The sequence below is a fragment of the Sphingobacterium humi genome (assembly GCF_009768885.1).
Classification (GTDB): domain Bacteria; phylum Bacteroidota; class Bacteroidia; order Sphingobacteriales; family Sphingobacteriaceae; genus Sphingobacterium; species Sphingobacterium humi.
The window spans coordinates 230685-332181 of record NZ_WSQA01000005.1; the positions used below are offsets into that span (position 1 = coordinate 230685).

The following is a 101497-nucleotide window of genomic DNA, read 5'->3' on the forward strand; positions in this document are numbered from 1 at the left end:
GCTCTTGAATACGGAGTCTTGGCTGCGCTTTATTGGTGATAAGCAAGTTCAAGATTTAGCGGATGCTGCGGGGTATATCTTGTGGATTCAACAAAATAAAGCCTTTTATTATCATGTGATTCGTTTAAAAGACAGCTTCGAGCCCATCGGAGTGGTTACACTACTGCATCGGAATGGACAGCCTGCTCCTGATTTGGGATTCGCCCTAATGCCTGATTATGAAGGTCAAGGCTATGCAATCGAAGCTTGCGCAGCCTATCTGCAAAAGCTTCAAGAAGATAAGACTTTGAAGGTTATATTGGCTATTGCTATGCCTGCTAATGAGAAGTCGCTGAAGCTGTTAGGCCGACTTGGGTTTTCCTTTGAGAAGGAGATGGAAGAAGCAGGGGAAACTTTACTGGTTTATAAGAAGGAGCTATAGCCGTAGCAGTTCAGTACATATGCTTTATGTTAGCTTTATCTTTCCTTTATTCATTTAGTAGTTAAACTCTATTTCTTCTTTTTAATATTAGTGTAATATATTTTTTACAAAGCGAAGTTTATCCTGTTGTACGCATATTTCTCCGATATGCTTATTCGTTTTAGCTAATATTTTCTTTATTAGGATTTCTCTTTTTATTCCTTTTATTAGGTTAAGTAATTATAAAATATTGGTTATTAAATCTTTATTATTTGGTTAATAAATGCTTTTTATTTGTTTTCTAATCTTTAATTTCCTTATTTTAGTCTTGAAAAGAAACCAATTTTAACAAATACCTATTCAAATTCATTCAGATTTAGAAGGGAAATTTACCGGGAATACGCTTTAAGCGTATAAAAATCAAATATTAACGAAACTAAATAAGTGTTTAATTAATAAATTATGAAAATTCAACAAGTCAATTGGTGTAAAATTCTCTTTTGCGTCGCTTGTGGAATCCTATGGTGTTTTCAGCCAGTTACGGCTCAAACTTCGCAGCAGATGCGGGAGGTGCGAGGGACGATTACTGACACCTTGGGACAAGCATTGGCCGGCGTATCTGTTGTTGTCAAGGACAACAGCAAATTCGCAACGAGTACAGACCTGAATGGTAAGTACTTCTTGGAAATTCCTGCAAATGCTGTACTGCTGTTCAGCATGGTGGGTTATGAAAGTCAAGAAATCCCAATAGGAACGCAAGAGGTTATAAATGTGCAGTTGAAAGCGGGTTCCGCAATGATTGACGATGTTGTTGTTGTGGCTTTCGGGAAACAACGAAAGCAAGACGTAATTGGCGCTGTAACCCAAGTAAGACCGGGTGATCTTAAAGTGCCCTCCAGTAATTTAACAACAGCTTTGGCGGGGCGGATTGCCGGTGTAATTGCTTACCAACGCAGCGGAGAACCCGGACAAGATAATGCAGACTTTTTTATTAGAGGCGTAACTACCTTTGGGTATAAAAAGGATCCATTAATATTGATTGATGGGGTTGAGCTGACGTCCACAGATTTAGCAAGACTACAACCTGATGATATCGCTAGCTTTTCCATTATGAAAGATGCCACCGCGACGGCACTTTATGGTGCGCGTGGTGCTAATGGGGTGATTTTAGTGACGACCAAGCAAGGTGCCGAAGGGAGTGCTAAACTCAATTTTAGAATTGAAAACTCCGTGTCTGGAGCAACCAGTAATGTGGAGTTAGCAGACCCAATAACGTATATGCGCTTAGGAAATGAGGCCGTTGTGACGAGAGATCCTTCGGGAATGGCACGAGAGCCTTATTCGCAAGAAAAGATCGACAATACGATTTTAGGCGTAAATTCTGATGTTTATCCTGCTAACGATTGGCGTAAGGAACTTTTTAAACCCTATACCATGAACCAACGAGCAAATATGAGTATCTCTGGTGGGGGTAAAGTTGCTCGCTATTATGTTGCAGGTTCTTTTTATAAAGATAATGGGGTGCTAAAGGTTGATAATCGCAATAATTTCAATAATAATATCAATTTAAAAACCTACCTGCTGCGGTCTAATGTCGATATTAATGTCACCAAAACTACGGAGTTGGGTGTGCGATTATATGGATCATTTGATGATTACTCAGGGCCATTGTTATCGGGATCTGAGATGTATAATCGAGTGATGAATTCTAATCCTGTTATGTTTCCGGCCTATTACCCGGTGTTACCCGGCTATGAGCATTTAACCCATATTATGTTTGGAAACGCCTATAAGGAAGGTGGCTCAAGTGCTGGATTTATCAATCCGTATGCAGATATGGTAAAGGGTTATAAGGAATATTCTTCTTCCTTAATGATGGCACAATTGGAGTTAAGACAAAACCTTGATTTTGTTACGCCAGGCTTGAACTTCCGGTTAATGGGGAATACAAATCGGAGAGCGCGTTTTGATGTTTCTCGTCAGTATAAGCCATTTTATTATGTTGCTAGTGGCTATGACCGGATGGATGATACCTATAGATTAGATGTGATTAATGAAACAGAAGGTCAGGAATGGTTAGATTTTAACCTGGGTTCTCGGACTATGTTTTCCCAGTTCTATATGGAGTCTGCCCTAAACTACAACCGTACCTTTCAGGAAAAGCATGGTTTAAGTGCGATGGCCGTATTTATTATGCGCCAAGAGCTGAGTGCTAATGCAAATGATTTATTACAAACCTTACCCTTTCGGAATTTAGGACTGTCCGGACGATTTACCTATAACTACGATAGTCGGTATTTTGCAGAATTCAATTTTGGCTATAATGGCTCCGAACGCTTTCATAAGAAGAATCGCTTTGGTTTCTTCCCCGCCTATGGTGTTGCATGGCAGCTATCAAATGAGAAGTTCTGGGAGCCTTTATCCAATACAGTATCATTATTTAAACTTCGTGCTACATATGGATTAGTAGGAAATGATGCGATTGGTGATCCTACAGATCGGTTCTTTTACCTTTCTAATGTGACGATGAACGATAGTGGTAGAGGGGCAACTTTCGGAATTGACAATACCTATAATAGACCTGGGGTTTCGATTACCCGATATGATAATGAGGATATTTCTTGGGAGACTTCTGAGAAAATCAATTTAGGATTAGAAGCCACGGTTTTCAAAAAGTGGAATATACAGGCCGACTTCTTTAAGGAACATCGTCGTAGTATTTTAATGAGTAGAGCCTCCATTCCTGAATATATGGGCTTGTCAGCAACTGTACGAGCAAACGTTGGGGAAGCCATGGGAAAAGGGATGGATTTATCTGTTGATTTCTCGCATCATTTTAATCCACAATTCTGGGTAACTGCTCGTGGTAATTTTACCTATGGTACTAGTGAATTCCGCGTATATGAAGAACCTGAATACCTGAAGGAATATTGGAAATCTCGCGTAGGGTATTCCCTAAACCAACGTTGGGGATATATTGCGGAGCGTCTTTTTGTGGATGATCAGGAAGCCTTAAACTCTCCGGAACAGAACTTCGGTATTGAGGTAATGGGGGGTGATATTAAATACAGAGATGTGAACAACGATGGGAAGATTACTCCATTGGATCAGGTTCCTATTGGCAATCCTACCGTTCCGGAAATCGTTTATGGATTTGGATTTTCTTTAGGCTATAAGCAATTTGATGTGTCTGCATTTTTCCAAGGACTCGCTCAAGAATCTTTTTGGATAGATCCTAAAGCCACGGCTCCTTTTGTTAACGAGCGCCAATTGTTAAAAGCTTATGCAGATAGCTATTGGTCAGAATCTGATAATAACGTGATGTCGCTGTGGCCACGATTAAGTTCGGTAGCAAATCCCAATACGGAACAATCCAATACCTGGTTTATGCGCGACGGAACTTTTCTACGCTTAAAATCGGCGGAGTTCGGTTATTCCTTCCAGCCTGAGAAATTGAAAAAACTACATATGGAACGACTACGGGTGTATGCCAGTGGTACCAATTTATTGATGTGGAGCAAATTTAAGTTATGGGATGTCGAGATGGCCGGAAATGGATTGGGTTATCCTGTTCAACGCGTATTTAACCTAGGAGTCAACGTCAATTTTTAACTATGAAACTCAAGAAATTAATTATAGCAGTTAGTTTGATTGGATCAAGTTTGCTGCATAGCTGTAAATACCTAGATATTGTGCCCGATAATGTGGCAACGATAGAGTATGCCTTTAAGACGCGGAATACGGCAGAATCTTATTTATTCACCTGTTATTCATGGATGCCGGGGCATGCAGCATCATCGCAGGTGCCGGAATTCCTGAGTGGCGATGAGATTTGGTTGTATAATAATGTCAGTGGCCGAAATAATTGGCAGATTGCGCGAGGCAATCAAAATGTCGTATCTCCTTATCTCAACTTTTGGTCGGGAAAGGAAGAGGCCTCCGACTTATACCGAGGTATACGGGAGTGTAATATTTTCCTGGAAAATATTAAAACAGTGAACGATATGGCTGATACAGAAAAAAGTCAATGGGCTGCTGAGGTGAAGTTTTTAAAAGCGTATTATCACTTTTATTTGATGCGCATGTATGGTCCAATTCCATTAATTCGGGAAAACCTACCGGTGTCTGCATCGGTTGAAGAAGTGAAGAGCGTGGTTCGCAAGCCCATCGATGAATGTGTGGAATACATTGTATCCTTGTTAGATGAGGCCATTGCAGACTTACCCAATGAAGTGTTATTTCCAGCTACGGAAATGGGGCGAGCCAATAAAGTAATTGCATCGGCTTTAAAAGCAAAAGTGCTAGTTACGGCCGCATCTCCTATGTTCAATGGGAATAAAGACTTCTCAAGCTTTAAAGGAAAGGATGGCACTACCTTTTTTAACCAAACTGTCGATGAGAACAAATGGAAGGTAGCTCAGGAAGCCTGTCAAGCAGCGGTAGATCTTTGTGAATCCTTAGGTTATAAATTATTTACTTATACGCCAGCTGTAGGCTCCATGAACCTTTCTGATACCACAAGGATTGAATTGGGTTTTCGATCCAGTTTAACGCAGAAATGGAATTCTGAGATTATTTGGGCGGACAATAATAGTTTGTTGAACACTTTACAGAAATACAGTCAACCTCGATTACATTTGGGGCCAGGATATTATTCAGGCGTACATGCTCCCCCTATCAAAATGGCGGAACTATTTTACAGCGAGAATGGCGTACCTATAAATGAGGATAAGGACTATCCTTATGAAGATCGGTTTAGTTTACGGAAAGTAACCGAGCAGGATCGATTATATCTTAAGCCAGGCGAAGACTTGCCGATTTTGCACCATGACCGCGAGCCTCGTTTTTATGCTAGCTTGGCTTTTGATGGCGGCCGTTGGTTTGGCACTGGATGGCTGACAGATCAAGATAATAAATATGTAGAAGCGCGTGCAGGCGGTATGGCTGCGGGTCACCCAACGAGTTATTCTGTTACAGGATACTGGGCCAAAAAGCTTGTAAATTATTTGAATACAGCAAGTGATGCCAACTACGTGGTGCAAGCGGTTCCTTTTCCTTTAATGCGTCTTTCTGATCTCTATTTATACCTAGCAGAAGCAATTAATGAAGCCGAAGGGCCAACAGATAAGGCTTTGACTTATATTGATAAAGTACGTCAAAGATCTGGCTTAGAGGGCGTGGCTGCTAGTTGGAGCAATCATTCCATCAATGCCGATAAGTATAAAACAAAAGAAGGTTTACGAGCTATCATTCAGCAAGAACGATTGATTGAGCTCGCCTTTGAAGGACATCGTTTTTGGGATTTACGTCGCTGGAAAAAATCTATTGAGGTCTTAAATCAACCTATTTATGGTTGGGATATTCATCAGGAAACACCTGCAGAGTATTATAGACCTGTATTGTTATTTAACCAGGAATTTAAAGTGCGCGATTACTTGTGGCCAATTGAGGAAGCAGAGATATTGAAGAATCAGAACTTAATTCAAGCACCAGGTTGGTAATTAATCTAAATGAAAATCATGAAAAAATTTAATTATATCCTTCTTGTCGTCATCAGTATGATGCTGCATTCCTGTGGTGAAGATGCGATGAAGGTCCTCGATACTTCAGATGAAGTGCCCCAGCCCCTTAAGCATGCACAAGTGGAGCGACTGCCGGGGGAAATCAAACTTTCTTATTCTATTCCTGCGGAAGGCAATATTTTATATGTAGAAGCAGAAGTAGATATGGGGGAGAAGGGCGTTCAAAAAGTACGTTCATCCTATTATCAAAATAGTTTATCGCTAGTGGGATTTGGTGATACCTTGAGTTATCCCATCAAGCTCTATACGGTAGGCCGGAATCAAAAGAAATCTGAAGCTTATGCATTAACAGCTAAGCCTGGATTACCAGCTATCTGGAATGTGTTTTCTTCTTTGGAAGTAAATGAAGATTTTGGTGGCATCAAGCTATCCTATGAGAATCAAAGTTTGGCAAATGTGGCCATCATGATTTATAAAAAAGGGATGAATGGCGATTGGCAACCAACGCAGAATTTCTATACCAGCCAGGCTGCTGGAGAATTTGCACTACGCGGATTGCAACCAGAATTAACCATGTTTGGCTTTGCAATTAAAGACCGCTGGGGCAATCAAACGAATATTATAGAGAAGGAATTAACGCCACTTTATGAAGAGCGAGTGCCCGCGGATGGATTTAAGGCGATGTTTGCGAACCTTCCAACGGAAGCTCCAGGATGGGCAGGAGGTACCACCCTAAGTAACCTTTGGTCTGGTATTTTTGTGGGAACTACCAATAGTAGGGCCTGGTACCGGACAGATGAAAAGGCAACCATGCCGCAGCACTTTACCTTTGATCTGGGGAAAACAGCGAAGCTTAGTCGCTTGGTGTATTTTCAACGGGGTGCATTTGATCGTCCTGATTTGCTTTATTCAGGTGGTAGTGTTCGCAGGTTTGAGGTGTGGGGTAGTACAAACCCAGATCCTGGAGGTTCTTACAATGGCTGGACCTTATTGTCTACTTGTGAGTTAGTGAAACCATCGGGATTACCTACCGGAAATAATAGTACGGAAGACGTAGATGCTGCAAAAGCAGGGCATGAATTTTCCTTTGCTATTGACAATCCTGATGTCAGGTTTATCCGGATTCGCGTATTGGAAACCTATGGTAAAACGACCTACATGTGGATGTCGGAATTGGAATTTTACGGTCAATTAAAATAAAGCCATGATGAAAATAAGTAGAATATTTAGCAACCTTTGCTTCCTAGCAATCGTAATGCTTATGGCCTGTCAAAAGCAAGATCATGGCTATAAAGAATTTTTAGAAGGAGGAGAGAAGATATATGTGGCCAAGGCGGATTCTCTTCGCGGCTTCCCGGGGAAAAACAGAATTGAATTGCAATGGTTATTATTATCTGACCCGACTATTGCTTCCGCAAATATCTATTGGAACAATCGGGCGGATTCCATGAAAGTTGATCTGGTTAAAACCGATAAGATAGATACGGTATCTGTCATTATCCCTAATTTAGAAGAGGGCGGTTATGATTTTGAAGTCATCAGTAAAGACAAAAAAGGAAATAGCTCTATTTCCAAAACCGTTTATGCCTATGCATATGGAGAAAATTATCGACGTTCCTTATTACCTCGATCCATATCCAATACGACCCTGACTGCCCAAAACGAATTAAAATTCACTTGGCGGAAGGCTAACGAGCAAGTATTATCAACAGAAATAAAGTATTTAAATGCAGAAGATCAGGAACGGGTCGTTGTTCTTCCTCAAACAGAAACTGAACTTTTATTGCCTGATTGGAAAATAGGTTCAACCATACAATATGCGAGCTGGTATAAGCCAGATACACTGGCTATTGATAGTTTTCTATCAACAGCAAAAGACTTGGTGTTAACCATGAAATTCGATGGTGATAATGCAGTGAGTCCAAGTGCATTTAAGCGATTGAAACTTCCGGGAGATGCGCCAGATGCAACTATGAACGGAAATGCGTTTGAAAACTTATGGAGTGGCGTATTGGCAGGAGGAGCAGCAGCAAAAGCTTGGTACCGCACCGAAACTGGTTCAGGCATGCCGCAGCACTTCCAAATTGACCTAGGGAAAAAGGTGTCCCTCTCTAAACTGCGTTTATGGCAGCGAGGATCTATGACCGAATATAAATTAATATATGCCAATGGTAATATTCAAAATTTTGAAATATGGGGAAGTAATGACCCTGCTGCAGATGGAAGTTTCTCAGGATGGACAAAATTACGGAGTTGTGAAGTGGTAAAACCATCCAATACCCCTGTCGGCGAGTACACAGATGCGGATGTGGAGGAAGCTGCGAATGGGCATTTATTCGAATTTCCGTCCAGTACGCCTGCATATCGATATGTACGCGTGAAGGTATTAAATACATGGGCTGGAACGGATTATATGTTTGCGAGTGAGTTTAGATTTTGGGAATGGAAATCTAAATTATCAGAATAAGGGTTAAAGGTTAATTTTCAGCAGGATGATATCCTGCTGAAAAATGATCGTTTGTTAAAATGGAATCGAGGTTAGCTTTAGGCAACCTCGATTTTTTCTTTTATAATAAATCCCGAAAAGTTGCTATATTTCTACTTTATTATGCCTATACCGAAATCTTTATTCAAAATAAATTGTTTAGAACAATTCTAAACAAGTATATTTGCGCAAATCTTAGGGAAAACAAAATCAAACTACCGCCCAGTAGGATATTTATTAATTTAGATCCGCACAGTGTAAATGAAATTACATGCTCTTAAACTCGGGATCGCTGCTGCATGCATTGGCGCGCTGTCCAGCACGAATGTTGTCGCACAAGAACGCAAAGCAGAAATCTCGGGGACTGTTTACGAAACGGTTCAAGGAAAAAACATTCCATTACGACAAGCCACACTTTCCATTGAAAACATGGGCATCAGTGTTGCCACGGATGCTTCCGGCAAGTTTATCTTTAAAGATCTGCCCTTAGGCCGATTAAAGATTCACGGTCAATTTGTAGGGAAGTTGCCAGTCGATACCATCATCAACCTTCAAGGCAATCAGCAAATCACCTTATTCTTTAAAGAGAATTCCTTCCGTTTGGATGAGGTAGGGGTTACAGCTGAGGCCTCCAATAAGAATATGGCCACCAGTTCGGTCATTGGCCGGGCAGCGATTGAGCACTTGCAGGCTAATAGTTTGGCCGATGTGATGAGCTTAATGCCGGGTGCTCGTGCTTCCAACCCCGATCTGACCAATGCTAAGCAGATCAATATCCGCGAGATGGTAGGCCAAATGGCCGACCCGTCCAATGCATTTGGAACATCTGTGGTGGTGAATGGTGCGCCTACGTCTAATAATGCAAACTTGCAGGTCATCAACCCGGTTACGGCCGGTGGTAATGCGGCCCTGGGGGGCGGAGCGCCTCCAGCGGGTGGATTTGATGTGCGGAACATTCCGATCCAAAACATCGAATCCATTGAAGTGGTGCGCGGTATTCCTTCGGTACAATATGGAGATGTAGCTTCGGGGGTGGTTATTGTGAATCAGAAAGCCGGTAAGCAGCCCCTGTTGGTGGAAGCACGCACAAACCCGAATCTATACAGCATTATGGCCAATCAAGGTATACAGCTGGCTGGGAATAGCGGAGCCCTAAACCTAGGTGCCGATTACAGCTATAATGTCACTAAGCCGGAACAGGCAGATCGCTATTATCAACGGGCTACCTTTAATACCTTATATAGCAATCAATTTTTTGGAAACCGTTTAGCCTCCAATACCTCCTTTTCATTTACTTATGGCAAGGATAGCCAAAAGCCGAATCCGGATGATGCCCGCAATTTTACCGAGTCTAATGGTAAACAGGTAGGTTTTACTTTAAATACCAATGGAAACTTAGGATTTAGTGATCAATGGTTAAAGAGTTTAAATTATTCTGTTAATGCGAGCTATGCAAATAAAGATTCCTATTTAAAAACACAATATACCAATGCGACAGCTCCTTATTCGATGACCTACAATGATGGTGCTGTTTTGAGTAACCGTCCGGGACAATCGTATTACGATGCCAATGGACAGGAAATTACGCATATCCCGGCAGGCGAGCAAAATCTCTATGCGGTCTATTTGCCGGCTACTTATATTGGGGTTTACAATATTGATGGCAAGGAGTTCTCGGGCTATGCCAAAGCTATCGCCAACTTTTTCAATAAAGTAGGCAATACCAGTCATAAATGGCTATTAGGAGCCGATTTCAAGGTAGATAAGAACTTCGGAATGGGGAAACAATTTGTTGATTCTTTGCCGCCGGTAAAGAGTGGCTCTTTCCCGAATGCCAGTTTCCGCCGGCGTACGTTTAAGGAAATTCCAGCCTTGCAGCAAGTTGGCTTGTTTGCGCAGGAAAACTTTACCGCGCAGCTCGGAAATCATGAAATTAATCTGGAAGCAGGATTGCGGTACGATCTATTTAGTGAGAACAAATCCGCATTATCGCCGCGTATCAATGCCAATATTGAAGTTATTCCTAATGTGTTGCGCATTCGCGGGGGCTATGGCCTTTTAGCCAAAGCACCAAGCTTGCTCTATCTACACCCGGAAAATGCATATTTTGAATATATCAACGTGAATGAGTTGGCTTCGAACATCCCGCAAGATCAGCAGGTATTCATGACCACGACACGCGTTTTCAGTACGCAAAACCCAGATTTAATGATTTCCAAAAATGAAAAGGCCGAGGTAGGCTTTGATTTAGAGATTGCCAAATCGCAATTGCGGGTAACGGCCTTCCAAGAACAGGTGAAAGATGGCTATAGCTATAGCTTAATAAACAGTTCTTTCCAACCCGTTAACTATATTGAATACAAGCGTGTAAATGCAGCGAGTCCGGTTTTTGTAGGAACCGATAATGCGGTATTGGCCAAGTTCAATAAACCTAATAATACGGCGCGCCTAGAGAAAAAAGGGATAGAGTTTGAGTTGAACCTCAAACGCATCGATGCCATCCGTACGCAGTTTAGCATCAATGGCATGCACTTATGGCGCAAATCCTATTCCAGTGCCTATACTTATTACGATGCGGAAAGTGGCTTAGGTGCCAACCGTACGCATGTGGGCTTATACGATTCAGACATGATCGTTTCTATTGAAAAGGCAACAAGCACCGCCATCCGTGCTACCCATAATATTCCTTCCATTGGTTTAGTCGTTACCCTAACAGCGGAAACCATTTGGAATGAATCGGATTGGAAGCTGTATGGCAATGATTCTATTCCGGTTAAATACATCAGTAAATTCGATGGGCAGGTGTATGATTTCGATTCGAATCGAAAAGACGAGGATGAGTTTAAATCCATTATGCGCCGGGTAGCGCGTCCAGATGAGGTCGTAGAGAGTCTGCCGGCCTTCTTCAATTTCAATATCAATATTACCAAGGAGATTCGCGACTTTATGCGGGTGTCATTCTTTGCGAACAATATGTTTCGTTCTTACCCGATGCATCAATCCGATCGCGTGAAAACGGATTATATCAGCCGAAATGCATCTTATCCTTTCTTCTTTGGTTTAAATCTCGCTTTAAAATTTTAACACGAATTACCCATGAAATTAGCTCCAATATACGCCGGTCTGCTTGCCTTTATGGCCTTGAGCACTTCTTGTGACCGCATTGATAACGGACTGAATACCGATGATATAGGCTATATGACCTTAAACGTTACGGCAAACCCGAAAGCGGCAGGCATCGAATCAACCGAAGGCTTAAAAATTGTTCTGGAAAACTTTACCGAAGGCTTCCGCACCGAACATATCATGACCGACGGTGTGAATAAAATCGATAAGCTGATTCCGGGAACCTATTCCATTAATATTACCGGAAATGTGGAAGAAGATGGAAAGACCTTTTTTCTGAATGGCAGTAAAATCAATTATCTCTTAGTAAAGGACGGGGAATCTATCAACATCGATGTGAGTGGTGCATCTGTAGGTCCCTTAGCCTTTAGTGAAATCTTTTTTGCCGGCACGGAACCTTTCTACTTCCGGAACCAGTTTTATGAAATCATCAATAACTCCGATGAGACGGTATACCTTGATGGCTTGTATTTCGCCAACCTAACCCCCGGAACGGCAACTTTAAAATTGCCGGTTTGGCCAGAAGAGGATGCTGGAAAATATATTTATGCCGAGCGCATCTGGAAGATTCCTGGAACGGGCAAAGACTATCCTTTAGCACCGGGTGAATCGTTTAGCATGGCACAATTTGCGGCGAATCATAAATTGCCGCAGTACAGCCCGAACTCACCAATCGATTGTTCTACGTCGGAATTTGAGTTTAACATGAACAATGCGAATTTCCCCGATCAGCCAGCGGCAAATATGCAACACGTATTCTATAATGGTTTGGCAGGAAAGGGCAGTTTGCCACAATACCTTACAGCGGTATTTGGCGGTGCCTATGTGATCTTCCGCGTGCCGGAGGGTGAAACCTACGATCCGGTAAACAATAAGTCTTTGCAAACGCGCAACTTGGGCACTACATCTGCCAATCTTTTTGCGAAGATTCCGCTGACCTATATTATGGATGCGGTAGAATGTGGGCATAATGAAAATATGATTGAGGCCAAGCGGGTCGCTTCGGTATTGGATGCCGGCATGACCTATGTAGGGGCCACCTACAATTCTAAAGGCGTACGTCGGAAGAAGTCGGGCACAAACGCCGATGGGAAGCCTATATTACAAGACACAAATAACAGTACTGAAGATTTTGAACGTATGGTGGTACCTACCTTCCGCTTCTACGGCGAAGGAATTCCATCCTGGTCTTTAGCAAATTAATGATCCATAGCCACGCATCTATGAAAACGATATACATACGCCTTACCCTTGCCAGTCTGTTAGCAAGCATCGCTCCGGCCATGGCACAGGAAGGGAATAAGAGCATTATTGAACAAGAACAAGAGATTCAGTATTTACAATGGAATAAAACTAATAATGCTGCGGGTTTATTGCTTGATCAGCCCAAGGAGCATTCCAGTTTATCGCTGGGCTATGGACAAACCGATGGCAATTTCCGACGGCCACAAGCAGGGAAAAGCCAAACCGATGTTGATCTGTATACCCGTGGGAATACCTATTTGAAAAAGGCCTATATTCAGGGCTACTTTAGCTATAATCGGAATGACATCAAAGCGGCGGAATACAATACCACCTTGATCGATCCGTTCCGTGGGATGCCGTATATGTTGGCCGATACAAATGCCAGCAATTGGCAAAACCAGCATTATGCCTTCGGTTTTAAAGCCAGCAGTCGCCAATTAGGCGAGCATTGGTATCTAGGCTTGGCCGCACATTATAAGGCTTCCTCTGGAGCTAAACAACGTGATATTCGAACCAACAATAAGTATTACCAATTGGATGTGTTGCCCGCTGTAACCTTTGCAGTGAATGAACAGCATGCATTGGGGGCCAACTTTTTGTATAAAAACTATAAGGAAGAGGCCAACAATTCTAATTTCACCAGCAATGTAGACCAAGGTTATTTCGCCTTATTTGGTTTGGGCAATTCCTTTAATTATGTGGGGGCAGGAAGAACCTATAATTACCTGGGCGATGCTTTAGGTGGCGGACTACAATATCAGTATCAAGGGGCCATTAAAGCCTTGCTTTTCGCGAACTACCGCGTGAAGGCTGAAGATGCCAATATCTCCTTTAGCAATTCTAGGCCCGGTGGTTCTACCTTGGAAAAGCGTTGGGATGGCGGCTTGCAGCTGCAACGCGAGGGTGCTATTTTCTTGCATGGCTTGCAGGCTGATTTTAGCGATGGAAAAACCAATGGCATTGAATACATCAATGAATTTGTAAGCGGAACGGAGAGCGACGGTTATTATACCCGCTATCAATCTGTGCGATCAACCTATCACCGTCAACAGTTTGCGGCGCGCTATGAGATTTTGCAAAAGCAGGGCGATGCGTATAATTGGAAGGCTGCGGCATTGCTAAGCTATGATCAATTGCACGATAGCTACCTTATTCCGGAATCGAACATGGAAGTATCGAACATCAGCTACGGTTTAGAAGCCAACAAGCTATTTTCCTTATCGAGCATTCGTAAATCGCAATTGGCGATTGGATTGAAGGCGCAGTTTAAGAAAAACGATAAGGCTTCTTTTGTTTATAATGGCTCTGATGCAAACAGTTTAACCGTAACAGATTTGGAAGAACGTAATTTTCAGTTTTATAAAGCAGATTTTCAGCAGTACGAACTACCCATTACCTATGCTCAACAGCTTAATAACCAGTCGAATGTTCAGCTGTTTTTCAAAGCTGCCGGACGCTTCACTAAAACGGATAGCTATACCTTTAAAGACCGGAAATCGTTTCATTTTAGCATTGGCGCAACATTTTAACCAAGATTAGGGTTATATTTGTATAGCATGTGCTATGAATAGAAAATAAAATTTACAACGATGAAAAGAATAATTAGTTTCTTGATGCTTGCCAGCGCTATGTTATTGCATGTGCAGGCACAACAGACCAAAGAGGTGAAACCTAGAGCGGTTCCTGCTGCCGATGTGCAGATCAAAGTTGCCTTGCAAGCAGCTCCTACAGAGTTTCGTGAAGGCGCAAAGGTGTATGGCTATAGCCCGGAAGGTAAATTTGTGACTCTTCGTGAAGGAACCAATGGCTATATCTGTTTAGCACCAGACTATAAAATGTCGGTATATTATGCGTATTGCTATCCAGAGAGTTTGGATCCGTTTATGGCGCGTGGCCGTGAGTTGACCGCCGAAGGAAAACGCAAGCAACGCGATGAGATCCGCGAAGCGGAATTCAAAGCCGGCAAATTAAAGATTCCGCAAACGCCTAGCATGCTGTATGGCTACTGGGGACCAGCCGAAGACTTAAACCCGGAAACCGGCGAAATTAAAGACGCCAAAAGACGCTACGTAATTTATGTGCCATACGCTAAAGCAGCCGATTACGGGATGTCTAATAAAGGGAATAACATCGGAATGCCATGGCTTATGGACGAAGGTACTTACAAAGCGCATATCATGATTACCCCGCCGCTAGATCATCAGCATTAAGCGATCCGCTTTAACAGAAGGAAATAAGAAATCCCGGTTCATGTGAGCCGGGATTTTTTATGGCATGCTATGGAGATGGGTTTTTTAATACGCTTTGTTATACCTTTTTTCTCCCTTTGCAGAGCCCTTTGTAAAGGGGGGTGATACGGGTGTGAAAGGGGAGAGCAAGGGGAGAGAAAGGGGGGAGGACGGTAGTTGGTAGTGCTGTCATCGTGAGCGGAGTCGAACGACTGGTACGTCAGTACAATTAATCATGTATTGTGTTAATTATCAGTGTTTTGTGTGAACCTATCATCGCAAACGGCATCGTAACATTGGAACATCACAATAATAATAACTTGTTTATCAAAGTGTTGATAAACAAGTTATTATTGTTATTTACCTGCACTGACGTACCAGTCGTTCGTGGTTCGTGGTTCGTGGTTCGTCCTTCGACTCCGCTCAGGATGACAAAGCTCAGGATGACAAAGCTCAGGATGACAAAGCTCTCGATGACAATGTCATCGCAAAGCGGTGATAATTTGATAACAGCACGAAAACAAAAATCTCTTAAATCTTATGCGAAGCGCCGTGGATTCTGTTTTTTGTTTTCAGGGCTTCTTTTTTCACGGCTTCAGGCGCATTGGAAGCGATAATCTCTTCACAACCTTTAATGATGTTTTCACGTTGGTAGGATAGCGTAAACCAGCCTAGGGCTTCCAAAGCTGTCGTGCGGATTACCTCTGAGTTTTGCTCGTCTTTAGCGACATCAATTACGGTTGGTACAGCGCTGTGGTGTCTGTAAAGTCGTAGGGTTGTAAGTTCACCTAGTCTTTCTTTTTCGGAAAGTTCTTTGTTGCCGATGGCTTTTACTAAGTCTTCAGATTTCTTTTTGTAATAATCTAAGTCCTTATCCAGCTTATTGGCGAGCACTTCGCGGCCAGCGATTGCCGGGTTATTGCGGATGAGCTCGTTTACTTCCTTTTTAGCAAGGCTCGGGTTTAAGAATTGTAATCCCCATTTCGCGCGGTAGGTAATTCGCTCGGAGTGCGGATCGTTGATGTAAAACTCGATTAAGTCGCGGGTGAAATCATCCGATCCGAAATCGCTCAGGTCGTAGATGGCACGACGACGGATATATTCGTAAGAATCCGATTTGGCGGCATGCAGCACCTCTTGGTAGTCGTTGTTTTCAAAGCGACGTAACAGTTGGAAGGCTTGCATCCGTGTTGGCTCAAATGGCGAATTAAAGTAATATTCCTTCAAAAGGGCAGAAGCCTCTTTTTCAGATAGGATATTGGTTAATTTAACCAGGGCCAAGGATTGTATATCGGCATTGTTTTCCTGCAAAAGCTTCTTCCAGTAGCTCGCCGATTTGTTTAAGAAACTGGCGTCGTTCAGCTCTTTGCTACGCGTGGAGGCAAAGTGGAAGGTAGGGTCGCCCAGGATATGGGTTTCCAAGTAGGCGAAATGCTTCAACCAGTTACCGATGCGGTAGCCGTCTTTTAATAAGCCCATCATTTCGGTAGGCCATAAATCTTGCAATACCCCTACGGAGTTGGCAACGGCGGCAATATTTTCATTCTTCGAGAAAGGGTAATAGCCGGCAATGTAATTGTCTAATTGAAAAGAGCCTGTTAAGCAGCTGTTTAAGTAAACTAATTTTGATTTGATGCCTGCATCCTTCAGGTCGTCCATCTGCATATCCATATTGATATTGTAGATGGAATCGGCCTCGATGGATTTGGCATCGAATGCATCTTTAAACCATTTATCAGAAACGCCTAAGGATTCTTTAAAACCGTTGATAGTTTTATCTACATCGCGGCCATCTTCTTTGGCGCTGCGCACTTTAGAACGTAAATAGCGGGCCACATTGTCCATGGAAGGTTGCGGACTGGATACATAAGGGTAGCCGTTCAGCAATTGCAGTGTGGCGGTACCATGACCGGTCATATAGGCAAAATCCAATTGATCGCGTTTCAATTCCGAAAGGAGGTTGAACTTCATAAACTCGGCGTTTCTAAAGTTCAAGAATTTAATGGAACCTCCTGGTTTGAAGAGTTGCGGCATTTGGGATTTCAAGGCTAAAGACTCGCCCATAATGGAGTTTACGGCATTCGAGTTATAGCCATGTCCATAGGAAGCAATCATATCATCCAATGGGTAGGCCTTACTGCGTAAAGCAACCAATCGGGTCAGGTAGTCCTTAATTTTTGCGGTTCGGTCTTCTCCTGCAGCCACCGGCGGTTTGATACGCGCGGTATAAATATCCATTTCCAGGAATTGAGGCGATTCTGCTTTTAAGGAATAATAGTGCAAGAGTTTTCTGCTGCTTGCGGTATCCTGTTTCAGGTAATCAAATTGCAAGTCAAAATCGTCATAATACCGATCGGAAGGTACCGAAGATCTATCCCAGCGTATTTTTTGATTTATTTTTAATGCCGAGGTCAGGAATTGCGCATCGCGTAGCATAGGGATTGGAATTTCCCCCACGAGTACCGCGCCTTCCAACGGCGATTTCTTCTGTTTGTATAAGCCTTGTAGGATTTCGCGGATTTTTTCCGGCGATTCCCAGTTGGCATGAATGATATAAGTGCCAAGCCCATCTTTTTCTACAAGCTTCTTATAGGCTTCCAGTTCGCTTTTTGCGGCATTGTAGGTTTTACTGTCTACAACAATGGCAAAACTGGTATTGGAAGCGATACTTGGTTTTTCAATTTCTTGTCCACTGGCCCATAATGCGGAGCTTATTAAGGCAATGGATAGGGTAGATTTGAGGTTTTTTAAGAACATTTTTTTAACATATTCGTGTACACCTTACAAATTTGCAATAAAAACTACATGTTATGTTAATATATATGTAAAAATATAGTGAATGATACGCCGTTTTTTGAGTAGGGTTTCCTTTCTTAACATACATCAATGTGTAGGCTTTACCGTATATGCATCTTTGTAGTGTTAAATAAACAATAAAGGAATAATAAACGTTTAATCGAAAAGGAGTATATCATGGAAAATAAAGTATTAGGCTTGCATCACATTACCGCTATCGCTAACATGGCCCAGCGTAATTATGATTTTTATACCAAAACACTAGGCTTACGCATGGTGAAGAAAACGGTGAATTTTGATGATCCGGGCACATACCATTTTTATTATGGTGATGAAAAAGGGAATGCAGGAACCATTTTAACCTTCTTTCCATGGGAAGGCATTGGTAAAGGAAGAAATGGCGCAGGTATGGCGACAGAAATAGCCTATGCCGTTCCGGCGGGAAGTTTAGACTTTTGGAAAGCGCGTTTTGGCGAACATAATGTTTTGACCGGAGAGGCCGTAGAGCGTTTTGGTGAAGTATATCACCCTTTCTTAGATCCGGATGGCTTGAGTCTTTCCTTGGTGGTGCCTAAAACGGAGGATAAGCGTGTTGGATGGGCTACTTCTGAAGTTTCTGCTGCAGAAGCAACCAAAGGATTTCATAACACGACCTTAACCTTACATGAATTGGAGCCTACCGCAAAGGTGTTGACCGATTTATTGGGTTACGAGCAGGTGGCACAAGAGGGCAATCGTTATCGTTTTGCGACCAATAGTATCGATACAGCGAACATCATCGATATTTTAGTGGATGAGCATGCTAAACGCGGCGTAAATACGGCTGGTACGAACCACCATATTGCCTTCCGGGTGAAGGATGATGCCGATCAGATGGCCTTACGCGAGCGTATTTTAAGTGCAGGCTTGCAGATTACCCCACAAATAGACCGGGATTACTTCCATTCCTTGTATTTCCGCGAACCGGGAGGGGTGTTGTTTGAAATTGCAACGGAGAACCCAGGTTTTGATGTAGACGAGCCGCTAACTTCATTGGGTAGCGCGTTGAAATTGCCTAAGCAATATGAGTCGCATCGTGCAGAAATCGAGCAGGTATTGCCGGCACTTAAGGACTAATTTTTAATATTTTCTATTTCTTTTAGTCTACCGGGCTATGGCTTGGTAGGCTATTCATCAAAAGGAGGACAACATATGCAACAAGGAACAATATATCAAGGCGGGAATACTCAAAACCCGCAAAAGGCTTTAATCATGATTCATGGTCGCGGAGGTTCGGCGCAGGATATCATGTCGCTTTCGCGGTATTTAAAAGTTGACGATTATTTATTGTTAGGCCCACAAGCCGCTGCGCATACCTGGTATCCGCATTCTTTTATGGCCCCTGTGGCCGATAATCAACCGGACCTGGATCAGGCCTTGGCCTTAGTTCAGGAGGCGGTGGCCCAAGCCTTGGCCAAAGGGATAGCGAAGGATAAGATTTACTTCTTAGGCTTCTCGCAAGGCGCTTGTTTAACCTTAGAGTACGTGGCCAGAAATGGGGCCAGCTATGGCGGTGCTGTTGCCTTTACGGGCGGCTTAATTGGCGATCAATTGTATACGGAAAATTATCGGGGTGATTTTGCTGGTACGCCGATTTTTATCGGTACCAGTGATCCTGATTTCCATGTGCCTGTAGAGCGGGTGCAAGCCAGTACTAAGCAATTGACAGCGATGGGCGCCAAGGTGACCGAGCGGATTTATCCGGACATGGGCCATACCATCAGCCAGGAAGAGATTGAATTGGCCAATGAATTAATCTTTAGCTAAGATGAAGATTACGCGATTATATGCTGATGAACATGGCGATAGCCGTTTTGAAGTGATCGATATCCCTTTGGTTGACCAAGGGGATATCGGTTTTTTATCGGCTGGCCTTCCGGTGAAATCCTTGATTTTCCGGGAGGTAAAAGCTGCTTATGATTATGATTTTCACCAGGCACCACAGCGGCAATACTTGGTTTTGTTGGACGTGGGGGTGGAGATTGAAACTTCCTTGGGCGAACGGCGGGTGTTTCTGCCGGGTGAGGTTTTGTTGTTGGAGGATACGCATGGCAAGGGACATAAAACCAAAAACCTGAAAGCGGAGGTTCGCCGATCTTTGTTTATTACCCTCGAATAGGAGTATTGCTGCAATAATTCGCTGCATAGCGAACATATTGTTATTTTTGTGGCATGTCTACAACATCATCGACTTCACAAGAAACTATTGTTGCCCTGGCGACCTCGCCGGGTGCTAATGGTGCCATCGCCGTTATCCGACTTTCAGGTCCGGACGCTTTACTCATTTGCAATAAGGTGTTTAAAGGGAAGGACTTGCTGAAGCAGGAATCGCATACCATCCACTTTGGTACCATCCGCGATGGCGAGCAGATTATCGATGAGGTGCTGGTCTCTTTATTTATTGCCCCGAACTCGTATACGAAGGAAAATGTGGTGGAGATTTCTACGCATAATTCCAAGTATATTATCGAACGAGTGCTGAGCTTGTTGATTAGACATGGGGCACGTGCTGCCAAAGCCGGCGAGTTTACCTTACGGGCTTTCCTGAATGGCGGTTTAGACTTATCGCAGGCCGAAGCAGTGGCCGATTTGATAGCTTCCAATTCGGCGTCTTCCCATCAGATTGCCATGCAGCAGATGCGCGGTGGATTCTCGAATCAGCTGAAACAGCTGCGGGAAGATTTGGTGCATTTTGCCTCGCTGATTGAGCTGGAACTCGATTTCTCGGAAGAAGATGTGGAGTTTGCCAATCGCGATCAACTGCGCGTGCTGATTATGAAGATTCATCAGGTGATTGCGAAGCTGATCCGCTCCTTCGAGCAGGGGAATGTGCTGAAGAATGGGGTGCCGGTGGTGATTGCTGGAAAACCCAATGTGGGGAAATCGACCTTGCTGAATGCTTTGTTGAATGAGGAGCGTGCCATTGTTTCGGATATCGCCGGCACCACCCGGGATACCATTGAAGACGAAATCAATATTCATGGGGTGACGTTTCGGTTTATCGATACGGCAGGGATTCGCCATACCGAGGATGTCGTGGAAGCGATCGGCGTAGAGCGTACCATGGCCAAAATGAAACAGGCCCGATTGATTATATACCTATTTGATCCTACTCAGGATGCTATTGCTGACGTAAAACAGCAAATACAGGAGGTGGAAGCCTTGAATATTCCATTTGTCACTATTATTAATAAAAGTGATTTGCTTAGCGAGGAGCAGCGTGCTTCCTTTGCGGAGCTAAGCCCGATCTATATCTCCGCAAAACAGCAGCTGGGCATTGAAGAACTGAAAGATGAGCTGCTGAATCAGGTGAACCTGGGCAATATTAATACGGATGATGTCATCGTGACGAATATTCGTCACCTGGAGGCCTTACAGCTGACGAAGCAGGGGTTAGAGAAGGTGCTGGATGGAATTGATAATCCGATAACCTCGGATTTCCTAGCAATGGATATTCGGCAAGCGTTGTATCATCTGGGGGAAATTACTGGGACGGTTACTACGGATGATTTGCTGGAGAATATATTTAGTAAGTTTTGTATTGGGAAGTAACTAGGGTTATTTATGATAAGTCAAATATTATCTAAAACAGTAAAAACCTTGATTATCTTCTTTTAATAGAGAATCTAAATTATCATTAATAATCAATACTACCAAATAATTTATCATTTATTTGTACCTTTGTTGTACCTCGTTAGTTTACAATTTATTTTTTGTACCTAATATGGTTTACAAAGTTTACAAAATTTACATACTTACACAAGTATAAACTTATTTAAATTAAATGAGCTCCAATATTCAGGTAACTAGAATTTGCCAACACTGTAATAAGGAATTTATAGCCAAGACTACGGTCACTAAGTTTTGTTCTGAATTTTGTGGGAAAAGGAATTATAAACTTAGACAGAAACAAGCGAAGATTGCCAGATCAGAAGCAGAAACTCAAGAGGTTCGAAATGTAAAATCTCTACCTACTTCTAAAGATTTATCTAACAAAGAGTTTCTTTCAGTTACAGAGGTTGGGAAATTGATAGGGTGTTCTAGGCAAAATGTCTATAAGCTCATTAATACTGGGAAGCTTAATGCATCGAACCTCCTGGAAAGAAAAACCATCATTAAACGATCAGATATCGATAAGATGCTCAAGGACAATGAAATAAATAACGATCGGTCTCAAACTTTGATCGTCGAAACCACTGAGTACTATTCTATGCAGGAAATAGAGGTTAAATATAATATGTCCGAAAAGGCAATTTATGAATTGATTAAAAGGAATAACATTGAAAAAGTTAAGAGAGGTCGGTATTCCTTAGTGAATAAAAAAGACATTGATAAACTATTAAGTTAAGGCCATGATCAAAGTAACAGTTCGGAATAAACCATTAACCGATAAAAGGAAATTATCTCTCTATTTAGATTTTTATCCTGCCATTTTAAAAGAGGGCAAAGAAACGCGTAGAGAATTTATTAAAACTTACATATACGCCAAACCGAAAACGGATCAAGAGAAACAACACAATAGAGAAAAGCTTTCATTTGCTGAGACATTAAGGCTTCGCAGGGAGAATGAAGTCAATAAACCTGAGATTTATGCAAGCCACGAAAAAGAAATGCTTAGAAGGCAGGAAATCGCTTCCAAATCCTTTAAAGAGTATTTTCTAAAGCTTGCTAAAAAGCGAAAGACATCTAATTATAAAACCTGGTTAACTTCAATTGATTATCTAAATGCATTTCATCCAGAAGATATTTCTTTCAAAGACTTAACAATACCATTTATAGAGGGTTTCAGGGATTATTTGCTGGAAGCTCCTTCCATTAGAACAAAAACAACTAAAATATCAAGAAATACCGCATCAAGTTACTATCTAAAGTTTAAGGCAGCATTAAAACAAGCGTTTAAAGATGGTCTCATCGAAACGGACCAAGGTTCAAGAGTTGAGGCTATTAAAGTTGAAGATTCAAATCGTGAGTTTCTTACCATTGAAGAACTGAACTCCTTGGTAAATACTACTTGCGTTGATCCTTTGATGAAAAAGGCTGCATTATTCAGTGCATTAACTGGATTAAGATTCTCTGATATAAAAGCATTGAAAGCTGGTCAGATCATAAAAACGGAATTAGGCTATCATCTCGAATTCACTCAAAAGAAAACTGGAAGCTTTGAAAGACAGCCAATAAGTGAACAAGCATATAAACTACTTAATATTCCACTTTCTGCAAATAAAGGTGATTTAGTATTTGAAGGATTAAAATACAGCGCATATAACAATAAGTTTTTAGCTCAATGGATCGGTGCTGCAGGAATTACGAAGAATATTACTTTCCATAATTTCAGGCATACATTTGCCACCTTACAATTGCATTATGGCACTGACATATACACTCTTTCCAAGTTGTTGGGTCATAGGTCTTTAAAAACAACACAGATTTACACCAAGGTATTGGATCAGGCTAAACAAGAAGCAGTTAACAAGATTAAGTTAAACTTTGATAATGAATAAACTATGAAAGTAAAGGATTTTTTACCATATTTTGGATTTGTCTTTTCTTCAGATACAATGCTGCGAATTGGTGATGGAGATTCTAATGGCTTGCATGATTCAGAAGGAAATGAAGTTTTAATGACCTCAAGGAAAGGGGAGTATATTTACACTCAACAGCTATTTGAGGATGAAAAATACGAAGATTTAGAAATGGAGAATTGGTTAATTGACTTTTTACTTCATGACGATCATCTTCGTTTTACAACGTATATTAACAAAATTGAACCTGAAGATGTTATTGTAGAACTAAGATATCTTTATGATAATTATGTTGAAAACGGTGGTGATGCGTTAGACTGGTTAAATGGAATGATAGTAGATGTCGGCACATTAATTACTAATTATAATATAGGAATTAGGCATATCATTCAATATAATATTATGGAATGGTACGAAACAGCCCTAAAGTATGATAAATATTTTAAAGATAACTATGTTGATCCAGAGCAATTTAATACCCCCGCAGAAATAAAATCATTTAAGGATATATTTGACCCTAAGTACCATGATTACATCTTTAGGCTTCTAGATATTATTAGGGAAAGTAACCCTCCGATATTAAATTCTGAATTTAAATTCATTGAAAGCAACGGGAACATTACATTTTTAGGATTGTTTTTAAGAAGATTAAAAGAGGAAGGAATTATCAAAATTAAACTAACAACAGAACACTCTTTAAAAGTCTCACGCCTATTCGGATTCTACAATAAGTCAATATTCAGCCAAAATAAAAGTCAATTATTTGTTGACAATCAAACTGTGATCAATAGGAGAATCAAAAGTATATTAATGAGTATTTAAAATAAATTTTCTCGACAGTCGAATTTGTCGAAATTGTCGAGGTCATATCAATGTACATTTGTATCGTACATTAATCTACATGATATGGCAGAGATGAAATTAACATTTGAACAACTTCCAATTGAAGTGGCTAGGCAAGGAGAAATACTAGACAGAATAATTGATTTATTACGTACGAGTAATCAGAAGCCAATATTACAAGATTCCAATTCAGATAAACTTTTGGTTTTTGGTGAAGCTTGCCAATATTTAAATCTATCCAAACCGACACTCTATCGAAAAGTTTCTAATAGAGAGATCCCTCATATTAAAAGAGGAAGAAAGCTATACTTTTATGTAAGTGAGTTAAATTCTTACTTAAAGAAGGGTAAAAGAAAATCTCTTGACGAGATCCAAGAAGAAGCCAGCCAATTCAAAGAAAAAAGGAGATAATTCCTATCTCCTTTAGACCAACATTAATACACCCCATAATAACCACCAATCGCACACCACTAACCAAGGAGTGATAATATTATATTGTTAAATAACTACAATAGTTAAAGGTATGAAAAATACTGAATACAAACAAATTACAGTTTATTTTATCCTGAGAAATAGGGGATGTGAAGTTAGGGAAAATGGAACAGTATTAACCAGTTATATTGGAGGTGGAAATGGGTAGTTTAAAATCCGTTGAAGTTAAGGAGAACATCCTTAAAATGATCCAACTTCCTACAGAGGAGACAGAATTCAAAACTGAATACACTGGATTGGAACTGGTTGAATTAGATGTAGAGTCAATCCCCTACCTATTAGATCCATTGATACCAAAATCTTGTGTTTTTACCATTGCCGGAGCATCAGACACAGGTAAATCAATGTTATTCAGACAAATGGCCATTGATTTAATCAACAACGGTACGTTTCTAGATTTTGATTTCAAGCCTGAACATAGAAAAGTAATTTTCGTTTCTACTGAAGATGATTCGACAGCAACTGCATATCTTTTGAAAAAACAGACCAATCGATATGAAAATTTAGCAAACATCCGGTTTAAGTTTGATAGTCTCGATATTCCTCAATATTTAGAACGCGAACTTCAGGAATGCCCAGCGGATCTAGTGATCATTGACGCTTGGAGCGATGTTTATGGAGACAATTTAAACGATTCTGCAAAAGTCCGGCAAACCCTTGGCATCTATTCTGCAATTGCCGCTAGGTACCAGTGCGCAATAGGCTTCCTTCATCATACTGGTAAACGCACTGAAAACCTTGTTCCTTCTAAAAACAACATTCAAGGTGGTCAGGGCTTTGAAGCTAAGATGCGATTGGCGATAGAACTCAGAAATGATACTGATGACAGCAATTATAAGCACCTATGTATCGTAAAAGGTAATTACCTCCCCTCTCAATATAAAAAAGAAAGCTTTAAGCTACTGTTTGATCCAGAAACTTTCAATTTCACCAACACCGGGGATCGCGTGCCGTTAGAGGAACTATTCACAAAAGAAGTGAGGACAAAGGAGAAAAAAGACCTACCCACACTAGAAAGCATTCCCTATCTGACACTTTATCAAGTAGCAAAAGAAGCTTTCCATAATGAAACATTTTTAAGTCAGTCAGAATTCCGTGTCCGACTTAATTCTGCATATCAAAGCAGCTATTTGGTCACCAAGGGAGGTTACAGAGAATTCGAAAGACATGTAATTGAATTAGAGATAGTTAAAAAAGAAGGGACACCACGTAGCAGGGCGGTAAAATATTATTTATCCAGTCAGTCAGTGAGTAAAATTGACTAACTGACTGAGTTCGCCGACTAAAATTAACTAGTCAGTCAGTCAGTTAGCACATCCCTTTAGGGTGTACACTAACTGACTGACTGAGGTAAATAGTTATAGGAACTGAAAAGGAGGAAAAAGTATGTCAGACTACAAATACCATCTTGAACCATATAAAGGGATGAACACCAGACATCGCTGTCCAAGTTGTGGGGCAAAGGGAAAGTTTGCTATGTACATTGATGTAGATACTAAAGAGTATATTGGAGATAGCGTTGGCAAATGTGAAAGGATAGATAGCTGCGGTCATCACTATACACCTAAGCAATATTTTGAGGATAACGGAATCCATCAAGATCCAAAACCATATTTTTCTCAGAGGCCAGTCAAAAGAGTCAAGATTGCTCCAACATTTATTGATAGGAAGATAATGGAACACTCTTTCAATGCTTACGAGAAGAATAATTTCGTAGAATTCCTTGATGATAGGTTCGGTACGGATGTAACGATAGCTGTCATTGTTAAATATATGATAGGAAGCTCCAAACTTTGGGAGGGTTCAACTGTCTTTTGGCAGGTAGATAAACATAAGAACGTCAGGACTGGAAAAATAATGCTTTACAGCCGTTCTAATGGCAAAAGGGTACGGAAGCCGTTCGATCATATTCAATGGGCACATAAGGCTCTTAAACTCGATAATTTCAATTTAGAACAATGTTTCTTTGGTGAACACTTATTGGCGGGAAGCTCTAAACCAGTTGCCATAGTTGAGAGCGAGAAAAGTGCTATTATCTGCAGTATATACTTTCGTCAGTTCATCTGGATTGCAAGTGGAAGTGCGCAGGGTTTAAATAAGTCGAAATGCGAGGTTTTAAGCAACCGGGAGGTAATATTATTCCCTGACCTAAAAGTAGCCACAGCATGGCAAGAAAAAGCCAATGAATTAAAAAGCATTGCAAAGTTCTCAGTCTCTACATTTCTGGAAGATAATGCTTCTAAGGAGGAGCTTGAGCAAGGGCTAGATATTGCTGACTACCTGTTGCGGTTTGAACCATCTGAATTTTCGGAGTCCATACGCGCGGGTAAGACGGAGGTTTCTGATGAACAGAGTCTAAAGTCATTCTTTCTAGAACTGGCTCAGCATATCCCTATTGGTGAAACAGTGGCAATAGATGATTTAGAGATTAAAGATTTTAGAAAGTACATAATTGATGCAAGCGATAATCCATTGGCAAAAGAGTTTGAAGCTAGGACGATATACCGGATCATGCACATGCAAGGATATAGTGAATTTGAGAATAAGTATTAATTAAAAACAAGGAGGATTGAAATGAGAAAGAAGGGTAACAAGGTGGGATATCCAAACCAAGTGCGAAAATTCAATAAGGAGAAGCTAAATGCTACTCAGTTTTTACTATTTGACAGGGCATATAAGCCAGGGGATTTTGAATACAGATACACTTTATTCCATGAGCCGGGAAATATTTCATTTTATAAACTAAGGGGCAGACAGTTCAATACGGTCTGGTATGAGGATGGGCATGAGTTCATTGACAATGTACATCAATTAGCAGAGGCATTAGGATATGAAACTACGCTTGCCATGCTAAATGATTTTCACTTTTGGGAGGTTGCTATTGGATTGAAAGATCGATATGGAGTATGGCCTATTTATCGATTTAATTGGCTCGAGGTAAATTATGGCGTTAAGATATTCAGACTTGATAGTTCGAAAGGAATAGAAGCTCAGGAACTAGCTGAGTACTTAAGAGAAAGATGGATGAATAGTGAAAGGCTACAGAGAACGGCATAAAGTTCTCTAATAATTTAGGTTATTATATTTAGAATTATGGGAAGAAAAGGCGCGGGAGTGGTATTACTGGATTATGTTGACACACTGTCTATTTCAAAAGTAAAGGAATGGGGGCATTTAGATTATATCGGAAAGAGTAGCACTATTACTTGGAGTAGAAAGGGAATTGAAAGAATGTCAATTAATATTAAAACCATCAAAACAGATAGGTTATATCTTGAGTTATCTTATAGATACGCTGGATCTGAATTAGTAAAATACCAAGTAGAAATAACATTCATAAATTCAAATTTAGGATTTGGACAGATTCCTTATTTCATTTGTCCTCAAACAGGGAAAAGATGCAGAAAATTATATTCTATTGGAAAATACTTTCTACATAGAGAAGCATTTCTTTATGCTATGTATGAATGCCAATTCGATTCAAAGAAGGTTAGAGAGTTTGTAAAGGTCGTGAAACCATATTACGGAATGGATGATGTCAAGACTGAATTACATTCCAAAAATTTCAAAACGTTTTATAATGGTACTTTAACGAAAAGATATTTGTCCTTAAAAAAGAAACTCGATGCGGTTGACTGCAACTTTGATTACGCCGGATTTATTGAAATGGCTATGATATCTTAATAATGTCTTTTCAAAATTTAGGTTAATATTTGGTTAGTTAAGATTTTTACATCTTCCAAGTGTAGGGTTTTGTTTATTTTATATAATTAAATATTGAATCCAATTTTTCCACTGTGTTTTTTTATTTTTAACCTTAAAGTGGCCAAATCTTCATAAGTTAAATCTTATAATTTTTATTTTGATTGTAATTGATGTGAATGTTTTGGAGTTAAAATAAATGAAATATAATTTTATATTTGGTTCATTAACTTAAATATATGGATCAAATAAAATCAATTGGGATTAGAGTTACCCCAACATCTGTTTATTTTTCAATAATTTCCGCTAAGGGAAAAGAAATTGAAATAATCGCTTTAGATATAGTTAAATGTCCAAAGTCAATGGAAATTCCGGAGCAGTTAAAATTCGTTAGAAATACTCTAGGTGATATAATAAACGAATTTAAAGTAAAAAATGCTTGCATAAGAGTCACGGAATCAAATGCTAGAAAGATAAGCATACATCGTATTTATATTGAAGGAGTTATTCAGGAATTATTTGCTAGTTCAACGATTGAAAAATATTTCATAGGACAAATTTCTAACATTTCCACCAAATTAGGAATCAAGAGAAACGAATTTAAGCCTTACGCAGATGGAGAGATAGAGTTTCCAGGGCTTGAAAATTGGGGGAATTTAAAAATTGAGCAAAGAGAAAGTATAATGGCCGCAATTAGCGCAATAAACATATAATATGGCTTTAGGACAGTATACAACTCAATTGACTTTTAACCTAAATAAGGAAATAGGTCAAGAAGGTAAAAACTCCCAAGTATTTATTGCACATGACATTCAATTCGATGATAATATTGTAATAAAACGTATTAATAAGGAGGATTTCAAAAAAGATGGGGAATTTTATAAGGAAACGAAATTACTTTTTGCATCCGCCCATTCAAATGTAGTAAAAGTGTTTTACGGTTGTTCGGACGATAATTACGTATATATTGCAATGCCTTATTATGAAAGAGGCTCTCTCAAAAGCTTAAGCGAAAAGGGGAATTTGACGATTAGAGAAATCATCAGGTATGCAATTCAATTCCTTTCAGGTTTACACAATATACACTCTAAAGGGTTGATTCATTTTGACGTGAAGCCTGATAATATTCTTATTTCAAATGCTAATGAAGCTCATTTATCGGACTTTGGACTTGCAAAGGCTATGAATATTTTAGGGCACGCTAATCCTGAGGCTGCATATTCCAAACATATTCCGCCTGAATTTTATGAAATGGTTGACAAAACTCATCATTTTGATATTTATTCTGCTGGAGTTACTTTATACCGATTATTGAATGGCGAGGAACTTTTTAATAAGCAGTTTTATTCTTACAATAGTAGAGAAAGTCGTCAAAAAGCGATATTAGCTGGACAATTTCCTGATAGAACATCTTATCTCCCTCACATCCCTCAGAAGTTAAGAACGATTGTAAATAAGGCAATGAGTGTGAATATTTCGGATAGATATGATAGTGTACTTTCTTTGATGAATGATTTAGGTGAAGTTGGTGAGAATTTAGACTGGAAGTATTCAGAAGAAGGTAGCGTTCATACATGGGAAAAGACTTCAGGTAATTATTTATATAAAATTCAAGCAAATTTGCAAGATACTAAAAATGTTAGTATGTTTACCACTAGAACTAATATGTTATTAAATAAAACTGTAAAGCAATCGCAATATTGTCACAATAATTTAACAAGTTCTAACGTTTTAAATAAAATTAAACAAGCACTTAAGCTGTGAAATTTAAGATTATTAAATATAACGACAAAGGTCTTACTCGAGCTAATCAATCTCTCCCTTATGTTCAAATTCCAAAAGAGAGGATTGATAAACGATCTGTTAAGTTTGTGGAAAAAGGACACTACGAAGTTATAATTCCACGCAATATAAAATAAAGATTTTGTTAATTTTAAATATTTTAAATTAACTCTTGAATAAATCCGAACCCCTTCTTTTACAAGTTGGGGTTTTTAATTGTTCTTATTCTTAATTATTGCATTTCGGATCATATTTCTGATTCCTAAAAAAATAAGAATTGTTCTTTTCCATCGGAATGAGTTAATTTTGCCTCATCCCCTACAATTTTAGCAATATCTTCTATATTACCTATATTTAACTTTAAAGGAGAATCCTGATTATTCGGAATGAAAATTCTAAATTCACTCTGATGTGAATAAATTTTGTGTTTTTTGAAGGGCCCTATTTCCCCATTAAAATCATTATCATAATATTCTACTTTATTATATGAGTACCCACGGATACCTATTAAATCCAATTCGGCAAAAATTCTTTCAATAAATTTTTTAGGATTATAAATAAAGATTTTAGATTCCCCAAAAGATTGGGTTTCAAATTTTATATTATTTCGGTCACCTTTTAAATGATCTGAGTAGATACCGGTTAAGCAATAAATATTACCTGTGATATTATTATCATGCTTAATGATAATATCTCTAGCATCGAAATCTAACCCATCTTTATCAAAATCCTTACCTACTTCGCAAAGAGTAATTAGAGCTTCTTTATAAAATCTCCTATAGGATATAGAATCATCCTTATCCGATCGCTCCCAATTATCATCACATCCTCTGATGAATTTTATGGTATTGATATATATTTCTCCTTTGTATAATAAATTTTCAATATGCTCTTTCTTCCCTCTCCTAAATAAAAAATGGACTTTATTTTCTTCTATTGGTATCATTGCAATCAACTAAATTTAATTCTCTACAGCAAGGTATACGTTTTGTCGGACAAAATCAATCTTGCTCTAAAACGTCGTTTTAAAGGTGACAAAAATCGGTTTCCTCATTTTGGGGGTAAATGGCTGTTACCTGAACTAGATAATGGATCGACCTATTCTAATTGTTTTTCGGTAATCTGCGGTAAATTTCGGATGTCTGACAGAACATTTGATAGTTATTGGAAAGAAGCAAATGATATTTTTGTAATTGTTTCTCGAGCTATAAAAAAGTAATATCATGATAGTTTCCGAAGCTATAAAAAAGAAAATAGGTGAAGTTTCCCGGGCTATAAAAAACGTGAAAACAGTGTTTACGAAGATTATTTGCCCATCATTACGCGCGCGTACGCGTATAGACCGACGAAAACCCCTAACAGCATCAGAGTAATGATTATTTGGGCACTGTTATACGTGCGTGAAAAATTAACGATTATTGCCCTAATGGAGCTTACGAAGACTTTTTGCAAAGTGTTGCGTGCGCGCGTGATAATCCACGTCCTTGCTGAGTAAAAAAAACTTCAAGGTTATCTGTTCATGCGAATGGTTTGAATTTTCGTCGGTCATTACACGTGCGCATGAGACAAATAGAATTTCTGCGCCTTTAAAAAAACACGGTTAAACCTATTTCTTGGTCTTTATAAAAAGGCTCAGGACTTAATTAGAAGGTTTTAACACGGTCATTACGCGCGTAGAGGAAAGAAACAACCTGCAATTAAATAGACTTTTGTGTTATCTGTTTACGTGTGAATCGGAGTAATTCGGAGTAATTCGGAGTGGGTTATGGGAATAACATCAGCTACTAGGGAAAACTTTAGTTTTCTTACAGACTTCGTTGCTATCTGTTCATACGTATTGAATTTTCGGAAACCATAAAAAAGGGGTGAAAACCTTACAAAACCCAACATTCAAGATGCCACTCAAAAGCGTAAAACTTGTCAAAACTTTACAAAATTTGACACTTATAAGTAAAAAAGGAAAACTTCAGATTGCCCAAGCCGCTATTCGTGCTGGTTATATTCAAGATACAGCAACAGAACAATCTTCTAGGTTGTTAACAAATGTTAAGGTTTCAGAAGCTATTACCCCCACGGACTTCACAATTATCTGTTTATGCGGGGAAAGAGCTATTTTTAACAACCGCATCACAATGTTTATTGTTTATTTTGATTTACGCATAAAATAAGGTTATTTAAGACACTTTATGATTATAATGGTATGTTTTAATTGTTTTAATACCAAAGTCGATTAAAACACTTTAAAATAGCCTTAAATTAGATGCGGTTTTATAACCGGGGAATTCCGGAGTAATCCGGCAGAAAATCCAAGAAGCGATCAAAATGGCGACCGAGATTTTATATTCCAATTATTATATTTGGGTAATAAACTTAAAAATATGGCCAGAAAATACATAATTAAATACTACTCTAAAGAAAACTTTAACGCGAACAACTTTAACCGTGACGCAGAGGATTTAGCACAAGAATTTAGAAATGATGAGACTATTAAATCTTACAAATATTTAGGTATTGATCCTAATCCACAAGAAGGAGATAATATAAAAGTGATATTTGAATACGAAGTTTCCTAGTGTTCAGGTAATGTGATATATGCTTAATAATCAGCTTGTTTTTTTGTACTGCAAGGTGTGTTTCTGTCAATACAAAAACTTCTTGAAAACCGCATCAATTTGAATATATGCAAGAAGTACTTTTGTGTACACAAAAGAGGGTCTAGCCATCAGAATTCCGACTAGAAATGGTTATATTTGATATATAGAAAGATCAGTGTTGTATGGCAAAGTTTAGTATTAAAATCAAGGGCTTAGATCAGCTTCAAAAGAAGCTGAACAAGCAATCCCAAAAACAAATAATTAAGAAAATCGGAAACGAGTTCCAAGTATCAGCACAGAAGGTCAGGAACTCCGCAATCGGGCGTGTTCCGGTAGATCAGGGATACCTAAGGAACTCCATAAACGTTGAGGGCAAAGACCTGCTTTGGATAGTCTATGCAAGTGCAGGATATGCAGGATATCAGGAGTTCGGAACTAAGACCAAGGTCGATGTTCCTGCAGAAATGCAGAGCGAAGCGGAGAAGTTCCGTAACGGTAAGCTCAGTGAGGGCGACTTCAAGAAAGCGATAGCCGAATGGATGAAGCGCAAGGGAATACCAAAGGAAGCATTATGGCCCATCATGGCAAAGATCATGAAGGTAGGGGTAAATCCTCAGCCGTTCATGCATCCAGGCTTCAAGGATGGCACCAAAGGACTGGAGAAAAGGATTGAAGATATCTTGAAAGATTATTTATAAACGCTGGGATAATTCCACTTTTTTTACGAATCAATAATGGTGGATTATACTTATCTCTTTGATTTTTAGTATATTTGTGTAGAAAGAAAGCACGGGGTTTTGGATGTAGAAGGGTGTGTTTTGTTTTCTTTTCGTTTCCCACAAACAGGTATTATTGTACCTCTTAGTACCTGTTTTATTCCAAAGTCTCATTTTGATAATCTTAAAATAAAAAGATGAGCAAGATTAAACCAGTTAAGCCTGAGAGCTTACAATCTAAAAGAGGCCTAGAGCCATCCCCAGAAGAATTACAAGGTATTGAGCGCGAATTAGCATGGACTGCTGAAATTATCGGCCGAAAAACTGACGTCGGTATGGAGTATTTTGATGACCAGGACGAAGATAACCAGCAATGATCAAATATAGGATTCCGTACAAGAGCTATGACAATAGTGATTGGCTTATAGAGTTTGATATTATTGGTTACACAGGAACCCCTATTAACGCGCGAGGTGTTGCGGATAGGGTGGGTGTTCTTAGCTACGATGGGGGAGTGGATGACCTTTGGGATAACCCATTGGTTAACGTGAGCCTATCTAGTGCAATCTATAATCAAGGTCAAGTTGACCAGATGGAATTTTTAACCCTTAATGATCGAGACTGTAAGATTACAGTTACCCGAAACGGGCAAGTTAAATTTCAAGGTTATTTAATCCCTGATAACCAACAAATACGGTTAGCTTCTATACCTTATGAAATGGAGTTTGGAGCTACCTCAGGGCTTCCATTGCTAGAAACTTTGCAATTTTCCGTCTTTGGGGCAGAGCTAGGCACTAGATGCCCTTTAAACTAATTTAGACGAATCTTAATGCAACAGTTGGGCATAAATTTACCTATTCGATGGAGCTGTTCTATTGAGGCAATAAATACATCTATTTCGGGAGAACCGTTTCAAAATTTAAGATGGTCGCAGTTCGGTGATGGTTTCTTAGTAAATACAACAACCGGCAATATGCGATATCAATCCTGTAAATACATTGTTGAGGGCTTAACCAAAGCTTTACAATGCCGTATAGTGCAAGCTGATGGCGCATGGTGGGTTATAGGCATCAAAGAGCATCTTGCTGATGTTATTGCTTACAGGGAGTGCGCCAACAGCACGGGGCTTCCTGTAATTACAGAACACACCCGGGATAGCCTTCGTGTAGTAGGTGAGGATTATAAGTTCATCAATGAAGATGCTGTGTTAACGGCCACCGCAGCAAACAAAAGTGTAACGGTTACTTATGAACATAATCAACTAGCGAATATACTGCCAAATGGTGGACTGGAACAACGAAGCCTAGGTGCCCTCATGTGGTGGGGAGTACAAGGTGGCACGTTTGCCTATGAGAGTGAAATCGGTTCAATTACTGGTAGAGGAGGTTCGGCTGTTAAACTTATAAATTCTGGCCCTGATCCGGCTGTTTTCAAACTTCTCAATCCTTTACCAATTGACGCACATACGCTGTACAACATTTTTGAGTTTGGTTTTAGTTTTATGGCGATTGATGGTTATCCCTTAAACCCTGAGAATGGAAGGATTGATTGGCGTAATAATGAAATTAAGGTTTCAGTAAAATATACGGTTAACAATAATGGGACAATCGAAGACTGGTATCTAAACGAATACGGGTATTGGCAGAATACTAATGGCCCCGCTAATCAGCAGGTAATAAGCACGTCATGGCACCCGGCGGGGAATGCTTTTTACATTCACTTTGACCCTGCTAAATCATTCTTTACAGGTGATGTAGTGTTTATTCAGTTTGTCCGTGATGGGGTTGTAATCGGGCGCGAAGTACTTTTTGAAGAAACTATGGACGTCACTAGCGGTGTAGCATTCATTGTGAGCAAAATTCAAGACGGCTATACCTCAGGGTCTAGTAATTTATTGACCATAAACAACACGCAAAACCATCCTGCAAATACCGCATGGACTGAGAAAGAGGCGGACTATTTTAAATACATTTCGTTTACTGTGCAAGGTTTAGAATTGAATTACAGTGCCGCAATTACTTATACAGGAGCAGGAAGCTTAGAGAACAAAATAATAGACCCGGGAGTAATAAACCTAACTACCGGAAACAAGGAGGGTCTTTTAAGTGTTGAATTTGTTATGCCTGCTGGCAAAACTTATGTTTTAGACGATATTTGGTTAAGTGTAAATCACAATAAGGATGTGTATAAAGCGAGCCATGAAGAATCTAATAATACAAAGAATTTAGATATATCTTTGCCGATATCCAGTGCTTTCAGCGGCTTTTATACTTCCAATTTAATGAGGAGTTATAGCACTTCTAATACCGATTGGCTATTCACAGATGGTACGGATATAGGCTCGCTTACGGAGTTGTACGCGCGATCAGCGTTGCGGTGTTTGTATTCGCAAAATATTGTGTTTAACGGTAGTATTTCTACACTTGGTAAGGATTGGAGTTTCATTGACAACTACAGCATTGCTACGCTTGATGGGAAGAAGTTTCTGCCGAATAGGTCGATATACAATACAGAAAAAAACGAAGTTAACTTAATAGCTCTGGAGTATCGCAATGATGATATCGCTATATCTATAGAGCACTATGGGAGTGAGGAAGAAAAGGATCTGAAGTATTAACATAATTTGTTTAAGTATTATACGTATTATGGAATAACTTAATTTTCCCTAACGGGATAATCCGGTAGGTTTTTTATTATATTTGGTTGCCAATTTAAAAATTATGAAATATTTAATTATACTAATTCTGACGTTATCTTCTGCACTATTATTTTCCCAGGACTTAAGACAAAAAGCTCCCAAAGGCACGATGTATATTGATATCATTAAAGAAGGCAGCAAGGAGCAATTGTATAATGAGCTTACAGAGTGGTTGTTAGATAAAGGGTTTATGATCGAGTTTAGAGATTCTGAATTATTTTTGATACGGACTGAGCCATTCGAACGAGGCTCTCACATGTCGTATTATACATTTAGAATAAAGGATGGTATAATAACCATTAGTGGAAATTATAGACAATCTAGCAGCAGTGTTGCTTTATGGGGAACAGGATTTAATGCCAGAGATTCTTTTCAACAAATCAAGAACGTTTCTAGCATGCAGATTACTGGTGTTAAAGGTGCATATCGGGATATGCAGATTGTAGCGGAACTGTTAGGCGACAAGCTTGTTTTTAGGAAATAGTGGATTTAATAATACATCCTTTTAATTAACCCTTAGTTGCTCACCCATTCTGACCTTGAAAGCCTAGATTTAGGAATTATTCGACCTGAAGGATTTCACGATCTTTATACAAATTTTTATAAGTATTATTAAAAGAATAAAAAAATCCTAAAGGATGAGGTTAGGCTAATCACGCAATTGCATACTTTTTTATCAATGGTTCAATGTCTTATTCGTAGTTGAGCTTGGTTCCCATTGCATTATATTGTTTTTCTCCCAGCACAAAAAACAAGTGTCCATCAGTTTTAATTACATAGTTACCCTCTTCTTGATTGGTGTAAACTTCACGTTTTTTACCTTCAATAATCATAATCCCTTTTTCAATAGTAGGGATTTTGTACCTTACATTATTCGTAGTGTGTTTCCAATAAATCATAATATTGTTTTTAATTTGTATAACTAAAGATAGGTATAATTAAAGGTGTTATTTTGAGAGGGGTACCTTGACGGTTGTTGTACAAATCCACCGCCTTTTTGATTGCTTCTTGTGTGGCTTGGTGGCGGGTTATTTTGACTTTACAAAAAACAAATCTACTTTATGACCAAACGTAGTTTTTAGAACTAATTTACTTTTAGTTAGTTCGATGATATCGTAAGGCTCACTAATGTTGTATTCATTTTTAATTGTCAATTTCTTATTATCTTCAGAGATCCAATATCCTCTATTTTCAGTAAATGCTTCTTTTTTAACTACTTCAGGTTCTCTGTCGCCAAAAATTCCATCCCCCCATTTACCTTCAATTTTAAATCCTGATATAGTTACCTCAGACACTCCGAAATTATAACTAATATCGCCATTATCGGGAATTGTTGTTGGGGTATTGTTAGCTCCTTCATATTTAATTGTATAATCTAGATCCCATTTTCCTCTAATTTCAGAATTACTTTCAGAGATACCATCACTCTTAGAACATGAGCTAAAACCGATAATAATAAATAGTGAATAGATAATCTTTTTCATTTCGTTAATAAATTAGTTTAGGCAAAAGTAAATAAAATTCTTATATGAGTTCATATGATGAAATGCTTTCCTATAACTCCATCTTTCTTTCTCTTTTAATCCCCCACTAAATAGTGAGTGTAGGTCTACTTTATATTAAATATCACCTGATCATGCAAGGTTCTGGTTTCTGTTTGTTCCAATTTCAATTAATCAATAAAAAAGCAAGATCATTTAATCCTGCTTATATTTCGATGCGGTAATTGTTATCTAGATCCTAATCATTATTTTAATTTTTCCATTCTTAAGTATCTCAAATAATCCTGGCGCATACTCAATCGATATTGATCTAATCCTAACGCTGCGGTCTTTCTCTCCAGTCACAAACATTGTAGAACGATATTTGATCAAACCTAAATTGATGGTTCGCTCTCTTTTTACTCCGTCCTCATTGGGATTAAAGTAAACTGTTTCAAAAATCCTCTTCATTATCTACTCCCTCCCTTTTCATTACTGAATAATCCCTTTTGCAAACCAATTATTTTCTCATCAAAGCGATGGTATGTTACCAAATCTCTAAGAGCTAACATCTTATTGCCGCTGGCCGTACCTAAGTCTTTAAAAAGATAATAAACTTCTTTAAGTAATAAGCGTTGCCGTTGGTCAGTTGTCTCACATATCATCTCTACAATGTCATAAAGCGCGTCTTCTGTGCTAACATAATGGCTTTTAATGCCCTCAAAGAAGCTGTCAAGATTTTGAATTATTATATCCTTACAACTTATTGTATCGTACATGTCAGCAAGCTGTTGTAGCTGATTTATGTCAAGATCATCTAATTGTTCACCTGAAATGCATGCATTTATTGCAAATTCTTTAATTTTGCCCTTAAGTTCTGAACTATCAGGCATTTCGTTAATTGTTAGCATAATGTTTGATTTTTAGATAGTGCCACTGTGTGACCGCCAAGTTTAGCAGTGGCACACTTGTTTATTATTTATTTATCTTCTTCCTTTACGTAAAATCTATGCCTATTTTCTGTCACCAGAGCATAGTTCAATTCCTTGACATCATAATAGTAGTTTCCTTTTGGATAGTGTTGCCTGCGCTCAATAAGGTTGTATTTTTCGAACCTATTGAGAAGCTTCTCGCCATGGATCCTGATCGCTTCTGACCTCCATATGATAGGGCTTGTAAGACCTACATCGGTCAGGGCGTTGTTTACCGCTGTTTCGGATACTTCCATGAGTATCTTGCGAAATTCGATGGTTGATAGAGTTAGATATTGCATTTTATCTTCTAATTATTTCCCTTTAAAAAATCTGTGTCGGTTCTCGGCTATAATCGCAGCATTAAGCTCGTCAGCATCATAATAGAAATGTCCTCGATTTAACCTTTGACGCTTGGTAATCAGACCTTCTTTTTCTAGGGATTCGATAAGCCTTTGACCATGCAATTTCATTGCGTCTGACCTTGTAATTGTTGGGCTTGCTATTCCTATAGCTGTTAACGCTGCCCTAGCTCCTGCCTGTGCAGCTTCTTTCAACATTTTGTTGAATTCGATTTTGGAAAATGTGTAGAATTCCATAGTTATCTATTTATATAATTTTTGTCAAAGATGATTTCATTTTCTCCAAAAACAAATAAGCAACCTGTACTATCTATTATTTCAATACGTTCTTCTCTATTTGGGAATAATTTATTGATCCTCATTAAGAGTTTATAGAACTTTTGATAAAGATGCTCTGACAAGTCCGGATCGAACACTAGTTGTTCAAACGCTTCATACTTTAGAATAGATCTTCCGAGGTAAATGGTCATTTTCATATTGGTGATTTTATTGGTGACTTAATGATATATTTGCTTCTTATTATTTTAAAAAAGCAATGATTATGCTCCCTATTTGTACCTATTTATTATAAATCATTGATTATCATAATTAGTTACAATTTGTATCGGGAAGTAAGGGGGGGGGCATTATAGACTACTCTTTTATATTATTATTAAACTGTGGAAAGAGCTATTTTCCACCTCCTCTATCATTCCAAGCATTAGCTTAAAACCAGAGACGATTTTAAAGATAGACACTTATATTAAAAGCCATTTAGAATAATCTATTTCCTAGTCATTTGTTTTGTATTTCCTTTTTCAAATATTTTAGTTATTCCTACCGCTCGAAGCTTCTTTTTGTTATGAATAAACATTGATATAATTATTTAAAAACACCAACTTTTACTAAATTAAATTGTTCAAATTAATTTGGTTTGTTTTATTCAAGAGTTGCTTTAATCGCTAATTATTACGGTTTCCCATATTGATTTGTCATTATTAATTTTATAATTTGCAAGATTAATATAATTACCTTACCCGTTAAATAAATAATGACACACACTTCTCATAATAAATTAGTTAGCTTTATTTGGTCTATTGCTGACGACTGTCTGCGTGATGTATATGTACGTGGAAAATATCGTGATATTATATTGCCTTTCGTTGTCTTACGTCGGATTGATTCACTATTAGAGGAAACAAAGGTCGCTGTATTAGCAGAAGTTCGTTTTCAGAAGGAAGAACTAAATTCGACAGAATTAGATACAAAAGGACTTCAAGATGCTTCTGGCTATGTGTTTTATAATACGTCCACATGGACTATGGAGAAGCTGAAAGGAACAGCTACGAATTCCCAACAGAAATTAGTAGCCAACTTTGAGGAATACCTTAATGGTTTTTCTGCTAATGTGAAGGAGATTATCGAAAAATTCAACCTATCGGCACAAATTCGTCATATGGCATCCAAAGATGTATTGCTTGACGTATTAGAAAAGTTTACCTCGCCTTATATCAATCTAACACCTTTAGAGAAAAACGATCCTGAAGGTCGTCCATTGCCTGCTTTGTCCAATCTAGGCATGGGTTATGTGTTCGAAGAATTGATTCGTAAGTTTAACGAAGAAAATAATGAGGAAGCTGGAGAGCACTTTACACCACGTGAGGTTATTCAGCTGATGACCACCTTGGTTTTTGAACCGATTAAGGATCAGTTACCCAATATCATCACCATCTATGACCCTGCATGTGGATCAGGAGGTATGCTTACGGAAAGTGAGAACTACCTTATAGATGAAGAAAGTAGTATCGGTTATACTGGTGATGTCTACCTCTATGGTAAAGAAATCAACGATGAGACTTATGCCATCTGTAAGTCGGACATGATGATCAAAGGGAAGGATCCAGAGAATATACGTGTGGGATCTACATTGTCGACCAATGAATTTTCGAACATGAAATTTGACTTCATGTTGTCGAATCCACCTTATGGAAAATCTTGGGCTTCGGAACAGAAATATATTAAAGATGGAAAAGATGTCATTGATAATCGTTTTAAAATCAAACTTAAAGACTATTGGGGTAATTGGGAAACGGTAGATGCTACACCTCGCTCTTCAGATGGTCAATTATTGTTCTTGATGGAGATGGTGGACAAGATGAAAGCACCTACAGCCAATAGAGTAGGTTCGCGCATTGCATCGGTACACAATGGTTCTTCACTTTTTACTGGCGATGCAGGTTCGGGAGAAAGCAATATACGTCGCTATATCATTGAGAATGACTTGCTAGATGCTATTGTCCAATTGCCAAATAATTTGTTTTACAATACCGGCATTATCACTTATATCTGGTTGCTCAACAATAATAAACCAAAAGAGCGTGCAGGCAAAGTACAATTGCTCGATGCCAATAACCTTTACCGTAAGTTGCGTAAAAACTTAGGGAATAAAAATTCTGAATTTTCACCCGAACAAATTACGCAGATTGCACAAGCGTATTTGGAAAACTGGGATACCAACCCAACGGATTCGGCTTTACAAATCAAGCAATTTCAAAATGCAGACTTTGGCTATTACAAAGTCAATATAGAACGTCCTAAACGACTAAAGGCTCAATTTACCAAAGAGGCTCTAGATACATTGCGCTACGAAAAAGGTTTACAAGTATCCATGCAAGCCTTGTATGAGAGCTATGGTGATTTGGTATATGCTGGCTTAGATGCACATGCAGAAGAAATCAGTAAACGTGCAGAAAAGGAAGAGTGGGGATTGAATAAAAAGCAAATTAGCAAATTAATAGATAAGTCAACATGGCTAAAGCCAAAGGCATTATACGATGCAGCACTTCAACTTTGGCAGTATGTAGGTGATGAAATCTTTTTGGATTTCAATGCTTTTAGCGGCTTAATAGATGAACATGTAAAGCAGCATAAACTGGGATTAAGTGCGACTGAAAAGAAAGCCATTTTGAGTGCCATATCAAGCTATGATGCTGAAGCGGAGAAAGTCATCAAAAAGATTGAAAAATTACCAGGTGATAAATTGCATCAGCTGTTGAATCACTTAGGCTGTGGTGAAGAGGATTTGCCTTATTTTGGCTATTATGCGACAAGCAAGTCCGGTGAGTATATTATATACGAGACAGAATCTGATTTACGTGACAGCGAACAAATTCCGTTGAGCGAAACGATATTAACCTATTTCAAACGTGAAGTAGTACCACATGTGGAGGAAGCGTGGATTATCTTAGATTCTGTAAAGATTGGTTACGAAATCTCCTTCAATAAATATTTCTATCAACATACGCCTTTGCGTGCGTTGCAAGACATTACCAAAGATCTATTGGCTTTGGAAGAACAAAGCGATGGTTTATTAGCAGATATTTTAAAGTTTTAAGCGATGGAACAAGCTACTAATATTTTAATATATCAAACGGAAGATGGGGTTACGAAAATAGAAACCCGTCTTGAAAATGAAACGGTTTGGCTTACGCAAGCGCAGATGGCTGAATTGTTTCAGAAAGCAAAGTCAACGATTAGCGAACATATCAAAAATATATTTGAGGAAGGTGAATTGCTGGAAGATTCAGTTGTTCGGAATTTCCGAACAACTGCTACAGATGGAAAAAATTATGACACTAAATTTTACAACCTCGATGTTATCATATCGGTAGGTTACCGTGTGAAAAGCTTGCAAGGAACCAAATTCCGTCAGTGGGCGACACAGCGTTTGCGTGAATACATCGTGAAAGGTTTTACCATGAACGACGAATTGCTCAAGCAAGCAGGTGGTGGTAATTACTTTGATGAATTATTGGCGCGGATACGTGATATCCGTTCGTCGGAAAAAGTGTTTTGGCGAAAGGTTTTAGATATTTATGCAACCAGTATTGATTACGACCCGAAAGCAGAAAGTTCACAATTGTTTTTTAAGACGGTGCAAAACAAGATGCATTTTGCAGCGCATGGACAAACGGCCGCTGAAGTGATTTTTCATCGTATTTCGCCGGATAAACCACATTTGGGATTAACGCATTTTAAAGGAGCTAAACCAACGAAAGAAGAGGTTACAACGGCTAAAAATTATTTGACCGAAGAGGAGTTGAATATCTTGAACCGTGTAGTGACAGCCTATCTGGAATTGGCCGAGTTGCAGGCCTTGAACCGTAAACCCATGTACATGAAAGACTGGATTGCGCGTTTGGATGATTTTATTCGCATGACAGGTAATGAAGTGTTGGGAAATGCAGGTACAGTGAGCCATCAGCAGATGTTGAAGAAGGCTGAACAAGCTTATGCTGCTTACAAGGCGCAAACACAAGATGAACTCTCTCGTGCTGAACAAGATTTTGTGAAATTTATTGACCAAACCGCTAAACAGCTGGAGCAAAAGAAAAAGAACTAATGCAAACATACGAATCCTATAAAAACTCGGGCATAGACTGGCTGGGAGAAGTTCCAAGTCATTGGGAAACAAGGAAACTTGGAAATCTTTTAAAGCCTTATTCAGTTAAAAATATGGCGCATTTACCCTTACTTTCTATAACTAGAGAAAAAGGGGTAATTGTTAGAGGACAAGATGAAGAAGATGAAAATCACAACTTTATACCAGATGACCTGAGTGGTTACAAACACCTTAAAAAAGGACAATTTGGAATGAATAAAATGAAAGCTTGGCAAGGTTCCTACGGTTATTCAAATTATGAAGGTATTGTTAGTCCAGCGTATTTTATTTTTGATATTGATTCTAAATTGTATGGAGAATTCTTTTCAAAAACCATTAGAAGTAAGGCCTATATACCTTTTTTTATTCAAGCATCTGATGGTGTACGTATAGGACAATGGGATTTATCTAAAGCGAGAATGAAAGAAATTACATTCTTCGTCCCCCCAATCTCCGAGCAAGAAGCCATTGCAGCTTTTTTGGATGAGAAATGTGGGAAGATCGATGAACTGGTTTCGGTAAAAGAACAGCAAATTGCTTTACTCAAAGAACGTCGCCAAGTAATCATCCACGAAGCCGTTACCAAAGGTATTCAACCGAATGCAGAACTAAAAGATTCTGGCATTGATTGGATTGGAGAGATTCCGAAGCATTGGGAGGTAAAGAGGTTGAAATATGTACTTTCCAGTCAATTAAAATATGGAGCTAATGAAAGTGGGTTTGATTATGATGAAAATCTACCACGATATATCAGAATCTCTGACTTTGGATTTGACGGTAAATTAAATAATAATAAGAAATTGTCTTTACCAGATTCAATTGCAAAAGATTATCTGTTGAAAGATGGTGATATTCTTTTTGCTAGAAGTGGAGCAACAGTTGGAAAGGCTTACCAATTCAAAACTAGCTTAGGTGAAGAGAAATCTTATTGCTTTGCTGGATATTTGATTAAAGCTGAACCTGATATCAATCAAATAATGAGTGATTTTCTAAATTACTATACGCAATCAGGAGCCTTTATGAGTTGGAAAGATTCAATTTTTAATAAGGCTACAATTGAAAATATTGGAGCAGACAAATATTCAGAATTAAATGTACCAATTCCCCGAATCTTTGAGCAAGAAGCCATTGTTGTTTACTTAGATGATCAAACGGGTAAGATAGACCAAGCCATTGCCTTGAAAACCGAGCAAATTGAGAAACTCAAAGCCTACAAACAAAGCCTTATCAACGAGGTGGTAACGGGTAAAGTGAAGGTAGCGTAGGGGAGAGAAATTATAGACTAACTAATTATGAATTTGAATAATGAAGGGGAAAAAAGAATTTACTGTTGACGAAGCTTCGAGGATAGAAAAGCTGATTATCCAAAAATTAAATGCTTCGTCTGCAGAACAAAAAAGTATACGTAGTAAGATACGAGCAATAGGTTTCTATGCCTCAGATTTTGGAATAGGCGGTGGTTATACAGTAGCTGATTTTCGACGTGTGGTAAAGATTTTGGGTAAAGTGGATATAGCTTTACAGCAGTCGAATACATCTAAAGTAATAGTAACTAAAACTGAAACTCAAGACTTATTAAATACTTCAAATAGAAAGATTATGCTAGATCATAGTCAATCTATTATACCACAATTAAAAACATTAGGTTTTAAAGGCTTTGAGACAATTGAAGATATACGAAGGACTAATTATGTAATGCTCCCTAAAAAGAGAGGTATATATATTATCCTTTATCCAGCAGATTTACCAAAATATCTTAGCGTAGGAACAGGAGGGGCTTTCAAGGGGAGAGATCCTAATGTTTCCATTGAAGAGTTAGAAAGAAATTGGGTAAATAATACGCCCATTATCTATATAGGAAAAGCAGGAGGAGAAAGTAGTTCAGCTAGCATACACTCACGACTAAAGCAGTATTTTCGCTTCGGAGAAGGAAAACCTGTGGGACATTGGGGAGGCAGGTATATTTGGCAATTGGATAACGCTGATACTATGATCGTTTGTTGGTTAGAATTACCAGATGCTATCCCCGCTCAAATAGAAACAGCTTTAATTAAAGAGTTCAGTGCTCATTATGATCAACGCCCATTCGCCAATTTGAAGGATTAAGAATACTGTAATTATGAATAAGCCAACATTACAAGATTTCTTTGAGTCTCTAGCATTTAACTTAAGTACTCCAATGCGTTATTCGTGTGTGGTATCAAATTGTTTAGAAGTTGAACGTGCTAAATATTTTGATGAATTGTTGAATAACCATTTAGAAATAGTCAAGGTGCCTGCTTTTGCTAGTCCAAAGGAGTTAGTTGATTTTTTGAAAGCTCATCACAATCTAGTTTTATATTTTGAAGATGAGATTTTATCCAAGCGTATAGAATATATTCGATTGCTAGAAGGAGCAATTTGTGCAAATGATTTGGGTAAGCCTTGGTTTGTGACTTATGAAGGAGATAATTTTGTATTCAAAGGTAAAATTATTATAGCTAGTAGGCTGAGTAAAGAAGAACTTAAGAAAAGAGAACAATTACACTATATATTGCGAGATAGTATAGTGCTATAAGATAAATAACCAATTATAAATAATGGAAGTTAAAGCAGAAGTAAAAAGTATTAGTAGACTAAAAGACTATTTTTTCATCGTACCAGACTATCAGCGAGAATATGTTTGGAAAGCGGATAATCAAGTAGAGCAATTTTTGATAGATATAGAGAATGAGTATGAAGCGTTCTCTTCTCACCCTAAAAGCTATTTTATAGGTTCGATAATCATCGTAGAGAATAAAGGGAAATACGATGTAATAGACGGTCAACAGCGTTTGACGACAATTATGTTGTCTCTATGTGCATTTCGTGATTTGTTACACTCCATAGATTTAGATAGCAAACAAAAACGATACTTAAAAAACGTAGAAGAATTACTTACTGATTTTGATTTGGAATCAGATAGAGAACAATTACGTTTGGAATTGCAATATGAAGAAAGTAGTGGTTTTCTAGAGAAATTAATAAATAATGAAGACTATACTGACGTTTATACGTCTTCTGTTAGACGTATGCATGAAGCATATTTGAAGTTAAAAAGTTCTTTTAACCAAATACTAGAAGAGGGGACAGATAATCTATTGGATTATGTGAAATACTTTCTGACAAGAGTAGAGTTAGTTATCATAGAGTCAGAAAATCTAAGTAGCGCACTTAAAATATTTGAAACAATTAATCAGCGTGGCGCGGGATTAAATGCAATGGATTTAGTAAAGAATTTACTATTTGCAAAGGCTAATGAGGCAGATTTTCAGAAGATAAAGCATATTTGGAAGGAAATCATGTTTAATTTACAGCAGTGTAGAGAAGATTCCTCTCCATTGCGTTTTTTAAGATATTTTATCATTGCTAGGTACCACAATGGTATAATTCGCGAAGATGAACTATATAGATGGTTTATATCCAAAGAGGGGGTTGAGGCACTTGATTACGAAAAAAATCCATTAGGGCTTGCTAAAGAACTTAAAGCAATGTCCAAGCGATATTCTGATTTAGTAATAGCTACTGAACTCGTAAAAGACGGCGGTGAATTTCCGAATGTGACAAGTATCGGCTATGTAAATAAATATAGGTCGAGACAGCATTTAATATTATTATTGGCGCTAAGTGAACAAGCTGAAAAGGGCTGTATTGAATATTTGGCAAAACAACTGGAAAGTTTGTTTTTCTATTCCATAACACTCAATATTCAAGCAAAGGCTAATGAAACGAATTTTACGAAATGGGCGGTAAAATTGCGTGGCAAAAAGACTGTTGCTGAAATTATGCCTATAGTTGAGGAAGAGTTAATTCCTTACTTGACAGAGAGATTAGCCGAATTTAAAAATAGATTTAGAACAATTCCTCATTTTCATTATAGCCCGCTCTATAGAGAACGTTATATTTTAGGAAAGCTTGAAAATACGATACGTGCTAAATGTAATTTGCCTTTACAAGGGAATGATTTTATTAATGGATTGCAAATAGAGCATATATATCCCCAAACACCTAAAAATGATGTCATACCAAGTGAATTTTTAGACTTACAAGATTATAAATACTTTACGTATCGTCTAGGAAATACGACCTTGTTAGAAGGTATGATAAATCAAGCTGTTAACAATTACAATGATTTGGATTCAAATTGGTATGAGAAAAAGAAATCTGAATATGTAAAATCAGATCTTATTTCAACAAAATTATTAGACGATAAATATTCAGTAGGAGCGCATACAGCCCTGAATAGATTTAAATCTGATATGAATTTTGAATTTAATCATTGGAATAAGGATAGTGTAGATAAAAGGCAAAACATAATGCTCGATTTAGCTTTCGAAACGTGGAAAATTAATGATAAAAACATTAATAATATTTAGCATTCATTTATAATGAAGATATAATTAAGCAACCATATTATGACCACAAAATATAACGAACAAGCATTAGAATCTTTAATTGAAAAATATCTTACGGGGTATACTTTAGAAGAGTTGAAAGATAAATCACTGTCTGTAGGATCTTTGTATGAGTCAGATGAACATTACCTGAGTGGTAAAGGCTATTATATTGGATCAACTTTAGATTTCGATAAACGATATGCACTAGATACGGTACGTTTTTGGGATTTTTTGGAGAAAACTCAATCCAAAGAATTGGCTAAGCTTCAGGTGAGTAGCGATTGGAAGTTAAAGATTCTAGAGCGTTTTGATCGTAAGGTCAAAAAAGATGGTGTGCTTAAGCTTTTGAAAAAGGGATTAGAAGTTGATAATGCCTATTTTAATTTGTTCTATGAAGCACCAAGTGCTAGTTCTGCACACTCTATTCGTGAGAATTTTGAAGCCAACCAATTTTCTATTACACGACAAGTTCGGTATTCAGCAGTAAATACAGGAGAAGAGATTGATATGGTACTATTTGTCAATGGTATTCCATTGGTTACGATAGAATTAAAAAATCCTTGGACAGGACAAACAGCAGCCGTTCAAGGAATTAAGCAATATAAGTTTACGCGCGATGCCTCACAACCTTTATTGCAGTTTGGACGTTGTTTAGTGCACTTTGCGGTCGATACAGATGAGGTGTATATGACCACAAAATTGCAGGGAAAGGACACGTTCTTTTTGCCTTTCAATAAGGGGGCTAATTTCGGTAAGGGTAATCCTGTGAATCCTAATGGTCATAAAACGGCTTATCTATGGCAGGAGATATTTGAGAAAAATCAGCTAGCGCAGATTATTCAGCATTATATGCTTTTAGAAGGTAAGGATAAAGATCCTTTATCTAAGAAATATTATATATTCCCACGTTATCACCAATTGGATGTGGTAAGACGACTTATTGCGGACGTCAATCAAAAAGGTTTGGGGGAAACTTACTTGATTCAGCATTCTGCTGGTTCAGGTAAGTCCAATTCTATAACGTGGACAGCATTTCAGTTGATAGAGATAGAGGATGCGGAAGGAAAGCCGATGTTTGATTCGGTTATTGTCGTTACGGATAGACGTATTTTGGATAGACAGCTTCGCGAGAATATTAAATCATTTTCGGATGTTAAAAATATAGTAGCACCAGCTTATTCGTCTTCTGACTTGAAACAAGCCTTAGAATCTGGAAAGCGCATTATTATCACGACGATTCAGAAGTTTCCACATGTCTTGGATGGTATAGATTCCATGAATGATAAGCGATTTGGTGTTATTATCGATGAGGCACATTCAAGTCAAGGAGGTTCTGCTGCAGATAAGATGAACCAGGTGCTGGGTACGATGGAAGCGAATGAAGAAGGAGAAGTAGATGCACAGGATCTAATCGTTCGTGCCATGCAGGCACGCAAAATGCGTAAGAATGCATCTTATTTTGCATTTACCGCTACCCCTAAAAATTCTACATTAGAGCGATTTGGTGCCAAACAAATGGATAAATCTTATAAGCCTTTTCATTTGTATTCGATGAAGCAAGCTATTGAAGAGGGATTTATCTTAGATGTAATTTCTAATTATACGACGTACAAAAGCTATTATCAATTACACAAGTCTATTGAGGATAATCCAGAATTTAATACCAAGAAAGCACAAAGCAAGTTGAAAGGTTTTGTTGAGAAGGATCCGCGTACGATACGAGCCAAAGCTGAAATTATGCTGGATCATTTCATGCAACATGTGTTTTATAAGAAGACCTTGGATAATAAGGCGAAGGCTATGGTCGTCACCCAAAGTATCGAATCAGCTATCCGTTATTATAAAACATTGAATGAGCTGCTTAGAGAAAAAGGTTCGCCATTTAAAATTATTATTGCTTTTTCAGGAGCAAAATCGGTTGATGGAATTGAGTATACAGAAGCTATAATGAATGGTTTCCCTGATTCAGAGACTAAGGATGAATTTGATAAAAATGATTATCGAATTTTGGTCGTTGCGAATAAATTTTTAACAGGATTTGACCAACCTAAATTAACCACAATGTACGTGGATAAGAAATTACAGGGTGTTCTGTGTGTACAAGCCTTATCTCGATTAAATCGATCAGCTCCGAAACTGGGCAAAAAAACAGAAAATTTATTCGTATTAGATTTCTTTAACGATAGCGCAGATATTAAGTCATCATTTGATCCATTTTATACATCTACATCTTTAAGTTCTGAAACCGATGTAAATGTGTTGCATGATCTAAAAGATGCTTTAGACGAATCAGCCGTTTACGAATGGGGAGAAGTTGAGGAATTCAATACCAAATTTTTTAAAGGTGTATCTGCAGATGAATTAAGTCCTATAATTGATTATTCAGCACAACGATTTAATAATGATTTAGAACTAAATGAAGAAGAAAAAGCTGATCTTAAAATAAAGGCCAAACATTTTGTAAAGGTTTATGGTCAGTTGGCGGCTATTATCACTTTTGAGAACATGAATTGGGAAAAACTATTCTGGTTTTTGAAATTCCTAATTCCGAAGATGAAAGTGAAGCAACGTGAGGAAGATTTATTAGATGAGCTGTTGGAGTCTGTTGATTTGTCTACCTATGGTATTGAGCGTGTGAGATTGAATGAGAAATTGAGTTTGGACGATAGCGAATCCGAATTGGATCCGAATAATGCGAATCCACGAGGCGCACATGATCCAGGAGAGAAAGCTGAGTTGGATAGTATAATTCGAGAATTTAATGAACGTTGGTTTGCGAATTGGGATGCTACGCCTGATGATAAACGCTTGTTCTTTCAAACTTTTCTAGAGAAGATACAACAGCATCCAGACTATGAGTCTAAATACCTAAATAATCATGATAACTACACGCGTGATATTGCCTACAATAAGATCTTAGACCAAGTTGCTCTTCAAATGCGTAAGGTACAATTGGACTTTGCAAAGCAATGGTTAGATGATCATTTTAAACAGGATTTTAAATCGAGTACACAAAGAGCAATAGGGAGGTAGTATGGATACAGAATATTTAGGTAAGGTAATCCTTCTATTTATAAACTATGGTCTTATATTTATTTTATTATTTATCGGAATAAGAGAATTAAGACGTAACTATGAATTTCGTGAATTTTCAATTAGTAATTGTATTGAAGGTTTTTTGTTTGTTTTTTTGTTTACATTTTTATGGTTTGTAACACCTTTAAGTAGTCTATTTAATGAATATATAGTCGGTAAAGTCTTTGTTGATTTTAGAAAAAGTAGTTTACTACAAATTCTGTTTTTGTTGATATCTGTCTTATTAAGTTTCTTTTATTTAAAAAAATGGAAAGAAATTGTTAAGAATAATTATCATCTAAATCTGAATCTTATAATTTTTGGATTAGGATTACTTTTTTTCTATTGGTATTATAGAATTGGTTTTGGATTTGCTGGGTATGATTATTTTTCAGTTTGGGATGATCATAGAGAGGTGTTGAAAATTCTTGATGTTCCAGTTGTAGGATTTTCGATATTTCTTTTGTTATTTTTAATCCATTCTTTATTTAAACGAGATTATAAAGTAAATTATGAGGATAATATCGTTGCAGATATTCCACTTAAAAATAAAGAAGACGATGAATATGAAAGAAGAGACTTTTATGCCAAATTACTCAAGCATATTGCTGAAAATCATGTTAACCAATATAAATCGGTTAACATAGCGATTGTAAATAGTTGGGGTGAAGGAAAATCTTCATTTCTTAATTTTTTAAAAAATGATCTTGAAAAAGATAGTAATACCATTGTTATAGAATTTAATCCATGGCATTCAACATCATCTAATTTTACATTTGATTTTTTTCAGACATTGGATGAAGGTATATCAAAGTATATACATACAGGTTCTTTGATAAGAAACTACGCAAGAAGTTTATCGAGTATTGATGGTATTTTTAATATCACCAAATACTTACCTGCTTCCTGGGTCGGAGACAGATCTAATAAGGAATTTTACGATAACATAAATGATTTAGTTCAAAGACTTGGTAGAAGAATCGTTATTATTATAGATGATTTAGACAGGTTAGATAATAAGGAAGTTATAAATGCATTGCAAGTTATCCGAAATTCCGCAGGTTTTTCTAATTGTATGTTTATAGTACCTTTTGATAAATCTTATGTGTTAAATTCCTTAAAGGTTAATAGGATTTATAAACCCGAGGAATATATTAAGAAAATATTTGATGTTGAGTTGGCTCTTCCTCCCATTTCTAAACTTTATATTCAAAAAATGATTTTTGAATATTTATGGAAGAACTTTACTGATAAAATTAATATTACAGAGATTGATGAAAATAACTTAAAGGATCAGTTAGATCGATTGATATTTACAGTAAATCATTTTGGTGTCACAACTAGATCCGGTAATAGTTTAAAGTATTATATTGTTAGTAAAAATCTTACTAAGATTATAAAAAACAAGCGAGATCTGATTCGTTTTTCAAATAGTTTGATGAGTATTTACACTTATACAAATTCGATTGTTTATTTGCCAGATCTTTTGATTTTGGAAATAATAAAATACATAGATATTGAAGTATATAAAAGGATTTTTGTTAGCCAAGATTTTTTTGAAATAGAAATGGAGGGACTTGTTTCTAAACTAGTGCTTAATATGTGTGAATCTGAGAATGAAAAAAGTAATAAGGATTGTTTTTCAATAAGGCATAATATATATAAACATGATTTAAGAGAATTGTTAGAAGCTCTATTTACTGAACCTGATTTTGGTGATTTTAATCATATCAATACAATAGTTAATCCTCAAAATTTTTTAAATTATATTGAATTTAGAAGTGTGGGTATTACACAAAACGAAATCGATAGTTTATTTGAATAATATAGTATGAATAAGGAATTATTAGATAAATATATTAAAGAGAGAAAAGTAATTGAATTTCTAGAGAAATTGGAGTTACAGGGTATTAATACTTATAATGATAAGTATATTAGGTTGTTAGAAATCCTTATCTATTTGATTAATAATGTAAATGATAGAGATTTTGTAACAATTCAACAATATCTATTCAAAACTATTTACAAAGTTAAAGGGGACTTGTTTAATTCTGAGGAGAGGATTGAAAGTTTTATTAAATTATTACGTAAAAATAGTAATCCAAATTATGACAACATTACATCATTTAATCAACGTTTTATTTTAAACTTAGAAGACAATATCGAAGAATTAAATGGGGTTCATTTAAAAAGTTATTTAAAGAATGCTCTTTTAAGTTTTAATGAAGATTGCCTGCGTAAATTGATAAATAAGAATGCAGATTATAAATCAATTATTAATGTATTTTATTGTTGTGTAAATGCGATGGAATTACCTGAAAGAAAAGTTATAATTAGTGATGAAGCAATTAAAACTTTTCTAGAATATATTGAAGTAAATCCAATCGAGTATTTAAGTCACTTTATAAGACCATATTATAGTCAAGGGCCTACCAAAGGAAGAGCTGAGTATTATTTGCATGTGGGAGAGCCATTTTTGAGTCAGATATTTATGAATGGGGAATTTAAGAGTTTTTTAAATAGACAAGATAAAGAAAGTAAATTAGTTTCAGATATTGCTAATTTTTATAATTATATAAATAATCATCCAAGTAAAACTGATAAAATTGTAATGATTTTTAGTAATGATAACACAGAGTCAGAGAACTTAAATAACCATTTAAAACTTGAAAGTGATGCGCATGTTTGGGTACGTCCAGGTTGTCGTCCTACTGACTATAAAGAGTAAACATAAACAGTATATTCAAATGACATATTAAAGAGGACGACTTTCCAGACAATAAAATATCATAATTTTGACTATTATTTGTATTTATTTTAAAATAAACAACTGATAATCAGTATTGAATACTTTTTGTATCGAAATGAATAAATAAACTTATTATTTAAAAGTCATAATTATGCATTCTAAAGCATATTGCACTGTGCTTTTCTTATTAAGCTAATAAGTCTAAAACAATTCCCTCAAATTTATTTCCGTTTTATTCTAAGCCCTAAATACTGCATAAATAATAGCCAAGCCATTAAAAATACTTCTTTCTATTTTAACTATCACTAATTAATACAAATACATTTGTGAAAAATAAATTAATTAGCAAATAGCATGAATAGATTTAATTATTCCATCTTTTTTACATGCATCATTCTCCTGTTTAGTAGCTCCTGCAAAAAACTTGATGGTTTAGCTACTCCTCCGGATTTTGATGCAGGTCCGCATATATTTAGCACCGCAGTTAAAGACACTGTTTTGATTTCGAAGAATGATCAACGTTGGTGGTTTGAAAGAATTACAGTTGATGGTTTTGAAGACTATGATTTAGAAAAAAACAATAAACTTACATGCTATAGGAGGGATGCAAAGCCATCTGCTGATAGCCCGCTAGGTGAAGTCTATAAATATGAAAGTGTTTGGTTTACCGTAGAAAAATTAGATGAAAGGCGTATTAAAATTTCGCTGAAAGAAAATAAAGAAGGTGTCGTTAGAACTTTTACTTTTTCTGCATCTGTGGGTAATGCAAATAGGAAAGTAACTATAGTTCAAAATCAAAAGTAAGTACTGCAAATTTTAACAATCAAGCCCTTCCAATTTAATTCTGGAAGGAATTAATCCCTTTACCGCTTCAGCAGCTCATACCTGATATGCGTTGTGAGTTCCGAGGGGATTACTTCCAGAATTTTCAAGGTATACAAGGAATGATCTATTCCTTCAAAGAGTCGAATTCCTTTTCCTAAAAACACGGGCGCAATATGGATAAAAAACTCATCCACCAATCCGGCGTTTAAGAACTGCTGTATCGTATTGGCGCCACCTTGGATTCGGATATCTTTTCCTTCGGCAGATTGTTTGGCTTTTTCCAAGGCACTTTCTACACCATCATTAATAAAATAAAAAGTGGTGGAGCCATGTTGTTTCCAGGGTTTTCTTTTTTCATGGGTCAGTACAAAGACATCAGCTTTGTATAAATCTTCAGGCCAGGCAAGCTCACCTTCTTCGAACATGCGTTTTCCCATAATATAGGCACCGGTGCGGTCAATGGTTTCCCGGATTAGCGCTCCATCAGGACCATCGTTTTTGTTATTTTCAACACCTAGGTAATCCCAAAAAGCTTTTTGTTGAAACATCCAGCTGTGGATCTTCTCCGAAACACCGCCCATTGGATTCAGAGGGCTTCTATTGATGCCCGCGAAATAGCCATCCAAGGATATGGCACTATCAAAAATAATATTACTCATCAGAGTCTTGTAGATGTATTTTTGTTTTTGTTTAAGGTATATCGAATATGCGTTGTTAGTTCAGAAGGGATTACTTCCATAATTTCTAAGGTATACACGTTTGGATCTATGCTGTCAAATAATCGGATGCCATTTTCTATAAATACAGGTGCAATATGGACGAACAACTCATCGACTAACCCGGCATTTAAGAACTGTTGCACTACGTTGGCTCCTCCAAAGATACGAATATCCTTGCCTTGTGCTGCTAGTTTTGCTTTTTCTAACGCACTTTCAATGCCGTCATTTATAAAGTAGAAGGTGGTGTTGCCTTCTTGTTTCCACGGGGCTCTAATTTCATGGGTCAGCACAAAAACGTCTGTTTTATACATATTTGTTGGCCAACTGACTTCTCCCTCCTCAAACATCCGCTTGCCCATAATAAAAGCACCGGTTCGGTTGTTGGTATGAAGAATAAGCTCACCTTCGGGGCCATCTGTTTCCGTTGTTTCAATATTTAGGTAATCCCAGAATGCTTTTTGCGTAAGCATCCAGCCATGTATTTTTCCAAATACACCCCCCATAGGATTGTTTGGGCCTCTATTGGTTCCTGCACAATATCCGTCCAGAGAGATGGCGCAGTCCACAATAATTTTGCTCATTGCAATAGTTTATATTTAGTATAAAAAGAAAGTAGGTAATAAAAGCTTCGGCGAAATAAGCACCTATGATGCACATAGTCGATTTGTTACATCAGTTTCCCATATTCAAATTTAATAAAAAACAGTTATAACAATTTCTTTATTTTTTATTAGTAAATATAATTTGGTTTTAAGTTATTTTAATTTTAATTGATTTAATCATATTGTTTTATATCGTTAATTGATTACATTAGGTTAACATAAGCATAAGAATGTGAGATACAGTGAATTAACGGAGGATGAATTAATTGGTTTATTACAAGCAAGTAATAAGCTTGCCTATACGGAGATTTATAACCGATATGCTGCACTTGTTTATTCTTTTACTTATCGTAGAACAGAGGAAAGGCAGGAGGCACAGGATATTGTGCATGAAGTATTTTTATTTTTATGGGAAAGGCGAGATACCTTGTTGATAAATAAAGGGATTTTACCATTTATGTACACTGTTGTACGGAATAAAATTCTCAATAGAATAAAACATCAAAAAGTCTCAGCACGCTATATTGATAGTTTCCAACAATTTTTAGATTCGACAGAGGATAATGCAGATCATTTACTGCGATTCCATGAATTGAATGAATTAATAGAACGTGAAGTAGCCGCTTTACCTGTGAAAATGCGGCAAGTTTTCGAACTCAGTCGAAAGACTGGTTATAGCCGTAAAGATATTGCTGAAAAGATGCAGGTATCTGAGGAAACGGTTAAAAGCCATATGCACCATGCGCTCAAAATTCTCAAACAAAAGTTGGGTGGATTATTTTTTTTACTTTTCTTTTAACCCCTAGCGTTTTTTAAGTTGTCATATAGGTAATAAACCCGAATGACAATCCATGACGCAGAAACAAGCGAAACAGATAATTGAAAATTGGCAAGCTGGTCTTTCTTCTGACGAAGAGATTAAGTTGCTTGAAGATTGGTTGCTTTATTCCAATTTAAGAGAGCTGGACTTACCTGAAAAAGAATTGCAGCAAGAGTTACAGCTTATCCATGATAAATTATTTCCTATTAAACAGATTTCTCCACTTAAAAGGATGCTTCCTTATGCGGCAGCCATCCTATTGATTGGCCTGACTGGCCTATGGTTTGCCAAGGAGACGATTTGGCAAGATAAGGACAAGGATTTTATAGAAATTTCATGGGAAAATAGTGGGATAAAGGCTGCTAGTCCTCAAGCCACCCTTACCCTGTCAGATGGGAAAACACTTCAATTAAGCTCGGAACATGATGGTATAAAAATGGGAGAGGATATCACTTATGCTGATGGGCAATTTCTTACGACCTCGTCAGATCCTAATTTAGATAAAAACAGAGAAAATCATCTTTTAAAGTTATCCACACCGCGTGGCGGAATTTATCAGTTGGAATTGTCTGATGGAACCAAAGTTTGGTTAAATGCTGCTAGTGAAATAACTTATTCATCCAAAATAAACCAACAAAAAAGGGAAATCTTTTTATCAGGTGAAGCTTTTTTTGAAGTAAAACCTTTAAAGGATAAGGATGGTCAAAAAGTTCCATTTATCATCCATACTTCGTCTCAAAAGATTGAAGTTGTAGGAACTTCCTTTAATGTTTTTTCTTACAGCGATGAAGAAATCTCTAAAACAACATTGATAGAAGGGCTTGTAGATGTTGCTGCAATAGGCTTTCAGGGGAAGAAACGATTAAGTCCAGGAAGGCAAGCAGTCATAAAATCCAAAGAAGGTGAAATCCTAATTCGTGACGTGAATACGGTTCATGAAATGGGTTGGAAAAACAGCACGTTCGACTTTGATGATGAACCTTTGCACATGATCATGCGCAAAATTAGTAGATGGTATAATGTTGATGTTCATTTCTTGTCAGACGTAAATCAACAAGAACGGTTTGGCGGAAGTTTTCCTAGGACAGCAAACATTCAAGATGTATTAAGAAAAATAGAACTTACCGGAGATATAAAATTCAAAATTGAAGGGGGAAATAACAAAGAAAGGAGGATAATCGTTATGAAATAATACAGATTAATTTATTTCCATGATTTTATCCTACAAAAAAAAGTACCGGAAATGTTCGTAGCATCCCCAGTACCAAAGTAGTTTAATAAAAAACCAGTAACCAGTTTTTATTGAAACCTAACAAACTTAGGTAAAATCCAAGTGTTGAACAAGGATTTTTCTGAGCAACTTAGGTTGTAAGTCTGTTAAAACCATGAAAATTATGAAACAACCAATGGCTTGCTGTATACGGCGAAATTGCGTTATACCAAGTCAACTTATCCTAATACTCAGGATTATGAAATTAACAATATTCATTTTATCTGTGTTTTTTCTACATGTGACAGCAAAAGATGGTTATGCCCAAAAAATCAACCTGAGGAAGGGAGAAATTACCTGGAAGACATTTTTCGCTGAAATCGAAGGTCAAACGCCTTATACAGTTTTTTATAAACTGAAGGACCTGCAGCAATCACGCTCTTTATTGACAGTAGAGGAGGGGGCTATTGATTTAAAAGAAGCTCTGTCACGATATTTATCACCTCAAAATTTAAGCTATACGATTGATGGCAATACCATTGTTATAAAACGTTCGAAGGCTTTGCCTAGTACAAATGTAAGGCAGATTGCTATGTCGAATTCAGGACTTCCTGAACGGCAGCAAGATTCTGTATCTGGACGTATTGTAGACCAACAAGGAAAGCCGTTGGAAGGAGTTACCATTCGAATTAAAGGAAAAGTTATGGCCACTAGCACAAATCGAAGTGGTTATTTTTTCCTATCAGATGTATACAAAGGTGATTACATCGATATCTCCCATGTAGGCTATGCTAGTAAAGAAATCTTAGCATCCCAAACGTTGGGAACCATTGTTTTGGAAACAGCGGTTTCATCCTTAAACGAAGTTTCTGTTTTAATTAATACGGGTTATCAAACCATTAATAGAGAGCGTAGCGCTGGCTCTTTTTCGAAGCCAAATATGGCTGTTTTTCAAGATCGTACATTTTCAACAAATGTTTTACATCGATTGGATGGACTGATTCCAGGATTGACAATTAATCATTCTCCGGCTGCCAGCTCCAATCCTTTGTTAATTCGTGGACTTTCTTCCCTAAATGCACGTAGAGCACCATTATATATTGTAGATGGTGTTCCTTTCGAAAACATTGAGGATTTAAATGCCAACGATATCGAAGATATCAATGTGCTGAAGGATGCAACAGCTGCATCCATTTGGGGAGCCCGTGGTGCAAATGGGGTTATTGTACTTACAACCAAAACTGGCAAACCGAATGAAGCTTTTTCCCTCAATTATAATGCATATGTACAATTACAAGGTAAGCCCATAATTGATTATTATCCTGTATTGAATGCTGCGGAATATATTCGTGCGGCAGAAGAGATTTTTAATCCTGTGCTTAACAACTGGAATAACTTGGCATCAAGACCCGTTGGAATGTTAGCTCCACACGAAGTAATTATGTATAACCAATATAGAGGGGTAATTACTGAAAGTAAAATGCGCCAGCAGTTGGATAGCCTTTCTGGATTAGATAACAGAGGTCAGATGCGGGATTTATGGTATAGAGATGCTGTTGTTTCCAATCAAACCTTATCAGGAAGAGGGGGATGGAAGAATTATGGAATTTACGCTTCATTAACTTATGCGAACCAAAAAGATGCTACGCCGAAAAATAAGAATCAGAATTATAAATTAAATATCAGGCAAGATTTCAATTGGAAAGATCGGTTAAAGGTTCATCTTATTTCGGATTTAAATAGTAATAATGTGAACAGGATGAATCCATATACCCCTGACAATAGATTTATACCTTATGCGCTATTTAGAAATTCAGCAGGAGAGGACTTGTCTATGTCCTGGCTAATGCGTTCTGATTCTTTACAGAATTTATATCAAGATAAAAGCCGCATTAGTCTTGATTTTAATCCATTATATGATTTCGATAAAACAAGGGTCAATCAAGAAAGGCTGTATGCACGATTAAATGCTGGGATAAAGCTGAAAATCATTAAAGGGTTAAATTTTGAAAGCACCTATGGATTGCTAAGAAGTGGACAAGAAGTGGTTACAATGCAAGATCAAGAGGCTTATACCACACGTGCAGAAGTAGTTAATTTTACGGTAGCAGCTAGCACACCTGGCGGTGCTCCGACCTATTACTTACCAAATACTGGAGCGAAACGGACAACCTTCAATATGAAAGAAAACCACTGGACTTTTCGAAATCAATTGGTATTGAATCAAGATTGGGACAATAGAAAACATGAAATCAATGGACTTGTTGGGATGGAAAGTCAACAACAGTCGACATGGTCTTCATCGAATGTGGTTCGTGGCTATAATGAGAAACTTATGACCTATGCCGTGATTGACTATAAAAGTCTCTCTTCAGCAGGAAATGGGGTAAGTAATCCGGTGATGCCAAATTCTTTTAGTAGAAGTACGTTGGTCGCAGATTTATTTAATGAAACAGAAGATATTTATCGGTTCTTATCCTACTATGCAAATGCTTCATATACCTATAGCAGAAGGTATACCTTGAATGCTAGTTTCAGGATTGATGAGTCAAACTTGTTTGGTAAGGATCGTTCGGCGCAGAATAAGCCTGTTTGGAGTTTAGGTGTTGCATGGAATGTTGGCAGTGAAGCCTTTTTGAAAGAAGTACCTTGGGTTAACCAATTGTTTTTACGTGCAACCTATGGTCTGGCAGGAAATTCACCGAATATAGGTACAGCGGCTTCCTATGATATTTTAATTGCAAGCAGGAATACTGTATTTCCAGGAGGTGACGGACTTACCATCGGTACACCAGGTAATACTAAACTAAATTGGGAATCTACGCGGATAAGCAATATCGGAATGGATTTTAAGTTTTTCCAAAGTAAGTTGTTTGGATCATTGGATTATTATCAGAAGCATACAGAAAATCTTATTGGTATGATGCCAGTAAATGCATTCACTGGATTTGCCAATATACCTGGAAACTTTGGGAGTATGCGAAATCAAGGCGTAGAATTATCATTAGGAGCTTCGTTATTGGAAACGAAAGATTGGTATTGGAGTCTAGGACTTAATGCTGCATATAATAATAATAAAATAACTGATTTAAATCTAACTAGTCCAATAGCAAATGGCAATAGCCTTGTTACCCAACAGTATTATATTGATTATCCATCTTATGCACTTTTCGCTTATCAATATGCAGGTTTAGATGATTTAGGAGATCCGCAAGTCATGCTTGCTTCGGGTGAAAAATCGAAAACCAGAAACATTACGATGCCTGAAGATATCTTATTTATGGGAACCACACAACCACCATGGAGTGGGGGGTTCCAGCACCTTCTGTCCTTCAAAAATCTTTCTTTTTCAGTGAACGGCATTTTTAATCTTGGCCATGTGATGCGGAAAGATGTAAACCAATTATGGGCTGGAGGACGATTGTTTTCCTATGACGGGCAAGGGTATTTTCATTCAGGAAATGTTCACCATGAATTTGTAGATCGTTGGAAATCAGCAGGGGATGAGCAACATACAAATATTCCATCCTATGTGGAAACATCTGCTATTAATAGCTCTCGAAGAGATGTGAATTACTATAAATTGGCTGATATCAATGTGCTTTCAGCCTCATTTATTAAAATCCGTGATATTTCCTTAGCCTATCGGTTGCCAAATCAACTTGTGCAAAAGATGTATATGAAAGATTTAAGAGTTCGAGCACAGTGGTCTAATCTAATGCTATGGAAAGCTAACAAGGAAAACATTGATCCAGAGTTTTGGGGAAATGGACATACAGATGGAGGGACAAGGTCGGTTCCAATCAATCAAGGAACCCTGTCTTTTGGTCTCGATTTCCGTTTTTAATTCTTAATGGTTTTACGTTAAATCTAAACTATCATGAATAGTTTCAAAAATATAACAAAGATAGGATTGCTACTGCTGGTCATGTTATCATTTCTTTCTTGCAGTAAATCCTTTCTAGAAATAGAGCCGAGGGGGAAATTGATTTCTCGTAGTTTCAAGGATTATGATCTCCTATTCAATAATTTGAATGTATTAAACACAGATGTGAATACAAATGTCCCAATGGGGGATGAAGTAATTATGTTGGAACCGTATGCAGCATCAGCAGATATTCGTACGCAGCGATTATTTCGTTGGGAAGATGTTATTTATGAGCCCAATGAAAATTCAAGAGAATTAGCCGTGCTCATGCTGCAGCTATATACTTATAATAAGATAGCCAATGAGGTACTCGATGTGCAAGATGGTACAAAAGCAGATAGAGAGGCTTTGCAGGCCGAAGCTAGGGCAAATCGGGTTTGGAGTAATTTTATGCTTGTTAATTATTATAGTAAACCCTATCTAGCTGCTACTGCTGGACAAGACCTAGGCTTTCCGATAGTAACAACATCCGATGTGACCACAAGCTCCTTTACCCGGCCTTCAGTTCAGGAGAATTATGATTTTATGCTGAAGGAATTGCAAGAGTCTATTCCGTTAATTCCCAAAAATCCAGTAGTTCGCGCACGCTTATCAAGAGCTGCCGCAAAGGGATTACTAGGGAAATTATACGTTTTTATGGGTAAATATGATCTTGCAATTACCGCTTTTAACGATGCTTTGTCTGATTTACCAACCAATTTTGCCACCGAATTGATAGATTATAATATCACAACAGCTCCAGGTGGTGGGTGGATCTCTAATCCGAATACAATTATTTCAGGAATGCCAGCAGGCTGGATAAATACAGAGAATTTACTAGTAAAACAGTTTTCTAATGGATTTACGGGCTCATTTAATTATTTATTAGTAGGCCCAAGAACCTTTTCGCTATACAATTCGGATGATAGGCGCTTGTTTTTCTTTTCAAGTTTTGCGAACGGCGGTACTGCATTATTACCGGGTATTAAACGGAGAAACGGCCCTTCGCAAGGGCAATTCGGCCTGATTCTACCAGATATATACCTCCTAAGAGCGGAAGCCAAGGCTAGAACAAATGATATTGCAGGAGCAATCCAGGATCTTGAAACCTTACGTAAAAAAAGAATGCCGGCAAATAGTGCTACTGTATCGATTACACAAAAAGATGAACTCATAAGGTTTATTATCGATGAGCGTATTCGTGAATTTGCTGTTTTAGGTTATAGATGGTTGGATATGCGGCGACTTTCAACAGACCCTCTTTTTCAAAATATAACATACAAGCATCAACTATACGATGCATCCGGAGAAGTTAAATCAGAATATACCTTACGTCCAGAACGTATGGTACTGCGGTTTCCGGATAGGGTCATGCTAGAGAATCCTAGCATGCCTAATAACCCCTAGACGGCTTAGTTTATTTCACACATTTCAAATTATTAAAGATGTTACAAATCGTAGACTTGAATAAAAAGTATGGGGACTTCCATTCCCTAAAAAATCTAAATTTAATTGTTAATCCTGGTGAAGTGTTTTGCTTACTCGGTCAAAATGGAGCCGGTAAAACTACGACTATCAACCTCTGCTTGGGGTTTATTCCTCCAACTTCAGGTTATATTAAAATCGATGGCGAACAGGTTAATGATAAAAGTAGTTCTGTTAGTAGTAAAGTCGCTTATATTCCAGAAGTCGTGATGTTATATGGCAATTTAACCGGGCTGGAAAACCTTGATTTTTTTAGTCGATTGGCTGGTTTTAAATACGCTAATAGCCAATTGGAAAGCTTTTTATCGGAGGCAAACCTTCAAAAAGAAGCTCATGCAAAAAGGGTAGGAGGCTATTCAAAAGGGATGCGTCAGAAAGTTGGAATCGCTATCGCCTTAGCAAAAAATGCCAAACTTATTTTTATGGATGAACCTACAAGCGGATTGGATCCAAAAGCAACAGATGAGTTTTCGAAGATCGTATTACGCTTAGGAGAACAAGGAAAGGCGGTGTTGATGGCTACTCATGATATATTTAATGCGGTAAACATCGGAACGCATATAGGTATTATGAAAGATGGTCAGCTTATCCACTCCTTACAAAACAGTGATATCAATCCAAATCAATTACAGAAATTATATTTAGAAACCATTTAAAGCCTATAAATATGAACAAATATTGGAATATTATACGGTATGAATGGTTACTGCTGCGAAGAGATCGAGCATTTGCCATTCTGTTTGGTTTCGTATTGGTATTGAGTCTGTATACCATTTTCGTAGGGTATAAAAAGTACCAATATGTAAAGCAGCAACGTGAGCAAGCTGCGAGTAAACAGAGAAAGTTATTTTTAAATCAAGGTGAAGTGAATGCGCATATGGCAGCACACTATGGTTATATTGTTGTGAAACCAAGTTCGCTATTAAGTTTTGTTGACCCAGGGGTAGAACCTTATACCGGTACGACGATACGATTGGAAGCACACCAACAAAATGATCCTGTATTTGTGCCGGCATCAGGCCAATCTTCACTGATCAGGTTTGGCGAGCTTTCCTTCGGACTCCTATTACAAGTGATTTTTCCGCTCCTCATCATTTTTAGTAGTTATCGAAGTGTCATTAATGATCGTGAAAATGGAACTCTGAAGCTTTTGCTCAGTCAAGGCGTCAGTCTTCGAACCTTAATATTAGGGAAGGTTTTGACTTATACCATGATCTATTTATTTTTCTTGATTATATCCGTGCTGATTTATGCTTTATTGGTAAAGATGGAAATTGGCACCTATGCTTGGGATCAGATCCTATATCGATTGCTGTTCATGATTCTTATTTATTTTCTTTACTATTTTATCATTGCATCAATTACGGTCTTTCTATCGGCAGTATATAATTCATCGTCTGCATTGTTAGTGACTTTACTGGCGCTTTGGTTTGTTTTTTCTATTATCATGCCTAAGGCAACAGCTAATTTTGGTGCTCAATATGCGCCGCTTCAATCGAAGCAATCTTTCAATAAATCCATGGTTGAAGCATCAAAAACAGGAATTGACAACCTGCCTCCAATTGAGGAGTACAAACAGCATTTTCGAGATTCATTAATGAAAGCTTATCACGTAACTGACTTAAAGGATCTTCCGTTTCGGTCGAGCGGAGTCTTAATGCAAGCAGATGAAACATATAGAAATGTAATCTATGATCATGCTTTCGGAGGTTATAAGGATACTATTCGATTGCAAAACTCTATTGCCACTTTCTCAAGTTTGTTAAACCCTTTTCAAGCGATAAAAAATTTATCCATGGCAATTTGTGCCAGCGATGTAGAGCATCATTTTCTATTCTTGGAACAAGGGGAGAAGTACCGACGAAAATTAGTAGCAGAACTGAATCACCAAGATGCCTATGGAGAGCATGAAGATGTTAGTAAAGACTATTTCCATCGAATTCCAGATTTTAGCTATCAAAGTCCAAGTATAGCATGGAGTATTGCAAGACGAAAATTAGAGTTAACATCAATTGGCCTATGGAGTGTCATACTCCTAGGTTTACTTATTTCTGGAACCCTATTTATAAAGAAGATATGAGTACGCGATTAATGATCTGGCATTACCAATTCTTATTGTTAATGCGTAATAAACAATTATTGATTAGCTTTTTAATTTTAATTGCCTTAGCATTTTATGCCATTCTATATGGACAGCATTTTAGAGAAAGGCAACAAACCATCGTTCAAGGTATAGAAGAAAAATTGGCAATCAATGATTCCATTGCACGCAAATTTGTGCTGAAGATAGATACGAGTTCTGAAATTAGAAAGCAGAATTTCCAATACCGTCCAATGGCTGCAGATGTTATAATGCGGAAATTTGTCGTCTATAAACCATCCGAATTTTCAGCCCTTTCTATTGGTCAAAAGGACACATATCCTTATTATCATGATGTAAATACCAATAACAGCTTGCATTCTAGTGTAATTCAAGAAATGCATAACCCTAATAAACTACAAGCTGGGAATTTTGATTTAAGCTTTATCATCATTTACCTTATTCCCTTACTCATCATTGCTTTAAGTTACAATGTCATTTCAGGAGAACAAGATCTTCGGACTTATACTTTACTTCGTATTCAAATTCCTATTAGCAAGTTGATTATTTATAAATTGGAATTCCAATTTATATTAGTCATTGGGCTTGTATTATTTTTTAATATAGCCGGATTTTTGATTTCAGGATTAACCATTCAGGATGACCTATATAATATGTTGGTTTGGATTTCAATCAATGTCCTTTATATATTGTTTTGGTTTTCCATTTGTTATTTAATAATTTCTTTCAATTCTAGCAGCTCTCTTAATGCACTGTTATTGGGTAGTATTTGGATTATACTGGTTATGGTAGTTCCTTCCGCAATCAATAATATTTCAAATCCTCCGAACGAGGATGAAATGATTAAATCTACTTTTCGACGGGGAAGGGAGACCGATGTTCATCATGAGTTAACCCAGCAGCAAGCATTAGATTCATTTTATAGGCTAAAACATCCTTATCCCGTACCTATTATTAAAAATCCAGGAGCAGCCGATATCATGCATGCACAACGGGAGTTGATTAATAGGGAAGCAAATATGTATGCTGGTTATGTGATAAAGAGGCAAAAGAACCAATTTAACGAAGTACTGGCTTATGGGCCTATTAATCCAATCTTTATTACGCAGTATGCGTTTAATCAAGTGGCAGCAACGGAATTAAATAGTTATTTAATGTATTTAGATTCTGCTGAGAGTTATCAGACCAAGAGACGCTATTACATCTATGATTTGATGATGAATAGAAAAGATTTTGGAATTAAGGAATATGAGAAATTTCCAGAATTTACCTTTCAACAACCAACCTATACCTTCAGTAAATTCTCTAAAGATTCCATTTATATCGCTGGAATAATAGTTTTATGCTTAGGAATTGGCTTTAGGCAAACAAAAAAGCGGTTCTTGTAATTTAACGAGCCTCGGCTTCTTATAATCAGTAAGCCCTAAGGATTGTCAATTTAAAAAATCTTGACCCTTAGGGCTTATACTCTTTATCAAAATAGGAGATTTTAGGATTAAAACCTCCTTTTATTCTTTTTAGTCATTTTCGCTTTTTCGCCGCTTCCATAGTTATAAGTCTTGCTATTGCTTTCTTTCTTTTTATGGAATGCGCCGCCACGGCTTTCATCGATCTGTTCTTTTTCTTTCGGACTATCCGAAGGTTTATAGATGATCAAATCTTCCGGCAGAGGCATGGTAGGAATTTTCTTGCCAATGGCTTGTTCAATTTTCTTTACCTCTGGTAATTCAATATCGGTTGCAAAAGTTATGGCGATGGACTCATCCTCGGTTGTTTTCAAAACATGCTTCACAAAAGAGTCTCTATGTTCAGGGATTTCAAAGTGAAATATAAATGGAATTCCAGTGAGGTCCAAATCCCCTAATCCTTCATAAGCAACCAATAGAATCCGGCATTCTGTTACTTGTTTGAAGTATTGAATATCATCTATACCTAAATCCTCATGAAAGAAAGGTTGGTAGATAGCTGCTTCTCCTTTTTTCACGTGCAGCCTTTGCAGTAGGTTATGCGCAGTGAGTTTACTGTTCACAAATACAAGCACTTTATCAAATACCTCAACATCGCTCATCAGGTTATTCAATAAATTGATTTTAGTGGTAAAATTCGGCACCTGATACAACATTAACTCATGCGTATTGACTACAGTCTCGCCAAGTTCTTCGATTTCCACAAGCGTAGCAAAAGGCATAAAATCATCAATCATATAATGCAGCTTATCATGCTCTACGGTGCTGAATGCGAGGTATTGCACATCCCCACAGCTTCGCGCCAGTTCTTTTAGCGGCGTTTGCATGCCTTGCTTTATGATTTCCTCGGCATCATCAATGATAAAGGTCTGGATGCGGTTTAAGTTTAAACCAAGTTTAAGGTAAATTGCTCGGGCACGGTTTGGTGTGGCTACGACAATATCAACCCCACGTACAAGACCTTCGATTTCCTCTTCCATACTGCCACTGGCTTTCAATCCAACAATATGGAGGTCTTTATTTTTACTGATCGTAAGAAAGCGATCGACAATTTCAGCAATTCTTTCTTCATTAGGCGCTAAGATTAAAACTTTAGGTGCTTCATCTTGGCTGTATTTTAAGCGCATCAATACGCCTAACACATAGCTGGTTGTTTTTCCGGCACCTTCGGGCGCAATACAGATGACACTATGGCCACCGATAATTCGAGACAAGGTTTTTAATTGGGTTTCCTTGGCTGTAAAATATCCCAACTCATTCATGTTGGCATGTAGGCGCTTGCTAAGTTTTAATTTATCTAATGACACTGCTGATTAATTAGTTGATGAAGGGGCAAAGTTACTAAAAATATTCGCTGTTGCTGTGGACTGCTTTTATTCAAACAGCTTGCAGGACACAGAGCACAATAATAAATAACCTATGGCATGTATTTCTGTTTTTCCTTACTACAGTTTGGAATGATTCTGAAAAGTGTATTTTTTAAGAATAACGAAAATTTAAGATTTTGATTGTCAGTTGGTTGGTTGGTGTTTTTAGTTAAAAACGGCGTTTTAGAATTCCTAAAACGTTAAAATAAAGGTATTTTTTTACGCATTTGCTTGGTTAATTTTAAGAGACATATAACCTATGTTATACTTTATTAACCAAACCCAATAGCTATGAAAAAAAGACTATCTTTCTTTTTAATGCTCCTTATCCCTTTGTTAACGATGGCCTTTGTGCAGGCGCAAGAGTTAACTTATTCAGGGACTGTACGCGATGCGGAAGGAAATCCGTTATCCGGAGTAAGTGTTGCCGTCGTTGGCACAACCATTGGAACAGCCTCCGGTTCCAACGGCTCTTTTACCTTTCGTGCTCCCGTGGGGAGCAAGGTCCTCTTCTCCTTGGTCGGGAAGAAATCCGTTACAATCACAACAACCAATAATGCTCAAATCAACATGACGCTGGAAGAAAGCGAACAAGAGATTGAAGATGTGGTGGTAATTGCCTACGGAACGGCCAAGAAAAAGGACCTCACAGGCTCTATTAGTACCGTAGATTCTAAAACCTTGGGGGCCCAAGCCAATTCAACCTTAACCAAAGCCTTAGAGGGCGCGGCGCCAGGTATTCAGGTATCTTCTGTCGATGGGCAACCCGGCTATGATATGGGTATCCGTATTCGTGGGATAGGTTCGTCCAGCCAGAATAACTCCAACGCATTGGTCGTAATCGATGGGGTTCCCATTGCTGCAGGCTTCAATGTGTTGTCTACCATGAACCCGAAAGACATTGAATCTGTCACGATTTTAAAAGATGCGGCTTCAACCGCCTTATGGGGATCCCGTGGTGCCAATGGCGTTATCATGGTCACCTCTAAAAAAGGTGCTAAAGGCCAATCAAAAATTGATTTTGAAGGAAAAGTAGGGGTGAATATGCTTGCCAATAACCAACCGAAGCTCATTCGTGGGGTAGAGGACAACTACGAAATGATGTGGCAAAGTATCTATAACTCCGTTCGTTATGGTAGTACAGAGAAGTATACCACTAATTTTAGCAAGCCAAACATGAGCCATGAGGCTGCCGCCTTATTTGCCAGCCAGCATTTATTCAACTATACAGGAAGTACATCCATTTTTACCGGGCCTAATGCCTTATCAAACTGGATGTATTACAAGGTGCCAGGAGCAACCTATGTGTCAACCGGTTCGGGCGATAATACTTCGGCAACCATGCTAGATAATTATTTGATCGATCCTGCAACCGGAAAAATCAATAAGGATGCAGTTAAATTATACGACGTGGATGATTGGCGTAAAATAGCATATACAGATCGTTTAAGACAGGAATATACGGTATCGGCAAGTGGAGGCGGTGATAAAACAGATTACTTTATCTCTACCGGCTATTTGTCAGATCCATCCTATATTTCTAACTCCAACTTTAAACGCTATAATATTCGTTCTACCGTGAATTCCCAAATTACAGACTGGTTAAAGGCAGGAGTAAATGCAACCTATAGCAACCGTTCAACCCGTTTGCAAAATGGTCGTTTTAGTTCCAGAAACCCTGGGGCAGCGGTTCAAAACGTGTTTCGTTGGACCGATGGCTATAAACCATTGGCTTCTATTTACCAACGGGATGAAAACGGAAATATGGTATATGATGCCCAAGGCAATCCGGAGGTTGTGCGTTTGTTAGGTCAGCAATATTCGCCGCTAGGTGTCGTTACACCAAAAGCTGGCGGTACCCGTACTACAGGCTACGATTTAGAATACCAAATGGAAAATTCACAATCTGAATACGTGTCTAATGACATTGCTACCATCGGTTATCTACAAGGGAAGTTTTGGAATGATTTTACATTCAATGTGCAGATGTCGGTGAATCAGTCTTACCATATGCGTTATGTTTCCTTACCTAAGAAATGGGGGGAATCTTCGAATGCAGAACAAGGCATGATTGGTCGATACCATACGCAATATATGGACATCAATTCCCAGGAAACCATTAACTGGGGACATGACTATGGTAAGCATCATGTTGATGCCTTAATCGGTCATGAATTCAGCTGGATGAAAATGGAGAGTATGAACTACAAGAATTCTCTATCCTTAATTGATAATTTTACAGGAACGGGCAATTATATTTTCCTAAATAATGGAGGAACATTCTCAGGCGTAGGCTTTGGCACTCAAAAAGAAGCCATGGAGGGATATTTTTCGCGTGCAAACTATATTTATGATGATAAATATATTGCTACAGCATCTATCCGGAAAGATGGCTCTTCCAAATTCCGCTATAATGAAGATCGTTGGGGTCTTTTTTGGAGCGTGGGTGGCGCATGGCGCGCTTCCTCGGAGGAGTTTATGCAATCGACAAGTTCTTGGCTATCGGAATTAAAATTGCGCGCTAGCTACGGTGTTATTGGGAATCAAAATGGAATTGGACGGTATCAAGGCTACCAAACTTGGCGCTATGGTGCAGCCGGATATACAACTCCAGGATCTTATCAACCATCCGGATGGACGCTATCTCAAGGTGCCGCGCCAAACACATCCATCACCTGGGAAAAGAAAAATACCATTGATGCCGGAATGGACTTTAGTTTATGGAATCGCATCCATGCCACAGTAGATTGGTATCAAACCAATACAACAGATTTGTTATTAGATGCGCCGATATCCTATGCGATGACTGGTCAAACTTCTTTATTGCAAAATACAGGCGAATTACAATCCCGTGGATTGGAACTGGACCTCAACATTGATATCATAAAACAACCTGAATTAAACTGGTCATTCAACGTAAATGCAGGGCACTATAAAGTGAAGATTATGAAAGTGCCTGAATCCATGATTAACCAACAAGATGCAGCACACGATCAGAAATGGTGGTATGCTACGGCAGATGCTTGGAGTTCTGTTGGTAATACAGGTTCTGGCGCTGGAGCAGCCTATAGACGTTGGATAGGTGGCGATTATTACAATGCCATTTTTGCAAAATATATGGGCGTTGACAAAAGCACGGGCTTACCATTATACGGTGCATTGGTGACAGAAGCTAACCAAGGGAAATTTCCAAATGCCAAGGTCGGTGAATTTATAAATACCACCGATTATTCGGAAGCCTACATGTACGATTTTGGAGATGCGACGCCTGATTTAATTGGTGGTTTCGGAACCACATTACGTTGGAAAAGCTTCGATTTTATGGCGAGTTTCGCGTATCAATTAGGTGGATTATTCTTTAGTAATTTATACGGTAATTTCATTTATAATACCTCGGATATTGGAAACCAGGTGCTTTCTCAAGACCTTTTAGGAAATACTTTCAGCGAATCTAATCAAGATGCCAAATACCCGATGTTAATGGTGAACTCGCCAAATGCAAGCACGGTTTATTCGAATGGTTCTCGCGTATCGAACGGAAATACCTATACAGACATGTCGGTATTTGATGCGTCCTATTTAAACGTAAAGAATATTACAGTCGGTTATACCCTTCCTCAAAAATGGATGGATAAAGTAAAAGTGGCCAGCTTACGGGCATATGTATCCTTAGATAATATGTGGGTATTCAGCAAGGCAGGAATCGATCCACGAAACTCCATCGTCGGAGGTCTGGATGTAGGCGCCTATACTTACCCTATGATTCGCTCAAGTTCATTTGGTCTTAAAGTAACTTTTTAAACTTTTTTATTATGAAATATTTATTAGCAATCATTACAGTCGCAATTCTGACAACTGCATGTAATAAAAAACTAGATATAACTCCACCAGATGATATAGTTAATGAACAAATAGTGGAGTTGTTAAAAACCGCAGATGATGCAACCGTTGTAAATATCATGAAGGCTATGGCAGATGCTTTGCCGCCGCTAATGCGTGGAGGGGGGTATAATTTCAGGTTTTCCAATATGACCGATAATACCTGGAATGGCCAACTGGCTTTACGCATGATGACCGGGAATGATATTGTTGCTGGAAATTGGGAAACTTCAACCAGCGATTTCTACACCGGACAAGATATTACAAGTGAAACAAGTGCTGTGAACCCAAGTTGGTGGCACCGGGCGTTTCAGATGACCACTTCTGCCAATAAGGTTATGAACATCATTTCTGAAGACTTAATACAGCAAAATAAAAGTATCAAACTTCGGGAGTACTTAGGACGTGCTTACCTAATTCGCGCCTTTGGTTATTTATATGCGCAGAAAGATTTTGGGACTAAAAAATTAGGCATGTCCATCTATACGAAGTTTGACGTGAGCCAACCTGTACAAGAACGTTCTTCTGCATTAGCAACCCTGGATTCGATTATTCACTGGGCAACCCGCGCTGATGAATTATTTGCAGAAGCCGGAATTGGCTTCAAAGCAAACAATACCTCGGATTTAACCCGCGGATTAACCAACCATGTTATTGCTCAAGCCGCCTTGATGGCTGCAGATGCCGAAGGTGCCACAGCAAGTAAGTATTATACCATCGCTATAAATGCCAGTGATCGCGTAATTAACAGCGGATCCTTAGCATTAATGAACGAAAACCAATATGTACAGAAGCAATCTGGGACGACGACGGTAAATGGGAAAGAGCTTCCTATTTTCTTGGCACAAACATCCGGATTTTTAAATTTTGCTCAAAATCCTGAGGCTGCATTCGGCTTTGGCTGGCAGTATGGTGGCAATGGCATTGCTGCAGAAAGTAACCCTTGGGGCGGCACCTTCCGAATCGATGATAGGCTATTTGATAAAATAGATAATAAAGATTACCGCAAGTTGAATTTCCATAAGGATAGACCTGCAACCTTCTCCACGATTTATTATGCTGGATCAGGGTCTTTTATGGACGGAGGTAATTCTGAAGTACCCACGTATTGGGCGTCCAAATTTGCGAATAACGTAGGCTTAGGAAGCACTGTAGGCATAGCGAATGTTGCTAATCGTGGTCGTGCAGACTATGCGATGGTTCGCTTGGCGGAGTTCTATTTGTTGAAAGCCGAAGCGCAAGCAAGATCAGGAGCTGATGGTAATGCAAAAACGACGCTTAACACCTTACTTGCCGCGCGTACAGCCAGCGGCAATTCCACATTAACCTGTGATAACTATGCCAGCATGAGCGGCTTAAATGCCTTGCAAATGGTGCAGTTGCAATCACGTATTGAATTGTGGGGAGAAGGATCGCATGAATGGGATAACAATAAGCGTTGGGGCATTCCTGTAAATCGTTCGGGTTCTAAGGTACACTGGAATCCTTCCATGACATATCCTGTTGCTTTAATGACGCTGAAAATTCCTTCCGAGGAAATTTCCACCAATCCGAAAAGCCAACAAAATCCTTAATCGGGGATTACGAGATTTTGATTAGTATCTTGAAATAAATGATGAAGCTTGCTCCGAAAGGGGCAAGCTTTTTTGATTAAAGGCTACCGTTAATGCCTGCTTGAACTTCTTGCCAAATATCGGCCAAATAGTTCCAATGCGTTTGGGTTTCGAGATCCCTACTTGCGGCGAATTGTTGCCAATTGCAATTGCTATATCGAAATGGAAATATATAAACAGGTATCGCCTTTTGTCCATTCTTCCTAGCTATCTCAGCAAGGCCATAGAGGAATTCAATGCCATCATCACCGAGGGGTAAACAGCCTTTGGTTTCCGTTCCGCCATGAATAAAAATATCAGAACCCGTATATCCTTTTTCCTGATCATAAGCATTTGGATAATCAAGTCCTAAGGATAAATGGTACTTGCTTTTTGGGTTAAAGCGATTGATGCGATACAAGCCTTCAGGTACCTGTAAGTCGCCTTCTTGCCGTTTAGGGCCTAACTTACCCGAACGTGTCAGAATCGGGAGCTGCGCAGCTAACATATATCCAGCAGATGCAGCTTTACGCAGGTAAACTTCCAAAATATCTTCTTCTTTAATCGCAAGCAGTAAGATTTGAATGTAGGGGAGATGGTCTTCGATCTGCTGACTCATAGCAATAGACTAGCCTTGAATGGACAATTGATATTTTTGCAGCAAACCTGGTAATCCGGATAGAGAAAATTTAGCGCCTTTGATTTTATTAGCCTCCGGATCGATGCTGAAATTTACGGCCGTTCTAAAGTCCGCTTTTTCCAATTGGCAGAATTGAAAATTCGAGAGCATTAAATCACTTCCAGAAAAGTCGGCTTGGCTAAGGTCACAACCTTCAAAATCCACTTCCTGCATTTTGCAATTTATCCAGCCTGTCTTTTTAAGCTTCAGCTGATAAAAACTACTGTGGTTTAATTGGCAATCCTGAAAGGAAAAGGACAAATTAAAAGCGTTGCATTGTTCGAAATGTAAGCCCAGCAGTTTACAATTCTGGAATTTTACATCCTGAAAGCTGCATCCTTGTAGGTTTGCCAGGCTCAGGTTGCAGTCTACAAAGCTACAATCGGTAAACTTGAAACCCGCCAAGTTTGCCTGTTCTAAATTTAGCCCCTTAAATCTGCAGTAATCGTAATGTGCTGCAGGGAGTTCATGCGCTTTGGTATAGGCAGGATCAATATCCAGATCCTCAAAATAATCGTTATCCATTTTTTTTAATGAGATCCTTGGATGATTTCCTTACGGATTCTACTAAGGGAAGTATCCGTAACACCGAGATAGGAAGCAATATACTTCAAAGGTGCTTGTTGAATAATCTGTGGTTTTTCTTGCATCAGGTGTAAATAACGCTGCGTTGCCGGCTCTGTTATCATCTCTGTTGCTCTTTTCTTGCTCAGGTAAAGCTCGAAGGCCATCCACGCGCGCCCCCATTCCCGCATGGCAGGAATCTGGTGGAAAAGTTCTTGAAAATCATCGTATTCAATTTTCCATAATGTGCAATCGGTTAAACATTGCATATACTCAGGCGAGGGGATACGCTGAAATAGGGAAGCCACTTCAATAGCAATTTCATGGGTGCCTGTAAATCCAGTGGTGATTTCATTGCCTTCATAGTCATACAGGTAGGTTCGCACCAATCCCGACTCGAGAATATAATAGGCATTAGCCACCTGATCTTTTTTAAGCAGGAAATCACCCTTCGCCAGTTCAATTCGCTGATGGGCTTTGCCGATTAAATCAAAATCCGCCGCTTCAAACAGGGGATGTTGATATACAAATTTTAGGATTTCCATAGGGGAAAGGCTTTATTAATACGACAAGATAGAAATTTGAACTGAAATATTAAAACGGATCAGGAAGCTCAAATTCCATCTTTTTTAATGTACTAGGGTGTATAAAGGCAATATAGCCCGCATGCAGATGGAGCCGATCTGCGCGGCTTCCATACAAGTCATCACCCACTATAGGGGTGTTTAAACCCTTAATATGGGCAGAATGCACGCGTAGTTGATGGGTTCTGCCGGTTAAGGGAAAGTAATGAATCCGCGTTCTGTTTCCTTCGATGCCAACCACCTGAAATGCCGTTCGGGCGGGCTTACCATATTGATAGCAGAGCATTTGCCGAGGGCGATCATCTAAGTCAACCCGCATAGGGAATTCGATGAAGCCTTCCTTTTCTTGAATGATACCTTCCAATAAGGCAGTATAGCGTTTTTTGATGGTATGACGGATAAACTGATCCTGGATAAATTGATGGGCATCCTTATGTTTTGCTACAATCAATAAGCCGGATGTCGACATATCTAAGCGATGGATGATGATAGGACCAGTAATCTCCGGGTATTGTTGGCTGATCCGATGTTGCACACTGTCTTGAATATGAATGCCCGGAACCGAAAGAAACTCCGCCGGTTTATTTAATACGATGATGTCATCGTCTTCATACACTATCTCCAAGGTTTTATTTGCTGCCGGATTTTGTAACATTGGATTTGGATCCACGGTCAAGCCCTGTAACATATGGCTCAGTATGGGCTCGCATTTTCCACGACAGGACGGGTAATACTGTTTGTGTTTTCGGATTTCGGAAGAAGGAGAGGCTCCCCACCAAAATTCAGCCATGCAAATAGGGGTCAAGCCCTCCTGATAAGCATACTGCAACAGTTTTGGTGCGGCACATTCCCCAGCGCCGGCAGGTGGAAGCATTTGCAGTGCCTCATTAAATATGTCAAGCACCGATTTTCTTTCTGCATGGGCATTTAAGAAATGATACTGATCAAAAAGCTGTTGCTGCAACGCTGCTGATCGTAGCTTTCGCTCCTCCTTACGCTGTTCAATCTGTTGCAGAAGCTCATCCAGTTCTTGCTCTAGCAAGGCTAGTTCTGCTTTACAAGCTTCCTTAGCCACATCATACTCATGCTGATCGCGGTAACTCTGTTTTATTAAATCCGTTTCCAGGCTGCTATAATCTTCAGCCCCAACAAGGGCCTTGGCTTGTTCACGTTGTCTCTTCCGATCGGCCTTATTGGCTTTATGAAGCTTCCTTAATTGGCTGAGCTCTTCTTCCTGAGCCTGCTTTAAATCGATCAATTGCGCTTTTAATGCCGTAATCAAGGGGTTTGCAGCGAGTTGATCTATTTCCCTATTCAAGGCATTAATGACCGCTTCCTCTTGAAGAAAGAAACCCGACGGATCTAGCATATCGAAAATAGGTGGAACAAAATAGGCATGCTGATTGGTTCCGGCTAATTTCCCTGAAAATGCAGCGATAAAGCCTAACTGACCTGCAGGGTCACGAACCACTAAAACCCCAAACATTTTACCGATAACTAGTCCCGACATCGCATGGTCCAGTCCGAAATTATGCGTAAAATCTTGCTGTCCTTGTAAATAATCCTGCAGCTGTTCAGCAGCAAGTATAGTCAAGGGATGCGGTTCATAACAAAACGGAAAGGTAAAGGCATCCGGTACCTGGATCGTACTGATGTCTTGTTGAAAATTATGAAATGCCATTGCCTTTTTCCTCATGCGCCCTTGAATTTTATAGCCTGGCAAAAATACAAATTAATGCTAACCTGTATATACTTTATCCCATTATTATGACAATTTATGCCAGCTAAAACTGGCTGTTCAGCTCAAAAATGCGTATATTGTACGTATCAAAATTAGAGCGCTCGCTATGGAAAACAAACGTCAGTTAGGATCTGCAGACTTGCAGATTACACCTATCATATTCGGAGGAAATGTATTTGGATGGACCCTTGATCAGGTCGCATCGTTTGCTATCCTAGATCAATTTATAGACTTAGGATTTAATGCCATCGATACGGCCAATAATTATTCGCACTGGGTGCCCGGAAATCAGGGGGGAGAGTCTGAAACGATAATCGGAAATTGGTTTAAAGCACGTGGCAAGCGTGATGATATCGTATTGATGACGAAGGTTGGCGGACGGTTTGGCTACGATAGCAAGCCGAATACAAAAGGCGATTATATCCGCGAACAAGTTGATTTATCCTTACAGCGCTTACAAACCGATTATATCGATCTTTATCAAACGCATTACGATGATGCGAATACCCCCATCGAAGAAACCCTGCGGGCTTATGAAGATTTAATACAACAGGGGAAAGTGCGTTATATAGGGGCGTCCAATATTTCTGCCGAACGCTTGAAGGAGAGTTTAGATCTTGCGGAGGCGCAGAACTTGCCGAAATATGTGTCATTGCAACCGGAATACAACCTTTACGACCGCGAGAAATATGAGAAAAACTACGAAACCTTAGCCCTAGAAAACAACCTAGCGATTATCCCGTACTATGCGCTTGCCAGTGGTTTTCTGAGTGGGAAATATTTATCCGACGATGATTTCAATAAATCGGCTAGGGGAGAAGGGATTCAGAAACGCTATTGGAATGAACGTGGTCAGCGCATTGTAAGAGCTTTATCCGAGGTCGCATCAGCGTACCGCAGTTCATCTTCCGCAGTCGCTTTAGCCTGGTTGTTAGCCAATAAAAGCATTACAGCGCCCATTGCCAGTGCCACAAAGGAATCGCATTTGCAAAGCTTTGTAGCTGCCGTGCAATTACGTCTTGGCGAAGAGGCAATAGCCAAATTGCAGGAAGCCAGTCACTATGAATAATACAAATATTAAAAACATATATACCATGAAAACATCTATTGGAATAAAAGAAAAAGATACAGCAGCCGTTGCCCAAGTGTTAAACCGCCTATTGGCCGATGAAAATGTATTGTATATAAAAATCCGCAATGCACATTGGAATGTGGAAGGCCCTGATTTTCATGCGCAACACCTATTTTTCGAAGGACTTTATGATGAGTTAGCTGAATTAATTGACGAAGTAGCCGAACGCGTACGTGCGATTGGTCATTACGCTGTAGGAACCATGAAAGAGTTTTTGGAACTCACCCAGCTTACCGAAATGAAGTATAAGAAAAATGATAGTCAAGGCTATATCAAAGAGTTATTGTCCGATTTTGAAAGCTTGATCATTAGCCTACGGGAGGATATTAAATTAGCGGAAAACCATGAAGATGCCGGAACGGAAGATTTTCTTGTTGGCATTTTAGAGAAGCATGAAAAAACCGCCTGGATGCTTCGTGCTCACCTCAGTTAAAAGATAAGTCTTTTTTAATAAATAGGGCGTCCAATTTGGGTGCCCTTTTTGCTGTCTATGTTAAACTATGGCCTTACTTTTCTTTCCCAACCGCGTTTTTAATCGATTAGCCATGCTATATCTTTTCAAGTTATTACATCGTCCATTTTATTAAAAATGATATGTACATTTAAAGAAAATATAAATTCCATTATTCCCCTAATTCTTGAAAAAGAATACTTATTTTAATCGATTATTTATGCGATCCCATGTTAGACAATCTTATAGCGTATCTTGAAACCCTCGATCCCGTCGTTGCGGCCTTGCTTGCCGGTTTATTTACTTGGGCGGTTACTGCCCTTGGTGCTGCTGCCGTTTTCTTATTTAAAGATGTAAATAAAAAGCTCCTAAATGGTATGCTGGGGTTTACCGGCGGCGTCATGATTGCCGCCAGTTTCTGGAGCTTATTAGCTCCGGCCATCGAGATGAGTGAGGGCGAGGGCTTTAGTAAAGTAATGCCTGCCGCTGTTGGCTTTATCTTAGGTGCTCTGTTTATCTTTGGTTTAGATAAGGTGATGCCCCATCTGCATTTAAATTTCTTAAAATCAGAAGGTCCTAAATCTTCCTTACACCGAACGACTTTGCTTACCATTGCCATTGCCTTACACAATATCCCGGAGGGGCTAGCGGTAGGGGTTATTTTTGGCGGTGCAGCAACAGGCGTGCCGGAGGCCAGTATTGCCGGCGCCGTATTATTGGCGATGGGGATAGGCCTGCAAAACTTTCCCGAGGGAATTGCCGTTTCCATGCCTTTAAGAAGGATGGGCTTATCTAGGCGGAAAAGCTTTCAGTACGGACAGATGTCGGCCGTCGTTGAACCTATCTTTGCCGTACTTGGCGCCTGGGCGGTTGGATTTTTTATACCGATTCTACCTTATGCATTGGCCTTTGCTGCGGGTGCCATGATCTTCGTTGTTATTGAAGAGGTCATCCCCGAAACACAACAAGAACAACATTCCGATGTTCCCATTATTGGTTTTGTCTTAGGCTTCGTGGTCATGATGATGTTAGATGTTGCGCTAGGCTAAGCATTAGGCGAACAAATAAGATTACAAAATAAGAACCCAATCATAAATTAGTATACCATAAAGAAGGCCGAAGCATATGCTTCGGCCTTCTTTATGGTATAAACGCTAATACTTAGTTACTAGCGTCGATTTTTGCTTGAACTTCAGCGGCTTTCGCTTCGTCCTGCATAAAATCGTAATAGTTTTTCAAGTTACGTAATGCATCTACGTTTTTAGGGTCTAATTCTACGGATTTCTCAAGGAAAGGTAGGGCACGACCAATCTTTTGTTTCAATGCAGCAACTTTGGCATTATAATCTTTGGGCGCTAATGTTTTATCGTCGTTTAAGGCGATCAGCTCATCACGACCGCTGTTCATAATAACCACAGCAGCATTTGTATTGGCTTCTAAATAATTAGGATCGATTTCCAATGCTTTTTGGTAAGATGCCAACGCCTTATCCGGCTGGCCAGCAGAACCGTAAGCTAAACCTAGGTAGTAGTGCAGGTTTTTGTTGGAAGCATCTTTCGCTAATTGATTTTCGATATCAGTTACAATTTTTGCTTCATTACCTGTAATCAAGTTCAACTCGATGTTTTGTACTACTGCGTCATTATCGTTGGGATAAGCAGTTACAGCTTCTGCAGCAGCTTGCAAGGCGCTAGTTGTATCTTTTTTCGATAAGTAAAGCTTTGGTAAATCCAATACCACCGCTTTATGGCTCGAGTATTCTTTTACCGGAACTAAGGCTTTATAACGCTCGATGGCTTTATCAAAATCTTTGTTTTGAACGGCAGCTAATCCAGAGTAGTAGGTAAGGGTGGTATCGCCGGGAAGATAATCCAAAGCACCTGTGAATTCATCATAGGCTGTTTTGTAATCTTGTTTATCCCATGCTGCCACACCTTGGTTAAAGCGGAACTGTCCTAAGGTTTGTCCGGCCACTTTAATGTTTTCGGCATTCTTCTTATCGGCATCCAGCTCTGTTGCTTTTTTAATACCTTCCGCCGCTTTTACAGCTGCATCTGCATTACTATCAACATTCGCGATATTTGCGTATACTAAAGAATATATGGTCCATGCTTCAGGATCATTCTGCGTTTTCTCATGCACTACAGCAGCATCAATCGCTTCTTGTGCGGTCGTTAAATTTGCTTTTCCTAAAGCTACGGTATTCGCTGCTTTTAACTCATCAAACTTACCAAAATTAGTCTTCGCCTTCTTAACATTACCCGACTGAGCATATACCGCAGTGGTTCCTGCAGTAAATAAAAGCCCGGCGAATAATATGGATTTTCTTAGATTCATATCGTGTGTATTTGTGTTTTATTAATTTGTAAGTTGGTTCAATAGTAAATTTACCCGATCTAATTGTGCCGCATCTTCCGCCTTCTCATAAAATAAAGCTAATGATTTTAGCGCATTTATTTCATAAGGTTTAATCTCATTGGCTTTCAGTAAATAATTCTGTGCATTATACTGTGCTTCATGATTTTCCGTGTCTTTCAGAAAATCCTTTAAGGATAATAAACCTAAGGCAAGATTCGCTTCGTAATTATTCGGCTCCAACTCTAATACTTTTTGGTAGAACGTTGTAGCGACAGGAATATTGTTTGCATTCTCATTGGCGAAGCCGGCCAAGTAGTTCATTTCAATATTTTCCGGCTCCATGGCAATGGCCTGATCAATGATCGGCACAATAGCATCATAAGCCTTGATTTTTGAATACTCCTGAATCAATTGAAATAAGATTTCCTTATCTTCCGGATATTTAGCTTTCGCATTCTCCAGCGTGGTCAGGTTTAACTGGCTTTCCCCAAGCTTGCTGTAAAGTGCTGCAAATTCAAGATATTGTTCTGCCGAGGCATTTCCCGCTTCAATCAGCTTCTTATAAAATTTAACTGCATCCTGCGGTTTCTCCGATTTATTGGCCAATACCGCTAAGTTGTAGGTCACATCTTCGCTCTTGGCGTTTAATTCATCCACCTTTAGGAAATCCTGATAGGCAGCATTATAATTTTTATCTTTTAATGCTTTGTTTGCACGCTTAATCAAGGCGGCAGCCATATTTTGTTTCACATAGTCTAACTCGCCAACATAGCCATCACGATCTTTCTCCCGAATCTTACCAATCGTTTGATAGGTCAGTTCAATGGGATCTTTATCGGTTTTAATGGTTCTGGCAGAGTCTGCATAGGCGATGGAGCTTAGCACCATCGCACGTAAAACATTCACCTTAGTTTTTGAAGAATCCTTGCGGGTCTTATAGATATTGTCCAATTGTTTCTTGGCATTATCTAGGTTTTTGATATCCCCCGATTGGGTATACCGCGCAAACGCATTGCTCGCTTCTTTATAATTAGACTGCGCAAAAGCACTATTGGCTGATAAGGCCAATAGTAAGGATAAGGATGGAATAAGTATACTATTCTTGTTCTTCATTTGTTGCACTACTTGATTCGTTTTCTGTTGTGTTTTCAGAATCGGCATCTAGGATTTCTTCTTCCTCGTCTTGGTGATCTACCTTGGTAATCGAAGCAATTTCGTCGTTCTCCTTTAAGGTAATCAAACGGACACCTTGCGTCGCACGACCCATTACGCGTAAACTTTCAACACCAATACGAATAACAATCCCCGATTTGTTGATGATCATTAAATCGTTCTCGTCGGTAACTCCTTTAATCGCAACAAGCTCGCCGGTCTTATCCGTCACGTTGATCGTTTTTACCCCTTTACCACCGCGGTTTGTAATCCGGTAGTCTTCAATATCGGTACGTTTTCCGTAGCCTTTTTCTGAAACAACCAATACGGTTGTGTCTTCATCATTAACACTAATCATGCCAACAACCTCATCCTGATCGTTTGCAAGCGTGATTCCACGTACACCCGTGGCTGTTCTTCCCATCGGACGAACCGTAGACTCATTGAAACGGATCGCACGGCCGGAACGTAAGGCCATCACGATTTCACTGCTGCCCGAAGTTAAGGTCGCTTCCAATAACTGGTCGCCTTCATTGATGTTAATCGCATTAATACCGTTTGCACGCGGACGAGAATAAGCCTCTAAAGACGTTTTCTTAATCGTTCCTTTCTTCGTACACATAATAATGAAGTTGTTTTCCAGGTAATCCTGGTCTTTCAAATTCTTCACTTTAATGTAGGCTTTAATTTTCTCTTCCTTCGGAATATTGATGATATTCTGTAGGGCGCGACCTTTGGAGGTACGGCTACCTTCCGGAATTTCAAAAGCTCTCAACCAGAAACAACGTCCTGATTCGGTAAACAACAATAAGTAGTTGTGTGCCGAAGCGGTAATAATATGCTCGGTAAAGTCTTCATCGCGGGTCGAAGAACCAATAGATCCTTTTCCTCCACGGCCTTGACGGCGGTATTCGGTCAGCGGCGTACGCTTCACATAGCTGTTATGCGAAATGGTAATCACCACTTCTTCATCATCGATGAAGTCTTCCATCGTCATGTCCTCTGCTGAGTGGACAATAATAGAACGACGCTCATCACCATATTTCTCTTGTACTTCCAAAAGCTCATCTTTGATAATCTTCATGCGAAGACCTTCATCTGCAAGAACCTCTTTTAAGTATTCGATGGTTTTCATTAATTCCGCATATTCATCTTTAATCTTATCACGCTCTAGTCCTGTTAAGCGACGTAAGGTCATGTCTAAGATGGCGCGTGCTTGGATATCGGAAAGGCCGAAGCGCTCCATTAATCCAACGCGGGCATCCTCCGGCGTATCCGAGTTACGGATTAACTTAATCACTTCATCTAAATGATCTAAAGCAATCAAGTAACCTTCTAAGATATGCGCACGTTTTTCCGCTTCTGCTAATTCAAATTGCGTTCTACGGATGACCACCTCATGACGGTGTTCCACAAACTCGTGAATCATGTCTTTCAAATTCATCAATTGCGGTCTGCCTTTAACTAAGGCAATGTTGTTCACCGAAAATGAAGTTTGAAGGGCGGTATATTTATAAAGGTTGTTTAATACCACATTGGCATTGGCATCGCGTTTTATTTCATAGACAATGCGGATATCTTTGGCAGACTCGTCACGAATTTCAGAGATGCCTTCAATTTTTTTCTCATGCACCAAGTCGGCCGTACGCTTTATCATATCGGCTTTGTTCACTTGATAAGGAACCTCCGTTACGATAATGATTTCTTTCCCCGATTTAGTCGTTTCAATCTCCGCTTTAGCACGCATCACAATACGCCCACGCCCGGTTTCAAACGCATCCCGCACCCCTGCAAATCCGTAGATCAATCCGCCGGTAGGGAAGTCTGGCCCCTTGATGTAGGTCATTAATTCCGATATCTCAATCTCGCGGTTGTCAATATAAGCGATGGTACCATCAATGACTTCCGTTAAGTTGTGCGGTGCCATATTGGTGGCCATACCTACCGCAATACCAGAAGCACCATTCACTAAGAGGTTCGGTATACGCGTAGGAAGAACAGTAGGCTCTTGTAAGGAGTCATCGAAGTTCAATTGGTAATCAACGGTATCTTTGTTGATGTCTGCCAAGAGTTCTTCGGCGATTTTACGAAGACGAGCCTCAGTATAACGCATGGCTGCCGGTGGGTCACCGTCGATGGAACCGTAGTTACCTTGTCCATCCACTAATGGGTAGCGCATCGACCAATGTTGGGCCATCCGTACCATCGTGTCATAAACGGAAGAGTCGCCGTGAGGGTGGTATTTACCTAACACATCCCCGACAATACGTGCCGACTTTTTGTAGGGCTTGCCAGAGGTTACCCCCAGGTCCAACATCCCATACAAAACCCGGCGGTGTACAGGTTTTAAACCGTCCCGGGCATCAGGAAGGGCACGCGAAACAATAACAGACATCGAGTAATCGATGTATGCCGATTTCATTTGATCTTCAATATTGATGGGGACAATCCTGTTTTCCGCAGGTACTAAGTTGTTTTCGTTTTCTGTTTCTTCAGCCATTATTTTGTGGTTTCGATAAAACTAAAAAAGTGCCCTTTGTAAGTATAGACACCTAGCTGGCGAATATACACAAATTTTCGGCCAAAAACGACAGAAATAGCCCTTAAAAATATCCACAACAGAGGGCTATTGTTAGTTATTTTTTGAACCCAATGGAAAAGAGGTTTGTTGGCTTTATTGTGAAAAAATGACATAAAAAAAGAGGATAAATTGTCATATTTCAAACAAAAGCGGAAAATGCTTTAAAAAATTTTAAAAATATTTTACCTTTGGGCATTCAAACTTTAGTGTAGCTTGACGAAGGCTCGCTAAGCACCTTATATTAAACAAATTACTAGAGAATAATGAAACATAATTTCGGAGCAGGCCCTTGTATTTTACCCAAGGAAGTCTTTGAAGAGGCTTCTAAAGCAGTGTTAGATTTTAATGGATCTGGACTATCCATTTTAGAAATCTCCCACCGCTCGAAAGACTTTGAGGCCGTTGTTGTAGAAACAGAACGCTTGGTGCGCGAATTGCTCAATGTACCCCAAGGGTATTCCATCTTGTTTTTGCAGGGTGGTGCCAGCCAGCAATTTGCTATGGTACCTATGAACCTATTGCCGGAAGGCGGCAAGGCAGCCTACCTGGATACGGGTGTATGGGCGAGCAAAGCAGCCAAAGAAGCTAAAAAATTAGGACAGGTAGACATCGTTGCTTCCTCAAGCGATCAAAACTATACCTACATCCCTAAGGACTATAGCATTCCTGCAGATGCAGCTTATTTCCACTTTACATCCAATAACACCATCTATGGAACGGAAGTTTTCGAAACGCCGAAAGCAAACATTCCTGTAGTTGTGGATATGTCTTCGGATATCTTAAGTAGAACAATCAATGTTGCAGACTATGATTTAATCTACGCGGGTGCACAAAAGAATATGGGCCCGGCCGGAGTGACCTTAGTGATTATCAAAGATGAATTGTTCGGAAAGTCTGGACGTACTATCCCAACCATTTTTGAATATGAACCGCATGCCAAAGCAGGTTCTATGTATAATACCCCGCCGGTTTTCTCCATCTATGTATCCATGTTGAATTTACGTTGGTTGAAAAATAAAGGCGGAGTTGAGGTTATTGAGCAAGAAAACATCATCAAGGCCCGCACCTTGTATGAAGAAATCGATCGTAACCCTTTCTTCAAAGGTACAGCTGCCGTAGAAGACCGTTCCAGAATGAACATCACCTTTGTTATGGAGAACCCAGACCATGAAGCGGAGTTCTTGGAATTGGCGAAAGAACGCGGGTTGGTAGGAATTAAAGGCCACCGTTCTGTAGGTGGTTTTAGAGCATCGGTGTACAATGCCTTGACGATTACTTCGATCAATGCCTTGGTTGACGCGATGAGAGAATTTGAAGAAAAGCATAACTAATTTTTACATGAGAATTTTAGCAAACGATGGGATCGATCCTATCGGAAAAAAAATATTAGAAGAAGCCGGTTTTGTAGTAGATACAAACCATATTCCCCAAGAGGAATTAGCCGCACGCTTGAACGACTACGATGCAGTTACTGTTCGTAGCGCTACTAAAATCAGACAGGCCTTAATCGATGTCTGCCCGAATATTAAAGTGATTGGCCGCGGTGGCGTTGGTATGGATAATATCGACGTAGATTACGCCCAATCCAAAGGTGTCAAAGTCGTAAATACCCCCGCAGCATCCTCACATTCCGTTGCTGAATTGGTGTTTGCCCACCTGTTAAACGGTGTTCGCTTTTTATACGATGCCAACCGCAAAATGCCGGTGGAAGGAAGTACAAACTTCGGCGGGCTGAAGAAAGCCTATGCTGCCGGATCTGAGCTGCAAGGGAAAACATTAGGTGTTGTAGGATTTGGTCGTATTGGTCGGGAAACCGCAAAAATCGGACTTGGTTTAGGCATGCATGTCATCTATTCGGATCTGTTCGAAGGACCCAAATCATTAAGCTTAAGTCTTTCTGGTGGCGTTCAAGTAGAAGTGCCTGTTAATCAGATGGAACTGGAAGAAGTTTTGCGGAACGCAGACTTTATTTCCTTACACGTTCCATTTACCGATAAACCGGTTATTGGAAAAGAAGAATTTGCCCTGTTGAAAGATGGGGTAGCCCTAGTGAATGCTTCCCGTGGGGGAGTAATCGACGAGTTAGCTTTGGTCGAAGCCCTTAATGCAGGGAAAGTAGCCTTCGCCGGATTGGATGTGTATGACGATGAGCCTACGCCACGTGCGGAGGTCTTAACGCATCCTAAAATATCCTTAACTCCGCACATCGGTGCGGCCACCAATGAAGCGCAAGAGCGCATTGGTGAGGAATTAGCCGGATTACTGATCGAAAACCTGAAGAAGTAAACAAACCGCATGTAATAGATGCGGCACAATAGCAATTATTTGCAGTTGTGCCGCATTTTTTTTGGATTAATCCTTATATTCACACCAGCTAAAAACAACGTTAAATTAGAGAGATATGAAAATTCTTAAGTTCGGAGGAACATCCGTAGGAAGTGCTGAACGTATCAAAGGTTTACTGGATATTGTAAACCCGGCAGAACGTCAGATTGTCGTGCTTTCCGCAGTCGCAGGAACCACCAATGCCTTAGTAGAAATCGGTAAAGCTTATCTAAATGGTAAGAAGGACGAAGCTAAGCAATTGATTGTTGCGCATAAGGAAAAGTATGAAGGCTTAATTAAAGCCCTTTTTAGCACAGAAAACGGCTATAAGAACGGCAAAGAATTAATCGATTATCACTTTAACCTGATCGCCTCCTTATCGAACGATCTTTTTACCCCAACCGAAGAGAAGATCATTCTAGCACAAGGCGAGTTGATGTCAACAACCTTATGGCATTTCTACCTGGAAGAAATCGGCGTAAAATCCGTCCTACTTCCAGCCTTGGACTTCATGAAAATTGATGAAGATAACGAGCCTATCGTGCCGTTTATCCATGAGAAACTGAGTGCTATTTTAGCGGAGCATGACGATAATAGTTTGTTTATTACCCAAGGGTATATTTGTAGAAACTCTTTCGGCGAAATTGACAACCTACGCCGTGGCGGATCTGACTATACGGCTTCCCTTATTGGTGCAGCGATACAAGCCGATGAGGTTCAGATTTGGACCGACATCGACGGTATGCATAATAATGACCCGCGGATCGTTAAAAATACCACACCCATCGCCAGCCTAAGCTTTGATGAGGCGGCGGAATTAGCCTATTTCGGCGCAAAAATCCTGCATCCTCAATCGGTATTTCCAGCGCAAAAATACAATGTGCCCGTGCGCCTTTTAAATACCATGGATCCCAAAGCCTCCGGCACCTTAATATCGAAGGATGGCGGACAAAAAGGGGCTATCCGTGCCATCGCTGCCAAAGATGAAATTACTGCCATTCATATCCATTCTTCCCGGATGCTGTTGGCTTATGGTTTCTTGCGTAAAATCTTTGAAATCTTCGAACGTTATAAAACACCAATCGATATGATTACCACATCGGAGGTGGCAGTATCCTTAAGTATCGACGATACCCGCAACCTAGAGGATATCATTCGTGAGGTGGAAGACTTCGGAACCGTAAGCGTCGACCGCGATCAAACCATCGTATGTATCGTAGGAGATTTTGGTGCTAATACGCATGGCTATGCCGCTCGTGTATTGGATGCTGTAAAACACTTGCCGGTGCGCATGATCTCTTATGGAGGCTCAGATTATAACGTTTCTATTCTTTTGGATTCCGAACATAAAACAGAAGCTTTACGCTCCTTACACAATAGATTGTTTTAATACATTACAAATGCAAATACATCAAATTAACCTGGACCGTTTAAAGGAATTTGAGACCCCTTTCTACTATTATGATATGGAATTATTGCACCGCACCTTAGCGGCTGCTAAAGTAGCAGCAGATAAGCGTGGTTTCCATATTCATTATGCGTTAAAGGCAAATTTTAACGATAGAATCCTACAGGCCATTCAGTCTTTAGGCTTTGGTGCAGACTGTGTGTCCGGGAATGAGGTACAAAAATCATTAGACATGGGCTTTCCGGCGGGGCAAATCACCTTTGCGGGGGTTGGAAAATCCGATAAAGAAATCAAACTGGCCTTAAAGGAACAGATTTTCGCCTTCAATGTCGAGTCTATCGAAGAATTACAGGTCATTGATACCTTGGCGGGCGAGCTAGGGGAGCGGGCTAATGTGTCGCTACGGATCAACCCGAATGTCGATGCGCATACCCACCATTATATTACCACGGGATTGGATGAGAATAAATTTGGAGTACCCAATTCCGAGCTTGAGCAAGCTGCTTCCGTGTTGCGCGAATGCCAACATGTAGACTTAGTGGGCTTGCACTTCCATGTAGGCTCGCAAATTACCGACATGAATGTCTTTAAGAGTTTATGTGTGAAGGTTAATGAATGGAAAAACTGGTTTGAAGAACGCGGTACGCAAATTAAAATCTTAAACGTAGGTGGCGGATTAGGGGTAGATTATCATCATCCCGATACGCAGCCGATGCCAGATTTTGAAGCTTATTTTGATGTGTTCGATAAATTCTTGGAGCGCAATGGGCAGCAAGAAGTACATTTCGAACTCGGTCGCGCTTTGGTGGCTCAAGCAGGGAGCCTCGTTAGCCGGGTCTTATACAGCAAAAGTGGCGTCAAGAAAAACTTCCTCATCTTAGATGCAGGGATGACCGAATTAATGCGCCCAGCATTATATCAAGCTTTTCATAAAATTGAACGCTTGGGCAGCCATGCTGATGCGGAAGAGCTTAACTATGATGTGGTAGGCCCCATCTGCGAAAGCTCCGATTGCTTCGGAAAAGAAGTGCCCTTGCCGGTATCTAAACGTGGAGATTTAATCGCAATCCGCACCGCAGGTGCCTATGGTGAAGTGATGGCTTCACGCTATAACCTGCGCGAAGAGATTAGATATGTGTATTCTGATGCCTTTCAATTGGTATAGAAAGCATATTTTTAAAACAAAACTCCCCATGTAAACTTCATGGGGAGTTTTGTTTTAAAAATATAGACTATCGATTTGAAAAATGATTGTAGGTAGCAGACAGCATAATTTTTATTATCGTTTCTTTTAAGTCAACATTTTTACATTTTCTATTAATCAGCATATATGCGCTAATCTCCTTGTATATAAAATGCTGAAAGGTTATATCACCAATTCTTTTTCTTACGATAGCTGAATAAACTTTAAATCGTTGATTTTCTTCTAGCTGCTCCCAACGTCCAATTGTTTTTCCTTTTTTATTTTTCTTTTTGTTGACAGGGTCAAAGGACCGTGCTCCGGCAAATCCAAAGGATGCTGTTGGGTATTTTTCCAATAACAGAGGGATGACTTTTAGACATGTAATTACAATATTCCCTAAGTCCCCTCTGTTGGTTATTAACGAATACTTTTTAGTGCTTTTTCGAAAGGGTTTAGGATAAAATTTTAATGCAAAGAAATCATTGTCATGATAATCAGCAAGTAAAATGTATTGCAATTTAGTGATAGGTGAATAAAATTTATAAATAAAGGTAATTAGATGTGCTGATTGATCACTTATTCTTTTACATTGAATAAATTTTAATTCATATCCGAGGTAATTAAAATTCAGAAATTAAGGAATTAACGGATGACAGATATCTATTGAAGGCACCGTAGTTTTGTGACCCTTTATCGACTGTAGGGAAATCAGTGATTTTTTGATTTTCACTGCCTTTATAGGTAATTGGCTTAATTCGCTTTCTAAGGTCCAATTTAACCTTTCACCTTTTGAGGGGCGTTTGTTTTGTTTATGACCATTTACCATGTAGTGAACTGTTTGATATTCAAAAATACTACATAGCTGTTAAAGCATATTTATTTAACTATAAATAAATAATTAAATATGGCTTTATCAATGACAGCATAAAAAAGTCTATTAACGACTAAGAGCGCCAATTAGGCGCTCTTAGTCGTTAATAGCTTCCGATAAGGAAGAATTATTCGTTATTCGTTTCGTTTTTATTTAAGAAAACAAATTTTCCATCGAACACATCCAATTGGATAATCGAATCTCGGCTCACTTTTCCGGATAAGATTTCTTTGGACAGCTCGTTTAATATCCTTTTTTGGATTACACGTTTCAGCGGACGCGCCCCATAAATCGGGTCGTAGCCTAACTGTGCCAACCAATCTAAAGCTTCTTCTGAGGCGGATAGGAAAATGTTCTGTTCCGCCAATTGATGCTGAACACGTTGGAACTGCATACGAACGATATCGCCGATTTCATTGCGGCTCAACGGGGTAAACATAATCACCTCATCGATACGGTTCAAAAACTCCGGACGAATGGACTTCTGTAAAAGCTCGAACACTTCGTCCTTGGTTTTACCTACCACATCATCCCGGTTTTCGTCGGTCAACTTCGAGAAGTTTTCCTGGATAATATGGGAGCCTGTGTTCGAGGTCATAATGATAATGGTGTTTTTAAAGTTTACTACGCGACCTTTGTTGTCGGTCAGGTGTCCATCATCTAATACCTGCAACAGGATGTTAAATACATCCGGGTGGGCCTTTTCAATCTCATCGAGTAGCACCACGGAATAAGGCCTGCGTCGAACGGCTTCGGTTAATTGTCCGCCTTCATCATAACCCACATATCCCGGAGGCGCGCCAATCAAACGCGAGACTGCGTGGCGTTCCTGATATTCCGACATGTCGATCCGTACCAAGGCCTGCTCATCATCGAATAGAAACTCCGCCAAGGCCTTCGCCAATTCCGTTTTACCCACTCCGGTTGTTCCCAGGAAGATAAAAGAACCGATGGGGCGCTTCGCATCACTTAATCCAGCGCGGGAACGACGGATAGCATCAGAAATCGCTTCAATAGCCTCGTCTTGTCCAGCCACACGTTTATGGAGTTCCTCCTCCAAGTTCAGCAGCTTTTCGCGTTCCGATTGCACCATTTTGTTTACCGGAATGCCAGTCCAACGGGATACCACATCTGCAATATCCTCCGAAGTAACTTCTTCCTTCAGCATGCGGCTGCTATCCTGTTTTTCGGAAAGCTCCTGCTTCAACTGCTCCACCTTATCCTGCGCTTCTTTAATCTTGCCGTATCTTAATTCTGCCACCTTGCCATAATCGCCGGCACGTTCGGCCTGTTCCGCCTCCAGTTTGTAGTTTTCGATGTTTTGAATCTCCTGGTTCACCTGGTCGACTAAGGTTTTCTCCGATTGCCATGCCGCTTTTAAGGAGTCGCGTTCGCTCGATAGATTGGCAATGGTTTCGGAAAGCTCATTCACCTTTTTCTCATCATGCTCTCGCTTGATGGCTTCCCGTTCAATTTCAAGCTGCATAATGCGGCGATCGAGCTCGTCTACCGATTCCGGAACGGAATCCATTTCCAGGCGCAATTTTGAGGCGGACTCATCCACCAAGTCGATGGCTTTATCCGGCAAGAAACGATCGGTTATATAGCGTTGCGATAATTCCACAGCAGCAATGATTGCCTCATCTAAAATACGGACCTTATGGTGTGTTTCGTAGCGCTCTTTCAATCCACGAAGGATGGAAATGGCATCTTGTGTATCGGGTTCTTCCACCATTACCTTTTGGAAACGACGCTCCAAGGCTTTATCTTTTTCAAAGTATTTCTGGTACTCGTTGAGGGTGGTTGCACCGATAGCGCGTAATTCACCGCGTGCTAAGGCTGGTTTTAAGATGTTGGCCGCGTCCATGGCGCCTTCACCACCTCCAGCACCAACTAAGGTGTGGATCTCGTCAATAAAGAGGATAATCTCTCCATCGCTGTCAGACACTTCTTTTACGACGGCTTTTAATCGCTCTTCAAACTCACCTTTGTATTTCGCCCCGGCTATTAAAGCGCCCATATCTAAGGAGAATACGGTTTTCGATTTTAAGTTTTCTGGGGCATCACCTTTGATAATGCGGTGCGCAATACCCTCGGCAATCGCCGTTTTACCAACCCCGGGTTCACCCACTAAAATAGGGTTGTTCTTGGTGCGGCGGGAGAGGATCTGCATCACGCGGCGGATTTCCTCATCACGACCAATAACAGGGTCCAACTTGCCCGATTCCGCAAACTCATTTAAGTTGCGTGCATATTTCCCTAGGGCATTATAGGTCGCTTCGGCATTCTGGTCGGTTACCCGGTTGTTGCCACGCAGTTCCTTAATGGCCAGTTTTAAATCTTTCTCCGTAACGCCCTGGTCTTTTAATAAGCCCGAAACTTTGTCGTTGGCTGAAAGCAAGGCTAGCAGGATGTGCTCGATGGAAACAAATTCATCGTTAAACTCCTTGAGGTAGCTCTGTGCCTTTTGCAACACGGTAGCCGATGAATTGCTTAAGTAAACATTGCTGCCACTCACCTTCGGCAAAGCTTCAATCTGCTTGTCAACCTCCGCAGTAACGTAGTTAATATTGACGTTTAGCTTTTTTAGTAAATGCCCAATTACATTCTCGTCAACCGTTAATAAGGCTTTTAAGATATGTGCAGGCTCGATGGCTTGTTGCTGATTGCCCACAGCAATCTCCGATGCTTTTTGTATGGCCTCCTGGGCCTTGATGGTATAATTATTAAAGTTCATATAGTAAATTCTTGATTATGCTTGTTGGTATGATGGTAACAAAAGAAATGCCTATAGGTTTTTGAAAGATTTTAACTGAAAAAATGACAGGTTGTTTTGTTTAGTTCTGCCAAAAGTGCAGGGTGGGAGCTTGGCGATTCCTTTTATCATCAATTTGTCAGCACATTGTCATCACATTGCCATCGCATTGTCATGGTGAGCGGAGTCGAACCACGAACGACTGGTACGTCAGTACTACATTATAATATTGATTAACAGTTTTATACAACTACATCACACAAACGTAGTGGTGATTGCACTGACGTACCAGTCGTTCGACTCCGCTCACGATGACAGCACGATGACATCACGATGAACAAACCTCACAACATCCCACCTTCCGCCTTCTCCCTTTTCACTTCCCTTTCACCCCCCTTTCACACCCGTATTAATCCCCTTTGCAAAGGCCTGAGAAAGGGGAGAGAAAGGAAGAATAAAAGACCTTTCTTCGCGAAATGCTAAAAGCCAATAGGTTGTAACTATTTACCAGCTATCCTGAAGGTTAAAAATGTTGATCCGATTTATTGGGGCGATGCGCGTTAGTAGCGTGATGGGTTGCAGCATTCCTAACTTAATACGAGTATACTTTATATATTAATTAAGGAAATATATATTAACATATTAGGTTATGTTTTAACCTTTTCTTTGCTTATTTAAGACGTTTTCTTCCTTTTGTACACTTAATTAATCCTTTCATTTGCTTGATTTATTCTAATAATTAAGTCTTTTTTGTTAAAAAGGGCTTCCGTTGCTGCTTTTGAAGTGTAATAACAAGCGATGTAAGATGCTGAAAATGAGGTGAATAAAAATTGCTCTAAAAAATGTCCACCCAATGTCCACCCCCTATGTTTATTAATTTGATTATGGCGATTATATATTTGTTTATCAATCGAAATTGTTAACCAATTAACCATGCAAAGATATTGCCTCATTCTTTTGTTTTTGTTCAGTGTCTTGCTTTCCTTGGCGCAAGAGCAGCCAACCAAAGCCTCCAACAGCTTTCCGGGAAAGTCCTTTTCCTTGCGTACAAACCTTCCGACCTGGTTGCTGGCGATGCCTAGCCTCGGAATCGAATACAAGACCAGCGATCGGACGGCCCTTATCGTCGATGGGGTTTATGCGCATTGGAATTTCAAGCGTAAAGAAGCCGATCGGTTTTGGCATTTCTGGAATGTTGCTCCCCAGGTTCGGCGTTATGTGAATGCGGACTGTAGCACCTATGTGGGCCTGCAGTATAGCATGGGCCGGTATAACCTATCCAGCCAGCAGGGGGAATACCTGGGCGGTGGTTTTACCTTCGGTAAGCAGTACTATGCGGGTAAGAACCTGCTGATAGACCTGGGTTTGAGCTTAGGCTACCTAAAAATCAGTACGCGCGAAAGCTATCGGCAGATCGACGGAGAGTTTTACCGAAACAAGAGCAAACAGAATCGAAACTATTATGGCCCGACCAGTCTGTCGGTGAACTTGGTCCGTAAATTTTAAACAGGCTATCAAAATGAAGAATTGTATGAAAAGAATACGCTACGTCCTATTATATTCCATGTTGCTGCTCAGTCTGCTGGGTTGTAAGACACGGACGGACCTGGTTGATTTTGGAGAGATCAGCCTGATTACCGATTGGACCCGTCGGATGGCGGAGCTTTCCGTTCCGGCCAGCTATACGGTGAAGATCGGCGAGCAGCTGCTGACTTTTTCGGGCAGCACGAACCCTTTACCGGAGCTGCTGCCGGGCAATTACCCGCTGCTGGCCTATAATACGGCCGAGGGAATCACCGTGAACCATAGCCTGGCGAGCGTTGCGCTGCAAAATGGGCTGCTCAGCCCGCAACCGGGCTGGTTGTTTTCGGCTAGGGGCAGCATCCAGGTGCAGAACAATAAAACAGAAAGTGTTACCCTGCAGATGCAGCAGCAGGTCCGCTTGTTGAAAATTACCTTAACGCCAACTGGTGGCACGGCGGGTCGGTTGACGGGCATCCAGGCGACCCTGACGGGCCTTGCCGGCAGCTGGGATTTGGCGGAAGAGAAACCCGCAGGTTTGGCGCTGTCCGTTCCGCTGCAGTTCGCCAAGCAGGCCAACGGCAGCTGGCAGGCAGAAGTGCGGCTGCTGGGTATTATAGGCGCCAAGCAGGAGCTGCGCGGGACGCTGCATTTCCAGGACGGCAATCCGGTCGATCTGGCCTTGGAGTCGGACCTATCGAAAGATCTGGCCGGTTTTAATACGGACAAACATATTCCCATGAGCCTGAATGCCACGATGGAAACCTATACCGAGGCCGGTTTTAGCATCCGCATCAACGATTGGAAAAGAGAAACAGAAACAGGTACAGCTAATTAAAAGCGAAGCTTGGCAAAATGATACGATATGAAAACAAGAACGAGATATTATATTTTCATCCTGCTGCTGCTGTTTTTTGCAGGATGTAAGCAGCTGGAGGTTCCTGAAGTTTCGGATGATTCGCCGGCGCTGGAATTTACGGCGAGCATCGGTCCGCAGTTCCGGGCAACGGGCACCCAGTGGGCCGATGGCGATGGGCTTGGCGTTTATGTGTTGAATGCGGCGGGTGGCCAGGCTATCAGTAACAACAGGTTGTTCAGCTATTTGGCAGGCAGCCAGAAGTTTAGCGCCGCCAGCGGACAGGAAATCTATTATCCGAATACAGGGCAGGTCACGATTCATGCCTACCATCCTTATCGCAATATACCTGTGGGTGGAACTGTTTTTGATTTTTCGCAGCAGGGCAGCCCGCAGGATATCGATCTGTTGAGGGCAGAGAAAACTGGTGTTTCTAAGAGCAGTGCGCCTATAGATCTTGCGTTTAGCCATGCCTTTTCCAAGCTTAGCTTCAACTTGATTGCCGGGCAGGGAATCAGTGCGACAGAGCTGCAAACGGCAAGTATTTCCTTAAAGAACTTTGTGAAAAGCTATACCCTACTGGATCATGCTAATTTTCAGGTAGATAAAACAGTTAGCAATCAAGAGTTTGCAGTGCCTAGTTCGAAAACAGCGATAGTCTATCCCAATGCTACCGATAAAACAGGGCAGGAGGAGTTCCTGGTCCGTATAGGCACTAAAACCTGGAGCTATAGCCTCAAAGCCAGCGACCGCTTTGAAAAAGGCTATGCCTATACCTATAACATCACGATCAACGCAAAGGAAATCCAGGTTGCGCAGGCGGCTATTAATCCATGGACGGAGGTGACAGCGGTAAACAATACCGGGTCCTTTGATCCGCATAGCCTAGGGCTGGTCTATATTCCTCCCGGCGTTTTTCAGATGGGAAGTCTGGATACGGATTCCGATGCACATGTGAATGAGAAACCGCGTCATTGGGTGAAGATAGCGAAGGGCTTTTATATGAGTAAGTATGAAATTACGATTTCCCAGTACTGCGACTTTCTAAATGCTACGCAGGCGAAAGGACAAAATAAGATTTTTTTTATCATGAGTCTCCCACTGAATGGAAAAACTGTGCATGGTTTTCTTGTGGATTCAAATGGTGGCAACACGCCTCTGTGGAATTCGAGTTTGGAAAAATGGGAGCCTCCAGCAGGATGGGAGAATTTTCCGGTTACTCTTGTCAGCTTTGATGGTGCGCTAGCCTATGCAAAATGGGCCGGTGGCACACTTCCTTCGGAGGCGCAGTGGGAATATGCTTGCCGTGCCGGTAGCAGTGCCACCTGGCCTTTTGGAGATGATGCTACCCTCTTAGGAGACTATGCTTGGATAATGGCTAATTCCGGAGGGAACCCTTCAGCTGTTGGGTTAAAGAAACCCAATGCTTGGGGACTGTACGATATACTTGGAAATGTTGCGGAGTGGTGTATGGATGTTGGAACTTATCCTGCAGCAGCTAATACCGAAATTACCCCTATCATTTATGATGATAAAGCTAGAATAGGTAATAATTACCAAAGATTTAGAGGAAATAGCTTTTTGGGCACCTCAACCACGAAACCAGCTGCTCGCGGATTTAATCTTAGAAATGGTTTTCATAATGTTCGTGGTTTTCGCATCATCGTAGCTCCCTAACCCATCCAAAGCCTAATAAAACATGAAATAATGAATATGTTGAAACGATATAAAGTGTTACTGCCAGGTCTTTTGCTGCTGCTGTTCTCCTGTAAGCAGGATGGGCTGGCTCCCGATACTATTGTGAAATCAGGCAGCGGCAATATCCGCTTGCAGACCAACATTGTGCAGAAGGCTAAGCACTATGATCTCGGGGAAAAGCTTACGCTGCGGGGCAGCGATCGGCAGGAGATGGGCTCGGGAAAGTTGGCGCTGAATCCGCCAAGCTCGGCCGCAGATTTTGTAAATCAGTTTAGCGCGGGCGATCAGATCGGTGTTTTTATGGTTGCTGCCGGGGAGAACCTGGCAGCCACGGGCAACCTGCTGCAGAACGTGGCATTTACCTACGATGGCAGCAGCTGGAGCAGCAATGCTGCCTGGCCTGGGGGCGGTAGCTTCGATGTGTATGCCTACTACCCGTATAATAGCATGTTGAGCAATGCCTTGGATGCCTTTTTTGCGGTGCAGAGCGATCAGTCGAAATGGGCAAACTTCCAGAAAAGCGACTTGATGTGGGCCAAGGCCAGCAGCGTTCAGGGCGGTACGGCGGTGAACCTGACTTTTGCGCACCTGCTATCGCTCTTGCAGGTAGATATGGACCCCGGAAACTATACAGGAGGACCAGATGAGCACCTGGATGTGCAGCTGTTCCAGCTGAGCAACGAAGGGCGCCTGAATTTAGCGACAGGGACATTTACGGTGACGAATAATAGCCGCCCTACTATCCGCATGTACCGGGTGGAGGAGCCTAGCAATAACACAAGCTTTACCTACCGGGCCTTGCTGCCCTCGCAGACCCTTGCTGCCGGCAAGCAGCTCTTGCTGCTGAACAATGGCCCGCAGTCTATGGGCAGAACGCAGCCTACCGAGTTGCCCCTGCTGCAGGGTGCGGCACATCATTTTGCCGTGAAGGAGGTGCATAGCTTAATGAAATGGGTGTATATTCCGCCCGGTATCTTCCCCATGGGTAGTCCGGATACGGATCCGAATGCACTAGCGATTGAGAAATCGCGTCATTGGGTGAAGGTAGAGAAGGGCTTTTATATGAGTAAATATGAAACGACGGTTGCCCAATACTGCGACTTTCTAAATGCAACGCAGGTTAAAGGGCAATATGCTAGCGATTATTTTGTTAATCTTCCGCTGAACGGAAACAATATGATAGGAGTTAATTCGAGTAATCAGATTTCAAATTCTGTTCGATGGAATTCGGGTGTGGAGAAATGGGAGCCAGCAGCTGGAAGTGGGAATTTACCGCTTGGCCAAGTCAGCTTTTTTGGCGCATTCGCCTATGCGCAATGGGCAGGTGGCACACTTCCTTCGGAGGCGCAGTGGGAATATGCCAGTCGTGCCGGAACGGAGACGATATGGTTTTTTGCTGATGTCCCTGCACTCTTAGGAGATTATGCTTGGACAGTTGAGAATTCCGACTTGGTTCCTCAGGACGTGGGTATAAAAAAACCTAATGCTTGGGGACTTTATGATAGCTATGGAAGTGTTTGGGAATGGTGTATTTATGTTGGAGCTTATCCAACTAATGAAAACGATTATCCTAAAACTAACCCTAAAATTTATAATGTCAATGCCAATATTACTCCTAGTTCTCAAGCCCTTCGAGGGGGAAGTTATTATGATTCTCAATTCAAGGCAAGATCTGCAGCTAGACTAGTGAACCCTGCTCTCTTATTGGGGCCTCAAATAGGCTTCCGTATGATCATTACTCCCTAATCGCCATTTAAAAGCATTTTACAAAATATAAACACATAAAATAAAAAAAATATGAAAACAGCACTTCTATCTAGCCTAGCCCTTACAGCCGTTTTATTCGCTTCTTGTACAAAGGAAAAGGGGCGCGTGGAAGATCAGGCTATCCAGTTTGATGCGCGCATCAATCAGCAAAAGGCCACCTCGAGTGGTTCGGGTTTATTGTCGACAAGTTGGTCGGCCAATGATAAGATCGGTATTTTTATGCTAGACCAGGGAAGCAATACGGTTTCGGGAGGTCATGCCAACCGGGCCTATAGCTATGTGGGTAGCGCCTTTACTCCGGATGCCGGGCAGGAAATCTATTACCCCGTTTCAGACAGCAAGGTCGACTTTATTGCCTATTATCCGTTTAAGGCAGGTTCGGCCATAGGGACGCCTTTTCCGATTTCGGTGGCAAGCCAAACAGACCTGGGTGCTATCGACGTGCTCTGGGTAAAGTCTACGAATGGTACTACCGGTTTCAACAAGAGCGCTACGGCGCCGGTTCCCTTGGCCTTTGACCATAAGCTTAGTAAAATTGTGATCAATACCAGTGCCGGCGCAGGCCTGAGTGGCGCAGCAGGCGATTGGACCAGCATGGCCGTAAAGATTAAGGGCATGAATAGCACAGCCGTATTAGACCTGGCTACAGGAGTTGTATCGGGGAATGCCGCTCCGCTGGATATTACGCCTTTTGTGCGCAGCGCTGGAGCGAAGTATGAGGCGATTGTATTGCCGGAGACTTTCACTGCTGCCGGTGCCGTGCAGATTACCTTCACTATTGGTGCGGACACCTATACCTGGAGCAGCCAGGCGAATGCAACATTTGAAGCAGGCAAGGAATATACCTATAATATTACGGTTAGCAAAACCGGGGTGAGCCTAGGTGCTGTTACCATTGTCGATTGGATAGCGGCACCAGCAGAAACAGGTATAGCGCTTTAATCGATTTTAAGGTTGGAGTAGCTAAAGGCTATTGGCATGATAAAGATGTCAATAGCCTTTTTTTTATAAAATACAAACTTAACGCTATGGTTACATAGGTTTACCATTGCTGTGTTATATTTGCTTGAAACCAAAGTGGTTAACAGGATTATTGGAGTTTGTTTTACCAACCACTTATTTACTTCATCCGCTTTTTCTGTTCGCACTTTGTTAGCCTTTCTTCGCATTTTTTAATATCAATATTCACACATTAAATGAAAGGAACGAACATGAAAACAAAACTTTTAACGGCTCTAGCGCTATCAGTTGGTTTATTTATGTCTTGCAATAAAGATAGGGATGAACCGGAAAAGCAAGTCATTCACTTTGATGCACACATTAATCAGCAGGTTGCCACTAGTACAACAGGAGGTTCCCTAGTTACAAACTGGGAGAACAGCGATAAGATTGGTATATTTATGGTAAACCAAGGAACAAGTACCATTACTGAAGGTCATAGCAACCGAAGCTACACCTATGATGGTACCAGTTTTAAGCCCGATACGGGCAATGAAATGTTTTACCCCGTTTCGGATGCGCGTGTCGACTTTGTGGCGTATTATCCGCACAGTGCCGGCGCTGTCTTAGGGACAGCTTTAGCCATATCGGTAGCCAATCAGACTGATTTAGGGGCCATTGATTACCTCTGGGTAAAAGCAACCAATGGGACGACCGGATTTAACAAATCTACAGGTCCGAATGTACCTTTGAATTTTGATCATAAACTGTGCAAAATCGTCATTAACACCCTGCCTGGCGCTGGATTAACCACTTCAACTACGGGTTGGTCGACGATGGCCGTAACTATCAAAGGATTAAATACGACGGCCGTCATGGATTTATTCTCCGGCGTAGTTTCGGGAAATGCCGCTCCGGTTGATATCAGCCCTTTTGCGCGCACTGCGGGGGCGAAGTATGAAGCTATTGTGCTCCCAGAGACTTTTGCTGCTGCTGGCGCGGTGCAATTTACTTTTGCTATAGGCAGCGAAACCTATACCTGGAGTAGTCCTGCCAATGAAGCTTTTGCAGCAGGTTTAGAATATACCTATGATATTACCATCAATAGGGTTGGGGTTACCCTGGCGACTGTTAGCATTAAAGATTGGGTAGCTGCACCCGATAAAACAGGGATCAAGCTGAATTCTTGGGGGGAATAGTAAAAATTTCCTAGTTTAGCATCTTTAAAGCCGAAATCCCTTGCAAGACGCCGAACGTAAATTACTATCCTTATTGATGCCCGAAGGACTTTTAGAA

General features: G+C 39.7%; 81 protein-coding genes (1 of these 81 running past the window's edge). 62 read left to right on the plus strand and 19 right to left on the minus strand.

Annotation, left to right across the window (positions count from 1 at the left end):
* From GQF63_RS08815 to GQF63_RS08855, 9 genes are all read left to right on the plus strand, one after another.
* Positions 1–421, plus strand: the 3' portion of a protein-coding gene (locus GQF63_RS08815) for a GNAT family N-acetyltransferase (RefSeq protein ID WP_160368859.1). The gene continues 74 nt to the left of window position 1, outside the view; only the last 421 of its 495 coding nucleotides appear in the window; its start codon lies beyond the left edge, outside the window; the stop codon is at positions 419–421.
* A gap of 441 nt (positions 422–862) precedes the next feature.
* The gene (locus GQF63_RS08820) at positions 863–4012 is read left to right on the plus strand and encodes a SusC/RagA family TonB-linked outer membrane protein (protein WP_160368860.1); all 3150 of its coding nucleotides are present in this window, start codon (positions 863–865) and stop codon (positions 4010–4012) included.
* Between the two features lie 2 nt (positions 4013–4014).
* Positions 4015–5901: a RagB/SusD family nutrient uptake outer membrane protein gene (locus GQF63_RS08825; protein ID WP_160368861.1), complete on the plus strand. Its 1887-nt coding sequence runs from the start codon at positions 4015–4017 to the stop codon at positions 5899–5901.
* Between the two features lie 18 nt (positions 5902–5919).
* Positions 5920–7122: a DUF5000 domain-containing lipoprotein gene (locus GQF63_RS08830; protein ID WP_160368862.1), complete on the plus strand. Its 1203-nt coding sequence runs from the start codon at positions 5920–5922 to the stop codon at positions 7120–7122.
* 61 nt (positions 7123–7183) lie between these two features.
* A complete protein-coding gene (locus GQF63_RS08835) occupies positions 7184–8389 on the plus strand; it encodes a DUF4998 domain-containing protein (protein ID WP_212592510.1) in 1206 nt (401 codons plus the stop codon).
* 279 nt (positions 8390–8668) lie between these two features.
* Positions 8669–11491 (plus strand): TonB-dependent receptor, encoded by a 2823-nt coding sequence (locus GQF63_RS08840; protein ID WP_160368864.1) that lies wholly within the window; start codon positions 8669–8671, stop codon positions 11489–11491.
* 12 nt (positions 11492–11503) lie between these two features.
* Positions 11504–12736, plus strand: a complete 1233-nt coding sequence (locus GQF63_RS08845) for a DUF4876 domain-containing protein (RefSeq protein ID WP_160368865.1) — start codon at positions 11504–11506, stop codon at positions 12734–12736.
* Between the two features lie 20 nt (positions 12737–12756).
* Complete coding sequence (locus tag GQF63_RS08850; protein ID WP_160368866.1) at positions 12757–14307, plus strand: DUF6850 family outer membrane beta-barrel protein; 1551 nt, start codon at positions 12757–12759, stop codon at positions 14305–14307.
* Positions 14308–14367: 60 nt separating this feature from the next.
* Positions 14368–14988, plus strand: a complete 621-nt coding sequence (locus tag GQF63_RS08855) for a hypothetical protein (RefSeq protein WP_160368867.1) — start codon at positions 14368–14370, stop codon at positions 14986–14988.
* A 549-nt stretch (positions 14989–15537) separates the two neighbouring features.
* On the opposite strand, the gene GQF63_RS08860 is transcribed toward GQF63_RS08855, so the two are convergent.
* The gene (locus GQF63_RS08860; RefSeq protein ID WP_160368868.1) at positions 15538–17763 is read right to left on the minus strand and encodes a HEAT repeat domain-containing protein; all 2226 of its coding nucleotides are present in this window, start codon (positions 17761–17763) and stop codon (positions 15538–15540) included.
* A 216-nt stretch (positions 17764–17979) separates the two neighbouring features.
* Between GQF63_RS08860 and GQF63_RS08865 the strand changes: the two genes are divergently transcribed.
* From GQF63_RS08865 to GQF63_RS08930, 14 genes are all read left to right on the plus strand, one after another.
* Positions 17980–18918 carry a ring-cleaving dioxygenase gene (locus GQF63_RS08865; RefSeq protein WP_160368869.1) on the plus strand — a complete coding sequence of 313 codons (939 nt, stop codon included), beginning with the start codon at positions 17980–17982 and terminating at the stop codon, positions 18916–18918.
* Positions 18919–18993: 75 nt separating this feature from the next.
* Positions 18994–19608: an alpha/beta hydrolase gene (locus GQF63_RS08870; RefSeq protein ID WP_160368870.1), complete on the plus strand. Its 615-nt coding sequence runs from the start codon at positions 18994–18996 to the stop codon at positions 19606–19608.
* Position 19609: 1 nt separating this feature from the next.
* Positions 19610–19960: a cupin domain-containing protein gene (locus tag GQF63_RS08875; RefSeq protein WP_160368871.1), complete on the plus strand. Its 351-nt coding sequence runs from the start codon at positions 19610–19612 to the stop codon at positions 19958–19960.
* 53 nt (positions 19961–20013) lie between these two features.
* Positions 20014–21393: a tRNA uridine-5-carboxymethylaminomethyl(34) synthesis GTPase MnmE gene (mnmE, locus tag GQF63_RS08880; RefSeq protein WP_160368872.1), complete on the plus strand. Its 1380-nt coding sequence runs from the start codon at positions 20014–20016 to the stop codon at positions 21391–21393.
* Positions 21394–21625: 232 nt separating this feature from the next.
* The gene (locus GQF63_RS08885) at positions 21626–22189 is read left to right on the plus strand and encodes a helix-turn-helix domain-containing protein (RefSeq protein ID WP_160368873.1); all 564 of its coding nucleotides are present in this window, start codon (positions 21626–21628) and stop codon (positions 22187–22189) included.
* Between the two features lie 4 nt (positions 22190–22193).
* On the plus strand, positions 22194–23342 hold the full coding sequence (locus GQF63_RS08890; RefSeq protein WP_160368874.1) for a tyrosine-type recombinase/integrase: 1149 nt from the start codon (positions 22194–22196) through the stop codon (positions 23340–23342).
* Between the two features lie 3 nt (positions 23343–23345).
* On the plus strand, positions 23346–24185 hold the full coding sequence (locus tag GQF63_RS08895) for a hypothetical protein (RefSeq protein WP_160368875.1): 840 nt from the start codon (positions 23346–23348) through the stop codon (positions 24183–24185).
* 84 nt (positions 24186–24269) lie between these two features.
* Positions 24270–24617 carry a helix-turn-helix domain-containing protein gene (locus tag GQF63_RS08900; RefSeq protein WP_212592511.1) on the plus strand — a complete coding sequence of 116 codons (348 nt, stop codon included), beginning with the start codon at positions 24270–24272 and terminating at the stop codon, positions 24615–24617.
* 221 nt (positions 24618–24838) lie between these two features.
* A complete protein-coding gene (locus GQF63_RS08905) occupies positions 24839–25963 on the plus strand; it encodes an AAA family ATPase (RefSeq protein ID WP_160368876.1) in 1125 nt (374 codons plus the stop codon).
* Positions 25964–26084: 121 nt separating this feature from the next.
* Positions 26085–27251, plus strand: a complete 1167-nt coding sequence (locus GQF63_RS08910) for a DUF6371 domain-containing protein (RefSeq protein WP_160368877.1) — start codon at positions 26085–26087, stop codon at positions 27249–27251.
* A 21-nt stretch (positions 27252–27272) separates the two neighbouring features.
* A complete protein-coding gene (locus GQF63_RS08915; RefSeq protein WP_160368878.1) occupies positions 27273–27755 on the plus strand; it encodes a hypothetical protein in 483 nt (160 codons plus the stop codon).
* 36 nt (positions 27756–27791) lie between these two features.
* Positions 27792–28382: a hypothetical protein gene (locus tag GQF63_RS08920; protein ID WP_160368879.1), complete on the plus strand. Its 591-nt coding sequence runs from the start codon at positions 27792–27794 to the stop codon at positions 28380–28382.
* Between the two features lie 257 nt (positions 28383–28639).
* Positions 28640–29113 (plus strand): hypothetical protein, encoded by a 474-nt coding sequence (locus tag GQF63_RS08925; RefSeq protein ID WP_160368880.1) that lies wholly within the window; start codon positions 28640–28642, stop codon positions 29111–29113.
* A 1-nt stretch (position 29114) separates the two neighbouring features.
* Positions 29115–30164, plus strand: coding sequence for a serine/threonine-protein kinase (locus tag GQF63_RS08930; RefSeq protein ID WP_160368881.1), 1050 nt, complete (start codon positions 29115–29117; stop codon positions 30162–30164).
* 280 nt (positions 30165–30444) lie between these two features.
* Here GQF63_RS08930 and GQF63_RS08935 read toward each other — a convergent pair whose 3' ends face one another.
* Complete coding sequence (locus tag GQF63_RS08935) at positions 30445–31128, minus strand: hypothetical protein (protein ID WP_160368882.1); 684 nt, start codon at positions 31126–31128, stop codon at positions 30445–30447.
* A 919-nt stretch (positions 31129–32047) separates the two neighbouring features.
* On the opposite strand from GQF63_RS08935, the gene GQF63_RS19640 reads away from it, so the two are divergent.
* From GQF63_RS19640 to GQF63_RS08970, 7 genes are all read left to right on the plus strand, one after another.
* Entirely contained in the window at positions 32048–32350 is a 303-nt protein-coding gene (locus tag GQF63_RS19640) for a terminase small subunit (protein ID WP_212592512.1), read from the plus strand.
* Positions 32351–32560: 210 nt separating this feature from the next.
* Complete coding sequence (locus GQF63_RS08945; protein ID WP_160368883.1) at positions 32561–32755, plus strand: hypothetical protein; 195 nt, start codon at positions 32561–32563, stop codon at positions 32753–32755.
* Between the two features lie 203 nt (positions 32756–32958).
* Positions 32959–33474, plus strand: a complete 516-nt coding sequence (locus GQF63_RS08950) for an HK97-gp10 family putative phage morphogenesis protein (protein WP_160368884.1) — start codon at positions 32959–32961, stop codon at positions 33472–33474.
* A 215-nt stretch (positions 33475–33689) separates the two neighbouring features.
* Positions 33690–33869, plus strand: a complete 180-nt coding sequence (locus GQF63_RS08955; protein WP_160368885.1) for a hypothetical protein — start codon at positions 33690–33692, stop codon at positions 33867–33869.
* Entirely contained in the window at positions 33866–34306 is a 441-nt protein-coding gene (locus GQF63_RS08960; protein WP_160368886.1) for a hypothetical protein, read from the plus strand. Before GQF63_RS08955 ends, GQF63_RS08960 begins: the two co-directional genes overlap by 4 nt.
* A 15-nt stretch (positions 34307–34321) precedes the next feature.
* A complete protein-coding gene (locus GQF63_RS08965; protein WP_160368887.1) occupies positions 34322–36109 on the plus strand; it encodes a hypothetical protein in 1788 nt (595 codons plus the stop codon).
* A gap of 103 nt (positions 36110–36212) precedes the next feature.
* Positions 36213–36674 carry a hypothetical protein gene (locus GQF63_RS08970; RefSeq protein ID WP_160368888.1) on the plus strand — a complete coding sequence of 154 codons (462 nt, stop codon included), beginning with the start codon at positions 36213–36215 and terminating at the stop codon, positions 36672–36674.
* A gap of 208 nt (positions 36675–36882) precedes the next feature.
* Here GQF63_RS08970 and GQF63_RS08975 read toward each other — a convergent pair whose 3' ends face one another.
* The 5 genes from GQF63_RS08975 to GQF63_RS08995 form a co-directional block, all read right to left on the minus strand.
* Entirely contained in the window at positions 36883–37089 is a 207-nt protein-coding gene (locus GQF63_RS08975) for a hypothetical protein (RefSeq protein WP_160368889.1), read from the minus strand.
* A 129-nt stretch (positions 37090–37218) separates the two neighbouring features.
* A complete protein-coding gene (locus GQF63_RS08980; protein ID WP_160368890.1) occupies positions 37219–37674 on the minus strand; it encodes a hypothetical protein in 456 nt (151 codons plus the stop codon).
* 467 nt (positions 37675–38141) lie between these two features.
* A complete protein-coding gene (locus GQF63_RS08985; protein ID WP_160368891.1) occupies positions 38142–38582 on the minus strand; it encodes a hypothetical protein in 441 nt (146 codons plus the stop codon).
* Positions 38583–38650: 68 nt separating this feature from the next.
* A complete protein-coding gene (locus tag GQF63_RS08990) occupies positions 38651–38899 on the minus strand; it encodes a hypothetical protein (RefSeq protein ID WP_160368892.1) in 249 nt (82 codons plus the stop codon).
* Between the two features lie 57 nt (positions 38900–38956).
* The gene (locus tag GQF63_RS08995) at positions 38957–39241 is read right to left on the minus strand and encodes a hypothetical protein (RefSeq protein WP_160368893.1); all 285 of its coding nucleotides are present in this window, start codon (positions 39239–39241) and stop codon (positions 38957–38959) included.
* Positions 39242–40034: 793 nt separating this feature from the next.
* Here GQF63_RS08995 and GQF63_RS09000 point away from each other — a divergent pair.
* The 10 genes from GQF63_RS09000 to GQF63_RS09045 all read left to right on the plus strand — a co-directional run bounded on the left by GQF63_RS09000 (position 40035) and on the right by GQF63_RS09045 (position 54467).
* Positions 40035–42377, plus strand: a complete 2343-nt coding sequence (locus GQF63_RS09000; RefSeq protein ID WP_160368894.1) for a type I restriction-modification system subunit M — start codon at positions 40035–40037, stop codon at positions 42375–42377.
* Positions 42378–42380: 3 nt separating this feature from the next.
* On the plus strand, positions 42381–43385 hold the full coding sequence (locus tag GQF63_RS09005) for a virulence RhuM family protein (RefSeq protein WP_160368895.1): 1005 nt from the start codon (positions 42381–42383) through the stop codon (positions 43383–43385).
* Positions 43385–44689, plus strand: coding sequence for a restriction endonuclease subunit S (locus GQF63_RS09010; protein WP_160368896.1), 1305 nt, complete (start codon positions 43385–43387; stop codon positions 44687–44689). Before GQF63_RS09005 ends, GQF63_RS09010 begins: the two co-directional genes overlap by 1 nt.
* Before the next feature lie 40 nt (positions 44690–44729).
* A complete protein-coding gene (locus GQF63_RS19645; RefSeq protein ID WP_212592513.1) occupies positions 44730–45530 on the plus strand; it encodes a hypothetical protein in 801 nt (266 codons plus the stop codon).
* 13 nt (positions 45531–45543) lie between these two features.
* A complete protein-coding gene (locus GQF63_RS09020) occupies positions 45544–45981 on the plus strand; it encodes a hypothetical protein (protein ID WP_160368897.1) in 438 nt (145 codons plus the stop codon).
* A 22-nt stretch (positions 45982–46003) separates the two neighbouring features.
* Positions 46004–47818: a DUF262 domain-containing protein gene (locus GQF63_RS09025; RefSeq protein ID WP_160368898.1), complete on the plus strand. Its 1815-nt coding sequence runs from the start codon at positions 46004–46006 to the stop codon at positions 47816–47818.
* Positions 47819–47857: 39 nt separating this feature from the next.
* Positions 47858–50872 carry a type I restriction endonuclease subunit R gene (locus GQF63_RS09030; protein WP_160368899.1) on the plus strand — a complete coding sequence of 1005 codons (3015 nt, stop codon included), beginning with the start codon at positions 47858–47860 and terminating at the stop codon, positions 50870–50872.
* 1 nt (position 50873) lies between these two features.
* A complete protein-coding gene (locus tag GQF63_RS09035; protein WP_160368900.1) occupies positions 50874–52739 on the plus strand; it encodes a KAP family P-loop NTPase fold protein in 1866 nt (621 codons plus the stop codon).
* Positions 52740–52745: 6 nt separating this feature from the next.
* Positions 52746–53642, plus strand: a complete 897-nt coding sequence (locus tag GQF63_RS09040) for a hypothetical protein (RefSeq protein ID WP_160368901.1) — start codon at positions 52746–52748, stop codon at positions 53640–53642.
* Between the two features lie 375 nt (positions 53643–54017).
* Positions 54018–54467, plus strand: a complete 450-nt coding sequence (locus GQF63_RS09045; RefSeq protein WP_160368902.1) for a hypothetical protein — start codon at positions 54018–54020, stop codon at positions 54465–54467.
* A gap of 59 nt (positions 54468–54526) precedes the next feature.
* Here GQF63_RS09045 and GQF63_RS09050 read toward each other — a convergent pair whose 3' ends face one another.
* Both GQF63_RS09050 and GQF63_RS09055 read right to left on the minus strand, forming a co-directional pair.
* Positions 54527–55147 (minus strand): dihydrofolate reductase family protein, encoded by a 621-nt coding sequence (locus tag GQF63_RS09050; protein ID WP_160368903.1) that lies wholly within the window; start codon positions 55145–55147, stop codon positions 54527–54529.
* On the minus strand, positions 55147–55788 hold the full coding sequence (locus GQF63_RS09055) for a dihydrofolate reductase family protein (protein WP_160368904.1): 642 nt from the start codon (positions 55786–55788) through the stop codon (positions 55147–55149). The genes GQF63_RS09050 and GQF63_RS09055 overlap by 1 nt, the downstream gene beginning before the upstream one ends.
* Before the next feature lie 253 nt (positions 55789–56041).
* On the opposite strand from GQF63_RS09055, the gene GQF63_RS19760 reads away from it, so the two are divergent.
* From GQF63_RS19760 to GQF63_RS09090, 7 genes are all read left to right on the plus strand, one after another.
* The gene (locus GQF63_RS19760; RefSeq protein ID WP_160368905.1) at positions 56042–56608 is read left to right on the plus strand and encodes an RNA polymerase sigma-70 factor; all 567 of its coding nucleotides are present in this window, start codon (positions 56042–56044) and stop codon (positions 56606–56608) included.
* Between the two features lie 52 nt (positions 56609–56660).
* The gene (locus GQF63_RS09065) at positions 56661–57821 is read left to right on the plus strand and encodes a FecR family protein (RefSeq protein WP_160368906.1); all 1161 of its coding nucleotides are present in this window, start codon (positions 56661–56663) and stop codon (positions 57819–57821) included.
* Between the two features lie 277 nt (positions 57822–58098).
* Positions 58099–61686, plus strand: a complete 3588-nt coding sequence (locus GQF63_RS09070) for a SusC/RagA family TonB-linked outer membrane protein (RefSeq protein WP_160368907.1) — start codon at positions 58099–58101, stop codon at positions 61684–61686.
* Between the two features lie 33 nt (positions 61687–61719).
* Complete coding sequence (locus tag GQF63_RS09075) at positions 61720–63153, plus strand: RagB/SusD family nutrient uptake outer membrane protein (protein WP_160368908.1); 1434 nt, start codon at positions 61720–61722, stop codon at positions 63151–63153.
* A 38-nt stretch (positions 63154–63191) separates the two neighbouring features.
* On the plus strand, positions 63192–63887 hold the full coding sequence (locus tag GQF63_RS09080; protein WP_160368909.1) for an ABC transporter ATP-binding protein: 696 nt from the start codon (positions 63192–63194) through the stop codon (positions 63885–63887).
* Between the two features lie 11 nt (positions 63888–63898).
* A complete protein-coding gene (locus GQF63_RS09085) occupies positions 63899–65311 on the plus strand; it encodes an ABC transporter permease subunit (protein ID WP_160368910.1) in 1413 nt (470 codons plus the stop codon).
* A complete protein-coding gene (locus GQF63_RS09090) occupies positions 65308–66720 on the plus strand; it encodes an ABC transporter permease subunit (protein WP_160368911.1) in 1413 nt (470 codons plus the stop codon). The genes GQF63_RS09085 and GQF63_RS09090 overlap by 4 nt, the downstream gene beginning before the upstream one ends.
* A 107-nt stretch (positions 66721–66827) precedes the next feature.
* On the opposite strand, the gene GQF63_RS09095 is transcribed toward GQF63_RS09090, so the two are convergent.
* Positions 66828–68105, minus strand: a complete 1278-nt coding sequence (locus GQF63_RS09095) for a DEAD/DEAH box helicase (RefSeq protein ID WP_160368912.1) — start codon at positions 68103–68105, stop codon at positions 66828–66830.
* Between the two features lie 351 nt (positions 68106–68456).
* Between GQF63_RS09095 and GQF63_RS09100 the strand changes: the two genes are divergently transcribed.
* Both GQF63_RS09100 and GQF63_RS09105 read left to right on the plus strand, forming a co-directional pair.
* Positions 68457–71966 carry a SusC/RagA family TonB-linked outer membrane protein gene (locus tag GQF63_RS09100; protein WP_160368913.1) on the plus strand — a complete coding sequence of 1170 codons (3510 nt, stop codon included), beginning with the start codon at positions 68457–68459 and terminating at the stop codon, positions 71964–71966.
* 11 nt (positions 71967–71977) lie between these two features.
* Positions 71978–73618 (plus strand): RagB/SusD family nutrient uptake outer membrane protein, encoded by a 1641-nt coding sequence (locus GQF63_RS09105; RefSeq protein WP_160368914.1) that lies wholly within the window; start codon positions 71978–71980, stop codon positions 73616–73618.
* A 76-nt stretch (positions 73619–73694) separates the two neighbouring features.
* Here GQF63_RS09105 and GQF63_RS09110 read toward each other — a convergent pair whose 3' ends face one another.
* From GQF63_RS09110 to GQF63_RS09125, 4 genes are read right to left on the minus strand one after another with little or no spacing between them, the layout of a single operon-like run.
* The gene (locus GQF63_RS09110; protein ID WP_160368915.1) at positions 73695–74255 is read right to left on the minus strand and encodes a L,D-transpeptidase family protein; all 561 of its coding nucleotides are present in this window, start codon (positions 74253–74255) and stop codon (positions 73695–73697) included.
* A gap of 9 nt (positions 74256–74264) precedes the next feature.
* Positions 74265–74840, minus strand: a complete 576-nt coding sequence (locus GQF63_RS09115) for a pentapeptide repeat-containing protein (RefSeq protein WP_160368916.1) — start codon at positions 74838–74840, stop codon at positions 74265–74267.
* Positions 74841–74845: 5 nt separating this feature from the next.
* On the minus strand, positions 74846–75424 hold the full coding sequence (locus GQF63_RS09120) for a Crp/Fnr family transcriptional regulator (RefSeq protein WP_160368917.1): 579 nt from the start codon (positions 75422–75424) through the stop codon (positions 74846–74848).
* Between the two features lie 49 nt (positions 75425–75473).
* A complete protein-coding gene (locus GQF63_RS09125; RefSeq protein WP_160368918.1) occupies positions 75474–77159 on the minus strand; it encodes an RluA family pseudouridine synthase in 1686 nt (561 codons plus the stop codon).
* A 151-nt stretch (positions 77160–77310) separates the two neighbouring features.
* Between GQF63_RS09125 and GQF63_RS09130 the strand changes: the two genes are divergently transcribed.
* From GQF63_RS09130 to GQF63_RS09140, 3 genes are all read left to right on the plus strand, one after another.
* On the plus strand, positions 77311–78273 hold the full coding sequence (locus GQF63_RS09130; protein WP_160368919.1) for an aldo/keto reductase: 963 nt from the start codon (positions 77311–77313) through the stop codon (positions 78271–78273).
* A 25-nt stretch (positions 78274–78298) separates the two neighbouring features.
* The gene (locus GQF63_RS09135; protein ID WP_160368920.1) at positions 78299–78769 is read left to right on the plus strand and encodes a Dps family protein; all 471 of its coding nucleotides are present in this window, start codon (positions 78299–78301) and stop codon (positions 78767–78769) included.
* 248 nt (positions 78770–79017) lie between these two features.
* Positions 79018–79836: a ZIP family metal transporter gene (locus tag GQF63_RS09140; RefSeq protein WP_160368921.1), complete on the plus strand. Its 819-nt coding sequence runs from the start codon at positions 79018–79020 to the stop codon at positions 79834–79836.
* A gap of 112 nt (positions 79837–79948) precedes the next feature.
* Here GQF63_RS09140 and GQF63_RS09145 read toward each other — a convergent pair whose 3' ends face one another.
* Genes GQF63_RS09145 through gyrA form a run of 3 tightly spaced genes read right to left on the minus strand, consistent with a single transcriptional unit; the run spans position 79949 to position 84797 of the window.
* Positions 79949–81124 carry a tetratricopeptide repeat protein gene (locus GQF63_RS09145; protein WP_160368922.1) on the minus strand — a complete coding sequence of 392 codons (1176 nt, stop codon included), beginning with the start codon at positions 81122–81124 and terminating at the stop codon, positions 79949–79951.
* Between the two features lie 21 nt (positions 81125–81145).
* Positions 81146–82258, minus strand: a complete 1113-nt coding sequence (locus GQF63_RS09150) for a tetratricopeptide repeat protein (RefSeq protein ID WP_160368923.1) — start codon at positions 82256–82258, stop codon at positions 81146–81148.
* A complete protein-coding gene (gyrA, locus tag GQF63_RS09155) occupies positions 82242–84797 on the minus strand; it encodes a DNA gyrase subunit A (protein WP_160368924.1) in 2556 nt (851 codons plus the stop codon). Before gyrA ends, GQF63_RS09150 begins: the two co-directional genes overlap by 17 nt.
* 344 nt (positions 84798–85141) lie before the next feature.
* Between gyrA and serC the strand changes: the two genes are divergently transcribed.
* The 4 genes from serC to lysA all read left to right on the plus strand — a co-directional run bounded on the left by serC (position 85142) and on the right by lysA (position 89776).
* Complete coding sequence (gene serC, locus GQF63_RS09160; protein ID WP_160368925.1) at positions 85142–86209, plus strand: 3-phosphoserine/phosphohydroxythreonine transaminase; 1068 nt, start codon at positions 85142–85144, stop codon at positions 86207–86209.
* A 7-nt stretch (positions 86210–86216) separates the two neighbouring features.
* Positions 86217–87164 carry a D-2-hydroxyacid dehydrogenase gene (locus GQF63_RS09165; RefSeq protein ID WP_160368926.1) on the plus strand — a complete coding sequence of 316 codons (948 nt, stop codon included), beginning with the start codon at positions 86217–86219 and terminating at the stop codon, positions 87162–87164.
* Between the two features lie 115 nt (positions 87165–87279).
* On the plus strand, positions 87280–88593 hold the full coding sequence (locus GQF63_RS09170; RefSeq protein ID WP_160368927.1) for an aspartate kinase: 1314 nt from the start codon (positions 87280–87282) through the stop codon (positions 88591–88593).
* A gap of 10 nt (positions 88594–88603) precedes the next feature.
* Complete coding sequence (gene lysA / locus GQF63_RS09175) at positions 88604–89776, plus strand: diaminopimelate decarboxylase (protein WP_160368928.1); 1173 nt, start codon at positions 88604–88606, stop codon at positions 89774–89776.
* Positions 89777–89843: 67 nt separating this feature from the next.
* On the opposite strand, the gene GQF63_RS09180 is transcribed toward lysA, so the two are convergent.
* Together GQF63_RS09180 and clpB are read right to left on the minus strand one after the other, a co-directional pair.
* Positions 89844–90311 carry a hypothetical protein gene (locus GQF63_RS09180; RefSeq protein ID WP_212592514.1) on the minus strand — a complete coding sequence of 156 codons (468 nt, stop codon included), beginning with the start codon at positions 90309–90311 and terminating at the stop codon, positions 89844–89846.
* Positions 90312–90792: 481 nt separating this feature from the next.
* Positions 90793–93402, minus strand: a complete 2610-nt coding sequence (gene clpB / locus GQF63_RS09185) for an ATP-dependent chaperone ClpB (protein ID WP_160368930.1) — start codon at positions 93400–93402, stop codon at positions 90793–90795.
* A gap of 951 nt (positions 93403–94353) precedes the next feature.
* On the opposite strand from clpB, the gene GQF63_RS09190 reads away from it, so the two are divergent.
* The 6 genes from GQF63_RS09190 (at position 94354) to GQF63_RS09215 (ending at position 101400) form a co-directional block, all read left to right on the plus strand.
* Positions 94354–94926: a DUF3575 domain-containing protein gene (locus GQF63_RS09190; RefSeq protein ID WP_160368931.1), complete on the plus strand. Its 573-nt coding sequence runs from the start codon at positions 94354–94356 to the stop codon at positions 94924–94926.
* 25 nt (positions 94927–94951) lie between these two features.
* Complete coding sequence (locus GQF63_RS09195) at positions 94952–95779, plus strand: FimB/Mfa2 family fimbrial subunit (protein WP_160368932.1); 828 nt, start codon at positions 94952–94954, stop codon at positions 95777–95779.
* A 27-nt stretch (positions 95780–95806) separates the two neighbouring features.
* Positions 95807–97474 (plus strand): SUMF1/EgtB/PvdO family nonheme iron enzyme, encoded by a 1668-nt coding sequence (locus GQF63_RS09200; protein WP_160368933.1) that lies wholly within the window; start codon positions 95807–95809, stop codon positions 97472–97474.
* 36 nt (positions 97475–97510) lie between these two features.
* Positions 97511–99241, plus strand: a complete 1731-nt coding sequence (locus tag GQF63_RS19650; protein ID WP_212592515.1) for an SUMF1/EgtB/PvdO family nonheme iron enzyme — start codon at positions 97511–97513, stop codon at positions 99239–99241.
* A 51-nt stretch (positions 99242–99292) separates the two neighbouring features.
* Positions 99293–100204, plus strand: a complete 912-nt coding sequence (locus GQF63_RS09210) for a fimbrillin family protein (protein ID WP_160368934.1) — start codon at positions 99293–99295, stop codon at positions 100202–100204.
* 269 nt (positions 100205–100473) lie between these two features.
* Positions 100474–101400 carry a fimbrillin family protein gene (locus tag GQF63_RS09215; protein ID WP_160368935.1) on the plus strand — a complete coding sequence of 309 codons (927 nt, stop codon included), beginning with the start codon at positions 100474–100476 and terminating at the stop codon, positions 101398–101400.
* Positions 101401–101497 lie beyond the last annotated feature (97 nt).

Excerpts from the sequence above, each read along its gene's own strand:
- GQF63_RS08820 (WP_160368860.1), top strand. The coding sequence starts at position 863 with ATGAAAATTCAACAAGTCAATTGGTGTAAAATTCTCTTTTGCGTCGCT.
- GQF63_RS08825 (WP_160368861.1), top strand. The coding sequence starts at position 4,015 with ATGAAACTCAAGAAATTAATTATAGCAGTTAGTTTGATTGGATCAAGT.
- GQF63_RS08830 (WP_160368862.1), top strand. The coding sequence starts at position 5,920 with ATGAAAAAATTTAATTATATCCTTCTTGTCGTCATCAGTATGATGCTG.
- GQF63_RS08835 (WP_212592510.1), top strand. The coding sequence starts at position 7,184 with ATGGCCTGTCAAAAGCAAGATCATGGCTATAAAGAATTTTTAGAAGGA.
- GQF63_RS08840 (WP_160368864.1), top strand. The coding sequence starts at position 8,669 with ATGAAATTACATGCTCTTAAACTCGGGATCGCTGCTGCATGCATTGGC.
- GQF63_RS08845 (WP_160368865.1), top strand. The coding sequence starts at position 11,504 with ATGAAATTAGCTCCAATATACGCCGGTCTGCTTGCCTTTATGGCCTTG.
- GQF63_RS08850 (WP_160368866.1), top strand. The coding sequence starts at position 12,757 with ATGAAAACGATATACATACGCCTTACCCTTGCCAGTCTGTTAGCAAGC.
- GQF63_RS08855 (WP_160368867.1), top strand. The coding sequence starts at position 14,368 with ATGAAAAGAATAATTAGTTTCTTGATGCTTGCCAGCGCTATGTTATTG.
- GQF63_RS08860 (WP_160368868.1), bottom strand. The coding sequence starts at position 17,763 with ATGTTCTTAAAAAACCTCAAATCTACCCTATCCATTGCCTTAATAAGC.
- GQF63_RS08865 (WP_160368869.1), top strand. The coding sequence starts at position 17,980 with ATGGAAAATAAAGTATTAGGCTTGCATCACATTACCGCTATCGCTAAC.
- GQF63_RS08870 (WP_160368870.1), top strand. The coding sequence starts at position 18,994 with ATGCAACAAGGAACAATATATCAAGGCGGGAATACTCAAAACCCGCAA.
- GQF63_RS08875 (WP_160368871.1), top strand. The coding sequence starts at position 19,610 with ATGAAGATTACGCGATTATATGCTGATGAACATGGCGATAGCCGTTTT.
- mnmE (WP_160368872.1), top strand. The coding sequence starts at position 20,014 with ATGTCTACAACATCATCGACTTCACAAGAAACTATTGTTGCCCTGGCG.
- GQF63_RS08885 (WP_160368873.1), top strand. The coding sequence starts at position 21,626 with ATGAGCTCCAATATTCAGGTAACTAGAATTTGCCAACACTGTAATAAG.
- GQF63_RS08890 (WP_160368874.1), top strand. The coding sequence starts at position 22,194 with ATGATCAAAGTAACAGTTCGGAATAAACCATTAACCGATAAAAGGAAA.
- GQF63_RS08895 (WP_160368875.1), top strand. The coding sequence starts at position 23,346 with ATGAAAGTAAAGGATTTTTTACCATATTTTGGATTTGTCTTTTCTTCA.
- GQF63_RS08900 (WP_212592511.1), top strand. The coding sequence starts at position 24,270 with ATGGCAGAGATGAAATTAACATTTGAACAACTTCCAATTGAAGTGGCT.
- GQF63_RS08905 (WP_160368876.1), top strand. The coding sequence starts at position 24,839 with ATGGGTAGTTTAAAATCCGTTGAAGTTAAGGAGAACATCCTTAAAATG.
- GQF63_RS08910 (WP_160368877.1), top strand. The coding sequence starts at position 26,085 with ATGTCAGACTACAAATACCATCTTGAACCATATAAAGGGATGAACACC.
- GQF63_RS08915 (WP_160368878.1), top strand. The coding sequence starts at position 27,273 with ATGAGAAAGAAGGGTAACAAGGTGGGATATCCAAACCAAGTGCGAAAA.
- GQF63_RS08920 (WP_160368879.1), top strand. The coding sequence starts at position 27,792 with ATGGGAAGAAAAGGCGCGGGAGTGGTATTACTGGATTATGTTGACACA.
- GQF63_RS08925 (WP_160368880.1), top strand. The coding sequence starts at position 28,640 with ATGGATCAAATAAAATCAATTGGGATTAGAGTTACCCCAACATCTGTT.
- GQF63_RS08930 (WP_160368881.1), top strand. The coding sequence starts at position 29,115 with ATGGCTTTAGGACAGTATACAACTCAATTGACTTTTAACCTAAATAAG.
- GQF63_RS08935 (WP_160368882.1), bottom strand. The coding sequence starts at position 31,128 with ATGATACCAATAGAAGAAAATAAAGTCCATTTTTTATTTAGGAGAGGG.
- GQF63_RS08945 (WP_160368883.1), top strand. The coding sequence starts at position 32,561 with ATGGCCAGAAAATACATAATTAAATACTACTCTAAAGAAAACTTTAAC.
- GQF63_RS08950 (WP_160368884.1), top strand. The coding sequence starts at position 32,959 with ATGGCAAAGTTTAGTATTAAAATCAAGGGCTTAGATCAGCTTCAAAAG.
- GQF63_RS08955 (WP_160368885.1), top strand. The coding sequence starts at position 33,690 with ATGAGCAAGATTAAACCAGTTAAGCCTGAGAGCTTACAATCTAAAAGA.
- GQF63_RS08960 (WP_160368886.1), top strand. The coding sequence starts at position 33,866 with ATGATCAAATATAGGATTCCGTACAAGAGCTATGACAATAGTGATTGG.
- GQF63_RS08965 (WP_160368887.1), top strand. The coding sequence starts at position 34,322 with ATGCAACAGTTGGGCATAAATTTACCTATTCGATGGAGCTGTTCTATT.
- GQF63_RS08970 (WP_160368888.1), top strand. The coding sequence starts at position 36,213 with ATGAAATATTTAATTATACTAATTCTGACGTTATCTTCTGCACTATTA.
- GQF63_RS08975 (WP_160368889.1), bottom strand. The coding sequence starts at position 37,089 with ATGATTTATTGGAAACACACTACGAATAATGTAAGGTACAAAATCCCT.
- GQF63_RS08980 (WP_160368890.1), bottom strand. The coding sequence starts at position 37,674 with ATGAAAAAGATTATCTATTCACTATTTATTATTATCGGTTTTAGCTCA.
- GQF63_RS08985 (WP_160368891.1), bottom strand. The coding sequence starts at position 38,582 with ATGCTAACAATTAACGAAATGCCTGATAGTTCAGAACTTAAGGGCAAA.
- GQF63_RS08990 (WP_160368892.1), bottom strand. The coding sequence starts at position 38,899 with ATGGAAGTATCCGAAACAGCGGTAAACAACGCCCTGACCGATGTAGGT.
- GQF63_RS08995 (WP_160368893.1), bottom strand. The coding sequence starts at position 39,241 with ATGGAATTCTACACATTTTCCAAAATCGAATTCAACAAAATGTTGAAA.
- GQF63_RS09000 (WP_160368894.1), top strand. The coding sequence starts at position 40,035 with ATGACACACACTTCTCATAATAAATTAGTTAGCTTTATTTGGTCTATT.
- GQF63_RS09005 (WP_160368895.1), top strand. The coding sequence starts at position 42,381 with ATGGAACAAGCTACTAATATTTTAATATATCAAACGGAAGATGGGGTT.
- GQF63_RS09010 (WP_160368896.1), top strand. The coding sequence starts at position 43,385 with ATGCAAACATACGAATCCTATAAAAACTCGGGCATAGACTGGCTGGGA.
- GQF63_RS19645 (WP_212592513.1), top strand. The coding sequence starts at position 44,730 with ATGAAGGGGAAAAAAGAATTTACTGTTGACGAAGCTTCGAGGATAGAA.
- GQF63_RS09020 (WP_160368897.1), top strand. The coding sequence starts at position 45,544 with ATGAATAAGCCAACATTACAAGATTTCTTTGAGTCTCTAGCATTTAAC.
- GQF63_RS09025 (WP_160368898.1), top strand. The coding sequence starts at position 46,004 with ATGGAAGTTAAAGCAGAAGTAAAAAGTATTAGTAGACTAAAAGACTAT.
- GQF63_RS09030 (WP_160368899.1), top strand. The coding sequence starts at position 47,858 with ATGACCACAAAATATAACGAACAAGCATTAGAATCTTTAATTGAAAAA.
- GQF63_RS09035 (WP_160368900.1), top strand. The coding sequence starts at position 50,874 with ATGGATACAGAATATTTAGGTAAGGTAATCCTTCTATTTATAAACTAT.
- GQF63_RS09040 (WP_160368901.1), top strand. The coding sequence starts at position 52,746 with ATGAATAAGGAATTATTAGATAAATATATTAAAGAGAGAAAAGTAATT.
- GQF63_RS09045 (WP_160368902.1), top strand. The coding sequence starts at position 54,018 with ATGAATAGATTTAATTATTCCATCTTTTTTACATGCATCATTCTCCTG.
- GQF63_RS09050 (WP_160368903.1), bottom strand. The coding sequence starts at position 55,147 with ATGAGTAATATTATTTTTGATAGTGCCATATCCTTGGATGGCTATTTC.
- GQF63_RS09055 (WP_160368904.1), bottom strand. The coding sequence starts at position 55,788 with ATGAGCAAAATTATTGTGGACTGCGCCATCTCTCTGGACGGATATTGT.
- GQF63_RS09065 (WP_160368906.1), top strand. The coding sequence starts at position 56,661 with ATGACGCAGAAACAAGCGAAACAGATAATTGAAAATTGGCAAGCTGGT.
- GQF63_RS09070 (WP_160368907.1), top strand. The coding sequence starts at position 58,099 with ATGAAATTAACAATATTCATTTTATCTGTGTTTTTTCTACATGTGACA.
- GQF63_RS09075 (WP_160368908.1), top strand. The coding sequence starts at position 61,720 with ATGAATAGTTTCAAAAATATAACAAAGATAGGATTGCTACTGCTGGTC.
- GQF63_RS09080 (WP_160368909.1), top strand. The coding sequence starts at position 63,192 with ATGTTACAAATCGTAGACTTGAATAAAAAGTATGGGGACTTCCATTCC.
- GQF63_RS09085 (WP_160368910.1), top strand. The coding sequence starts at position 63,899 with ATGAACAAATATTGGAATATTATACGGTATGAATGGTTACTGCTGCGA.
- GQF63_RS09090 (WP_160368911.1), top strand. The coding sequence starts at position 65,308 with ATGAGTACGCGATTAATGATCTGGCATTACCAATTCTTATTGTTAATG.
- GQF63_RS09100 (WP_160368913.1), top strand. The coding sequence starts at position 68,457 with ATGAAAAAAAGACTATCTTTCTTTTTAATGCTCCTTATCCCTTTGTTA.
- GQF63_RS09105 (WP_160368914.1), top strand. The coding sequence starts at position 71,978 with ATGAAATATTTATTAGCAATCATTACAGTCGCAATTCTGACAACTGCA.
- GQF63_RS09110 (WP_160368915.1), bottom strand. The coding sequence starts at position 74,255 with ATGAGTCAGCAGATCGAAGACCATCTCCCCTACATTCAAATCTTACTG.
- GQF63_RS09115 (WP_160368916.1), bottom strand. The coding sequence starts at position 74,840 with ATGGATAACGATTATTTTGAGGATCTGGATATTGATCCTGCCTATACC.
- GQF63_RS09120 (WP_160368917.1), bottom strand. The coding sequence starts at position 75,424 with ATGGAAATCCTAAAATTTGTATATCAACATCCCCTGTTTGAAGCGGCG.
- GQF63_RS09125 (WP_160368918.1), bottom strand. The coding sequence starts at position 77,159 with ATGAGGAAAAAGGCAATGGCATTTCATAATTTTCAACAAGACATCAGT.
- GQF63_RS09130 (WP_160368919.1), top strand. The coding sequence starts at position 77,311 with ATGGAAAACAAACGTCAGTTAGGATCTGCAGACTTGCAGATTACACCT.
- GQF63_RS09135 (WP_160368920.1), top strand. The coding sequence starts at position 78,299 with ATGAAAACATCTATTGGAATAAAAGAAAAAGATACAGCAGCCGTTGCC.
- GQF63_RS09140 (WP_160368921.1), top strand. The coding sequence starts at position 79,018 with ATGTTAGACAATCTTATAGCGTATCTTGAAACCCTCGATCCCGTCGTT.
- GQF63_RS09145 (WP_160368922.1), bottom strand. The coding sequence starts at position 81,124 with ATGAATCTAAGAAAATCCATATTATTCGCCGGGCTTTTATTTACTGCA.
- GQF63_RS09150 (WP_160368923.1), bottom strand. The coding sequence starts at position 82,258 with ATGAAGAACAAGAATAGTATACTTATTCCATCCTTATCCTTACTATTG.
- gyrA (WP_160368924.1), bottom strand. The coding sequence starts at position 84,797 with ATGGCTGAAGAAACAGAAAACGAAAACAACTTAGTACCTGCGGAAAAC.
- serC (WP_160368925.1), top strand. The coding sequence starts at position 85,142 with ATGAAACATAATTTCGGAGCAGGCCCTTGTATTTTACCCAAGGAAGTC.
- GQF63_RS09165 (WP_160368926.1), top strand. The coding sequence starts at position 86,217 with ATGAGAATTTTAGCAAACGATGGGATCGATCCTATCGGAAAAAAAATA.
- GQF63_RS09170 (WP_160368927.1), top strand. The coding sequence starts at position 87,280 with ATGAAAATTCTTAAGTTCGGAGGAACATCCGTAGGAAGTGCTGAACGT.
- lysA (WP_160368928.1), top strand. The coding sequence starts at position 88,604 with ATGCAAATACATCAAATTAACCTGGACCGTTTAAAGGAATTTGAGACC.
- clpB (WP_160368930.1), bottom strand. The coding sequence starts at position 93,402 with ATGAACTTTAATAATTATACCATCAAGGCCCAGGAGGCCATACAAAAA.
- GQF63_RS09190 (WP_160368931.1), top strand. The coding sequence starts at position 94,354 with ATGCAAAGATATTGCCTCATTCTTTTGTTTTTGTTCAGTGTCTTGCTT.
- GQF63_RS09195 (WP_160368932.1), top strand. The coding sequence starts at position 94,952 with ATGAAAAGAATACGCTACGTCCTATTATATTCCATGTTGCTGCTCAGT.
- GQF63_RS09200 (WP_160368933.1), top strand. The coding sequence starts at position 95,807 with ATGAAAACAAGAACGAGATATTATATTTTCATCCTGCTGCTGCTGTTT.
- GQF63_RS19650 (WP_212592515.1), top strand. The coding sequence starts at position 97,511 with ATGTTGAAACGATATAAAGTGTTACTGCCAGGTCTTTTGCTGCTGCTG.
- GQF63_RS09210 (WP_160368934.1), top strand. The coding sequence starts at position 99,293 with ATGAAAACAGCACTTCTATCTAGCCTAGCCCTTACAGCCGTTTTATTC.
- GQF63_RS09215 (WP_160368935.1), top strand. The coding sequence starts at position 100,474 with ATGAAAACAAAACTTTTAACGGCTCTAGCGCTATCAGTTGGTTTATTT.